The following is a 115343-nucleotide window of genomic DNA, read 5'->3' as shown; positions in this document are numbered from 1 at the left end:
GAAGGTGGTCGAATTGCCCGGACCGCCGCCCGTGACCACGAAGGGCTCGGTATAGATCATGAAGGAGTCCATGAAGCGCAGCAGGACCGCGATCAGCAGGACCCGGTGCATCTTCGGAAGCTGGATATAGCGGAACACGGCCCAGCGCGATGCGCCGTCGATCTTGGCCGCCTGGTAATAGGCGTCAGGTATCGACACCAGACCGGCATAGCAAAGCAGCACGACCAGGCTTGTCCAGTGCCATACATCCATGACGATGAGCGTCAGCCATGCGTCGACCGGATCGCTCACATAGTTGTAGTCGAAGCCCAGCAGATAGAGCCCGCGGCCCAGAAGGCCGATATCGATGCGACCGAAGACCTGCCAGATGGTACCCACAACGTTGAAGGGGATCAGCAGCGGCAATGCCATCAGCACAAGGCAGACGGGCACGCCCCAGCCCTTTCTGGGCATGTTGAGCGCGATGAGAATGCCAAGCGGCACCTCTATGGCCAGAATAATGGCCGAGAAGGCCAGGTTTCGGCCCATTGCAGCCCAGAAGCGATCGGAATCCAGTATTTCCTGGAACCATTCGGTGCCAGCCCAGAAGAAGACATTATTGCCGAAAGTGTCCTGGACCGAGTAGTTCACGACCGTCATCAGCGGGATGATTGCGGAGAAGGCCACCAGAACCAGAACCGGCAGCACAAGGAACCAGGCCTTGTTGTTCCAGCTACGCTCCATGACCGGCCTCCCCGTCCATTTCCACCCGCCATGAATTGGCGTAGAGATTGAGATGCGCAGCATCGAAACTTACATGCGCTTCCGCAGGTATCTCGGCATCTTCGTCCACGACCGCCGCGATTTCCTGGCCTTCAAGGCTGGCGCGGACGATCTTGCGCCGCCCGATATCCTCCACCTTGTCGACCTTTACCGGATAGCCGGAACGTCCGACGCTGACGAATTCCGGGCGTATGCCCAGTTCCAGTTTGCCGGATTGTTTTTTTGGCGTTGCGGGAAGTTCGATGACTGTCTGCCCCATGCGCGCAGACTGGCCGCTTACCTCCACCGGCAGCAGGTTCATTCCAGGCGAGCCGATGAAATAGCCGACGAAAGTATGTGTGGGTCGCTCGAAGAGCTCTTCGGGCGTGCCGATCTGGACGATCTCGCCTTCATACATGACGACGACATTGTCAGCGAAAGTCAGTGCCTCGGTCTGATCATGCGTCACATAGACCATCGTGTAGCCGAAACGGCGGTGCAGCTCCTTCAACTGCGTGCGCAATTCCCACTTCATATGCGGGTCGATCACCGTCAGCGGCTCGTCGAAGAGGATCGCATTGACGTCGGCACGGGCAAGGCCCCGCCCAAGGGAGATCTTTTGCTTCTCGTCGGCGGTGAGCCCCTGCGCCTTGCGCTTTGCGCGCTCCTCGAGTCCAATCATGGTGATGATCTCGCGCACGCGCTTGTCGACGATATCCTCGGAGACCCCACGATTGCGCAGCGGAAATGCGAGGTTCTCATAGACTGTCATCGTGTCGTAGACGACCGGGAACTGGAAAACCTGCGCGATGTTGCGGGCTTCGGTGGGCAGGTCGGTCACGTTGTTCCCGTTGAAGAGAATACGCCCCTCACTTGGTCGAAGCAGGCCGGAAATGATGTTGAGCAGGGTTGTCTTGCCACAGCCCGACGGTCCCAGAAGCGCATAGGCGCCACCGTCCACGAATGTGTGATGTACCCGCTTCAGCGCGTAGTCCTCATCGCCTGTTGGCTCAGGCCTGTAGGCGTGGCGGATATTGTCGAGATCGATGCGTGCCATTCAAAGCCCCTCCTCAGGCAGCCTGCTGGAGTGAGCCGGCGCTACGGCCGTCAATGTCAAAGACGAGCAAATGGCGTGTCTCGATTTCGATGCCGACCGTATCGTCAACGTCGAGACGGTGAACGCCTTCTTCAAGCATCACCCACCGATTGCCTGCATAGTCCACATGGATGAAGCTTTCCGAGCCGGTGATCTCTGTCACCGTTACGCGCGCCCTGAGCGCATTTGCGGCATCCGAAGCCTTCAGCCGCAGATGATGAGGCTGGAAGCCGATAATGTAGCGACCATCGGAGAGCGCGTTGTACTCGGCGGGAACCGAAAGCCGGTCGCCCTCAGCGAGCAGAAAACTTTCACCCTTCTTCTCCACTTCCACCGTGTTGAGCGGCGGGTCTGAGAAGGTGCGAGCGGTGACGAGGTCGTTCGGTTTGCGGAAGACATCTACGGTCGGACCGAACTGTGTAACCTGCCCCTCGCTCAAGGTGGCCGTATTGCCGCCAAGCAGAAGCGCTTCGCTCGGTTCCGTCGTTGCATAGACGAAGATCGCGCCGGTCGCGGAGAAGATTTTCGGCAGTTCGGCGCGCAGTTCCTCGCGCAGCTTGTAGTCGAGATTGGCGAGCGGCTCATCAAGCAGGACCAGCCGCGCATCCTTCACGATCGCGCGGGCCAGGGCCGTGCGTTGCTGCTGACCACCGGAAAGCTCCAGGGGTGTGCGATCGAGATAGGGCGTGAGACGCAAGAGCTCTGCGGCTTCACCAACGCGCTTCCTGATGGTCTCGGCGGGCGCACCAGCCACGCGCAAGGGCGAAGCGATGTTCTCGTAGACGGTCATTGCGGGGTAGTTGATGAACTGCTGATAGACCATGGCAACGGAGCGGCGCTGCACGGGAACACCCGTCACGTCCTCGCCATCCATCCAGACCGAGCCTGAAGTCGGCTTGTCCAGCCCCGCCATCAGGCGCATCAGCGTCGTCTTGCCGGAGAGTGTCGGTCCCAGAAGGACGTTCAGGCTCCCCTGCTCCAGCTTTAGTGAAACACCACGAATGTGTTTCTCGCCAGATACCGTCTTCGATACGTCACGAAGTTCCAGCACCTGCCTCTCCTCCCAATCTATCTGCCACCGGATACTGTTCCCGTATCCTTGCAGCTTCCTCCCGCATGAAGGCGTCGACACGCGCCGCCTGCTCGTTCGACAGTTTCAGGCCGCGCTTTGTGCGCCGCCACAGGACGTCCTCCGCCGTCATTGCCCACTCCCGACGGGCAAGATGGCGTAGCTCCGCTTCATAAAGGTCAGCGCCGAAATGTTCTCCCAGATGCTGAACCTCTTTCGCATCAGCGAGTATAGCACGAGCCTCGGTTCCGTAGAGGCGTACAAGTCGGCGCGACAGAATATCGTCGAGGAACGGATAATCCCTCTTCAGGCGCGAGACCTCCGCCTCATAGGCATCGGTCGCAAAACCACCACCCGGCAGCTTCGCGCTATCGGTCCAGGGGCTGCCCCTGGTGCCCAGTTTCTCGCCGATCTCGTCCAGTGCGGATTCGGCAAGCTTGCGGAATGTGGTGATCTTGCCGCCAAAGACATGAAGCACCGGGGCACCTGCACCCTCTTCCACCTTCAGGACATAATCGCGGGTGGCTTCCTGCGCCTTGCTTGCACCGTCATCAAACAGCGAGCGCACGCCGGAATAGTTCCAGACAATGTCTTCAGGCTTCACCGGCTGCTTGAAATACTCGCTTGCGGAATTGCAGAGATATTCAATCTCTTCCTGATCGATCTCGACCTTGCCCGGCTGGCCGTCGTGATCCTTGTCGGTCGTTCCGATCAGCGTGTAGTCGTTCTCATAGGGGATGGCGAAGAAAATGCGCCCGTCCGCGTTCTGGAAGAAATAGGCGCGTTCGTCGTCATAGATCTTGGGAACGACGATATGGCTGCCGCGCACGAGGCGCACATTCTGGGCATTGTTGCGGCCGAGCGCGCCGGAGATGACATCATCCACCCATGGGCCTGCCGCATTGATCAGCATGCGGGCGCGCGTCTCGCTCTTCTCACCCGTTGTGAGGTCTTCGAGCTCGACAATCCAGATGCCGTCTTCGACACGCACATGCGTAACCTTGGTGCGCGTCGCGATCTCTGCGCCGCGATCTGCGGCGTCGCGGGCATTGAGCACGACAAGGCGCGCATCCTCGACCCAGCAATCGGAATATTCGAAAGCACGCCGGTAGTTCGCCTTGAGCGGCTCCCCCATCGGATCGGAGCGCATGTCCAGCGTGCGCGTCGGCGGCAGGAGTTTGCGCCCACCAATGTGATCATAAAGGAAGAGGCCAAGGCGGATAAGCCAGCCGGGCCGCAGACCCTTGTGGATGGGCAGCACGAAGCGCATCGGACGGATGATATGAGGCGCGCTCTTCCACAGAACCTCGCGCTCCATCAGAGCTTCGCGCACGAGCCGGAACTCGTAGTGCTCCAGATAGCGCAGCCCGCCATGAATGAGTTTGGTAGAAGCTGATGAGGTGCCGCTGGCTAGATCGTTCATCTCAGCCAGTGCGACTGAGTAGCCTCGCCCCACCGCATCACGCGCGATTCCGCAGCCATTGATGCCGCCGCCAATGATGAAAAGATCGCGGACCGATCCCGTGTCATGCCGGCTGGCGTCCAACTGCTCCTCCTAGCGCGAAGTGACTTTCTAGAAACGAAAGTAAAGCGAAGGCAAAACGAATGTCAAACGAATATTCCCGCTGCTTCACACCCAAGAGCACTCAAGCCGAACGGGCGTTCATGGACTTTCGGTTTCGATCAGTTCGACATTCCCGTCCTTGCAGATGCGCCTGAAGCGCTCGCTCGGGCAATGATCCGTAATAAAGGTATCCACCTTTGAGACATGGCCGATACGAACGGGAGCGGTGCGCTCGAACTTGGAGGCGTCGGTGACCATGATCACGTGGCGGGCATTCTCGATGATCGCCTGGGCGACCTTGACCTCGCGAAAGTCGAAATCGAAAAGCGAGCCATCCTCATCGACCGCCGAGACGCCGATGACCGCGTAATCGACACGGAACTGGCGAAAGAAATCCACCGCCGCCTCGCCCACAATGCCGCCGTCGGAGCCGCGGACGACACCGCTTGCGATGATCACCTCAATTTGGGGATAGACCCGCATCCTGTTGGCAACATTGATGTTATTGGTAATGACCAGAAGCCCCTCATGGTCCAGAAGTGCATTGCTGACTGCTTCAGTCGTGGTCCCGATATTGATGAACAGGGAGGCGCTGTTGGGGATGAGTGCTGCTGCGGCTTCGCCTATGGCCCTCTTTTCGCCTGCGGCCATGTCTCGCCGTGCTTCATACTCCATGTTCTCGATGCCCGAAGGCAGAACCGCACCGCCGTGGATGCGGCTCAAGAGACGTTGCTCGCACAGGTCGTTAAGGTCCTTGCGGATCGTCTGCGGCGTCACGTCAAAACGGCGCGCAAGATCTTCGACACCGACGCGCCCATGCTCACGTGCCAACTGCAATATCTGCTCATGCCTGGGAAGAAGTACCATGCCCACCACTTTCGCTTTTCGCCAAGATAGCAGAAACGAAAGTAAATGAAAGTGCAGGCGCGTGCTGCGGCTTGCATGTGCGGAAACGCTTAGATGTAAAGATGCGCCTTAAGCGAATGGATTTTATCCAGGAAGACGATCCACTCGCGGTGTGTTTTCCAGACGCGGATACCAATCCGCCCGATCCGCGAAGCAGATATGTGCTGTTGGCTGAATATCGATCTCACCATCAATGCTTCCGGCAGGAACGACCAACAGGGCACCTTCCATTTGAAGGCCGGGCACAGCAGAGCCGCATCTGCTGCAAAAGCTTTTCTCGTGGCGGGATTCGGGAACGCGATAGGTCCGGACGCAGTCCTGGCCCGCAATCCAGTCCAATGACGCCTTGGTGGAGAACAGGTTGGCCGCATGTGCCGAACCGGTGTCCTTGCGGCAGCGCGTGCAGTGACACAGGAAAAAGCTCTCAAATTCACCCGTTACTTCAAACTGCACCGCGCCGCATAAACAGGAGCCAGCTTTCTTCTCAGTCATGATGAATTGCCCGCAATCGTAAAAGCCGACTTGGCAGCAACAGAATATCGACGACAAGCCTGTCGATCGAGCCCGCCAAGCCTAGCGTGTAAAGTCGGGAAGACTGCCAAATGCCGTCTTCAAAGCTGTCGACCATCCTTCGGAAATGGCTTTGAAATAGGCGTCATCCTGCTCGAAGCGTTTTTGCAGCGCGATCTCGTAGCTGTCGCGCTCGTAATACAGGAGATCCAGAGGCATTCCGACGGAGAGGTTCGACTTCAGCGTCGAATCGAATGAAACCAACAATAGCTTCACGGTCTCTTCAAAGCTCATCGCAGGATCGTGGGCGCGCACCAGGATCGGCTTGCCGTATTTCGTCTCACCTATCTGGAAGAAGGGCGTATCTTCTCCCGATTCAATGAAGTTTCCTTCCGGATAGATCAGGAAGAGACGCGGCTCCATGCCGTTGATCTGACCACCCAGGATGAAGGATGCCCCAAAGGCGTCAGCATTCTGGCCGGTGGGAGCGGACTGCTGGATAACTTCCTTGACCGTGTCTCCTACCAGACGCGCGACCTGATACATGGACGCAGCTTCCAGGATGGTGGGGTTGCGATCGTCAGGCGCCTTTGAGCGCTCCTCCAGCAAGCTCACGACAGCCTGTGTCGTTGCGAGATTGCCAGCGGAAAGCAGCACCAGAACACGCTCTCCCGGTCGCACCCAGCTATGCATCTTGCGAAAGGTGGAAACATTATCAACGCCGGCATTTGTGCGGGTATCCGACATGAAGACCAGCCCACGATCGATCTTCAGCCCAACGCAATAGGTCATGGCCGTTCAGCGTCCTTCAGGAATCAGCTTTTATGATTACTGCTCCACAGTAATATGCACCGCAAGCTCTTCCTTCGATTGTCCATGCCTGATGCCTGATATGGGCATGGCGTCGCGGTAATCGCGGCCCGTGGCAATCCTGACATAGCGCTCATCGGGCGAAATTCCATTGGAGCAATCGAAGCCGACCCAGCCCAATCCCTCGACATGGGCCTCGGCCCAGGCGTGACTGGCGGTCTGCTCCTCCACGCCATCCATCTTCAGATACCCACTGACATAGCGTGCCGGGTACCCCATGAGGCGTGCCGCCGCCAGAAAGATGTGGCTGTGATCCTGGCAGACACCCTCGCCACGAGCCAGAGCCTCTTCTGCCGTGGTCACGGCATCGGTTGCGCCGGTGACGTAGGCCACCTGCTCGCGAATATCGGCCATGAGACCGTGGAGACGGTTAGCATCGCCCTCTGCATGGACGGGATGACCCTCAGCCAGTTTGCGCACGGCCTCGCCCGGCTCACACATGGCGCTTGTCCGCTGGAACAGCCACAGTGGTGCCCAGCCCGTGTGCTTGCCGCTGATGCCGTTCGTCTCTCGTGTCTCCACCAGGCCGCGAACCGTTACCCGCATCAGGGTCGCATCGCTGTGAGCGCTCAAGAGACGCGTGTCGTTTCCATAGCTGTCGTCGAAGCGCAGTTCCTGTTCCGCACCTTCGATTTCCAGGTTCCATTGCAGCACCTTTTGCGACTGACCGCTCTTTGGGAAAAGACGCAGGCGCTGAAGCGCGTAAGCTACGGGAACATCGTAGGTATATTCGGTCGTGTGGGAGATTTTCAAACGCATCGACCAGCCTCAATTGAACCGGAAATCAGCGGCGATCTGGTCGGCCAACCGCGCATTGTCGCGGATGAAACAGCGCAGAAACTCGTGCAGCCCGCGGTCAACGATGGTCTCGATCGACGCTTCGCGTAGCGTGGCAAGGGTTTGAGCCGCCATGTCGTGCGCAGGATGACGGGTCTCGTAATCTTCCGCCAGCGCATCAAGGCTTGCACATATGCCGTTATAGGCAAAAGCCAGGGACCGCGGCATGCGCCGGTTCAGGATCAGATGATCGGCGACATTTGTGGGGCTGTATTCGCCCTCATAGGTCCAGCGGTAGGAGCGATGGGCGGAAACCGAGCGCAAGATTGTCTGCCATTGGGTCGTATCCAGCACGGATCCCACCCAAGCCGCTGATGGAAGCAGAACAAAATATTTGACGTCCAGAATGCGCGCCGTGTTGTCGGCCCGTTCTATCAATGTCCCGAGCTGGGCGAACTCAAAGATTTCATTGCGCAACATGGTGCCCTGAAATGTGCCCCTTATGAGAGCAGCCTCGCGCTTAATCGCGTCGAGCACGGCCGGCAGGTCTCGCTCGTCTACGGGGCTTGTGAGAAGGCGCCTGAAGGTCATCCAGGCTTCGTTGATGGCTTCCCACACCTCGCGCGTCAGCGTCGTGCGCACCATGCGCGCATTCATGCGCGCCGTTTCCATGGAGGAGAGCACGCTTGAAGGATTGGTCAGATCGCGCAGAAGAAAGTCGGCGACGATTGGGGTCGAATACTCGCTGTGGGCTGCCTCAAAGGCTGCCCGGACACCGGCACTTGACAGCACAGAGCGCCATTCATCGGAAGCCGTGCTGGTCTCGGTGATCGACAGGCGCAAACCGGTATCAACGAGGCGCGCCATGTTTTCGGCCCGCTCGATATAACGGCTGACCCAGAACAGTCCGTTTGCCGCCCGCCCCAAAAGCATGTGCTAGCCCCTGCCCTTTCCCCGGAAATATGGACCGCGCTCGCCCGTCATCCAGCCACCCTAATCATTCAGCACCCATGTATCCTTGGTTCCTCCACCCTGTGACGAGTTCACCACCAGCGAGCCTTCGCGCATGGCCACACGAGTCAGGCCTCCCGGCACGATGCGTATCGCGTCCGACACAAGCACGAATGGGCGAAGGTCCACATGGCGCGGCGCAAGGCCGGCATCCGTCAAGATGGGGCAGGTGGAGAGCGATAGAGTGGGTTGTGCAATATAATTCGAAGGTCGCGCCTTCAGCTTGGCAGCGAAGGCTTCACGCTCCTTCTTCGATGCGGCGGGGCCAACGAGCATGCCGTAGCCGCCGGAACCGTGAACTTCCTTCACGACAAGTTCCGACAGATGTTCAAGCACATAGTCCAGGCTATCCGGCTCGGAGCAGCGCCAGGTGGGCACATTCTGCAGGATGGCCTTGCGACCCGTATAGAATTCGATGATTTCGGGCATATAGGAGTAGATCGCCTTGTCATCGGCGATACCCGTGCCCGGCGCATTGGCGATGGTGATATTTCCGGCACGGTAAACATCCATGATACCGGGAACGCCAAGGGCCGAATCGGGCCGAAACGTCATCGGATCGAGATAGTCGTCATCCACCCGCCGATAGAGCACATCGATGGGCTTGTAGCCCTGTGTCGTGCGCATGGCCACACGCCCGTCGATCACACGCAGATCCTGCCCCTCCACCAGCTCCACACCCATCTGGTCGGCGAGAAAGGCGTGTTCGAAATAGGCGGAGTTGAAGCTTCCCGGTGTCAGGATGGCGATGCGCGGTGCGCCTTCACAGTTTCGGGGGCGGACATTGCCGAGCGAATTGCGCAACAGCTGCGGGTAGTTCTCGACCGGGCGGACACTGACCTTTTGAAACAGCTCGGGGAAGAGCTGCATCATGGTCTCCCTGTTCTCCAGCATGTAAGAGACGCCGGAAGGTGTGCGGGCATTGTCTTCCAAAACGAAGAATTCGTTCTCGTCGGTACGGACAATGTCAACGCCGATAATATGCGTATAAACACCGGCTGGCGGGCGTACGCCGATCATTTCGGGCAGGAAGGCATCATTGTTGGCAATGATCTCACGGGGTATCCGACCCGCGCGCAGTATCTCCTGACGGTGATATATGTCATCGAGAAAGGCGTTGAGAGCCTGGACGCGCTGTTCAATTCCCTGCACCAGTCGACGCCACTCACCACCAGAGATGATGCGCGGCACGATGTCGAACGGGATCAGGCGTTCTGCGGCTTCTTCCTCGCCATATACAGCAAAGGTGATACCGGTCTTGCGAAACACGCGCTCGGCATCATGCGCCTTGGCATTCAGCCGACTGGCATCCTGCTGGCTCAGCCATTGCTGGTAGGCCCTATAAGGAGAACGCGGACCCTCTCCAGACTGCATTTCATCAAAAAACGACACGAAATGCTCCCTTTCCAGAAAGCATTTCAAATCTACTGTGCCGGAAAGGCAAGCTCTTTCTGCAGCTTGAGCGCCCCTGCCGATTTTTCAGGCAGATGGTAAGCGGCCTGCCCATAGTGCATGCATTGCTTGCTGCACAAAGCAGCAGAACTTCTTTGGCTAGAGCGGCGGAATATCGCCCTGCGCCCAGGCAGCGCGAATCTCTGCCGCCCTTTCGGCGTAGCGGCCCTGCTCGATTGATGCCCGGATATCGGCCATCAACGACTGGTAATAGGCAAGGTTGTTCCAGGTCAAAAGCATGCCGCCCAGAGCCTCGTTTGAGCGCACCAGATGATGGAGATAGGCGCGGGAATAGTCACGACTTGCGGGACAGGTGCTCTCTTCATCAAGCGGGCGGTGATCTTCCGCATGACGGGCATTCTTCAGATTGATCTTGCCGTGGCGCGTATATGCAAGGCCGTGACGCCCGGCACGCGTGGGCATGACGCAGTCGAACATGTCTATGCCGCGAGCAACAGCGCCCAGAATGTCGTCGGGGGTGCCCACGCCCATCAGATAGCGCGGCTTTTCTTCCGGCAACTGGGGACAGGTTGCCTCCAACATCTCGAACATGACTTCCTGCGGTTCACCCACGGCGAGGCCGCCCACGGCATAGCCCTTCAGATCGAGCGACTTCAGTGCCTGAGCCGACCGCTCGCGCAGTTTAACGTCATCGCCACCCTGCACGATGCCGAACATTGCCTTGCCGGGCTGGTCACCGAAGGCAGTCTTGCAGCGCTCGGCCCACCGAAGCGAGAGTTCCATCGCACGTTCGATTTCCCTGCGTTCTGCGGGAAGCGCGATACATTCGTCGAGCTGCATCTGAATATCGGAATCGAGCAGACCCTGGATCTCGATTGAGCGTTCAGGCGACATTTCAAACACCTGCCCGTCCACATGCGAGCGGAAGGTGACACCCTTTTCGGTAATCTTGCGCAGGTCAGCCAGAGACATGACCTGGAAACCGCCGGAATCGGTGAGGATCGGGTGCGGCCAGCGGGCAAACTCATGTAGCCCCCCAAGCCGTGCCATGCGTTCGGCGCCCGGGCGCAACATCAGATGGTAAGTGTTGCCGAGGATGATGTCGCTGCCAAGCTCGCGCACCTGGTCGAGATACATGGCCTTGACCGTGCCTGCGGTCCCCACCGGCATGAAGGCAGGTGTACGGACCGTTCCCCGCGGCATGGTGATTTCGCCGCGGCGTGCAGCACCGTCACGCGCGAGCAGCTTGAATGTGAATGTCTCGCTCACTGATCTTCCCGGTAAAGCAGGCTGGAATCGCCGTAGGAGTAGAAGCGGTAACCGCTTTCGATGGCATGGGCATAGGCGCGCTTCATGGTTTCAAAGCCGGCAAAGGCGCTGACGAGCATGAAGAGCGTAGATTTCGGTAGATGGAAGTTCGTCATCAACATGTCTGCAGTATGGAAGCGATAGCCCGGCGTGATGAAGATGTCTGTCTCGCCACTCCACGGAATGATATTGCCGCTCTCATCGACCGCGCTTTCCAGAAGGCGCAAGGAGGTGGTGCCGACGGAGATGATGCGCCCGCCCCTCGCCTTCACCGCGTTCAGGGCATTGGCAGTCGCTTCATCCACCTCGCCCCATTCGGAATGCATCTTGTGGTCGGCGGTGTCATCCACCTTTACCGGCAGGAAGGTGCCAGCCCCGACATGAAGCGTGACGTAATGTTCCTCCACACCCATGTCAGCCAGAGCCTGCAGTAGCTCCGGCGTGAAATGAAGACCGGCGGTGGGTGCGGCGACCGCCCCTTCTTCCTTCGCATAAACGGTCTGGTAGTCGACGGCGTCGCGTTCGTCTTCCGGGCGCTTGGCGGCGATATAGGGTGGCAGGGGCATCTGCCCCACCATCGCGATACGCTCGTCAAGAACCGGTCCGGAGACCTCGAAGACGAGCAGGACTTCGCCTGCCTCGCCTTTTTCGGCAACGGTTGCGTCCAAGGTCGCGCCTTCACAGGCACCGCCATCCGCACCGAAGCGGATCACTTCGCCTTGCTTCACGCGCTTGGCCGGTTTGATGAAGGCCTTCCAGCGATCAGCACCGGTGCGCATATGCAGGGTAGCTTCAATATGTGCCACGGCCTCGCCGCGCTGGCGGATGCCATTCAGGCGTGCGGGCACAACCTTGGTGTCATTGAAAACGAGAGCATCGCCGGGCCGCAGGATCTGCGTGAGATCGCGCACACGGCGATCGTCCAGCCGATCGCCCTCAACCTCCAGCAGTCGCGCGGAATCGCGCGGGCTTGCCGGACGAAGGGCAATCAGCTTTTCAGGAAGTTCGAAATCGAATTGATCAACGCGCATGCGCTGCTGCTACAGCATTTCGCGCCCGGACGGAACCACCATCCGGGCGCTTAATCGTCTCAGGTCAGGCGAGGTCTGCCGCCACGCGCATGGTGACAATCTTGTCGGGGTTCTGAACCGGCTCACCACGTTTCAGTTCGTCGATGGCTTCCATGCCTTCGACAACTTGGCCCCAAACCGAATACTGGCGGTCGAGCCAGGGCGACTTGGAGAAGCAGATGAAGAACTGCGAATTGGCAGAGTTCGGGTTCTGCGAACGGGCCATGGAACAGGTGCCGCGCTCATGCGAGATGTTTGAGAATTCGGCCTTCAGGTCCGGCTTGTCGGAGCCGCCCATGCCGGTGCCGGTCGGATCACCCGTCTGCGCCATAAAATCATCGATGACGCGGTGGAAGACGATGCCGTCATAGAACTTCTCGCGCGCCAGTTCCTTGATGCGCGCAACATGGTTCGGTGCGACATCCGGGAAAAGCTGGATGACAGCCTTGCCCTTGGTGGTCTCGAGAATGATTGTGTTTTCCGGGTCCTTGATTTCACTCATGAGGACGCCCCCTTCTATTGAACTACTCGTCCGCCTTGATGCGGACATCGATCATGCGGTCCGGGTTTTCGACTACACCGTTCCGTTTCTTGTCACCACGCTTGATGGCGTCGACATGCTCCATACCCGATTCCACCTCGCCTACAATGGTGTAGGCCCCATTCAGGAAGGGTGCAGGGGCGAAATTGATGAAGAACTGGGAATTTGCCGAATTCGGATCCTGCGAGCGGGCCATGCCCACAGTGCCGCGCTCGAATGTGGCGTCAGAAAATTCGGCGGGCAGATCGGGAAGATCGGAGCTACCGGTGCCGGCACGAGCTGGATTGAAGCCGTCTTCCATGTCACCGAACTGCACATCGCCGGTCTGCGCCATGAAGCCGTCGATCACGCGGTGAAACGCGACATTGTCATAGGCGCCGGAACGGGCCAGTTCCTTGATACGCTCAACATGTTTCGGTGCGAGATCGGGGCGCAGGGCGATCTCCACGATGCCGTCCTTCAGCTCGATCACCAGCGTGTTCTCCGGATCGGCGGCCTTGGCGGCCAGGGGAAAGGCAATTGCGGTCGCAAGCAGCGCGGAAGCGGCAAGACGTGCCAGACGCATGAGTAAACTCCATTATAGATTCTGATTTCGTGATGGGGGCAGAATGTGGTCGGAGCAGGTCTGCGCCACTCAGCCCTTGTATTTTCCAACCAGGGCCTGCCGCACCACTGTGGGGACGAAAGGCGAAATGTCGCCACCCATGCTGGCAATCTGGCGCACCAGGGTCGCGGTGATGGTCCTTACCGAAGGACTTGCCGGCAGAAAAACGGTCTGCAGGTCAGGCGCCATGGTCTCGTTCATTCCCGCCATCTGCATCTCGTAATCAAGGTCGGTGCCGTCGCGCAGGCCACGAATGATGATCGAGGCCCCGTGATCGCGTGCCGCATCGATGACGAGATTATCGAAGGCCACAACCTCGATACGGTTCTTGTCCTCCCGCAGCTCATCGGACGCTGACTGCTTGATCAGGTCGACTCGCTCTTCGAAGCTGAAAAGAGGTTGCTTGCCCGGATGCAGACCGATGCCGCACACGATCTTGTCGGCAACAGTCAGTGCGCCCTTGAGCACATCCAGATGCCCATTGGTGAGAGGATCGAACGAACCTGCATAAAAGGCGATTCTCTCATTCATGCTCATCTCCCGCGGCACCTGAAATTCCTGGCCGGATTAGTGCGTCTCACATGGTTGAAGTCAACCATGGACACATCAACGCCGCGCAAAGGCCAGCCACAACCCGCCACCGATCAGGAAGGTACCCGAGACACGCTCCACGATACGAATGCGCGCGCGGGTGAGGAACTTGCCTGCTCCGGCGGCAGCAAATGCATAGAGCGAGTCACCGATCGTCGCGACGATCATGAATATGCCGCCCAACGCCACGGTCTGGATGAGTGGCGAATGAGCGGGATCGACAAATTGCGGAATGAAGGCGCCAAAGAACAAGAGCGCCTTCGGATTTGACCAGATGACGACAAAGCCTTGCAGGATGAAGGAGGTTTTCGCAGGTGCAGCGCCCTGTTCTGCGAGCTTGCCGTCCGTGCGCCACATCTTCCAGCCAAGCCAGATGAGATAGGCAGCTCCGACAATGCGCAAGATGTCGAAAAGCCAGGCCATGGAAGCAATGATCGCGGCCATGCCGGCCACGAGAACAGCGATCATTGTCGCCAATCCCAGCTGCGTGCCCAGAACATTTTCAAGACCTGCCCGCGCTCCGTGGCGCAAGGAATTCGCAATGATCACCGTGACCGACGGTCCCGGCACCATCACAAGAAGCGCGCACGCCACGGTATAGGAAAGAAGAGTTGCCCAGTCGATCATGATCTTGCTCGCCTCTATTGAAGAACACATGCTGCCGGACAGCGGATCAACATGAACCGCAAGTGAACTTGCCGTTCAGGCCCGGTTGGCATGTGAAAATGCAAATTGCGCATGCAGATGAAACAAAATGACTTGTTTCGTCGTTTAGCGAGCAAGGAGAATGGACATGCTGATCTTTACACTCGCCGCCGCAATGACCTTTGCCATGCTGATCGCCACTGCCATCAGCCTCAACGAAGAGACGCAGCGCGTCAAGCTGGAAAACCGTGTCGCCCGCGACACTTATCCTTATCGCCGCTAAGGCCTAGCTGCTTCGCCCGCCGTCCAGCCGGCAAAGAAGCAGCCGCTCGGAAGCGGCCGCTCATCTTGATCTAGTCTTGAGCGTCTGAAGAATTGTTGTCTTCCGCTGATGGCGCAGACTGCGACTCGGTCGCTTCAGCTTCAGCAGCGTCGGCCAGAACTTCCTCCGCCTCGTCCTGAGGCTCGGAGATGCGCTCAACGGAAACCACCCTCTCGCCTTTGGCCGTGTTGAAGATGGTCACGCCTTTCGTGGCGCGGCTTGCAATGCGTATGCCTGCGACGGGTACACGGATCACCTGACCTGAATTTGAGACCAGCATGATCTGGTCGTCTTTCTCGACCGGGAAGGCCGCAACAACGGGCCCGATCTCGTCGGCTTTCGAGACGTCGGTGGCGCGAATACCCTTGCCGCCACGGCCGATCACCCGGAAATCGTAGCTCGACGACCGTTTGCCGTAACCGAACTCGCTGACGGTGAGGACGAACTGCTCCGCTTCACGCAGCTGCATGTAGCGATCCATGCCCAGTTCGGTCTCCTCGCCGACATCCTCATTGGTAAGTGCAACATCCTCCTCCTCACCCGAGGCAAGACGGCGCTCATTGGCAGCCTGTTTGAGATAGGCCGCACGTTCGGCCGGTGTGGCTTCCACATGGCCCAGAATGGCGATCGAAATGACCTTGTCACCATCAGCCAGATTGATGCCGCGCACGCCGATCGAGTTGCGTCCGGCAAAGACGCGGACATCATCCACGGGGAAGCGGATGCACTGGCCGGCTGCGGTGGTCAGCAGAACATCATCGTCGCTGGTGCAGGTATAGACGCCGAGAATCTCATCCCCTTCCTCATCCAGCTTCATGGCAATCTTGCCGTTACGGTTCACCTGGACGAAGTCGGAAAGCTTGTTCCGGCGCACCGTGCCACGGGTCGTCGCGAACATCACATAGAGATCATCCCAGCTGTCCTCGTCCTCAGGCAGCGGCATGATGGTGGTGATGCGTTCGCCCTCCTGCAGCGGCAACATGTTACGCAGGAACTTCCCGACCGACTGCGGCGAACCCACAGGCAGGCGCCAGACCTTTTCCTTGTAGACAATACCACGGGAGGAGAAGAACAGGATCGGCGTATGGGTATTAGCAACGAACAACCGCGTGACGAAATCCTCGTCCTTGGTCGACATGCCCGAGCGTCCCTTGCCGCCTCGGGCCTGGGCCCGGTAGAGCGAAAGCGGAACGCGCTTGATATAGCCCTTATGCGTGACGGTGACGACCATGTCCTCACGCGGGATGAGGTCCTCGTCATCCATGTCCGCACCGGCGTCGGAAATCTCGGTACGACGCGGAGTGCCGAACTCGTCTTTTACCGCGATCAGCTCGTCCTTCACGATCTGCTGAATGCGCGCGCGGGACGACAGTATCTCCAGGAAATCCGAGATCTCGGCGCCGATCTTGTTCAACTCATCCGCAATTTCGTCGCGGCCAAGGGCCGTGAGGCGTTGCAGACGCAGATCAAGGATGGCCCTCGCCTGCTCTTCCGAAAGATTGTAGGTGCCGTCTTCATTGATGCGGTGGCGCGGATCATCGATCAGGTGGATCAACGCTTCCACATCCTGTGCCGGCCAGCGGCGGGTCATGAGCTGTTCACGCGCCGTCTGCGGGTCAGGCGCGTGACGGATCAGCTTGATGACCTCGTCGATATTGGCGACGGCGATGGCCAGACCGACCAACACATGCGCGCGCTCGCGCGCCTTGCGCAGAAGATATTTCGTGCGGCGGCTGACCACGTCTTCGCGGAAATGCACAAAGGCGCGCAGCATGTCGAGAAGGTTCAAAACCTCCGGCTTGCCGCCATTGAGCGCCACCATATTGCAGCCAAACGAGGTCTGCAGGGGCGTGTAGCGGTAGAGCTGGTTCAAGACGACATCGGCCATTGCCTCGCGCTTCAGCTCGATGACCACGCGATAGCCCTGGCGGTCACTCTCGTCGCGAATGTCGGAGACGCCCTCAATGCGCTTGTCACGCACGAGTTCGGCCATCTTCTCGATCATCGCCGACTTGTTCACCTGATAGGGAATCTCGGTAATGATGATGGCTTCGCGATCATTGCGGATATTCTCGATCTCGACACGGCCGCGCATGACCACCGATCCGCGACCGGACTCATATGCGCTGCGAATACCGGCACGACCAAGAATGATACCGCCGGTCGGGAAGTCCGGACCCGGGACGATACTCAACATCTCGTTTACGGACATGGCCGGGTTCTCGATGAGAGCCACACAGCCATCGATCACTTCCGCCAAATTGTGCGGCGGAATGTTTGTTGCCATACCGACAGCAATACCGCCCGAACCATTGACAAGCAGGTTGGGATAGCGGGCCGGCAGCACCTTAGGTTCGCTTCCAGAGCCGTCATAGGTATCCTGGAACTCGACGGTATCCTTGTCGATATCGCTCAAGAGCTCTTCGGCCACCTTGGTCAGGCGGGATTCCGTGTAGCGCATGGCCGCCGGCGGATCGCCATCGATGGAGCCGAAATTGCCCTGACCGTCGATCAGAGGCAGGCGCATGGACCAGTCCTGCGCCATACGGACCAAGGCGTCATAGATCGCGGCGTCGCCATGAGGGTGATATTTACCCATCACGTCAGCAACTGGTCGCGCCGATTTCACATATTTGCGGTTCCAGTGATAGCCGCTCTCATAGGAAGCATAGAGAATGCGGCGATGGACGGGCTTGAGACCGTCGCGTACATCGGGAAGCGCGCGCGACACGATCACGCTCATCGCGTAATCGAGATAGGAGCGCTGCATCTCCTCGATAATGGAAATCGGCTCGATGTCGTCAGGCTCGATCGGCCCGTTCGGCGTCGTCTGGTCTGTCAAAGCGGTTTCACATTCCGGTTAAAGAATCATACGCTTCTTATATAGGAAGCCGCAGCGGGACTCCAATTTCCCGCAGCTTCAACCACAGCTTATTTCATCAATAACTTCAGTAAGATAAGGGTGGGGCTGTGGACGAGAGCCAAGAAATGAGGCAAAGCTCTTGCGCAAGCGGTCAAAAATCGCGCGAACAGGCGCTTTGGAGCAGCCTGGAATTTGAGATTTGTCGGCACGAAGCCGGTCGGAATTGGAGCTTTTCATGCCGGGTTTTGAAGCCATGCTGAATGCGCTGGTGACCTTGTTGGTGACGGTGGATCCGCCCGGTCTGGCACCGCTCTTCCTGGGCGTTACTGCCGGTATGAACAGGGCCGAACGCGGACAGGTTGCGGTGCGTGCCTGCCTCATCGGGCTTCTGGTACTGACGGTCTTTGCGCTTGCAGGCAGTGTCATTCTCTCGGTGCTTGGCATCACGCTTCCTGCCTTCCGCGTGGCTGGTGGATTGCTTCTGTTCTGGATCGCATTCGAGATGATTTTCGAGCGCCGCCAGGAGCGGCACGAGAAGAGCGCCAAACGCGCCATCACCCGCGACGAGATCCACAATATCGCGGCCTTCCCGCTTGCCATTCCCCTGATCGCCGGCCCGGGTGCGATTTCCGCATCGGTGCTGCTGTCGGGGGAATTTTCCGAACCGGTTGGAAAAGCGGCACTGTTCGGGATCATCGCCCTCGTCTTGCTGATCACCTATTCGGTATTCGTGCTTGCCGAGCGGGTCGATGCCTTTCTGGGTGAAACGGGCCGCTCCATTCTGACGCGCCTCCTGGGCGTGCTGCTGGCCGCCCTGGCGGTGCAATTCGTGTCGGACGGCATCAAGGACCTGTTCCAGCTTGCAGGCGCCGCGGCGGGCTCTGGCTGAGGCACCGGCCCATATCGAGAGCGACAGGACGGCACTGCGCCATCCAGGTCTCGCGACCGAAAATGGATTACGGTTTCAGGCCCGCTCGACCGGCGTCATCAGGCGCAGTACAGGTGCGCCTTCAAGGACTGCAGGTGCGGTATATTCTTCGCGATGATGCATGATGCGGGTTGCCCGCTGCAGGCCTTGCCCCTCAATCCACTCGAACATGGCCTGGTAATGGGCGAAAACGTCACCGTCATCGGCAGAGTGCCAGGCGGTGGCGAAGGACATGCGCGGGAAATCGTGACCGCGCATATCGTCATGCCTTACATACCTTGCCAAAGCGGCGGGCAGTGCGACGAGATAGCGGAAACCATCCGGTTGATCATTCCAGGAAATGCCGATCAAGCCGGTATCCGCGTCCGGCTGGCCTTCTTCCGCGGCTGCGGTCACTGCCTGCTTGCGCAGACCTTCCATGAGCGCGATGACCTTCTTGACCTCACCGCGCCCCGCCTCTTCGTAGGAGCCCTGCCAGATGATCCCGAACAGGGTCTGGGCATCGCGCTCAGTCAGTTCGAAGCTCATCGGCAGTCTCCTGAAATTTCAAGATCGGATCAGAACGGGATCTCGTCGTCCAGATCGCGGGAGTAGCCACCGCCGGAGCTGCCGCCGGAAGGCTCGGCCGGGCTGGACTGGCCGAAGTCAGATCGCTGGCCGCCGCCACCGCCGCCATAGCCGATCTGGTTGTCGCCACCCTGCCCCCGGGTATCGAGCATCTGAAGCTCGCCGCGGAACTTCTGAAGCACCACTTCCGTCGTGTAACGGTCCTGGCCCTGCTGGTCCTGCCATTTGCGCGTCTGCAACTGGCCTTCGAGATAAACTTTGGCGCCCTTTTTCAGATACTGCTCGGCCACCTTGGCGAGATTGTCGTTGAAGATGACGACATTGTGCCACTCGGTACGCTCGCGACGCTCACCGGTCGCACGATCGCGCCACGTCTCCGACGTCGCGATGCGCAGATTGACCACCGGATCACCGGAATTCAGGCGGCGGATTTCAGGATCGGCACCCAGATTGCCGACCAGGATGACTTTGTTGACACTGCCTGCCATGGCCTAACTCCACTCAATTCCTATCTCGCCGCGCCTGCGGCATTCGTCAGTCGAAGCACCTTAATGGAAATGTGGACATGCAGTTGAATTTGCCGCGGGTGCCGCGCCTTCGTCCACAAATCTTTTGTTCTTTATTTGTTCTATCGTTGCGACGCCTGTTAAGCAAGCGCCCCGTCCGCGATGGCTGTCAACTGCCCACAGCTCACAAAAAAGCCCTGCAGCCATCTTGGGCTTCCAGGGCTTTTTCGGTCTTCTGACCTATGCCGGCCTCTAGCCGGATCTATGCTTGGCGGCGATCGCCACCTTCAAATTTCTACCAGCGATGTGTTGTGATGCACCGCCTCCGCAAGACGCCATTGCTGGCGCTGTCGCGACATTCACCGGTATGCGGCAGAGCGGTGTGGCTCCGTTCAGTGACAGAGCCCTTAGTAACAGTCAGGTGGAGTCATGCCTCACTCCCAGATCCACTACCTTTGTTCAGCCGTGTCACCGTTTCGGGCTTGTCCGGCAACACTGGCTGTAATTGCAGAGTGCGCCCTTCCAATTGAAGCGTCAAGAAGTCGGCAAAAAATGTGATCAATATGTCAGGAGACTGTTCGTTGTTTGTTCTTTTCACTTGCCTGAAAGAGGGTAAACCCGCAAAAGAATAGCAGCCATGCGCGCGCGGCCATCGACATTGCGCGACACATACCTACATGAGGCAAGGCTGAATTCAGACTCTTGCAGAAATTTTACAAGGCAGCGACGGGGCATGCCCGAGAACAAGCACATCACCATCCGCGGCGCACGCGAGCACAATCTGAAGAATGTCGATCTCGACCTTCCGCGTGAGAAGCTGATCGTCATGACGGGCCTGTCGGGCTCCGGCAAGTCGTCGCTGGCATTCGACACGATCTATGCGGAAGGCCAGCGGCGTTACGTGGAAAGCCTGTCGGCCTATGCACGACAGTTCCTGGAGATGATGCAGAAGCCCGATGTGGACCAGATCGATGGTCTATCGCCTGCTATCTCAATCGAGCAGAAGACGACCTCCAAAAATCCGCGATCAACGGTGGGCACCGTCACCGAGATTTATGACTATATGCGCCTGCTCTTCGCGCGCGTGGGTGTGCCCTATTCGCCCGCAACCGGCCTGCCGATCGAAAGCCAGACCGTCAGCCAGATGGTGGACCGCGTTCTCGAGCTTGAGGAAGGGACGCGTCTCTATATTCTCGCGCCGATCGTGCGCGGCCGGAAAGGCGAATATCGCAAGGAGTTGGCGGACCTTCAGAAACGCGGTTTTCAGCGCGTGAAGGTGGACGGCACATTCTACGAAATCGCAGACGTGCCTGCGCTCGACAAGAAGTACAAGCATGACATCGACGTGGTCGTCGACCGCATCGTCGTGCGACCGGACATGGCCACGCGCCTTGCGGATTCCATGGAGACCTGTCTCACGCTTTCCGGGGGACTGGCGGTTGCGGAATTTGCAGACAAGCCGCTTCCCGCCGACGAGACCTCCAGCGGTGGATCGGCGAACAAATCGAAGAACGAGACGCATGAGCGTGTGGTCTTCTCGGAAAAATTCGCCTGCCCGGTCTCCGGCTTCACCATTCCGGAGGTGGAACCGCGCCTCTTTTCGTTCAACAATCCTGCTGGCGCCTGCCCCACCTGTGACGGCTTGGGTAGCCAACGCGACATCGACACGGATCTGGTCGTTCCGGATGAGAATGCGATCCTGCGCGAAGGTGCTATTGCGCCCTGGGCGAAAAGCACGTCGCCCTATTATCTCCAGACGCTCGAAGGTCTGGGCAAGGAATTCGGCTTCAAGGTCTCCAACCGCTGGAAGGAGCTGTCTCCCGAAGCGCAGAAGGCCATTCTACACGGCACCGGCACAAAGAAGATCGCATTCGATTACAATGACGGTCTGCGCAGCTATCGCACGACCAAGCCATTCGAAGGCGTGGTCACCAATCTTCAGCGGCGCTGGAAGGAAACCGAGTCGGCCTGGATGCGCGAGGAGATCGAGCGCTACATGTCGGCTCATCCCTGCCCCGCCTGTAACGGATATCGCCTGAAACCGGAGGCACTGGCCGTCAAGATCGACGGCCTGCATATTGGCGAAGTCACCGCCAAATCGATCAAGGCTGCGCGGTTGTGGTTCGAGAACCTGAACGACCGCCTTACCGACAAGCAGAACGAGATTGCCGCGCGTATCCTGAAGGAAATTCGCGAGCGTCTCGTATTCCTGGATGATGTGGGCCTCGATTACCTTTCGCTGTCGCGCAATTCCGGCACCTTGTCAGGCGGTGAGAGCCAGCGCATCCGTCTCGCTTCACAGATCGGTTCGGGCCTGACCGGCGTGCTCTACGTGCTGGACGAGCCTTCCATCGGCCTGCATCAGCGAGACAATGACCGGCTTCTGGCGACGCTGCGCCATCTTCGCGACCTTGGCAACACGGTGATCGTGGTCGAGCATGATGAGGATGCCATTCTCACCGCGGACCATGTGGTGGATATCGGACCTGCGGCCGGTGTTCATGGCGGTCGCATCATCGCCGAAGGCACGCCAGCCGAGATCATGGCGAACCCGAATTCACTCACCGGCAAATATCTGACCGGAGAAATGGGCATCGCCAAACCTGAGAAGCGGCGCGAGATTTCCAAGAAGCGGCGCGTGCGCGTGGTTGGTGCTCGCGGCAACAATCTGAAGGATGTAACCGCCGACATTCCGCTTGGCACCTTTGCCTGCGTCACCGGTGTCTCAGGTGGCGGCAAGTCCACCTTCCTGATCGAGACATTGTTCAAGGCCGCGTCGCGCCGCATCATGGGTAGCCGGGAGCATCCCGCCGAGCATGACCGGATCGAGGGGCTGGAGTTTCTCGACAAGGTCATCGATATCGACCAGTCGCCTATCGGGCGCACCCCTCGTTCCAATCCGGCGACCTATACCGGCGCCTTCACGCCGATCCGTGACTGGTTTGCCGGCCTTCCGGAAGCCAAGGCGCGGGGCTATCAGCCGGGACGATTCTCCTTCAATGTGAAGGGCGGGCGCTGCGAGGCCTGTCAGGGCGACGGTGTCATCAAGATCGAGATGCACTTCCTGCCGGACGTATATGTCACCTGCGATGTCTGCCACGGCAAGCGCTACAATCGTGAAACGCTGGAAGTCACCTTCAAGGGCAAATCCATCGCGGATGTTCTTGAGATGACGGTGGAGGAAGGCGTCGAGTTCTTCGCCGCCGTGCCTGCTGTTCGTGACAAGCTCGCCACGCTTGCACGCGTGGGGCTCGGCTATATCCATATCGGCCAGCAGGCCACAACGCTTTCAGGCGGTGAGGCACAGCGCATCAAGCTTGCCAAGGAACTGTCAAAACGCGCGACCGGCAAGACACTCTATATTCTCGACGAACCCACCACGGGTTTGCACTTCCATGATGTAGCAAAGCTTCTGGAAGTGCTTCACGAGCTTGTTGACCAGGGCAACACGGTGGTGGTGATCGAGCACAATCTTGAGGTCATCAAGACGGCCGACTGGATTCTTGATCTCGGTCCCGAAGGTGGTGACGGCGGTGGCGAACTGGTTGCGGCGGGGTCTGTCGAGGACGTCATGGCCGAGCCGCGAAGCTATACCGGCCAGTTCCTGAAAGAACTTCTGGAGCGCCGCCCGGCGAAACAGGCTGCCGAATAGGCAGCCTCCTACCGGTCAAGTACCTTCATCACGGCCTTGGCTGCCAATTCACCGGATGGTTCGGGGGTCGAAAGCATGGCTGCGACCTCTGCAAAGCCCTCGCGCTGCGCTTTTCGTGTCGGCGTGTCTTCCCACAGCTGCTCGGTCAGCCGCGCCAGATATTCGGGCCGCACGAAATCGTCAAAAAACTCCGGCACGACCGGCCACCCCGCAATCAGGTTTGGCAGCGATGCCGACCAGACTGTGATCATCGAGATCAACATGCGCGCGAGCGGGTCCGTCTTGTAACAGCTGATAAAGGGCACGCGGGCGAGCGCCAGCTCCAGCGCCACGGTTCCCGAGCAGGCGAGTGCTGCGTCCGCCTGCGCGAAGGCGCGCCACTTGCCCTGACTGTCGTGTATGATCTGCGGGCGCACGGCCCAGTCGCGCGTGCCCTGCTCCACCAGTTCCGCCACATGGGGTACTGTTGGAAGAAGCAGATCAAACTCGTGACCGCGGTCAGTGAGTTGCCGCACCGTCTCGCCAAAAGGCTTGAGCAGCTTCGTCACCTCGCCACGGCGCGAGCCGGGCAGGACAAGCAATGTCTTTCGGCCAGTTTCCGGTATTGGGGGACGCGCCAATTGCTCATGCGCTGCGGCGAGAAGATTGCTGTCCGCGTTCAACCGATGCCCGACATAGGTGCCTTCCGGCCCACCAAGCTCTTCCAGAACCCTGGGTTCGAAGGGCAGCAGACATAGGATGTGGTCTACATAGGGCTTCATCTGTGCGGCCCTGCCCGGACGCCAGGCCCACACACTCGGGCAGACATAGTGCACGACGGGTATGTCGGGCTCTTCGTCATGGACGCGACGGGCCACGCGCAGTGCAAATTCCGGGCTGTCGATTGTTATGAGGCAATCCGGCCTGGCCTCCACAATTGCCCTCGCGGTCTGTCGGATGCGGCGAAGCAGGCGCGGCAGATCGCGAATGATCGCAGAAACTCCCATCAATGCGATGTCGCCTGATGGGAACAGGCTCTTCAACCCGAGGGTTTGAAGATTGTGCCCGCCAACACCGATGAGCTCTACCGCTCTGCCCGACTGGCGCTCAAGTGCCGCCACGAGATCTGCACCGAGAAGATCGCCGGATTCTTCGCCGGCTATGACCGCGATACGCAGGGGCTTGCCGCTCACCGCTCCGTCTCCCGCATGCCGAAGATGAACAATCCGTGGCTGTCGGCACGTCGGATCGTTTCTGCCATATCGAGAACTATCGCGCGCTCCGCGTCCACGGCTATGCCCGACAACCCGGCCTCTGCCGCATCGCTGACTGTCCGGGGTCCGATTGTGGGCAGATCCGCGCGGGCATCCTGTTGTGGCTTAGCACATTTGGCAAGAACGCCACCCTTTGCACCGGCCAGGCGGCCATGGTTGCGCAATTCCTTCATCCGCTGAAGGAGACCGTCTGTCCCTTCTATGCCTTCCAGAGCGACGGCACGTCCACCGACCGCAATGGCTGCCTGACCGACATCCAACCGTCCAATTGTCCTTGCGGCTTCTGCAGCAGCCTCGATGTCCTGCAGGCCCTGACGGTCCGGCTTCACGCGCCCCAAGGGACCGGCTGGCGCGAGCAGATCCGGTACGATTTCATGCGCGCCCAACACTTTGATGCCACGGCTTTCGATGAAGCCGATCACCGCGCGCAGGAGGCCGTCATCACCTTGCGCATAGGCCCTGATCAGGCGTGGAAGCTGAAGAAGGAATGAAGGGGGAAAGCGCAGATCGCGCAGCGGAGGCCGTGTTGCGACACCGCCAGCCAGTACAAGTCTGTCGACATTCCAGCGGTTGAGTTTCGGCAACATGACAGCGAGACGCGCCGGTGGCACCGGATGCACATCCAACCCGTCATAATCGGTGGGATTTGCCTCACCCTCGATGGCAATTACGACGGGTGCCTGCCCCTGTCGCAGGAGGGCATCGACCACCTGTCTGGGCAGCAGACCACTTCCCGCGACCACGGCGACGCGACCTTCCTGTGCTTGAGGTGGGCCGGTTTCAGTCCTCGGCTGCATCGTCAGCATCGCCGCCACGCCCGCGCGGCGGAACCGTGAAATGGCGCTTTTCCTGGCCGCGCACGAATGCAAGCATGTCTTCAACGACTGCGGAACCCGCAAATGCCTCTTCAACGCGTGCGATATTGGCCGTCATCGGCTCTGACGGGTCAAAAAGCATGCGATAGGCCTTGCGCAGTGCGGAAAGCTCACTGCGCGCCATGCCGGAGCGCTTCATGCCGACCACGTTGAGACCGCGCAGCCTGGCTCGATCACCGACCGCCATACCATAGGGTATGACATCGCCGACCACGGCTGCAAAGCCGCCGAGGAAGGCGTGATGGCCCACGCGCACGAACTGATGGACAGCGGCGTAACCCGACAAGATGACGCCATCTCCGATTTCGGAATGCCCCCCCAGCCCGGCATAATTGGCCATGGTGACCTTGTTGCCGACGATGCAGTCATGGGCCACATGGCTGTAGGCCATCAGGTAGCATTCATCACCGACAATGGTGGTTCCGCGGCCTTTTTCCGTGCCGCGATGAATGGTCATGCCTTCGCGGATGATGCATCTGCGGCCAACGGTCAGCGTGGTCGGCGCGCCGTCATATTTGAGATCCTGCGGCGGACCGCCAAGAGCGGCACCGGGATGGATCTCGCAGCCTTCGCCGATGGTCGTGTGCCCCTGAATGCTGACATGGCCGACAAGCTTGACGCCGTCCTTCAGCACGACATGGGGTCCGATGTGGCAGAACGGACCGATGCTCACATCCGCGCCGATTTCCGCACCATCCTCGATGACGGCACTTTGATGAATTTGTGTCTGGGCAGACATCAGATCAAGCGCGCCTTCAGTCCTTGCCGGACATCATGGCGGAGATGGTCGCCTCGGCAACCTTCGTACCGTCGACCTTGGCCTCGCAGGCGAATTTCCAGATATTGCCGCGCTGCTTCTGCTTCTGCACATGGATTTCCAGGCGGTCACCCGGAACCACCGGCTTGCGGAACTTGGCGTTGTCGATGGTCATGAAATAGACCACCGATGGCTGCTCATCGCCTGCGCTCTTGATGCAGATCGCGCCGGCCGTCTGCGCCATGGCTTCAACGATAAGAACGCCAGGCATGACCGGCTGGCCGGGAAAATGCCCCATGAAGTGCGGTTCGTTGAAGGTCACATTCTTGATGCCGACGGCGGAGTTGTCCGCGTCGATATTCTCGATCCTGTCGACAAGCAGAAACGGATAGCGGTGCGGAAGCGCTTCAAGAAGTCCCAGAATATCAAGGCTTGTCAGCTTGTCGGTCGCATCAGTCATTGCGCTTCTTTCCCTTGTGCTTTTCCTCAACAAGACCACGTATCGCGGCAATCTCACGGAAGGCCTGCCGCATGGGCTGTGCAGGCGCACCCGCCCAACGCTCGCCAGCTGGAATGTCGTTCATCACGCCGCTGGATGCGGCAAGCTGGACCCGATCCCCGATCGTGATGTGGTCGGCGATACCGACGCGGCCGCCGAGCATGACATAATCACCCAGCACCACCGAACCCGACAGTCCGCAATGACCGGCGATCACGCAACCGCGCCCGATACGCACATTATGCGCAATCTGAACGAGGTTATCGATCTTGGTGCCCTCGCCGATGATCGTATCGGATAATGCGCCACGATCCACGGTGGTGTTTGCGCCGATTTCTACATCATCCTGGATGATCACACGGCCGATCTGAGGATTTTTCTCTAATCCTTTTGGCCCCGGCAGAAAGCCAAAACCATCCTGCCCCACCTGCACGCCACCGTGCAGGATAACCCGATCTCCCAGAAGGGCGTGCTGAACGCTGGTATTGGGGCCAATGAAGCAATCGCGCCCGATGCGCGATCCGGGACCGACAACCGCATTCGGTGCGATCACGGTGCCTGCGCCGATCTGGGCATGCGCACCGATAACTGCGCCGGCCTCGACGGTGGCGCCATCTTCGATCATGGCAGAATCGGCGATGATCGCGCGGGCGGAGACGCCTATCTCTCCAGTCATCGGATGCGGACGCACCGACTGCGGGTAAAGCAGGCGTCCCACAGAAGCGAAAACCATCTGCGGCTTGTCGGTAACAAGCACCGCCACACCTTCGGGAACGGCTGCAACATGGTCATGGCTGCAAAGGATCGCCGCAGCGTTCAGGCTTTCAAGACCTGGTTGCTTGCGCTTTGGGTCCATGAAGACAAGCGCGCCCTCACCGCCTTCCGTAACGGGAGCGAGATGCGTGATGAGATTTTCCGCAAACCGATTGTCTGCAAGCTGCGCACCAGTGAGCGCTGCAATTTCGCCCGCCTGATAGTGGCGGGCCGGGCTAAAAAACACCGGATCGTTCATAAATGCCTTTCGCCCGGGCGCTTCTCGCCCCCGGGCTTGGACCTGATTTTCGACTAGAACCGGGTGGAGATACCGAAGTTCCAGTTCTGGATACGGTCAGTGTCTTCCTTGACCACCGGCTCGGCATAGTCGACGCGCAGCGGACCGAAAGGCGAAGCCCAGATCAAGCTGGCACCAACGGATGCGCGCCAGGCCATATCCGTGCCGCCAACATCAGCACTTGTGTAGTCGCTGCCGTAGAGCGTGGCCGCATCAGCAAAGAATGCACCGCGCAGACCGAAGCTTTCAGGAATGATCGGCATCGGGAACTGCGCTTCCACTGTTCCGTGGAAATAGGTGGTGCCACCAAGATAGTCACGACCGCCGCTCGAGGTCGTCTCGTACGGACCGATGCCGTTGTACTTGAAGCCGCGGATCATGCGGTCATTGCTGTTGAACTGGTCGAAGATGCGAAGCTTCTCGTCACCAATCGCAGCAATGTGTCCACCACCAACAGTCACAAGACCGACCAGATCAAGCTCGTCGGAGAGCATGTGGTAGTAGTTGGCGCGACCCGTGACCTTCACAAATTTCGCGTCACCGCCCAGGCCAGCAACTTCCGTGGTGAAGTTGGCATAGACGCCTTCACGCGGGCTCTGCAGATTGTCGATGGTGTTGTAGACGAGCGATCCGCTGACAGAGGATTTCTTCCAAGTGCCCTGGCTGATTGCCTGATCTACAGCGGTCGAAACGCTAGCCGAAGCGTAATCATCGCCCCTGGTGTATTCTTCCTGCGAGTAGTTATACGCAAGCTGGGCCGTCAGGGCCTCGGTGATCGGAAGACCGAAGCGAACGGTCGCGCCGGTCGTTTCACGATCATAGATGTCCTGATCGGAAGAGTTCGAGAAGGTTCGGGTGTTGCGGAACACGTCGAAACCAGCAGCAATCCGGCGACCGAGGAAGTAAGGCTCGGTGAAGGAGAAGCTGTAGTCGCGGGAATCTTCACCACCGGAAGCCGACAGCTTGATGAACTGGCCACGGCCCAGGAAGTTGCGCTCGGTGACGGATCCCTGCAGAGAGAAGCCGCCGCCGGAAGACCCCCCGGTCGTGTAGCCCGCACCGATGGAGAATTCACCGGTCGACTTTTCAACAACGTCCACCACCAGAACAACCTGGTCGGGCTGGGAGCCCGGAACGGTCGCGATATTGACAACCTGGAAGTAGTTCAGGCGCTCCAGACGCTTCTTTGCGCGCTGAACCAGAACCTGATTGAAGGCGTCACCTTCCGAAAGGTCGAACTCGCGACGAATGACATAGTCACGCGTGCGGTTGTTGCCGCGGATCTCGATGCGCTCGATATAGGCGCGCGTGCCCTCGTCTACCGAGTAGACAACCGAAATGGTGCGGTTTTCGAAGTCACGGCTGCCGCGCGGCGTCACTTCCGCAAAGGCGTAACCAAGGCCAGCAACTTCCTCGGTCAGCGCAATGATGCTTTCTTCCACATCTTCAGCGCTGTAGGTGCCGCCGGCGCGCGTCTGGATCACACGCTCAAGCGTCTGCGTGTCCACACCCGGGATCGTTGTTTCGATGGCAACGTCGGAGAATGTGTAACGCTCACCTTCCTCGATGGTGAAGGTGACATTGTATTCGTTGTCCGCACCGAGCGTTCCCGAAGAGGAGATGATGCGGAAATCGGCATAGCCGCGATTGTAGTAGAAGCGGCGCAGCGCTTCCTCATCCGCACGTAGACGATTTTCGTCATAGATGTCGTCGCGCATCAGGAAGGACAGGAAGTTCGACTGCTTGGTCGACACGACGTCGCGAAGGCGACGATCGCTGAAGGCGTTGTTGCCGACAAAACTGATGGAGCCGATCTTGGTGCGACCGCCTTCCTGCACTTCGTAGATTACATTGACGCGACCGTCTGCCAGTTCCTGAACGCGCGGAGTCACCGTCGCTTCGTCACGGCCGATCTTGCTATAGGCGTCGCGGATTGCCTGCGCATCGGCTTCCATCGCGGCATTCGAGAAGGCAGCGCGCGGACGCAGCTGGACGGCCTGCTCGAGATTGCGATCCTTGATCTTCTTGTTGCCCTGGAAGAGCACCTGATTGACGATCGAATATTCATCGACCGACACAACAAGCGTTGAGCCCTGCTGGGTCACCGACACATCGGCGAACAGGCCGGTGTTGAAGAGCTGCTTCACAGCCTCGTTCAGATCAGCCTGGGTGAAGGACTGGCCGGGCGTGATGCCGACATAGTTGCGGATGGTCTCGGCATCGACGCGCCGATTCCCGCGAACCTCAATCCGGCTTACTGTTGCGGCTTCGGCAACGGAAACCGCCGCAAGCTGCACAGCAACCGCGCCAGACATGACCATTCCGGCCGAGAGCGCTACCGCCGAAACGGCGCACATGAAACTGGAAGCTGCCTTCATTGGGCCTTAAAACCTTCTATTCTCGTTATCCCCGGGCGAGAAATCCGGACAAGCGGGCAATGTGCCTACGGTAATAGCCGGATTTTCCATACACGCAAGGGATCTGGTTAATTTGCGTTTACGAAACTCAGCTTCGTGACCGTAGAGCCACGCTAATCTCCCGCCTTGGTAAACACTCTCACAACAACCACAACCCTGGCGCGGCAATCGCTCGCCTGATTCCCGCTGCAGCATACAGGTTCGGCTTCAGCATCCAAAGAGGTCATTCCAGAACACGAACCCCATGAACGCAAGCACGACGAGCATACCGACGCGGTAAAACTGTTCCATCACCTGCTCCGATACGGGCCGGCGCATGACGGCCTCCAAGCCGTAGAACATCAGATGGCCGCCATCAAGCGGTGGAATGGGCAAAAGATTGAGAATGCCGATGCCCACCGACAGAAGCGCGACCAATTGAACCAGCCATTCGAAGCCCAGCGTGGCCGCCTTGCCTGCCATATCGGCGATCTTGACCGGCCCACCCAGCTGACAGCGATCCTCGCGGCCCATGACCAGACGCTTCATGAACTGGCCGGTGCGCAGCATGATGAAGCCTGTCTCGGCGACACCTTCCTTGAGCGCGTCCACCGGGCCGAACTCCACCCTGCGGAACTGCCCAAGCTCCTCATTGTTGACCACTCCGATCACGCCGATTTTGATGGTGTTGCCGAGCGCGTCCTTCTGCTCGACAATTTCAGGCGTCGCAGTGACTTCGACCTCCTCCCCATCGCGCACCAGGGTGATGCGGAGCGGATCACCTGCCCTGCCCGATACCAGCCGCTGAACATCGGAGAAGGTCTCAACGCGCGTCCCCTCTACGGCGAAGAATCGGTCGCCTGGCTGGATGCCGGCTTCTGCAGCGGGACTGTCGGGGCGCACTTCGGCGACCATGGGCTCGGAGATGAACTTCCCGAACATGGAGAACATCACGGTGAACACCGCGATTGTCAGCAGAAAATTGAAAAGCGGCCCTGCGAACACGGTTGCCGCACGCTTCCATACCGGTTGGGTGTGGAAGGCCACCTTGCGCTCTTCGTCCGACAGATTGTCGTCTGCAGCATCCGGACGGCTGGTGACCGACATGTCACCGGCAAACTTCACGTAGCCGCCAAGGGGAATCGCCGAGAGTTTCCAGCGCGTGCCCTTACGGTCATTGAAGCCGAAGAGTTCCGGGCCGAAGCCGATGGAGAAGGCGCGCACACCAATGCCGCACCAGCGGCCGACCAGATAGTGCCCCATCTCATGGACGAATACGACGATCGTCAGCACGAAGAGAAACGGCAGGATCGTGCCCAGCATGAAATTCATCAGCCAAAGAAGGGAAGCGGTAATTTCAGCCAAACCAGTTTCCTGTCACCAACTCGAAATTTTGTCATGGCGCCCATGAGCTGGGCGATATTCCATATCTACAGCGCAAGCAGTCCCGCAGGCAGAGTGCCAGCCATGCTTGCCAGAGCAAAAGCTGCATAAAGCAGCAAGGCTGCAGCAACCAGACCGTCCACCCTATCCATCACACCGCCATGTCCGGGAATGAGCGAACCTGAATCCTTCATCCCGTTGCGCCGCTTCAGCGCAGACTCGAACAGATCGCCGGCCTGAGAAACCACCGACAGCGCAAGCGCCAGCAATGCAGCGAATATCAGAGCTGCTCCGGATACACCCATTACCATGAGCAGTCCCACGCCGGCTGCGCATGCACCGACGGTACCACCCGCTGCCCCGCTCCAGGTCTTGCCGGGCGAGATCGAAGGCGCGAGCTTCGGACCGCCCAGGGCTCTGCCTACAAAATAGGCAACGATGTCGGTGGCCCAGACCACCGCATAAAGGTAGAGAACGATGATGAGGCCATTCATCGTGTCGCCCCGCAAGGCGGCGATGGCCAATGCAGGAAGCGCGGCATAGGCGATGCCGAACGCGTTCCAAAGCCCTGCATTGCTGCCCAGGGCATGCAGCCCCGCAAGAAGGCTGGCCAGAGCTATGGCAATCAACACCACCCAATCAGGCATGCCCAGAACGAGAGGCACGAGCGCGGCGACAAGCGCACCCCATGCAAGCAGCCGGTTGTCCCGGGGCAAGGTCGGCTTCATGGCAGACCATTCATGGAACACCAGAAGCGCAAGGGCTGCCGCGAAAAGCCGGTAGACCGGTCCGCCCAGAAACGTGGCAAAAAGCACGATAACGGCCATGACGAGTGCGGAGAGCACGCGCAGACGCAGGTCGCTTCTTGGCTTTACCGGTGATGCGGCGGCAGGCTCGTTGCTCATAAAGCTGCTTCCTGTATCCCTACCCCGCCATAGCGGCGGTCGCGGCTTGCATAGATCTCCAGCGCGTTTGCCAGATGCTCATGGCCGAAATCCGGCCAATTGACTGGCAGGAATACGAATTCGGAATAGGCTGCCTGCCAGAGCAGGAAATTGGACAGGCGCTGCTCGCCACTGGTGCGCAGGATCAGGTCAGGATCGGGAATATCCGCCGTATCGAGCGCGCCGGCCATGCGCTCTGGCGTGATGTCGGAGGGATCAAGCCTCCCCGCCTGCACCTCGCGCGCCAGTATCTCGGCCGCACGCGCAAGCTCGTCGCGCGAGCCGTAATTGAAGGCGACCACCAAGGTCATGTTGGTGTTGTCGGCGGTGAGACTTTCGGCCTCTTCCAAGAGGCGCAGAATATCGGGTGCAAGCCCTTCGCGCCGGCCCAGAATGCGCACACGCACGCCGTTCTTGTGCAGTTCCGCCAGATCGCGGCGGATGAAATGCTTCAAGAGCCCCATGAGATCATTGATCTCGGCCTTCGGGCGGGACCAGTTCTCCGAAGAAAAGGCGTAGACGGTCAGGTAGGAAATACCCTCCTCGCCTGCCGCGCGAACCGTGCGCCGGAGCGCCTCAACGCCCGCGCGGTGGCCGGCGGAACGCGGAAGTCCGCGAGCCTGTGCCCAGCGGCCGTTCCCGTCCATGATGATTGCCACATGCGCAGGCTTCATGAATGCTCCCCGTGCGGTGCTTAGTGCCGCGCCTGCAGCACTACACCTGCATGATTTCTGCTTCCTTGGTCGTCAGAAGCTTGTCGATTTCCTTGATACGTTCGTCGACCATCTTCTGCACACGATCAGCCTGCTGACGATGTTCATCCTCACTGATGACACCATCCTTCTCAGCTTTCTTGAGCTGCTCCATGCCGTCACGACGAACATGGCGCGCAGCAACGCGTGCGCTTTCGGCATATTGATGCGCGATCTTCACGAGTTCCTTGCGGCGCTCCTCATTGAGCTCCGGCAGAGGAATGCGCAGCGTATTGCCATCGACGATCGGGTTAAAGCCCAGATTGGATTCGCGGATCGCCTTGTCCACCGCCTGCACCATGGACTGATCCCAGATGGAAACGGAGATCATGCGTGGCTCGGGAACGGATACCGTGCCGACCTGACTTATCGGCATGGTGGACCCATAGGCTTCCACATGGATCGGGTCGAGCAGATTGGCTGAAGCGCGTCCCGTGCGCAGTGATGCCAGGTCGTGCTTGAATGCGCTTACTGCGCCATCCATGCGGCGCGACAAGTCGTTGAAATCGATACCATCAGGCATGTTGCTCTCCCCTTAGGCCTAAGCGTGATTTGCATGCGCGGCATCTTCCACCACCGTGCAGTGCCCGCCGCCTTTCAGTATGGCTCCGAACCCGCCTTCTTCGTGAATCGAGAAGACGATTATCGGAATGTGGTTCTCCCGTGCAAGCGCGATTGCTGCCGTGTCCATGACGGCAAGGCCATCTGCCATCACCTGTTGGTGGCTGATGCGCTCGTAACGCGTTGCGGTCGGATCCTTCTTTGGATCAGCCGAATAGACGCCGTCAACCTGAGTGCCCTTGAAGAGCGCATCCGCACCAATCTCTGCTGCACGCAACGCGGCCGCCGAATCGGTGGTGAAGAAGGGATTGCCGGTACCACCGGCGAAAATCACGACCTTGCCCTCATTCATATAGGTGGTCGCCTGGCGCTGGGAGAAGCTCTCGCACAGCTCAGGCATGGCAATGGCAGACAAAACCACCGCATCGACACCGATCTTGACGAGAGAAGTGCGCAGCGCGAGCGAATTGATGACTGTCGCGAGCATGCCCATATGGTCGCCGGTCACCCGATCACCGCCCTTGGAGGCCACCGCAACACCGCGGAAAATATTGCCGCCGCCGATAACCACGCCGACTTCCACACCAAGCGAACGCGCCTCGGCGATGTCTCGCGCGATGCGATCAACCACCGAAACATCAATTCCAAATCCCTGGCTGCCCATCAGCGCCTCGCCCGAGGCTTTGAGTACGACGCGGCGATAGCGTGTGGTCACGATCTGCTCCCTGTCCGGCATGGCCCGGCATGCGATGGTAGGCCGGGCTGTCATTTCATTGTCGCCTACACGAAGGGCACCGCGTTGTCACGCGATGCCCCTTGTTTAAGTCAGCAATGGGTTGCTTACTTCTTTACGGCTGCAGCCACTTCTGCCGCGAAATCCGACTCTTCCTTCTCGACACCTTCGCCGAGCGCAAAGCGCACGAAGCTGACGATCTTGGCCGGAGCGCCGATTTCCTTCTCGGCCTCTGCGAGTGCCTGCTCAACGGTCTGGTCGGGATTGACCACGAAAGCCTGCTTTACGAGCACAACTTCCTCGAAGAACTTGCGCATGCGGCCTTCGACCATCTTCTCGATGATGTTCTCGGGCTTGCCGGACTGGCGCGCCTGCTCGGAGAAGATCTCCTTCTCACGGGCAACAGCTGCCGGATCGACTTCGGCCTCGGACAACGCCAGCGGGTTGATTGCGGCGACATGCATGGCGACCTGACGGCCGAATGCGCGCGCTGCGTCTGCATTGCCCTCGGTCTCGATAGCAACGAGGACACCGATCTTGCCGAGGCCGTCTGCTGCTGCATTGTGGATGTAGCTTGCAACGGCACCCTTCTCGACGGAGAGCTTGGCCGCACGGCGCAGCGACATGTTCTCGCCGATCGTGGCGATCGCGTCCTTGATGCTGTCTTCAACAGTCTTGCCGGAAGCCGGATAGTTGGCGGCAGCGACCGCCTCAACCGAACCGTCGGTGGAGAGTGCAACCTCTGCCACGTTCTTTACCAGCTCCTGGAAGGCGTCGTTGCGAGCAACGAAGTCCGTTTCGGAGTTGATTTCGACGACAACGGCGCTGTTGTCATCGGATGCAACACCGATGAGGCCTTCGGCAGCCGTGCGGCCAGCCTTCTTGTCAGCCTTGGAAATACCCTTCTTGCGCAGCCAGTCGACAGCCGCTTCCACGTCGCCGCCGGTTTCGGCCAGCGCCGTCTTGCAATCCATCATGCCTGCGCCAGTCATCTCGCGCAGTTCTTTGACCTGTGCCGCTGAAATGCTCATCGTCGCCTCTTCAATATCCAATTGCGTGAACGGCCGGGCAATGAATGCACCGGCCGCTTGATGAACGGGGAGACAAAACTCCCCGCACTACCATTTGTGCGAACCTCGCAGGAGGCTCACAATCAGCCGTTATTCGCTTCTTCAGCAGCCGGAGCTTCTTCGAGAGCTGCTTCAGCCGGCGCTTCTTCCATCTCGCCCATATCCATGCCCAGGGCACCCTGCTGGCGCTCGATGCCGTCAATGGCAGCCTTGGCGATGAGGTCGCAGTAAAGAGCGATTGCGCGCGATGCGTCGTCATTGCCCGGGATCGGGTAGTCGACGATGTCCGGATCACAGTTGGAGTCGGTGATTGCGACAACAGGAATGCCCAGACGGCGTGCTTCCTGAATGGCGATCGCTTCCTTGTTGGTGTCGATCACGAACATCATGTCAGGCGTGGAGCCCATGTCGCGGATACCGCCAAGTGCACGCTCAAGCTTGTCGCGCTCGCGCTCGAGGTTCAGGCGCTCCTTCTTGGTGAAGCCGGAAGCGTCACCGGCCAGCAGCTCGTCAAGACGGCGCAGGCGCTGGATGGAGTGCGAGATCGTCTTCCAGTTGGTCATCATGCCGCCGAGCCAGCGGGAGTTGACGTAGTACTGGGCCGAACGACGAGCAGAATCAGCAACGATCTCGGAAGCCTGACGCTTGGTGCCGACGAAAAGAACGCGACCGCCCTTGGCGACGGTGTCGGAAACAGCCTTCAGCGCCTGATGCAGGAGCGGGACGGTCTGGCTCAGATCGATGATGTGAATATTGTTGCGGGCGCCAAAGATGTAGGGGCCCATTTTCGGGTTCCAGCGGTGAGTCTGGTGGCCGAAGTGAACGCCTGCTTCGAGAAGCTGGCGCATGCTGAAATCAGGCAATGCCATTTTCTTTTTCCTTTCCGGTTAGCCTCCGCGGGTCGTCAGGCGGTAAAACCGCCACCGGAGGTGTCTGTCGGATTTCTCCCGACAGCTACCAAAAACCCGCGTGTGGAATGGGCGCGCATATAGACCGATATGCGCACTAATGCAAGCAGGCGCGGCGTCCCAGGCGCTATTGCACCTGCGCTTCGCACTCCTGATCTTCGTCGAAGAGTTCCAGATCCACGAGATTCGCCTTCATCGAGTAGTCGGTATAGCGAATGAGCAAATCGCGCTGGATGCCGTTAGGATGCAGCTTGAAGCTGACATTGTAGTCACTCACCTGCTCACCGACACCTTCCTCTTTGTCGAAATAGGCCGCGGTGACAGGATAGAATTCCTCATCGGCCAGCGCTCCAAGCGCATCGCGCTCCTCGTCCCCCGCCTCAACCGGGCGCGGCTTGCCCAGGACCACGGTCACATCCACCGCATCTTCCACGAATTCGGTGCCGTCGAAGACGCGGGTCTGGTAGAAGTTCTCGCCATTCGCGGCCTTCGCCAGAAGCTCCTTGAGCTGTGCAATCGGGAAAAGTGTGGGCTCGAACTCGTGCTGAGCCTTTTCTGGCCCTGTATAGTCCACGATGGTCTTGCCATCGCTCAGGCGCGCCGTTCCCTCGACGACACTCTCGTCGTCCCGATCGATGAATGATTTGGTGACGAAGCGAAACGTCTCGCCCTTTGCGTCTTCAAAGCTTGTGATGCGCTGATCAATCATGCGCGGCCCGTCGGTCATGTCGAACTGCATGACGATACGCGACTTCACCGTATAGCCGACACATTGCGAGCCGGAGAACTCGAAAACCCATCTGCCTTTGAGCGAATCAATCGAATCGTCGTCACTTTCGGCAAGCTGCAGATCATAGACGGCCCTATGCGATTGCAGCGCCTCGGCCTTGGCGGGAGCAACGCCGCCGACCACCGTGATGAAGGCAGTGGCAGTCAGAAGCATGAGGCGCATCAGGCGCATGGACTTGTCTCCCGTCTTGGATGAGTTTGTGTTATCGCGCTGTAACACGCTTCCTCTTCTGTCATGGCAAAACAGAGGCGAGGCCGCAAATGGTGCGAAAGGAAAAATGATGGGCAATGAAATCGACAAAAGGCTGCTTGAACTTGGTGTGGAACTTCCGGAGCCTGCCGCCCCGGCCGCGAATTATCTGCCTTTTTGTCAGTCAGGCAAGCTCCTCATCACTTCCGGCCAGCTTCCCATGAAGGACGGCAAGCTGATGGCCATGGGTCTCGTCGGACAGGAACTGGGTGTAGAGGCAGGTAAACTTGCCGCGAAGTGGTGTGCGGTAAACATCCTCGCCCAGGCGCGTGCAGCGCTCGGCTCGCTTGAGAAGATCGAGCGGATCGTCAAGATCACGGTTTTTGTCGCGTCAACGCCGGAATTCACCGAGCAGCATCTCATCGCCAATGGCGCTTCGGACTTTTTCGCTGCAGCTCTGGGCGACAAAGGCCGACACGCCCGCTCAGCCGTCGGGGTTGCATCGCTTCCGCTAAACGCTCCAGTGGAAATCGAAGCCATTATCGAGGTGGCGTGACATCATGGCTGGTGATCTCGTCTGGCTCACAAAACGGCCGATCGCACATCGCGGCCTGCACGACGGAAACAAGGCGTGTTGGGAGAACACGCTTTCAGCGTTTCAGGCCGCCATTGATGAAGACTATGCGATCGAATGTGACGTGCGCCTCAGCGCGGATAAGGTACCCGTTGTCTTTCATGATGCGGGGCTTGAACGGCTGACCGGTCGTGAGGGGAAGCTGTCCGCTCTCACGTCCAGCCAGATCGAGGAGCTTCACATTGGAGGGACCGAGGACAAGGTGCCCAGCGTCAAGGCACTGCTCGATCTCGTCGGCGGGCGCGTGCCCCTGATCATCGAACTGAAAGGCGAACGCGGCAGCGATGACGGTCTGGTGGCCGCAATGGTCGAGTTGCTTGCCACTTACAAGGGTTCTGCCGCGCTGATGAGCTTCGACCACTGGCTCATCCGCGAGATGCAGAAATCTTCGGGCGACATTCCCATTGGCTTGACGGCCGAAGGAACGACGAAAAACGCGTTCGACCTTCACCGGACCGCGATGGATGGTGGCGTTGATTTCGTCTCATACAATGTGAAGCACTTGCCAAATGCATTCATCAAGGAGGTTCACGACAGCCGCGGCCTGCCGGTAATCACCTGGACGGTGCGCAATGTTGAGGATGCGGAACTGACCTACAAATATGCGGACCAGATCACTTTCGAGGGCTTTCGCCCTTAAAAGTGGGCGGAAAGCGGGAGTTGAGGAAGCGCGTGGCGGAAGGCGAAGAGATGACAAGTGGTCAGCCGGTTCTGCGCGTTACGGAAGGTGCTCGCGACTTCACAAGCGAGGAATGGGCGCGACTCGACGGCACTTCGAGAAGCGGAGCTGATAAGCCTTATAGTCCCTTTGTCAGCCATGCATTCCTGAGCTCACTCGAAGACAGCGGCTCGGTTGGCGAAGCGACCGGCTGGATACCGCGCTTCCTGCGCCTTGAAGATGGTGACGGAAAACTTGTCGCTGCCACGCCCTCCTACATCAAGCTGCACAGCCAGGGCGAATATGTCTTCGATCACGGATGGGCCGACGCGTTCGAGCGTGCCGGTGGTCGTTATTACCCAAAGCTGCAGGTCAGCGTTCCCTTCACGCCGGCAACAGGGCCACGCCTGCTGTCAGCTTCCGGTCGTGCAGCGCCTTCTGCGAAGGCCGCGTTAGCCGAGGGCTTGAAGGCGCTTGCCGAAAGACTTTCGCTCTCATCAACCCATGCGACCTTCCTCACCAACGAAGAAGCGCAGCTTTTGCAGGCGCATGACTATCTGCTTCGTCTCGACCAGCAGTTTCACTTCTTTTGCCGGGATTTCAGGGATTACGCCGATTTTCTCGAAAGCCTTGCCTCCCGAAAACGCAAGGCACTGAAGAAAGAGCGACGGCAGGCACTTGAAAACGGCATATCTATCGAGTGGATCACCGACTCGGAACTGACTGAAGCCGTGTGGGACAACTTCTTCGCCTTCTATATGGACACGGGAAGCCGAAAATGGGGGCGTCCCTATCTCAACCGGCGCTTCTTCTCCCTGATTGGCGAGCGCATGGCTGAGGATATCCTGCTCGTCATGGCCAAACGGAATGGTCGTTACATCGCAGGCGCCTTGAACTTCATCGGCGCCGACGCGCTCTATGGCCGAAATTGGGGCTGCATCGAAGACCACCCGTTCCTGCATTTCGAGGTGTGCTACCATCAGGCCATGGATTTTGCGCTGTCGAATGGGCTGAAACGCGTAGAGGCGGGCGCGCAGGGCCAGCACAAGCTGGCACGCGGCTATGAGCCCGTCACCACCTATTCAGCCCACCACATTGCGCATCCGGGGTTACGGCGGGCCGTGGCCGACTATCTGGAACATGAGCGCCAGGAAGTGGAAGAGATCACGGATGTGCTGAGAGCGCATACGCCATTCCGTCGCGGCGAACGGGAATAGGTCCGCGACCTCTTGACCGCGCGCTCTTCGCGAACCAAACATTCCGCTCCATGAAAGACCGGGGGTGATCATGTCCGCAGATGCCTATGACGACAGCAATGTCTTCGCAAAGATTTTGCGTGGCGAAATGCCTGCACACAAGATCTATGAAGATGATTATACATTCGCCTTCATGGACATCATGCCACGTGGCGACGGGCACTGTCTCGTCATTCCCAAGGCCCCTGCCCGCAACCTGCTCGATGCTTCAGCGGACAGCCTCGCTGCCGTAATGCGCACCACGCAGAAAGTGGCACGCGCAGCCAAGGAAGCCTTTTCGGCGGACGGACTGACGATCCAGCAATTCAACGAACCAGCGGGCGGCCAGGTGGTCTTCCACCTTCACGTCCACATCATCCCCCGCTTCGAAGGCGTAGCCCTGAAACCCCACACGGGCGAAATGGCCGACCAAGGCGTGCTCGCCGAGCAGGCGGAGAAGATCCGGGCTTGTTTGGACGGATCACAGGCGTGAGCAATACGAGCATCCCAGTACTGGCCATCAATCTCGAACGTTCCGAGGACCGCTGGCAGCAACTATCGCAACGCGCTGAGGCTGCTGGTGTTCAACTCACTCGCATCGATGCGGTGGATGGGCGGGCACTCGCGGCCGAAAAATGGGACCACTTCGACGCTCGGGGCTTCCGTCTTTGGCATGGGCGTCGTCCGCTTGCAGCGGAATATGGCTGCTATATGAGCCACATCAAAGCTCTGCGTCACGTCGCTGACAATCAAATAGACTTCGCCGTTATCCTTGAAGATGACGCGACATTTGAACCCGATTTCCTGGAGCGCCTTGAGGCCGTCCGTCATTCAGGGCATGCATCAGGTGTTGTGAAGCTGTTCAATCACCGCCTGAGTGGCTTCGTGAGGAAAGGCAACACATCTGCGGGCGATAATATGGGTGCATGCATCCATGGCCCGCTTGGATCAGCCATGGCCTATACGGTTACGGCACAAGCTGCGCTGAAACTGCAGACTGCCTTGCTGCCGATGTTTCTGCCCTATGACATTGCCCTCGAACGAGGCTGGGCGCATGGGGTCAAGGTTCTTACCACGGCTAAGCCTCTTGCGCGCCCTCAACCACAGAAGAGCACAATCGGCAGTTACGGAAGCACGAAACTGCCGCGCTACAAGCGCCTGACAACAGCAGGCTTCCGAGGCGTGGATTATGTGAGGCGTGCCGCCTACAGCTTCTACGCGTGACGCTCTTTTGCCAATCTTTCAGTCGCACTGAACAAGAGCAGGGAGACCACTGCGGCATAAAGAATTATGTTTCGCTCGGTGAGAAATACGCCGTGCAATGACCCATAAAGCAGCACGGTCGCGTATAGCAGAACAGTTGCCTGTCTGATTTCCGATGTGCCGACCTGCATCAGACGCACGAAGACTGTTCCCAGCATGAACAGCAATGCGGCCAAGCCGACTACTCCGCGGATACGTGTCTCATCCAGCAGGAAATTGTGTACGTGATTGAAAGATATCAGCCGCGAACGATGCTCTTCGGGAACCGCTTCACTGATCTCTTCCATTGATTGGACCGCACCAAGCCCGAAAATCGGGTGCTGCCGGATCACTTCTAACGCAGCGTCCCATTGCATGAAGCGAATATTGGTGCTGCTTAACTCCTGCGAATCCGAGAATGCGGTCTCGATGTCAGCAATCGTATAGGCAAACCTCTCCTGCACCGCATCGCCAAGAACGAAGCCGCTGCCTCCCACCAGGAGCAAAACGACCGTAAACTGCGCCAAAACCCAATTTCTGTGAAGCCTGCGTCTGCCTTTCCACCAGGAGAAGGCATCAATAAGCAGCGCGAACAGCATAATCGGAAGGAGCGCACGCGTGCCGGTCATCAATAGCACGAATCCGGCGAGATAGATCCAAAGGCGACTGTTGGGCAGGAACGCATAATCCTTGTCGAGTTCCACACGCGCGATGACTCCGCCGACCGCGATCAGGAAAGCTGCACTCGCTGCATTGCCTCCAAATCCGATGCGCGTACCTGTCGAGAAGAATTCCCAAACACCAAGCAAAAGCGCGGCGGCGAGCCCCAGACGAGCCCCCAGAACCAACCAGCGAAGCGGGTCGCGAACCAGGACCAGGCCTACTGGTAGGAAAATGCCGAAGGCAAAGAGCAGTGGATAACTTTCGGCCTGAAGCTCGGCAGGATCAGGCCACTGGATAAGCGCTATAGCGGTACAGACGAGAAGGTAAATTATCACTGGAATTGCATAGGCACGCGGTATCCGCCTTGACGAGCGATGACGCCCCGCAACCAGCCAAATACCAATACCTGCGAATATTGAAAGGAGTATGATTTCGGGCCCGAAGTCTACGATCAGACATGCGATCGCAAACGCGAAGAGCGGTCCGTCAATGCGACGACGCTTCAGGAAAAACTTGTACAACATTGCTGGTACGAACTCAGCTCTTCTAACGGAAGCGTCGCGTCTAACACGGTTGCGAGCGCGCGTCACCGCTCATTGCAAAGCGAACATCCCGCCAACCAAAACCGCTTCTGCTGCCAGTATACCCACGATCACGCGTTTTCCTGCGAGGATGTAGCTTGCGAAACCGGCCACGCCTGCGCCGATGCGTAGCGTTAGCGGCGTGCTGGCCAGGGCGCCAGTGGGGAAGACGACCAGATTCGCTATGACGGCTGCGACAAGTGCGGTGGCGATGCAGCGTACCATGACCAGCATCTGGGAGTCTTCGGAAAGCTTGCCGCCCAGGAAGACGCCGAGGAAGCGCCAGGCATCCGTGGCGAGCCATCCGCCGATCAGGATGAAGATGAAAGGCCACCACCAGCTGTCATAGGCTTGGAAAGTCATGCGCCGTTCCCTCGTTTCACCAGCACCAGGTGGATGGCGAAAGCTGCAAGTCCCGCAACGAGACCGGAGGCGAGCAGATCGAAGCCTGGGACGAGAACATGGAAGACCGGCCCGACCGCCAGGCCCAGCAGCATTGCGTATTTTGCGGCAGCTTCCCGGGCGGACCCCCAAAGTGAGGTTAGGAAATACATCGGTGTCAGGAAGAACAACGCTGCGGAAACGGCTGGGGGCAGTCGCCCTGCCAGTACAAACACCACGCCGACAACGACCATGTTCGTCAAGACGAGGCTGCCGCCCAAGCCGCCATAAAATGCGGTGCGGTATTCGCGCGGCACGTGGCGAAACTTCTCCATAGCCAGCACCCAGGAGGTCACGGCCACGAAGTGCGACAGGAGATACAGCACCCATTTGCGGGTATGTTTCGCCCGCATTTCCGGAACGATGGCAACAACCATGGGAGCCAGACGCACCGAGGAAAGTGCAACGGCGAAGGCTGCGGCAGGCAGGCTGTTGTTTGCGATCACAGCTCCCACAAGCACCACCTTGGCTGGCAGCGCCCAGACAACACCGGTCATGAAAACCGTCTGCGCCAGGGTAAGACCCGCGTCGCGCGCGAGGCCTGCAAAGCCAACAAATGCGCTGGCAAGTATAAGCGCAGGAATTGAAATGGCCGCACGCGCACCACGCATCATCCAGAAGGCGGTGGAACGGTTTGCGACCTGATCGGCAGTGCTCGGAGAATCCATCACCACCGCAAATATCATGCTCAGTCGCCAGATGCGACCTGATCTATGGTGGGCCGTTTAGCTCACACGCATCAAACTCCATGAGCCAATTACCGGGCAATAAAAAAGGCGCCGGAGATGCCCCAGCGCCTTTATCTATGGTTTGAACCAACCCGGTCCGCCTAGTCCTTGCGTGGAAGCTGGGGCACCAGGCTGCGCTTGGGCGGATCCTTCGGGTCCGGCTTGGCGGTTGCTTTTGTTGCCTTCGCCTTCTTCGCCTGCGTCTTGCGCTTCGGCTTTGTGGCCGCGCTTTCCCGCTTCGGCTTCACTGGTGCGTCATCGGGAATGGTTTCAAGCTTCAATGCGGGCAAGCCAGCGTCATCCTCGCCAAGCGTGACACGGACGGTACCGCCCTGCTTCAGCTTGCCGAAGAGTACTTCTTCCGCCAAGGGCTTCTTGATGTGCTCCTGGATCACGCGACCAAGCGGGCGGGCGCCCATCTGCTCGTCATAACCCTTGTCAGCCAGCCATTTGACGGCCTCGTCGGACAGCTCGAAGGTGACGCGGCGTTCGGCCAGCTGTGCCTCAAGCTGCATGACGAATTTGTGCACGACCTGATGGACGACCGGCACAGGCAGCGCACCGAAGGGAATAACCGCGTCGAGACGATTGCGGAACTCCGGCGTGAAGAGGCGGTTGATCGCCTCCATGTCATCGCCTTCGCGCTTGGACGAACCAAAGCCGATCGCGGGCTTGGCCATATCGGCGGCACCGGCATTGGTCGTCATGATCAGGATGACATTACGGAAATCGATGCTCTTGCCGTTGTGGTCTGTCAGTTTGCCGTGATCCATGACCTGCAACAGGATGTTGAAGAGGTCCGGATGCGCCTTCTCGATCTCGTCGAGCAGCAACACGCAGTGCGGATGCTGGTCGACGCCATCCGTCAGAAGGCCGCCCTGATCGAAGCCGACATAGCCTGGAGGTGCACCGATGAGGCGGCTGACCGTGTGGCGCTCCATATATTCCGACATGTCGAATCGCAGAAGCTCAACACCAAGCGACGCAGCGAGCTGTTTTGCAACTTCGGTCTTACCCACGCCGGTCGGGCCGGAGAACAGATAGGAGCCAATCGGCTTGTCCGGCTCGCGCAGGCCTGCCCGTGCCAGCTTGATCGAGGAAGCAAGGGCAGAGATAGCATTGTCCTGACCGTAGACCACGCGCTTGAGCTCTTCCTCAAGACCAGCCAGCACCTTCTCGTCATCCGCCGAGACGGTCTTCGGCGGGATGCGGGCCATGGTGGCGATGGTGTTTTCGATCTCCTTCACGCTGATCGTCTTGCGGCGCTTGGCTTCGGGCAGAAGCTTCTGCGACGCACCAGTCTCGTCGATCACGTCGATCGCCTTGTCCGGCAGCTTGCGATCACTGATATAGCGTGCAGAGAGCTCGACTGCGGCCTTCACTGCCTCATTCGTGTATTTCACCTTATGGAAGTCTTCGAAGTAAGGCTTCAGCCCCTTCATGATCTCCACGGCATCTTCGACCGTTGGCTCGTTCACGTCGATCTTCTGGAAACGACGCACCAGCGCACGGTCCTTCTCGAAGAACTGGCGGAACTCCTTGTAGGTGGTTGAGCCGATGCAGCGGATCGCGCCGGAGGAAAGTGCGGGCTTCAACAGATTGGATGCATCCATCGCACCGCCAGATGTCGCGCCAGCGCCGATGACCGTATGGATCTCGTCGATGAAGAGTACGGCGCCCGGATAGTCCTCCAGTTCCTTGACGACCTGCTTCAGGCGTTCCTCGAAATCACCACGGTAGCGGGTACCGGCCAGAAGCGTGCCCATATCGAGCGCGAAGATGGTTGCATCCGCCAAAACTTCCGGCACATCGCCTTCAACAATGCGCTTGGCAAGCCCTTCCGCGATTGCGGTCTTGCCGACACCCGGGTCACCTACATAGAGCGGATTGTTCTTGGAGCGGCGGCAAAGCACCTGGATGGTGCGGTTGATCTCGCTCTCGCGGCCGATCAGCGGATCGATCCGGCCTGAACGCGCCTTGTCGTTCAGGTTGACGCAATAGGCGGTCAGCGCATCCTGCTGCTTCTTCTTTCCGCTATCCTCGCCTTCCGCGCCTGGAGCATTCGTGCCTTCTTCCTCGGCCCCGCGTGGCGCGCGGGTTTCGGTGCTGCCGGGGCGCTTGGCGATGCCATGGCTGATATAATTGACCGCGTCGTAGCGGGTCATCTGCTGTTCCTGAAGGAAATAGGCAGCATGGCTCTCGCGCTCGGCAAAGATCGCAACAAGAACATTTGCGCCGGAAACTTCCTCGCGACCGGAGGACTGGACGTGGATCACCGCACGCTGGATTACGCGCTGGAATCCGGCGGTGGGCTTTGAATCCTCGTCATAACCCGTAACGAGATTATCGAGTTCGCTGTCGATATATTCGAGAACGGTTCGGCGCAGCTCATCAAGGTCCACATTGCAGGCACGCATGACGGCAGCCGCGTCCGCGTCCTCGATCAACGCCAGAAGCAAATGCTCCAGCGTCGCATATTCGTGATGGCGCTCATTGGCATAGGTCAATGCCTGATGAAGCGCTCGTTCTAGCCCTTGCGAGAATGCCGGCATTCTAACCTCATTTCTTCTCCATCACGCATTGCAGCGGATGCTGATGCTGACGGGCAAAATCCATGACCTGAGCCACCTTGGTCTCGGCCACTTCGAATGTGAAGACGCCGCACTCGCCTACACCGTGATTGTGGACATGCAGCATTATGCGCGTGGCTGCTTCCCGGTCCTTCTGGAAAAAACGCTCCAGAACATGAATGACGAATTCCATGGGAGTGTAATCGTCATTCAGCAGCAAAACTCTATATAGGCTCGGCTTTTTCGTTTTCGACCGAGTCCGCGTAATTACAGCCGTACCGCGGCCGGCTTTATCGCCTTCGTCGTCGCTACGGCTCATCCGCAAAGCGTCGCCTGGCATGTTCTTCTCGCCGATCGTCACTCTTCCCATCATTCCCGCCACTGCTGTTACCGGCAGTGACATGTAAGAACTCATCATTGGATTTTAAGGCCTTCCTGCGCGCTGACAATATGCATTCGCCTCACCTCCATCTCAAATTTTTGAAGAAGGCAGCCGCATATTGGCCAATTACATTTGTGCGAAAACACTCGCTCCGCCCACAAACCGCCCGAATATTCTGATGTGAGCCTGTTGCGTCAAATAATGATCCAAAGCGGACAAAATTTTTGGCGAATCCCGTTCTCCCTCTGAAGAATTAGATAACCATAAACGGATTGGTAAGAAGCCGTGCCCTACCGTCAGGTTGAATGGGTTCTGGCGTCAGAGAGGGAGGCGTCGGATCGAGCCAATGTAAATGGGTGCGGTAGTGCGTCGAGCAATTGCAAATTTCGCCAAACAGATTCGTTCTCTCACGAAGTCGGCACTGGTCGCTGCAACGGCAGGAACTCTTCTGGTTTCCGCTGCGACACAAGCCAGTGCCAACCCGAAATATGCGGGGCTTGTCATCGATGCCAAGACGGGTGAGACCCTCTATCAGGACAGCGCGGACGAGCTTCGTTACCCCGCGTCGCTGACCAAGATGATGACGATCTACATGGCTTTCGAGGCCATGAAGTCCGGTCGCATCAACAAGAACAGCCGCGTTCCGGTATCGAAAAATGCCGCGGCGGAGCCGCAGACCAATATCGGTCTTCGTGCTGGCACGGCCATCACCGTTGATCAGGCAATCCGAGCGCTTGTCACGCGTTCGGCCAATGATGCCGCGACCGCGCTCGGTGAATTCCTTGGAGGCTCCGAGGACGGATTTGCCCGCATGATGACGGCAAAGGCCCGTCAGCTCGGCATGAAATCCACGACCTTCAAAAATGCCCACGGACTGCCGAATTCCGGTCAGCGCACGACCGCGCGAGACATGGCGCGTCTGGGCATCGCGCTGCGCGAGCATTTCCCGCAATATTACGACTATTTCTCCACGCGCAGCTTCACCTATAACGGCCGCACCTATGGCAACCACAACAATCTGCTCGGCAGTGTTCGTGGTGTCGACGGCATCAAGACCGGTTATATTCGCGCTTCCGGTTTCAATCTCGTCTCTTCGGTCAATGCCGATGGCCGCAGCATCGTGGCTGTCGTGATGGGTGGACGCACAGCCCGCACCCGTGACGCTCACATGCGCGAGCTTATCGCCCGCTATCTGCCGAAGGCATCGCGTGGTCGTGATCGTGACCTTATCGCCAAGGGCCCCGCCACGCAGGTCGTGGCAGCAGCCATGCTGCCCGGCTCGGCCGTGCCGGTTCCTTCAGATCGCCCGGATGCGGTACCCGTGACTGCATATGCGCAGGAGCCAAAACCCGTTACGGCCTCTGCCTTTGCGTCTGCTGTAGCGAACAAGGCTGAAATTGATCCCGTGTCCACCGCCTCCACGAAGGCCAGCGGCTGGGTTATTCAGATCGCTTCCATGCCAACGCATGAGGATGCGATGCGCCGTCTGGAGGAAACCAAATCGGCAGCCTCCTCGATCCTGGCGCAGGCCAAGCCATTCACCGAAGTGTTCGAGATGAAGGGCAAGACCTATTACCGCGCCCGTTTTGCAGGCTTCGAAGACAAGTCTGCAGCGTGGGGGGCCTGCGAGTCGCTCAAGCGACAGAAGGTCGCCTGTTACGCGGTACAGAACTGACCTGATCAGCAGAAAATTGAAACTGTGTTCGAGTAAAGCGTAAACGGAGTATCGTCAGTGTCTGCCCAGGAGAATGTCCCGAGCCTCATTGATACGCGCGGCAAGAAGGGGCGATCCGCCCATGTCGGGATGAACGCGCTGCATCAGGCGGCGGTGGGCCTTTCGGATTTCCGCCGCGGAGGCTCCCGGTTCAAGACCAAGGATCTCGTAGGCCTCCTGCTCGGTCATGGCTCCCGCGCCATGCGCGCTTCCCTGCCCCTCACCACCGTCAGAGTGAAAGCGTTCGCGCCAGACGGGAAAGCGGCCGTCAAGATAAGTCTCTAGCAATTGGAGGCTCTCCTGATCACTCAGGAGGGCCTCTCTTAATTCCAGCAACTGCTCTTCGGTCAGTTCCGACAGTGCGCGACCTTCGAAATCACCGGCCAGCACATGCCCTTCCAGGTCGCCGGTATCATGATCCAGCTCCATTTCCAGATAGCTGGTGCGAACGGACGACCTCTGACCTTGTGACGGCTTGGCAGCAGCCCTTCGTCTTTGCAAGCCATACCAGGCGAATGCTCCCGACAAGGCCATTCCTCCAAGACCGGCACGTCCGGTAAAAAGCATGGCCACGCCGAATATACCCAGAAGCACGGGGCCGATGAGGCGGATGGCGTTTGATAATTTTGCCGGACTTGCCTTCAGAAAAAGCGTGCCGAGCAGCGCCATGACGAGCAGCGCGCCGAATAGGTAGAAGGGTACGATCATCCCGGCTTGCGCCCCAAATGTTCAAGCATCAGTCGGTCCTCGGGCTTGTTGCGTGCTTCAAGGGCACGCAGGCCCCCGCTCGCATAGACAGCCACGGAAGACAAAAGTCGCGCAAGTTCGCCGGCGGCATTGCGGTCGAACCGGAACCAGGCGCCCTTGGACAGCCTTGCGAATTCCTTGAAGGCAGTGGTCACGGCGCCGTCATGTCCTTCCTGAAAGATGAACAGTGGCACCCCCTTCAACCCCATCTCGCCCGCCTTTTGGGCAAGCAGGTCCACATTCTCTTCCATCGCATCGCCGATAAAGACAACGGCATTGACCTTCTCGCGCGCATGCTCTCGCAATGCGTGGGCGAACACCTTGCCGATCTGGGTCTGACCGCCGCGACAGTCGATCCGCGTCATCAGGTTCTTGAGCGTGGTCGTGTCGGACACAAATTTGGAAGACCTGCATTCGCCGAAGCCACGATAATAGACAAGCTGCACATTCAGGCTGTCCTTCTTGCCGACGGCGTCGAACATTTCGGCCTGTATGGAGCAGGCAAGATCCCAGGTGGCCTGCCGGCTCATCGTGGCATCCAGAGCCAGGATCAGGCGCCCTGCCCCCTCACCCGCCCGCTTCGGCGCAAGGGCGCGTGCCTGACGCACGAACGCTTCCACTGCAGAGGCGCGTGTATCAGCACCACGGGAAAGCGGCTGGTTCTTGAGATCGGGCGGTAGCTTCTTGTCACGCATATAGCGAAGATGTGCCTCGCGGACGGGCAGCGCAAGGCCTGTGTGTCATCAAAGCAGGCCGAGTTCGTGAAGCTCGCGCTTTAGATGATCGGGCAGTGCGTCGTCCTCACTTGAGCCGCTCGCATCGCGCGGGGCATCTTCCGGCTTGAGGTAACGCCATCCCTGAAACGGTCTGCGCGGCTGCCACTCGGTGCGTATAAGCTCTGGTTCCAGGACGAGGTGACAGCGTCCGATGCCTTCGCTATCGGTAAAAGGCCGGATCTCCAGAAGCTTCTGACGGGCACGGACCATGCCCTTCATCACCCAATAGAGAGAACCGCCCTCAAGCTCTTCCATTCGGCGCGGGACCATCCGGGTCGTGTGTATTTGCTCGACGGGCTCACCGAGTTGGCGGCGCAAGGCGAGCCGGTCCTCGATCCAGCCTTCAAGCTGTTCGGGACTTTCGCAGCCCACGCAGAGTTTGATCAAATGCAAAGCCATATGCGCTTAGTTGCGCCTGACGGGCGCGAGGTCAATCTCTTCGCACATCACTTTCCACCGCGCTTTCAGCATTCCACGACATTGACTGCCAGTCCGCCCTGGCTTGTTTCCTTATAGCGCTCACTCATGTCATGGCCGGTCTGGCGCATGGTCTCGATGGCCACATCAAGGGAAACGAAGTGCTTTCCGTCGCCCTTTACCGCAAGAGAGGCGGCAGTGACCGCCTTGACCGCGCCAAGAGCATTGCGCTCGATGCAGGGCACCTGAACAAGGCCTGCCACCGGGTCGCAGGTCATGCCAAGATGGTGCTCCAGCGCAATCTCGGCGGCATTCTCGATTTGCTCGGGCGTGCCGCCCATCACGGCGGCCAGTCCGGCTGCGGCCATGGCGGAGGCGGAGCCCACCTCTCCCTGACAGCCTACTTCCGCGCCGGAAATGGATGCGTTGGTCTTCACGATACCGCCGATCGCAGCCGCGGTGAGGAGGAAATCGCGGGTGCCTTGCACATCGGCATCGACATGAAACTTCTTCCAGTAGCGCATTACCGCCGGCACGACACCGGCTGCGCCATTGGTCGGCGCGGTGACAACACGCCCGCCCGATGCGTTCTCCTCATTAACCGCCATGGCGAATACGGAAAGCCAGTCATTGGCCAGCAGCGGATTCGGTTTGTTCTGCTGCCAATCTTCCTCCAGGCGCGCATGAAGCTGTTTTGCACGGCGGCGCACCTTCAGGCCACCTGGCATGATGCCTTCCCGGGAAAGCCCGCGCTCGATACAGGCGTCCATCGCATCCCAGATGCGATCCAGCCCCTCGTCGAGCTCCGCCCGGCTTCTAAGCACTTCCTCATTGGCGCGCTTCATCTCGGCGATGGTGAGCCCTGATTCCTCGGCCATGGCAAGCATCTGCTGCGCATTGGCGAAGGGATATGGCACTTCCGGACCGGATGGCGGACGATCGGCGGCCTGCTTCTGACGCTGCAGCTCTTCTTCGGTGACCACGAAACCGCCGCCGACGGAATAGTAGACGCGGCGCAACAGAACACGGTCGTCAGCATCCAGAGCCTTGATCACCATGCCATTTGCATGGCCGGGGAGCGGCTGCTTGCGATCGAAGACTAGATCGTGTTCAGGATCGAAATCATAGGCCGGATGACCCTCCGGATGCACTTTGTGCTCCTCATGAATGCGGGAAAGCAGCGCCTCGCTTTCGTCCGGGTCGACAGTTTCGGGCCGCTGTCCCGCCAGCCCCAAAGTGACTGCGCGGTCGGTCGCGTGTCCCACACCCGTAAAGGCCAGTGACCCATGCAGACTGACAGCCAGACGCGCGATCCGCGCACCTTGGGGTCGTGGCCATTTGTCTTCGGCAATCTCGTCCAGAAAGCGTGCGGCAGCCGTCATCGGCCCCATCGTGTGGGAGCTCGACGGTCCAATGCCGATCTTGAACAGATCGAATACGGATAAAAACAAGCTTTCTCCTCCAGCTCATCAGAGCGCGGTGCGGGTCTCTCCCCGCGACATGCCTCACATCTAACATGGTCGCGGCAAGCCTTGCATCCAATAGCGTCTGGTCCAGAACCGAGGGCGCTCAAAGCGGATATGCGGGATTGGAGAAGTGAAAAAGCAACGAGGCGCGATCCTTTCGGACCGCGCCTCGATGAAACTCACATTTCTTGGTGCTGTTACCGCTGAGCGATCATCGCTGCAGATTCGCTACCAATGACAAGCCATGCAAGCAGAATTACGCCAGCAAGCCCAATCACTGCCTTGGCGGTTACGCCCCAGCAGGATTTCTGAACGGTTTCGTCCATCAATTTCCCGTGTGTTGTTGTCAATGCGAAGAGCACCATCCCCCGGCCCCATCGCGTAAGTGCTCAGATACTCCTCCCCCATGTGCGTTGCAACATCAAAAGCGGCGCAATGGGGGCAAATCCCGCGTCATATTAACAATCAGCCATGTTGATATGAGCAAAAACAATGACTTAAAGCGATTGTAATATTTATCAAATGTAAAGGGATCGGGCGCAATTGCGGCAAAAATCTGCGCACCTGCCCGCGTTGCTCACCGCTCTGGCAACAGAGTCGGGGTCCGGCCTGTGAGGCGGTAGGCGAACAGACCGATCCATTCCCGCAGTCCGGTGGTGGTGTTGGCCAGACTGTCGAGCACATTGTCGTGGCTCAGGCCGATGCCTTCCCGCCCCGTAGTCCGGTAGTCAGCAGGCCAAGGCACCACGTCAAATCCTTGCGCGCGGAACAGGGCCACTGATCGCGGCATGTGAAACGCGGAAGTGATCAGAAGCCAGGTCTGGCCGTCGCCTGGCTGCACCAGTTCGCGGGTAAAGCGGGCATTTTCGAATGTGTCGCGCGAGCGGCCTTCCAGCCTGATGCGCGCGGGGTCTACGCCCAACCCCTCGAGCAGGCGGGGTGCGGTTTGCGCATCGCCCTCACCTTCCAGAAAAACCGAACCCGATCCACCTGAGACGATGACGGGCAATGTCGGGAATCGGTGCGCCAATATGGCAGCTTCCACGAAGCGGTCCGCCGAGGCGTTGAGTTCGTATCCACCGCGGGCGAGATTGATGGCGCCCTCAAAGCCACCGCCAAGGACGATAATGCCAGCAACGGTATCGGGCACATTGGAGGGGCGCTGAAACCGCTCTTCCAGCGGCTGCAGGAGCAGCGCGCCCAATGTGGTCCATCCGGACAGGGAAAGAACGAGAAACGCTGCTGCTGCCGAGAATGCGCCAAGCCTTCGCCAGCGCAGCAGCGAAAACACCGCACCGGCCAGCGCAAGGAACATCGCCAGATTGAAGGGCTGCACCAGGCCCCAGAAGATTGCTGAAGCCAGGTGAAACATTCAGTTGCGCTCCAAACGCGTCTCTACAGGCTTACCACCAACGCTTCGGCTCGAAGCGGCCTGCTGCCTGCTCGATGACATGAGCCGTGCGGAAGAGGGTCTCTTCCTCGAAGGGCTTGCCGATAAGCTGAAGACCCAGCGGAAGACCTCTCGCATCCAGACCTGCAGGCACGGAGATGCCCGGGAGGCCTGCCATGTTCACTGTGACCGTGAAGATGTCGTTGAGATACATCTTCACCGGGTCGGACGCCATTTCCTTGTCGGCAATGCCGAAAGGCGCCGACGGCGTGGCCGGTGTGAGGATCGCATCAACGCCTGCGTCGAATGCCTGGGTGAAATCCTGCTTGATGAGGGTGCGGACCTTCTGCGCTCGCAGATAATAGGCATCATAGTAACCGGCGGAAAGCACGTAGGTGCCGATCATCACGCGGCGCTTGACCTCTTCGCCGAAGCCTGCTGCGCGGGTCTTCTCATACATGTCGGCAATATCCTTGCCGGGCACGCGCAGGCCGTAGCGCACGCCGTCATAGCGCGCGAGGTTGGAGGAGGCCTCTGCGGGCGCAACAATGTAATAGGCCGGAAGCGCGTATTTCGTGTGCGGCAGCGAGATATCGACGATCTCCGCACCGGCATCGCGCATCCAGTCGATGCCCTTCTGCCAAAGCGCTTCCACCTCGTCGGGCATACCGTCGACGCGGTACTCCTTCGGGATACCGATTTTCAGGCCTTTGACGGACTGGCCTATGGCCGCCTCATAGTCCGGCACGGGCAGATCAACCGAGGTCGTGTCCTTCGGATCAACGGAAGCCATGGAGCGCAGCAGAATCGCAGCATCGCGCACGTCGCGCGCAATCGGCCCCGCCTGATCGAGCGAGGAGGCGAAGGCGACCGTGCCCCAGCGCGAGCAACGGCCATAGGTGGGCTTGATGCCGACAGTGGCCGTGAAAGCCGCGGGCTGGCGGATGGAGCCGCCGGTATCGGTGGCCGTCGCACCGGCGCAAAGCGCTGCGGCGACGGCAGCGGCCGAGCCCCCCGACGAGCCGCCCGGCACGAGCTTTTCGTCGCTGCCATCCGCTCGCCACGGATTGACGACCGGGCCGTAATAGGAAGTCTCGTTTGAAGACCCCATCGCGAACTCGTCCATGTTGAGCTTGCCCAGCATGACCGCGCCGTCGGCCCAGAGATTGGCGGTGACTGTGGATTCGTAGCGCGGCTCGAAACCGTCGAGAATATGGCTGCAGGCCTGGGTGTGCACGCCTTCGGTGGCGAATAGATCCTTCACGCCCAAGGGAATGCCCTCAAGCGCGCCTGCCTTGCCAGCCGCGATCTTCTCGTCCGACCGTGCTGCCATTTCGCGCGCCTTGTCTTCCGTCACGCGCACATAAGCGTTGATCTTCTCATTCGCGCTATTGATGGCGCTCAGATAGGCATCGGTAAGCTCTGTCGCGGTGAACTCGCGGGCGACAAGCTTGTCGCGGGCTTCGGCAATGGTCAGCTTTGTCAGGTCGGTCATGAAATCTCGTCCGCTTGGGAACAGCCAGAATAGCTAGATGGAATGAAGCTCGCGCCTACTCGACAACCTTCGGCACCATGAAGAAATTGTCTTCCGATGCCGGTGCATTGGCCACCACATCGTCGGCCTTGTTGCCGTCCGTCACCTCGTCGGGGCGCAGGCGCATGGTGGTCGGAATGGCGGAGGTCATCGGCTCCACGCCATCCACATTCACTTCGCTCAACTGCTCGACAAAGCCAAGAATCTGATTGAGTTCACCCGTCATGCGCTCGGCATCGGCATCCTGTACTTCGATGCGTGCAAGATGGGCCACGCGCTTGACGGTATCGATATCTACGGACATTTCGCTGTTTCCTCAGCCCAGGCACTGGATGGCACGGGCTATAGTCGCGCCGGCCATCCCATGCAACTGCCTCACCACAAAAAGCTAGAGCGTGAAGGGCTTGCCCTTCTCCGGAAGAAGCACCTTGGAGGGTGCGCCTTCCATGGCATCCACGAATTTCTGCGCATCCTGGTCGATGATCGGGAACGACCCGAAGTGGCAGGGAATAACCGTCTCGAAGGTAAAATAGCGCTGGCAAGCGAGAGCTGCGACAGCGCCACCCATGGTGAACCGGTCTCCCACCGGAACGAGGCCGATCTGCGGCTGATGAAGCTCCTGAATGAGTGCCATGTCGCCGAAAATGTCCGTATCACCCATATGATAGAGCGACTTGTCGTCGGGGAAATGCAGCACCAGACCGGCCGGATTGCCGAGATAAACAGCGGGCCCGTCACCGCTGGAATAGGATGAGGAGTGAAGCGCGTTCACGAAAGTGGTGGTGAAGCCACCGCAATCCACCGTGCCGCCGTGATTGCCGGGGCTGATCTTGTCCTCGGCCACGCCTTGGGAAACGAGGTAGCTGCAGAGTTCGAAATTTGCCACCAGCATCGCGCCAGTCTTCTTCAGAATTTCCACCGCATCGCCGACGTGATCATTATGCCCGTGTGTCAGAAGCACATGGGTTACACCTTCTGCCGGTTCTTCCCAGCCACCATCCCAGGCGGGATTGCCGGTGAGAAACGGATCGATGAGGATCTTCGCGTTGCCTGTCTCTACGCGGAATGCAGAATGTCCATACCAGGTGACTTGCATGATAAAGCTCCTCGATTGTTTGTGCGCGCAAGGATAGAAGCGCGGCCATAGGTGTCAAAGGCCATGGATGGTGATTGCAGTTGGAAATCGTAACTCTTGAAGAACTGATCGAACGGCTGCCTGCAACAGGTTCATTGATGGGCCTGGATCTCGGCACCAAGACAATCGGCGTCGCCGTCTCCGATCTTGGCCGTCGATTTGCCTCACCCCGGCCGGTCATCATGCGCAAGAAATTCACCCAGGATGCAGAGCAGCTCCTGAAACAGATGGCACAGGAAAAGGTGGCGGCAATCGTCATCGGCCTGCCGAGAAACATGGACGGGACCGAGGGTCCGCGCGCCCAGTCGACACGCGCCTTCATTCGCAATCTGTCGCCGAAGAGTGATCTGCCAATCGTGTTCTGGGATGAGCGGCTTTCCACGGTTGCCGCCGAACGTACACTTCTTGAGATGGATGTTTCACGAGCCAAACGCAGCGAGAGGATTGATTCGGCCGCCGCCTCGTTCATCCTGCAAGGCGCGCTTGACCGGCTTCACGCGCTTGGAGCTGCCCGCTGAAGCACTTTCTTTTGCGCTAGCCAGGCCATGATCTTCTTGCGCCGACGGAATGCGATGATGGCCAGAAGTATCGCGCCGTCGACAACACAGGCTCGCGCCACCATAGGTGCGATCGTGTCGGGGTCGATGCCAAGGATCTGCCCATAGATGCCGAAGACGTGGTCATGGGCCTGGCGCGTAAAGATCGGCGTCCCCAGCCCCACATCGTTATAAGCCAACAGATACCAGCCCCAGAACAGGCTCATCGGTATGACGAAGAAGATGAAGAAATAGCGCATCAGTCGCCGCTCCCTCTCGGAGGGGCCAGCCGATCGACCATTGAGCCGTGGGCTGCCTTGAGGGCCAGAATGCGCGCGGCGCGCTCCTGTTCCTGCACATCTGCAACCTCTGCATGGTCGTGATCGGTCGAAAACCAGCGAATGGCCAGATAGGATGCCATCAACGCCGCCATGGCGGAAAGTGCTGCAGAGGCGACATCCATCGGATCGACCGTCGTCACCGCGCCTGCAAGGATGGAGACCATCAGCGCGAGAACGCCAGTGCCGAAGGCCATATCGGCAACCTGCGGCAAGGCCAGCACATCCTCAAGCGTAGATAGCGTGGTGAACAGCAGCCAGGCGAACAGTGCTGCCGCGAGTGCCGGCACGAGGGCCAGGAATGCCTGCAGGAGTCCCTCGGCCACCCCGCCCCCTTCGAAGAAGAGGCTATGGGCAGATAGCAGACGCGTGGATGCTCCTATGGCGAAGAACGCCATCCAGAACAAGGACACGCTGATGTGGATGCTGCGCGACATGATCGACTCCCGTTGAGCTGAAAGTGGCGCGCAAGGGTTGCAACTTCAATGATAACCTTTTGTTAACCTTAACTGCAGCAGCCCGCGCTCATCCCTCGGAAGGATAAAGCATCTCAAGGATGGTTGCCGCGTCGTGACGCGCGTCAAGCATCCCATATGTGCCGCGCCACTGACCTGCCAACCGGGTTTCGATGAAGGCATCGGCCACCTGCCCTGCTCCCATGCGGCGCAGTTCCGCAGCAGCGGCTGCAAGCGCAAGCTGCTCGGTGAGGATTCGCGCAGAGCCCACATCGCTCTGACAGACGCTGATCGCCGCCTTCAGCACCTCGACCGTGCCCTTGCCCTTCGGCCCCAGATCCTGATGAATGGCTGCAAGAACATCGTCGAACAGAGTCGCGTTGCGACCGATCACGCGCAGAACGTCCAGCGCCATCACATTGCCGGACCCTTCCCAGATCGCGTTCACCGGTGCCTCGCGATAATGGCGCGCGAGCGGCGTTTCCTCCACATATCCGGTGCCGCCCAGGCACTCCATCGCCTCATAGGTGATGGCGGGCGCGATCTTGCAGACCCAATATTTCACCACCGGCGTCATGGCGCGCGCGAATGCTGCTTCGGCCTTGTTGTTTGCCGCCTCGTCGAAGGAACGCGCCAGCCGGAAGGACAGCGCTGTTGCCGCAGCCACATCAAGGGCCAGATCCGCAAGCACACGCTGCATCAGGGGCTGGTCGAACAGCCTGTCACCAAAGACGGTACGATGGCGCGTGTGGTGGACGGCTTCGGCGAGGCTCGCGCGCATCAGGCCCGCAGACCCCAACGCGCAATCGAGCCTTGTCAGCGTCACCATGTCCATAATTGTGCGAATGCCGGCACCTTCATCACCGACGCGATAGGCAAGCGTGTTGTGAAACTCGACTTCGGACGAAGCATTGGAACGGTTGCCGAGCTTGTCCTTCAGGCGCTGGAAGCGGAAGCCATTGCTTGCGTTGTCGTCCGTCACGCGCGGCGCGAGGAAACAGGTCAGGCCCTCCTTTGCCTGCGCAAGCACCAGAAAAGCGTCACTCATGGGCGCGGACATGAACCATTTGTGACCGTTGATCCGGTAAAGATTGCTTCCGGCCGGTTCCGCAGTGGTGGTGTTGGCGCGCACATCGGTGCCGCCCTGCTTCTCGGTCATGCCCATGCCGATGGTCACGCCCTGCTTCTGGCTGGCGGGGCGATGGGAGTGGTCATATTTGCGGGCAATGACTCGCGGACCCCAGGCGCGGAAGAGATCAGGCGCGGACATGAGAGCTGCAAGCGAGGCGTTGGTCATGGTCAGCGGGCACAGATGCCCTGATTCAAGCTGGCCGGTGAGGAAGAAGCGTGCCGCACGCACCTGGTGGCGCTGGCCCTTCTCTCCCGCACTGTCTTCCCACACCGAAGAGTGAAGCCCAGTCTGAACCGAGCGGCGCATCAGTGCGTGATAGGCCGGGTGATATTCGACGATATCGGCGCGCCGACCATAGCGGTCATGCGTTTTCAGAACCGGCGGGTTTTCATTGGCAAGCCGCGCCAGATCCAGCGCTTCGGGCGTGCGAACAAAGCGTCCAAGGACCTCGAGTTCCTTGCGCACCTCCTCGGAAAACCTTTCGCCCGCCTGCAGTGCCAGCGGATCGGTGCGCCAGGCATTTGTTCCGCTGAGCGGCGGCGGCTGGTTCGTTACCTCGTGATTCACGCTTCAGGTCCTTCGGCTTCGAATGTGCACGCGGAGAATCCGCATCTTGTAGCACAAGCCTAGTGCATGTTTCTTTCCGCAATGAAAACAGGGGGAAATCATCATGCATCACATGCAACAGCTTGCCCGCTCGCGCTCGCGCGCATATAGCAACGGCTTGAGATGACACAGCAAAGCCCCCTTCCCCTTTACCCGCACCGACATCTGCTCGGCATCAAGGGGCTGTCGCCCCTCGATATCGAGCTTTTGCTTGATCGTGCGGACGCCGCGGTCGCCCTTTCACGTCAGTCGGAGAAGAAATCTTCGGTCCTGCGCGGGCGCACCCAGATCAACCTCTTCTACGAAGCCTCGACGCGCACGCAGTCGTCTTTCGAGCTGGCCGGAAAACGGCTTGGCGCGGATGTGATGAACATGTCAGTGGCAAGCTCATCGGCAAAGAAGGGCGAGACACTGCTCGATACGGCCGTCACGCTCAACGCGATGCGCCCCGACATTCTTGTCATCCGCCATGCGGCTGCCGGTGCTGCGGCACTTCTTGCGCAGAAGGTCGGTTGTTCCGTGGTCAATGCCGGTGATGGTGCGCATGAGCATCCTACACAGGCGCTGCTTGACGCGCTGACGATCCGCCGCGCAAGGGGTCGCATTCACGGGCTGACGGTGGCGATCTGCGGCGACATACTTCACTCCCGCGTTGCGCGATCCAACATCATTCTGCTGAATGCCATGGGTGCGCGGGTGCGTGTCGTCGCGCCATCGACGCTGCTGCCCTCGGGTATCGGCCAGATGGGTGTCGAGCCATTCACACGTCTTGAAGAGGGCATTGCCGGTGCCGACGTTGTCATGATGCTGCGCCTGCAGCGCGAGCGCATGGCTGGTACCTTCGTGCCATCAACGCGCGAATATTTCCGTTTCTTCGGCCTTGACGCCAAGAAGCTGAGGGCAGCGGCTCCCGACGCGCTTGTCATGCATCCCGGCCCCATGAATCGCGGCGTTGAGATTGCCTCGGAAGTCGCAGACGGTCCCCAAAGCATGATACAGGAGCAGGTGGAGATGGGCGTCGCCGTACGCATGGCCGTCATGGAAGCGCTGCTCGATCCCCGACGCGATGCGGAGGGAGCGAAGCCATGAGCGCCACCCTTTTCAAGAATGCGCGCATCATCGACCCATCCCGAAAGATGGAAGAAGATGGTGCCGTGCTCGTTCAGGACGGCAAGATCGCCGCTTCGGGTGCCGATGCGCTTAACCAGGGCGCACCGGAAGGGGCGAAGATCATCGACTGTCGCGGCGCGACCATCATTCCCGGCCTCGTGGATGCGCGGGTCTTCGTTGGCGAGCCGGGTGCGGAACATCGCGAAACCATAGCCTCGGCCAGCAATGCCGCGGCAGCGGGTGGCGTCACTTCGATCATCCTCATGCCGGATACGGATCCCGTCATCGATGATGTGGCACTGGTGGAGTTCGTGCTGCGTACCGCACGCGAGACGGCCAGCGTTCACGTCCATCCCTCCGCTGCCATTACCAAGGGATTGCGCGGCGAGGAACTCAGCGAGTTCGGCCTGCTTCACGACGCAGGGGCCGTTGCGGTGACCGAAGGCCGCAAGACGCTGTCGAGCGCCCAGACCATGCGCCGCGCGCTGACCTATGCGCGTGACATGGATATCGTGGTCTCCCACAGCACGCAGGATAAGGATCTCGGTGCTTCGGGCGTGATGAATGAGGGGCTTCTGGCAAGCTGGCTTGGCCTTCCCGGTATTCCGCGCGAGGCAGAGGCCATCCCGCTGCAGCGTGATCTCATGCTCGCTGCCCTTACCAAGGGTCGCTATCACGCCGCGGAAATCTCCACGGAAATGTCTGCAGCAGCCATTCGTCAGGCGAAAGATCGCGGAAGCCGCGTGACCGCTGGCGTGAGCATCAACCATCTGAGCCTGAACGAGAATGATATCGGCGAATACCGGACGTTCTTCCGCCTTTCGCCGCCGTTGCGCTCCGAAGATGACCGTCAGGCGATGATCGCGGCACTCAAGGACGGCACGATCGACATTATCGTCTCCTCCCACGATCCACAGGATGTGGACACCAAGCGCCTGCCTTTTGCGGAAGCCGCATCCGGCGCGATCGGGCTGGAGACGCTTCTTTCAGCAGCGCTGCGGCTCTATCACAATGGCGAAGTACCGCTCTCGCGCCTGATCGAAGCGCTCTCGACGGCACCAGCACGCCTGTTCGGCCTCCCCGGCGGCACGCTGAAGCCCGGTGCGCCGGCTGACTTGGTCGTACTCGATGTCGATGCACCATGGCTTGTGCAGGAAGCCAATATTCGTTCATTGTCGAAGAATACGAGCTTCGAGAATGCACGCATGCAGGGCAAGGTCTTGCAAACTGTGGTTGCAGGCCGCACAGTATATACGGCCTGACCCGCTGGCTGGGCCACAATAAGGGGAGCGGAACATGGACATGATGACGGGGAGCGGTCTGCTGTTGATGATCGCGGCTCTGGCTTTCGGCTATCTGCTCGGCTCTATACCCTTTGGCCTGGTTCTGACGAAAATGGCCGGCCTCGGCGATATTCGCTCGATCGGCTCCGGCAATATCGGCGCGACCAATGTGCTGCGCACCGGCAACAAGAAGCTCGCCGCACTGACGCTTGCCCTTGATGCCCTCAAGGGTGCTGTTGCCGTGCTGATCGCGGGCGCATTCGGTCCTGTCGCAGCGCTTGTTGCAGGCTTCGGTGCCTTTCTGGGCCATCTCTATCCCGCATGGCTTGGCTTCAAGGGCGGCAAGGGCGTTGCCACCTATCTGGGCATTCTCATCGTGGTCACGTGGAAAGGGGCACTTGTCTTTGCCATTGTTTGGCTCGGGACGGCCTTTGCGACACGTTACTCGTCCCTTGCGGCGCTTCTTGCAGCCATAGCCGTGCCGCTGGGTCTCTTCATGCTGGGCATGAATGCCCCTGCAATCCTGTTCTTTCTGATGAGCCTTCTGGTCTTCATCAAGCACAGGCAGAACATCTCCCGCTTGATGAATGGCACCGAATCCAAGATCGGAGCCAAGGGATGAGTGTCGGCCGCGCGCGCCGCCTGTCCGACAGACAGCGTCTCGCGTGGCTCCGCCTGATCCGGACCGACAATGTCGGCCCCGCAACCTTCCGCGACCTGATCAACCGGTTCGGCTCTGCCGAAGCGGCACTGGAAGCCCTGCCAGAACTTGCCAAGCGCGGCGGCGCGCGCAAGCTGCGCATTCCACCGGAGGCGGAAGTGGTTGCGGAGATCGAGCTGGCGCAAAGACTCGGCGCCAGTTTCATCGCCATAGGCGAGCCTGAATATCCGCCGCTTCTGACCGGCATAGATCATCCACCCCCAATCATCGCGGCACGCGGACGGCTTGAGCTTTTGCGCGAGCCGGCGTTCGGAATTGTTGGCGCTCGCAATGCCTCGCTTGCCGCGACCAAGCTTGCCCGGCGCTTTGCGGCTGAGCTTGGCAGGGAAGGATTGATCCTCGTGTCGGGCCTGGCGCGCGGCATTGATGCCGCCGTTCATCAGGCCAGCCTTGCCACCGGCACGATCGGCGTGCTCGCAGGCGGGCTCGACAAGCCCTATCCGCCGGAAAATGACGCGCTGCATGCCGCCCTTTGCGAAGAAGGCGTCGTCCTCAGCGAAATGCCCTTTGGCTGGTCGCCGCGCTCTCGCGATTTTCCAAGACGCAATCGCATCGTGGCGGGATGTTCCTATGGATTGCTTGTCGTGGAAGCTGCGATCCGCTCCGGCTCGCTCATCAGTGCACGGCTTGCCAACGAAATGGGGCGTCTGGTCTTTGCCATTCCCGGCTCTCCCCTCGATCCACGTGCAGCCGGAACGAATGGCCTGATCAAGCAAGGTGCAAGCCTTGTCACCGAAACCCGGGACATTGTTGAAGCACTGGCACCGCTCATCGGAAAACTGCCGCCCAACTACCAGGGCGCTGAGGAACCGCCCGATCTTTCCAGCGCGCCCGCGCCGGAAGATGATGACCGCATGCGGGTTGTTGATGCCCTGACGGTCGCCCCCGTCGAGGTGGATGAGCTGATCCGCTTCACCGGGCTGATGCCCGCACAGATCGCGCTCATCCTTCTCGAACTGGATCTCGCCGGGCGTATAGAACGCCATCCCGGCGGGAAAGTGTCACTGTTGATGCAAGGGGACTAAAGCGCTTCCGCCCGGGCGCTCCTGCCTGATCGTGTCGCTGCACTCGATGTAAGCCATCTCGATGAAGTAGGCGAGCATCTCGCATCTCTCGGACTTGGCCATGCCCAAAAGCTGACCAAGCATGGCCTGAAGATATTCGAGCGTCTCCGCCTTGTTCCGTGGACCAGCCTGCATTGTGCCCACACTCCCATGCCTGTTGGCGATCGAAACCGCCTCAAGCCCCCTCAACATCAACATTATTACCCCGTTCGCATGCCCTTTTCGTCTTGGGACCCAGCCTAGTGACAGGCATGGTTTATATACTAATAAATGTAATTTTAACGCAATACTCGTTTTAATTGCATAAGCGTTCATTCCGGACGTTTTTGGCCCCCTGCTCTTGACCACGAGGAAAAGCGCAGCCATGTCACGCGGAACAATTTGAGCATCTGCCAACGAGTTTTGGCTGGAAATCAGGCCCCGCGAGGTATTGCCAGCGCATGGAAGTCGTCATTGTCGAGTCGCCCGCCAAGGCGAAAACCATCAATAAATATCTGGGCAAGGACTACAAGGTTCTGGCCTCGTTCGGCCATGTCCGTGATCTTCCTGCCAAGGATGGCTCCGTTCTTCCCGACCAGGATTTCGAAATGTCTTGGAGCGTGGACAGCCAGTCGGCGAAGCGTCTAAGCGACATCACCAAGGCGGTGAAGGATGCCGACGGCCTCATTCTCGCAACTGACCCGGATCGCGAAGGTGAAGCGATTTCCTGGCATGTGCTCGAGGTTCTGCGTCAGAAGCGGGCCTTGAAGGACAAGCCAGTCAAGCGCGTGGTCTTCAACGCCATCACCAAAAAAGCGATCCTCGACGCTATGGCAGAGCCGCGCGAGGTGGATGCTCCGCTGGTGGAAGCCTATCTGGCGCGCCGCGCACTGGATTATCTCGTAGGCTTCACGCTCTCACCCGTCCTCTGGCGCAAATTGCCCGGTGCGCGTTCGGCCGGACGCGTCCAGTCGGTCGCGCTGCGGCTGGTCTGCGACCGCGAATCCGAGATCGAGCGTTTCATCCGCGAGGATTATTGGCAGCTTGCCGCCCAACTCAAGACGCCGCGTGGCGACGAGTTCGAGGCACGTCTGACGGAACTTGACGGCAAGAAGCTGCAGAAGCTTTCCATCAAAAGTCAGGAACAGGCTGACGAGATCGAGGCCCTTCTAAAGAGTGCGTCCTACAAGGTACTCTCGGTCGAGGCGAAGCCGACCAGGCGCAATCCGGCCCCGCCCTTCACAACATCCACGCTGCAACAGGCAGCGTCCTCGCGCCTCAGCTTCTCCGCCTCGCGCACCATGCAGGTCGCACAGCGCCTTTATGAAGGTGTCGATATTGGCGGCGAGACCACCGGTCTCATCACCTATATGCGTACCGATGGCGTTCAGATGGCACCCGAAGCGCTCGATCAGGCGCGCAAGGCCGTCGCCAATACCTTTGGCGAACGCTATCTGCCGGAAAAGCCGCGCTACTATTCGGTCAAGGCCAAGAATGCGCAGGAAGCGCACGAAGCCATCCGTCCGACCGATTTTTCGCGCACGCCCGACCAGGTGCGCAAATATCTGGATGCCGACCAGGCTCGCCTCTACGAGATCATCTGGAAACGCGCGATCGCTTCCCAGATGGAAGCGGCACAGATAGAGCGCACCACGGTGGAGATCATGGCCGATGACGGATCCCGCAAGGCGGGACTGCGTGCCGTTGGCTCGGTCATTCGCTTCGAAGGCTTCCTCGCCGCCTATTCCATCGACAAGGAAGATGGCGACGATGACGAGAACTCCAACCGACTGCCCGAGATCAACCGGGACGAGGATCTGGAGCGTCGGGAGATCAAGGTCTCCAAGCACACGACAGAACCGCCGCCGCGCTATTCGGAAGCTTCGCTCATCAAGAAGATGGAAGAGCTCGGCATCGGCCGCCCGTCCACCTATGCCGCGACGCTGAAGACGCTGGAAGATCGCGACTACGTCACCATAGACAAGCGCCGCCTTGTGCCGCAGGCCAAGGGCCGCATCGTCATCGGTTTTCTGGAAAACTTCTTCCGCCGCTATGTGGAATACGACTTCACGGCGGATCTCGAAGAACAGCTCGACAAGATCTCCGACGGCCAGCTCGACTGGAAGCAGGTTCTGCGCGACTTCTGGAAGGACTTTTCCGGATCGGTCGAAGACATCAAGGAACTGCGCGTCACGGAGGTTCTGAACGTTCTCAATGAAGAGCTCGCGCCTCTGGTTTTCCCCGAGCGGGAAGACGGCAGCAATCCGCGCATCTGCCCGAAATGCGGTACCGGAAATCTCTCGCTGAAGCTTGGACGCTATGGCGCATTTGTTGGCTGCTCCAACTACCCCGAATGTGGCTTCACCCGCCAGCTTGGCATGGAAGGTGAAGGCGGCGATGGCGCAGGCGTAGACGGTGACAAGGTTCTCGGCAACGATCCCGAGACCGGTGAAGAGATCACGCTGCGCACCGGTCGCTTTGGCCCCTATGTTCAGCGCGGCGAAGGCAAAGAAGCCAAGCGTTCAAGCCTGCCGCGCGGCTGGCAGGCTGCGGCCATGGACCTGGAAAAGGCGCTGTCGCTTCTATCGCTGCCGCGTGAGGTTGGCCTGCATCCCGAAACGGGCAAGCCGATCTCTGCAGGCATCGGCCGCTATGGTCCCTTCCTTCTCCATGATGGCGCCTATGCCAATCTGGAATCGGTGGAAGATGTCTTTACCGTCGGCCTCAATCGCGCGGTCACTGTCATTGCCGAAAAGCAAGCGAAGGGCGGTGGACGCGGCCGCGCAAAGGCTGCAGCGCTGAAGGAGCTCGGCGACCATCCGGATGGTGGCGCAATCACTGTCCGCGACGGGCGCTATGGTCCATATGTGAATCATGGCAAGGTCAATGCCACGCTGCCCAAGGGCAAGGACCCGCAAGAGGTCACGCTTGAAGAGGCGCTGGAACTAATTGCGGCCAAAAGCGGTAAGAGTGCGAAGGCGAAAAAGAAGCCTGCGGCAAAGAAGTCCGCAACGAAGAAAACGGCTGCAAAGCCCAAGGCCACCAAGAAGGCCAAGACGGAGTAGAAGGATTGGCGCGCAAGATATCTGGCTCGAAGAGAAAGAATGCAGAGCCGACGGGCGGATCGAGATCCGAAGCTCATCTGCCCTCCCGTGACGAGGTCTTGCGCTACATCACCGAAAACCCCGACCGGTCCGGCAAGCGCGAGATCGCCAAGGCCTTCAACCTGAAGGCCGGCGACCGCGTCTGGCTTAAAGACCTGCTGCGCGAGTTGCAGGACGAAGGACACATCAAGAAGCGCCGCAAGAAAATGATGCGTCCGGGCGCCCTGCCCCATGTGGTCGTTCTCGACATCTTCTCGCGTGACACCGAAGGCACGCTGCTCGCGCGTCCGGCCGAGATGGATGATGATGCGGACATTCCGCCGCCCATCGTGGCCATCCGCAGCCAGAAACGTTCTGCCGCAGGTGTCGGGGATCGGGTTCTGGCGCGCGTTTTCCCCGCCGATGACAGTGATGGCCCGCCCTATTCGGGCAAGGTCATGAAGGTGTTCGAGAAGAAGAAGCGCTCGGTGCTTGGTGTTCTCGCCCGCACGAAGTCGGGCGAATGGCGCCTGGAGCCGGTGGAGCGCAAGCAGCCGGAACTTGAGATCGATGCCGACCAGCTTAAGGGCGCCAAGGAAGGCGATCTAATCGAAGCCGAACCGCTGACGCGCAACAAATATGGTTTGGCCAAGGGGCGCGTCACGGAAGTCGTGGGTTCGCTGAAATCCGAAAAGGCGGTTTCGCTGATTGCGATCCATGCCCACGAGATTCCGCATGTGTTTCCGCAATCGGTGCTGGAAGAAGCGGAGAATGTGGAAGAAGCCAGCCTTTCCGGTCGTGAGGACTGGCGCAAGATACCGCTCATCACCATCGATCCGGCCGACGCCAAGGATCATGATGATGCAGTCTATGCGGAAGCGGACACGGATGAGAACAACAAGGGCGGCGTTATCGTCACCGTGGCGATTGCCGATGTCGCGGCCTATGTGAGAACCGGCTCGGCACTCGACCGTGAAGCCTTGCGCCGGGGCAACTCAGTCTATTTCCCGGACCGCGTGGTGCCTATGCTGCCCGAGCGTATTTCCAATGATCTATGCTCGCTGCGTGAAGGCGAAGCGCGGCCTGCAATGGCAGTGCGCATGCGCTTCAATGCGCAAGGACGCAAGGTGGATCACAGCTTTCATCGCGTCTTGATGCGCTCGGCCGCCAAGCTTTCCTACCAGCAGGCTCAGGCGGCTATTGACGGCGAGCCGGACGAGAAGACCGGTCCGCTCCTCGACACCATTTTGAAGCCGCTCTGGGAGGCCTATGGCATTCTCAAGCGCGGGCGTGCGGCGCGTGAGCCGCTGGAACTCGACCTGCCGGAGCGCAAGATCGTGCTCAAGGAAGACGGCACGGTGGACCGGGTATACGTGCCCCCTCGCCTCGACGCGCACAAGCTGATCGAGGAATTCATGATCCAGGCCAATGTGGCCGCGGCGGAGACGCTGGAAAACGCGCGCAAGCCGGTCGTCTACCGCGTTCATGATGCGCCTTCGCTTGCCAAGCAGGAATCGTTGCGTGAATTTCTCGGTACTATCGAGATCTCACTGGCACGCGGCGCATCGCTCAAACCCGCGCAGTTCAACCAGATACTGGAGCGGGTGCGCGAGACCGAGCAGGAACAGCTCGTCAACGAAGTGGTGCTGCGCTCGCAGAGCCAGGCTGTCTACGCCACCGAGAACCTCGGCCATTTCGGGCTCAATCTGCGCCGCTACGCACATTTCACCTCGCCGATCCGACGCTATGCCGATCTGCTTGTACACCGCTCTCTGATTACGGCCCTTGGCCTTGGGAAGGATGGCTTGCGCAAACAGGATGAGGCGCAGCTTGCCGAATATGCCGCACTCATTTCCACGACCGAGCGCCGCGCCATGGCAGCGGAGCGCGAAACCGTGGACCGGCTGATTGCCGAACATCTTGCGACACGGCGCGGTGAGGAGTTCCAGGCGCGCATTTCGGGCATGGCAGGTGCTGGCATTTTCGTCCAACTGCCGCATTTTGGCGCAGACGGCTTTGTGCCCATATCCACTCTTGGCAACGACTATTATATCTACGACGAAACGCGCCACGCCATGATCGGCGAGCGCAGCGGGCTGGGCTATCAGCTGGGCGACATGGTTGATGTGCGCCTGGTTGAGATTGCTCCGTTACAGGGCGCGATGCGTTTTGAAATGTTGAGCAAACCGGCAAAACTGCCCGGCTCGACAAAGTCGTTTCACAAGGCCCGGCGCGGGCGCGATGCAAGCGCGCGGCGCAGGGGCAGAGCCTCGACACGAGGCAGGAGGTAGTTATGAAGCAGCAGCTATTCGGCGGCGACAAGTCAAAGCGCCCGCAGCGCCCGCTCTACGAAGCCATGCGCCGCGGTTTCTTCGGCAAATGTCCCCATTGCGGTGAGGGCAAGCTGTTCCGCAGCTTCCTCAAGACCGTAGACCACTGCCATGCCTGTGGCGAAGAGATGTCCCACCATCGTGCAGATGATTTGCCGGCCTATCTGGTCATCTTCATTGTCGGTCATGTTGTGGTGGGTGCGTTCATGGGTGTTGAAGCCATGACGAATTGGGGGCTGTGGGCTCATCTGGCGCTGTGGGTGCCTGTTACCATCGTGATGTCGCTCGCATTGATCGGGCCAATTAAGGGTTCTGTGGTGGGCCTGCAATGGGCCTACTACATGCACGGTTTCGGTGGCGAGGATGACGGGCCAGCTGCGCATGGGTGAAGCGAAAGCCTCATCTGCCACAAGCATGGCCGGCCTGTCCCGCGAGCAGGTCGACAAGGCGGAGTCGAAGGATTTCGCCCTGGGTCCCGGCCCCTTGCGCCCCAAGGATGCCGCAACGCTCATTCTCATCGACCGCGCAGGGTCCGAGCCGCGCGTCCTCATGGGACGCAGGCACCAGCGCCACACATTCATGCCCGGGCGTTATGTTTTTCCCGGCGGCAGGACCGATCCCGGCGATGGACGTATCCGCATTTCCGCGGCGCTGCATCCCGCTGAGGAGGCAAAACTGCGTGCGCGCGCAAACCGCCTCACCGCCACAAGAGCCCGCGCCATAGCGATGTCGGCCATCCGGGAAACTTATGAGGAAGCAGGCCTGCTTCTGGGGCGTCGAGGCCGTTTCCTCACCCGCAGTCCCCAATGGCAGGTTTTTGTGGAGGCTGGCATAGAGCCCTGTCTCGACCGGCTGCGTCTGATCGCGCGTGCCGTCACGCCTCCCGGGCGCGTGCGGCGCTATGACACACGCTTTCTTGCCGCCTTCCGGGATGATGTCGCCGTGGAGCTTGCCGATGGCGGGCCGACGGATGAGCTCGAAGAAATTGTCTGGCTGCCGATTCCCGAAGCGATCGAGCACGAGATCCCGATGATCACCCGTACGGTGCTGCTAGACCTTCAAAACCGGCTGGAGAAGGACCCGGACCTCACGCCCGGCAGCAAGGTCCCCTTTTATGCAATGCGGCGGAACGTGTTCAAGAAGGAGCTGCTCTGACAGGAGGAATCACGGCCCTATGGTTCAGTGCCTGAGGGCTTTTCTGAACCCGTGGAGCGTCACTGCTATTGGGAAAAATCCCAACTTCCTGCGATCAGACTGCCTATCAAAGGCTTCTCTTTCACCGGGAGGCTTGACATTTCTGGCCTTCCCTTTATGTCTCGCGCCGAGATTTCACGCGAACCTTTTCATATGGGCGTCGCGTTCCACCCCTAGAGAAAATGGATTTGTGACATGGCCAAGGCCACGACCATCAAGATCAAACTCCTGTCGACGGCCGACACTGGCTTCTTTTACGTTGCGAAGAAGAACAGCCGTACCATGACCGAGAAGATGACAGTGCGTAAGTATGACCCGGTCGTACGCAAGCATGTCGAGTTCAAGGAAACGAAGATCAAGTAATTTCCCTCAGGGAGTTACCTGCTTCTGCAGACGGCGCCGCAAGGCGCCGTTTTTCGTTTGGGCTGTATGCAATACCCACCGTGCAGCACCTGACACGTCGCATTGCCACGCCTACGGTATGTGAGGTGGAGAAAAAAAGGGGGCCGGCCGACAATCTGGCAGCGGTACGAGGAGGCCACTGTTACGCCAGCGCCGACCGGCCAACCCCACGGACCCAGGAGATGCGGCGGACCTGAGCATCATGGGGTATCTTTACTGGTGTAGGGAAACTTGATCCGTAAACACCAGTGATTTCGACAGGACAGTCGCGCAATAATCGCGCAAAATCAACACTTACTTAACCATTGAGAAGGCCCAAGTTTAATTAAGGTAAACCTGTAACCATAGATTCGGCGAATCGGGACCTCAGGCTGCAGGTGCAACCACACGGTTGCGGCCCGAACGTTTCGCCTCGTAGAGCGCTTCGTCGGCGCGCTTCACAAGTTGCTCCAGGCTATCGTCATCCGTGCCGCGCGATGCAGCCACACCGAGGCTGGCGGTCACGCTGATGGCAGGCTTTCCCTCTGCAGGGCGGAACCCCTCGCCTGCTATCTCGCCCCTTACGCGTTCTGCCACGCGCTCGGCCACGGCAAGATCCGTCTCAGGCATGACAACGACGAACTCCTCACCACCGTACCGGCATACCAGGTCGATGGCCCGCAGCGTCTTACGCAATCGCGCAGCGAATTCGCGCAGGACGGCATCGCCACCGTCATGGCCCCAGCTGTCATTGATCGTCTTGAAGCGATCAATATCGGCGAACATGATCGACAGCGGCTTGTTGCGTGCGCGGGCGCGGTCGAAAAGTGTCTGGAGATGGCTGTCGAGATAGCGACGGTTATGCAGACCCGTAAGGGGATCAGTCACAGCCATCTCAACGGTGCGGGCAAAGCTTGAACGCAGGCCGTCATTGTAGCGCTTGCGCCTGATCTGCGTGCGCAGACGGGCGACAAGCTCCTGCTTTTCGATCGGCTTGACCAGATAGTCGTTGATGCCAAGCTCGAGGCCGCGCACCACCGTGTCTTCTTCCTCGCCATCGGCCAGAAGCACGATCGGGATTGAACGCGTGGACTCGAGGGCACGCAGATGTGCGCAAAGACGCAGAGGATCGTGACTGCCAAGGCGCGTTGACACGAGAATGCATTCCACGCCCATCCCGACCGAGCCGAACGCAAATTTCTGCGGATCGGAAACTGTTTTCAGATCAAACTGGCCGCGAAGCATTCGCGCGATACGATCGGCAGAAGCGCCTTCCTCCTCAACAAGAAGGACGCCGGGTGTCGGGCCTTCTTCAAGGCGGTTGGCCTGCAGTATCTGCTCGATCTCAATGTTGCGCGTGGTCTCTGCACGAAGGCGGAGTTCGTCGGTCAATGCCTTCAACCGCGCGAGACTCTTCACCCTGGTCACGAGTTGGAGGTCGTTGACCGGCTTGGTGAGGAAATCATCCGCACCGGCCTCAAGCCCGCGGATGCGTTCTTCCGTTCCGTCCAATGCGGTGACGATGACAACCGGAATATGTGCCGTAGAAGAGTCAGATTTCAGTCTCTCGCAGACCTCGAAACCGTCCATGCCCGGCATCATGATGTCCAGAAGAACCACGTCGACGCGGCTGCTTTCGCAGATATCGAGTGCGTCTTGGCCGCTGCGGGCAGTGACAACGTCGTAATATTCCGCCGTCAGCCGGGCTTCCAGAAGCCGCAGATTCGCCGGCACGTCATCAACAACTAGTATCCTGGCGGTCATCTCGGCTCTTGCTCCGTTTCGTGCCTGAATGCTGTCAGGCGTCTCCCAGATAGGACTTGATGGTCTCGATAAAGCTGGGAACGGAGATCGGCTTGGATATATAGGCCTCGCAACCGCCCTGGCGGATGCGCTCCTCGTCGCCTTTCATGGCGAAGGCCGTGACCGCGATCACTGGAATGTCGTGCAGTTCGTCATCCTCTTTCAGCCACTTGGTGACCTCCAGCCCGGAAACTTCCGGAAGCTGGATATCCATGAGGATGAGGTCAGGGTGATGTTCGCGGGCAAGATCAAGCGCATGAAGCCCGTTGCGCGTGCGCACGGTCTCGTATCCGCTGGCCTCGATAAGGTCACGGAAGAGCTTCATGTTGAGCTCGTTGTCCTCGACTATCATTACCTTTTTCGGCATCGAACCCCCGACCTGTGAACGCTCCCTTGCGGGAAACATTCATGGTGCTCCCGCTGCCTTAATGCCATCAATAGTTTTACGAAACGGTAATTGCTGTGATTTTCCGGCATCTATTGCTGAACCGGCCTGTGTTCTGGTTGCACCCGGCCATCGCGTGTGCACCTTATCCAGCCATACCCAGCACCGCAATCATTGCATAACCACCAGCCGAGAGCCTTCACTATGCAGCAGGATCAGGCCGAAGCACTTGCCATCCAGGCCCTTGCATTCATCGCATCCGATCCGGAGCTTCTTCCGCGTTTCCTGTCGTTGACCGGGATAGAGGCAGATCAGGTCCGGCAAGCGGCGCGCGAACCCGGTTTCCTCGCAGGCGTGCTGCAGTTCATTCTGGCGCACGAACCAACGCTCATGCGCTTCAGCGAAGAGACGCAGACGGACCCTGCCCTTGTTTCGCGTGCACTCAACGCCCTGCCCTTCGGCGACAACAGATACGAACAATCGATCTGAGCCGCGCTTCTTGTCGCAAACAGAGGCTGGGGGTAGATTGCCTGTTCCATTTTCGTTCCGGCGCTTGAACGCATGACCTCGCCCCAGCCCAAGGCCCTCATCTGCCGCGACTGCCTGACCCTGGAACCGGGAAAGGACAGGCGATGCCGTGCCTGCGGCAGCCCACGCATCCTGCGGCACAAGGAACTTGATGCGCTGTCCATCGCGCATATCGACTGTGATGCATTCTACGCATCGGTGGAGAAGCGCGACAATCCCGACCTGCGCAACAAGCCGGTGATCATAGGTGGCGGAAAACGCGGTGTGGTTGCCACGGCGTGCTATATCGCTCGCATCCATGGCGTGCGCTCGGCCATGCCGATGTTCAAGGCGCTGGAAGCCTGTCCGGAAGCAATCGTCATCAAGCCAAATATGGAGAAATACGCCGCTGTCGGCCGCCAGATTCGGCAGATGATGGAAGACCTCACGCCGCTGGTGGAGCCGCTTTCGATCGACGAGGCCTTTCTCGATCTGTCAGGCACGGAAAAACTGCATCATGCGCCACCGGCGGTCGTTCTGGCGCGATTTGCCGCACAGGTGCAAAGCGAAGTCGGCATCACCGTTTCGGTGGGCCTCTCCTATTGCAAGTTCCTCGCCAAGGTCGCCTCGGATCTGGAGAAGCCACGCGGGTTTTCCGTCATCGGCCGAGAGGAAGCGGTGGCGTTCCTCGCGGAAAAGCCGGTCACGACCATCTGGGGTGTGGGAAAGGCTTTCGCAGCCACGCTTGAGAGCGACGGCATCAGAACCATCGGCCAGCTTCAGTCGATGGAAAAGAACGATTTGCTGCGCCGCTATGGCAGCATGGGAAGCAGGCTATATCATCTGGCGCGTGGCGAGGATGACCGCGGCGTCAGCCCGCGCGGCGAAGCGAAAAGCGTATCATCCGAAACCACCTTCAATCACGATATCGCGGCGTTGGACGAACTCGTCCCCGTTCTGCGCGGACTGTCGGAACGGGTTTCAGAGCGCCTGAAGGCGAAGGAGATTGCCGGGCGCACCATCGTCCTGAAGCTCAAGACCGGTGATTTTCGCCTGCGCACCCGCAACCGCCAGCTTTCCGACCCAACCCGGTTGGCTGACCGCATCTTTAATACGGGGCTCGAACTCCTCAAGCGCGAGGCGGACGGGACGCGCTTCCGCCTGATCGGGATCGGGGTGGCCGACCTAACCGACGCCTCGCGCGCCGACCCGCCGGATCTCGTTGACACGCTCTCCCACAAGCGTGCGCTCGCCGAAGGTGCAATGGATGCGCTGAGGGCGAAGTTCGGGCGCGAGGCGCTGGAGACGGGCTATACCTTTGGCAAGCGCCGCAAACCGGCGGAGAAGAGCGAGCCGCAGTAGCAACCCGCGGTTGCCATTCGAGCCCGCCCTGCCTAACCTGCCACCATTGGGGTCCGGAGGGTTGGGCAAATGAGAGTTTTACTTGCAGCGGCGATGGTGCTCGCCGTATCGACAGCGGCATTCGCGGAAGGCTATCAGACACGTCAGTCGCCGCATTTCGGCTACAGCACGCTGAAGCTGGCAGATGATTTCCATCTGACGACCCTCTGCACGGTCTCCGGCGGCACTGTGCAGGAGCGGGCGCAGGATTTTCTGGCCTTTGCTCCTTTCATCGGGCCGGAGCTTGCACGAAAGGCAGAAGCCGTAACGCTCGGCGATGGCGAAGCGGCCTGCGGGCTGAAACACCATCGAAGTGCCTCCATTGTCAGCCGCCATGCGAAGACCAAGGGCTTCGCGCTGAATATCAAGACCTGGGCGAATGGAGCCGAAATTGGCGGCGGCAAGCCATGGGCCGCCTGCAATCGACGCCCCGTCAATTTCTTCGGCCTGTGCTATGAGCGGATCGAGCTTGGCAACAACGCGAACAGTGCGAAGGCGGACGGTGTGAGCGCCTGTATCGAGACGGAGCTTCCAGACGGCCAGGGTGTCGTTTCGCTGGTAGCCTATGCGGGTGCAGTGCCTGACGCCGTCAAGGCCGCTGCCACAGACGAGGCAAGCGCCTTGAGCACGACGCCCTGCAAGAGCCGCAGCTTCTGAAACGCCGCTACTGGACCAGCTCGACCTCGACCACCCCGTCCACTGCCCGCATGGCCGCTGCCATTTGGGGTGAGACGCGGTAGCGTTCGGGCAGGCCCACCTCGATCTCGCCAGCACCATCGGGCTTGATAACGATGAGGCTCACCTGCGTCTCGCCGCGCTGGTTAAGATGGGGTGCTATCGCGGGCAGCGGCTCGTCATTGCGCACATAGATGCGCAGTGCCTTCTGCATGCGGCTGGCCTCTTCCTCCAGCGATTGAACGCCCTGCACGCGCAGCGATACGCCTTCGGGCCGGTTTTCCGCGCCCACCATGATGACGACCGATTTGCCGGGCTGGAGAAGCTCGCGGAAAGCGTGAACGGTTTCGGAGAACATGACCGCCTCGAACTGCCCCGTCGCATCGGAGAGCTGGACGATCCCCATCTTGTTGCCGGTGCGCGTCTTGCGCTCCTGATAGGTGTTCACCGTGCCGGCAAGGCGGCCGGCGGATGCCCCCTTCTTCACAGCAAGCTGAAACTCCGCCCAGTTCTGCACGCGCATCTTTTCCAGCACATCGGCATATTGGTCGAGCGGATGCGCGGAGAGATAGCAGCCCACCATCTGGAATTCGCGGTGCAACTTTTCTGCAGGAAGCCACGGAGCGGTCTGGGGCAGATGCAGTTTTTGCGGCTCCAGCGCGGCGGAACCAAAAATGTCGCCCTGCCCCATTGCCGCATCCTGTGCGGCGCGCTGGGCCATGCCCATCAACCGGTCGACACCAGCAAAGAGTGCCGCGCGGTCATGACCGAAACAGTCGAATGCACCGGCCTGGATAAGACATTCGAAGACACGTTTGCCGACGATCTTCGGGTCCACGCGCGCGCAGAAGTCCTCTAGGCTCTCGAAGGGCTTTTCTTCGCGTTTTTCCACGATGTGCTCGACAGCCGCATCGCCCACGCCCTTGATGGCGGCCAGAGCGTAATAGATCCTGTTCTCGCCCACCTCGAAAGCGCGGTAGGAAGTCTGCACCGACGGCAACACCACCTCGATGCCAAGCCGCATCGCATCGCGGCGGAAGTCGTTCAGCTTGTCGCTATTGGCCATGTCATAGGTCATGGATGCGGCGAGGAACTCGACCGGATAATGCGCCTTCAGATAGGCCGTCTGGTAGGAAACAATCGCATAGGCCGCCGCGTGCGACTTGTTGAAACCGTAGTCTGCAAATTTGGCCAGAAGATCGAAGATGAAATCGGCCTGCTGCTTGGTGACGCCGCGTTCGGTGGCGCCCTTCACGAAGATGCCGCGCTGCTTTTCCATTTCCGCGCGGATCTTCTTGCCCATGGCGCGGCGAAGCAGGTCAGCTTGTCCGAGCGTGTAGCCGGCCAGCTCCTGCGCGATCTGCATCACCTGCTCCTGGTAGACGATAACGCCCTGCGTCTCCTTCACCAGGTGGTCGATCTTGGGATGGATCGAGGCGATTTCCTCTTCGCCATGCTTGCGCGCATTGTAGGTCGGAATGTTCTCCATTGGACCGGGACGATAAAGCGCCACCAGCGCGATGATGTCCTCGATGCGGTCGGGCTTCATGCCGATCAGCGCCTTGCGCATGCCGACCGATTCCACCTGGAACACGCCGACAGTCTCACCGCGCGAAAGCATCTCATAGGTCTTGGGATCGTCGAGCGGGATCTTCGACAGATCGATCTCAATGCCGCGGCGGCGGATGAGCTTCACCGCCGTCTCAAGAACGGTCAGCGTTTTCAGGCCCAGAAAGTCGAACTTGACGAGGCCGGCATCCTCGACCTTCTTCATGTTGAACTGGGTGACCGGCATGTCCGAGCGCGGGTCGCGATACATCGGCACCAGTTCATAGAGCGGGCGGTCACCGATCACGATACCGGCGGCGTGGGTGGAGGCGTGGCGGTAAAGTCCTTCAAGCTTCTGCGCGATATCCAGAAGCTGGCCGACAATCGGCTCCTTCTCCACTTCCTCGGCAAAGCGTGGCTCGTCCTCGATCGCCTTGGGCAGCGGCGTGGGATTGGCCGGGTTTGATGGCACCATCTTGCACAGGCGGTCCACCTGCCCGTAAGGCATCTGCAACACGCGGCCCACGTCACGCAGCACCGCGCGCGCCTGAAGCGTTCCGAAAGTTATGATCTGGCCGACCTGCTCGCGCCCATATTTCTGCTGCACATAACGGATCACCTCCTCGCGGCGGTCCTGGCAGAAGTCGATATCAAAGTCCGGCATCGACACGCGGTCGGGATTGAGGAAGCGTTCGAAGAGCAGCGAGAAGCGTAGCGGGTCCACATCGGTAATGGTCAGCGCGTAGGCGACCAGCGAGCCCGCACCCGAACCACGGCCCGGCCCCACCGGAATGTCATGGGCCTTGGCCCATTTGATGAAGTCCGAAACGATAAGGAAGTAGCCGGGGAACTTCATCCGTTCGATGATGCCGAGCTCGTAGTCCAGCCGCTCGACATATTCCTCGCGCGTATGGCCTTCTGCCAGCCCCTGCGCCTCGATCCTGCGCTCAAGACCCTCATGGGCCTGACGGCGAAGCTCCTCGGCCTCCGCCTTCTCGGCGGCTTCCGGGTCATCGATATTGGCACCTGCAAAGCGCGGCAGGATCGGCGCACGGTTCTTCGGGTAGTAGGAGCAGCGCAGCGCGATCTCGACGGTGTTGTCGATGGCTTCGGGAAGATCAGCGAAGATCTCGCCCATTTCCTTCTGGCTTTTCAGGAAGTTGTCGGGCGTGAGTCGGCGACGATCATCCATCGCGATGACAGCGCCCTCGGCGATGGCGATCAGCGCATCATGCGCCTCGAAATCCTCGCGCTTGGGGAAGAAGGCCTCATTGGTGGCGACCAGCGGCAGTTCATGCCGGTAGGCAAGCTTGATCGTGGCCGCCTCAATGGCGCGGTCATAGTTCTCGAGCCGTTCAAGCTCGACATAGAGCCGGTCGCCGAAAACCTTTTTCAGGAACAGAAGGCGCTCTTCCGCAATATCCGGCTTGTCCTCGCGCAAGGCCACTCCGATAGGGCCGCGCGGTCCACCCGACAGGCAGATAATGCCCGTATTATGCGCCTCAACCCATGCCTTGCTGATATGGGTGGCGGCACCGGGCTCATTGTCCAGATAGGCGCGGCTGACGAGCCTCACGAGGTTGGAATATCCCTCCTCCGTGGCTGCGAGCAGAACCAGAGGCTCATACTGCTCCACCTGCTTGTGGCGGTTGCCTCGGCGGATTTCCGACAGCGCATCATTGAAGGCAAAATCGAGCTGGCAGCCGATGATGGGCTGGATGCCTTCCTTCGTGGCCTTCTGCGCAAATTCCAGCGCACCGAACAGGTTGTTCGTATCCGTGATTGCAATCGCCGGGGCTTCGTCCTTGACCGCGTGGCCGATCACCTTGCCGGTCGGCAGTGCCCCTTCAAGAAGCGAGAAGGCGGAATGCACGCGCAGATGGATGAAAGGCCGCTCGGGCCGCGACGCTTCCCACTCCGCCTGTTTGCGGGCAGCCTCTGCCGCCGCACGGATGGGGTCGCGCGATTGCCTGTCACTGGCCATGCTGTCTTGCCACCACTTCAATTTCCGGATTCGTTCGTGCGGATTATGCGCGAATGCAGGTTTGGGATAAAGGCGCGGCGGTATTTGCCCACCGCTTATGCAACGGGAACTATCACACGGCCGGAAGCGTGAAGGCGATCAATATACGTCGCCCGCTCTCGCAGACATAAACATTAACAATGACTTAACGTCGATGCTGCGCCGATTTAATATATCAGCGATATATTTGCCTGAACTTACCCCAGACGACGCGGAGAGTTTCGAACTGCCGGGCTCAAGCTGCCAGCAGGGCATCGACGGCTGACGGCAATTGAGCCGACTTCTCGACGATAATGTCGGCTCCTGCCTCTTCCAGTTCCTCACGAGCGCCAAAGCCCCACAGAACGCCGATGGAGCGAACGTTGTTGGCTTTTGCCCCGATGATGTCGTGTTTGCGGTCACCGATCATGACGGTCTGCGAGGCCGAAAGGTTTTCCGTCTTCAGAATATGCGCCAGAAGTTCCGGCTTGTGCGCGTTGGTCCCGTCATGCTGCGATCCATGGACGGTGCGGAAGAAGCGGCGCAGGTCGAAATGGTCGATGATATGCTCTGAGTAGCGCTCCAGCTTCGAGGTGGCCACGAAGAAGGGCAGATCCTGCTCTCCGGCAATCGCTTCCAGGGCTTCCGGCACCCCCTCGATCAGTTCATTTTCGAATTTGCCGACTTCGCCATAGCGCTCGCGGTAGATCGCGACAGCATCGTTCACCCTGCCCTCGTCCGGATTGGACAGGAGTACGCGAAAACTGTCCCATAGCGGCGGACCTATGCACCAATCGAGCGTCGCTGGATCAGGGACGGCTTCGCCCATCCGCTCCAGCGCATAAGCTATACAATTGGTGATGCCGGTGAATGGATTGGTCAGCGTCCCATCGAGATCGAAAAGGACCGCACCCTCGCCGCTTTGAGCGCTCATTCAAACTCCATGATCACTGCATCGACAGCGAGACTGTCGCCGGGCTTTGCGTTGATCTTCGTCACCTTGCAGTCACGCTCGGCGCGTAGCACGTTTTCCATCTTCATCGCTTCCACGATGGCCAGCGTCTCGCCCGCTTTCACCTCCTGCTCCTCTCTCACATTGATCGTGACCACAAGCCCCGGCATCGGGCAAAGCAGCATATTCGATGTGTCGGGTGCCTGCTTGACCGGCATGAGGCGGTCGAGCTCTGCAGTGCGCGGTGTGAATACACGCGCTTCGGCTCGGATGCCCTGCCATGACAAGGCATGACCATTGAGAACGGGGCGCAACTGGACTGCCACTTCACGCTCGTTCAGCTTTCCGATCCACACGGCATCACCGGGGCGCCAATTCGAGGTAACGGTGAACTTCTTGCCTGAAACCTCAAGATCAAGCTCGGTTGGAACGGAAATCATGCCGTCGGTAATCGTCACCGGCAGATAATCCTCATCAAGCTTTACCACCCATTCACGGCGAAAGTCGCCGCTATGCGGGCGCAAACGGCCGGGCAGCCGGTCAAGGCGGTCGCGGCGCAGAAGCTCCATTGCCAGAGCAACCGCAGCAAGCACCTGTGCCTGCTCGCCATCGGGTGCGGGGATCGAGAAGCCGTCCGGATACTCCTCCGCGATGAAGCCTGTCGTCAGCCGTCCTTCGCGCCAGCGTTCATGACGCATGAGTGCGGCAAGGAATGGGATATTGTGCTCGATGCCATCGATCACGAAACGGTCGAGCGCTTCGGACATGGCGTCAATTGCAGTCAGGCGATCGGGCGCCCAACTGCACAACTTGGCGATCATGGGATCGTAGAACATCGAGATTTCCGAGCCCTCGGCCACCCCGGTGTCGTTGCGGATGACGATGTCGCCTTCGCGCCCCTCTTCCGGCGGACGGTAGCGGGTCAGGCGGCCTATGGATGGCAGGAAATTTCGCACCGGGTCTTCGGCATAGATGCGGCTTTCGATCGCCCAGCCGTTGAGCTTCACGTCATTCTGCGCGAGCTCCAGCTTCTGGCCCGCGGCAACCTTGATCATCTGCTCGACCAGATCCACACCGGTGACGAGTTCCGTCACCGGATGCTCCACCTGAAGGCGGGTGTTCATTTCGAGGAAGTAGAAATTGCGGTTGCGGTCGACGATGAACTCGACCGTGCCCGCGCTCTGATAATCGACCGCCTTTGCCAGCGCCACGGCCTGCTCGCCCATGGCCTTACGTGTTTCCTCGTCAAGAAAGGGCGAAGGCGCTTCCTCGACGACCTTCTGGTTGCGACGCTGGATCGAACATTCGCGTTCGCCAAGATAGATACAGTTGCCGTGGGCGTCGGCCAGCACCTGGATTTCGATATGGCGCGGCTCTTCCACGAACTTCTCGATGAAGATGCGGTCATCGCCGAATGAGGATGCGGCCTCGGACTTCGAGCGTTCGAAACCTTCGCGCGCTTCCGCCTCGTTCCAGGCAATGCGCATACCCTTGCCGCCGCCACCCGCGGAAGCCTTGATCATGACGGGGAAACCAATTTCAGCGGCGATCTTCACGGCATGATCGGCATCATCGATCAGGCCCATGAAGCCGGGGACGGTCGAAACGCCTGCCTCCGCGGCAAGCTTTTTCGAGGTAATCTTGTCGCCCATGGCCTGTATGGCCTTGGGCTTCGGCCCGATGAAGGTGATGCCCTCCTTTTCCAGCCGCTCGCAGAAGGAAGCGTTTTCGGAAAGGAATCCATAGCCCGGATGCACCGCCTCGGCCCCAGTCTTCCTGCAGGCCTCTATGATCTTGTCGGCGACGAGATAAGACTGGTTCGCAGGCGCCGGACCGATGGCCACAGCCTCGTCAGCCATTTCCACATGCACCGCATCGGCATCGGCTTCCGAGTGAACCGCAACCGTGGCTATGCCCATCTTGCGCGCCGACTTGATGACCCGGCAGGCGATCTCACCGCGATTGGCGACCAGTACCTTCTTGAACATCTAGGATATTCTCCCCCGCAGTTTATGACGCTGCTCCTTGAATGTAGAAATACATTTCCGAATCGTCCGCGTCATACCTTTTTCATGCGTACCGGCTTTGCCGAGCATAGCAAACGAGGCGATCCATGAAGGAGACTGGCCTTTGACCAACCAATCCGCAGCGAGCGGCAAGCCGACAATTTATGTGGATGCCGATGCCTGCCCCGTAAAGGCCGAAGTGGTGAAGGTTGGCGAGCGGCATGACTTGCTGGCGGTGTTCGTCTCCAATGGCGGCCTGCGCCCTTCCCGCGATCCGCTCGTGCGCCATGTGGTCGTGCCCGGCACGCCCGATGCGGCAGATGACTGGATCGTGGATGAGGCCAAGGCGAACGATATCGCCATCACGGCAGATGTTCCGCTCGCTGCCCGCCTGGTGGAAAAGGGCCTGCATGTTCTGGGCCCCACCGGCAGGCCGTTCACGCCGGAGACCATCGGCATGGCGGTTGCCATGCGCGATCTGAAACAGGATCTGCGCGAGAGCGGGGCAATCAAGGGCTACAATCCGGGCTTCACCTCCCGCGACCGCTCGCAATTCCTTCAGGCACTCGACCGCACCGTTCGCCTTGCCAGCAAACTGCAAAACTAAACTGGGTATTGCATAAAGTTTCCGCACCATCGCCTGATAAAGCGGCGTGACAATTGTGCGCTCCTCCGCTAGTTTCCGGCCTGTCCTGGGCCTTGAAGCCCATACCGTTTGCGGGAGAGAGCAGCGACTTGCTGCCGCCGAAGGGGAAATCGCCCGAAATCTCTCAGGCAAATGAACCGTAAACGGGACGGACACTCTGGAAAGTCGGGACATTGCTCCCGCGCCGAAGGTGTAAGCGGGTTCTTCTGGAACTTCCGCGAGTCTCTCAGGCTTCCGACAGAGGGGCACGAACAGCCGCCGTCGCGGCTGCGTGCAGCTTTGAGGGAACCATGAGTGACCAGAAATCCCTGATTCATTTGCCGCTGGAAGCGGTTCACGAGGAAGCCGGCGCGCGTTTCGGCGCTTTTGCCGGCTGGCGCATGCCGCTCACCTATCCCGCCGGCGTGATGAAGGAACATCAGCACACGCGTGACGAAGCGGGCCTGTTCGACATTTCCCATATGCGCATATTCGAGGTGAAGGGCGCAGGTGCCGTCGATTTCCTCAACCGCGCCTGCCCGCTTGACGCCGCTGCGCTCGAGACAGGCCAGTCGAAATATACGCTGCTTCTCAACGACCAGGCAGGCATTATCGACGATCTGATCGTCACCCGCCTTGGCACGGATCGCTTCTATATCGTTGCCAATGCGGGCAATGCGCAGAAGGACGAGGCGCAGTTCAAGTCCATTGCCAAGGACTTCGATGTCACATTCGAGAAGGTCGAGCGCGTCCTGCTTGCGCTGCAGGGTCCGGCTGCCGAGGATGTACTGGTCAATGCGGGGCTTGACCTCTCCGACCTCACCTTTATGACCGCCGTCGAGCCGCGTGAGAACTGGTTTGCCGCACGCTCCGGTTATACCGGTGAAGACGGTTTCGAGATCGCGCTACCGGCGGATGAGGCCCAGCGTTTCGTCTCCTCCATTCTGGCTGACGAGCGTGCCATGTGGATCGGCCTTGCCGCGCGCGACAGCCTGCGCCTTGAGGCCGGTCTGTGCCTGCACGGGCAGGATCTCGACGAGAACACCGATCCGGTCAGCGCGGCTCTTCTCTGGGCGATCCCGAAAAGCGTGCGCGAAGATGGAAACTTCGTCGGCGCGGAAGCATTCCGCCGCATCCGCGCAGAGGGCGCGAAGGAAAAGCGCGTTGGCCTGAAGCCGGAAAGCCGCCAGCCCGTCCGCTCGGGCGCGCCGCTGATGGATGAAGACGGCAATTCCATCGGACGCGTGACGTCCGGTGGCTTCGGACCATCTGTAGGCCATCCGGTGTCGATGGGTTATGTCGCAAAGCCGCTTGCCGAAATCGGCAACAAGGTTTTCGCCGAGGTTCGCGGCAATCGTATTCCCATGGAGATCGTCTCTCCCATTTTCTCACCACATCGCTATCGCAAAGGATAAGGACTGATGAGCAAGACCTATTTCACTGAAGATCACGAATGGCTCAAGGTCGAAGGTGAGACCGCGACGATCGGCATTACCGACTATGCCCAGGAGCAGCTTGGCGATCTGGTTTTTGTCGAGCTTCCCGAGACGGGCAAGGCGCTTTCCAAGGGTGACACCTGCGTCGTTGTCGAGTCCGTGAAGGCTGCTTCGGATGTCTATGCACCGGCTGATGGCGAAGTGACCGAAGTCAACAATGCCGTCGAGAGCGATCCCGCGCTCGTCAATTCGGCTCCCACCGGTGAAGGCTGGCTGTGGAAGATGAAATTGTCCGATACCTCGCAGCTTGAGGGTCTGATGGACGAAGAGGCCTACAAGGCCCATATCGCTTAAGGAACATGGCTGAGATGACCGCGAATTTTGCCGCCCGCCATATCGGCCCGCGCGCTGATGAAACCAAGGCCATGCTCGCAGCGCTGGGCGTGCCTTCCCTTGAAACGCTGATCACGCAGGCCGTGCCGAAAAAGATCCGGCTCGACCGCGCGCTCGACCTCCCGCCCGCAGTGGGTGAAGCCGAAGCGCTTGCCGAGCTTGGCGCGATCATGAGCGAGAACCGCGTTCTCAAGAGCTTCATTGGTGCGGGCTATCACGGCGTAAAGGTTCCGCCGGTCATCCAGCGCAACATGTTTGAAAACCCCGCCTGGTACACGGCCTATACGCCTTACCAGTCGGAGATCAGCCAGGGCCGTCTGGAGATGCTTTTCCATTTCCAGACGCTGGTGACGGAACTGACCGGCCTGCCGGTCGCTTCCGCCTCGCTTCTCGATGAAGGCACGGCCGTCGCCGAAGCTGTCGGCATCGCCTGGCGTCATCACCGCTCCAGCCGCAACCGCGTGGTTCTGGCAGGCCAGCTTCACCCGCAGACGCGGGACGTGGTGGAAACCCGTGCTGAGCCACTGGGCATGGAGATCATCGAAGGCGAAGCCGACGACAATACCTGCGCGCTGATCGTGCCATGGGCGGATACGCTGGGTGTCTATCACGATCATTCCGGGGCAATCGCCAAGGCGCGTGAGGCTGGAACCATTGTCATCTTTGTGGCCGATCCTCTGGGGCTTCTCCTGTCGAAGACACCGGCTGAACTGGGTGCGGACATTGCCGTTGGCTCCATGCAGCGCTTCGGCGTGCCGATGGGCTTTGGCGGGCCCCATGCCGCCTATTGTGCCGTTGCCGACAAGCTGACGCGCCTGATGCCAGGCCGCCTCGTCGGCCAGTCGAAGGATGCGCATGGCCGCCCGGGTTACCGTCTGGCACTTCAAACACGCGAGCAGCATATCCGCCGCGACAAGGCGACCTCCAATATCTGCACCGCCCAGGCGCTTCTGGCAAACATGGCAGCCGCCTATGCTATCTGGCATGGCCCTGAAGGCCTTAAGTCCATCGCTGCGCGCGTCAACGCCTTCGCCTCGCGTCTTCTTGAAGGTGCGAAGCAGGCGGGCATCGAGATTGCCGGTGACGTGGTTTTCGACACGGTCACGCTAACCATCAAGGGCAAGGCGAAGGAGCTGGCGGAAAAGGCCGAAGCCGATGGCCGTCTGATCCGTGTGATCGACGCCGACCGCGTTGCGATCTGCTTCGACGAGGCTTCCACGGAAGAAGACCTCACCGCCCTCGCCTCGCTTTTTGGCATCAAGGCACCTGCCGAGGCAAAAGCTGCGGCACCAGCCGCACCGCGTAGCGACAGCTTCCTCACCCAGCCAGACTTCCACGCGCACCGCTCCGAAACGGAGATGATGCGCTATCTGCGCAAGCTGGCGGACAAGGATCTGGCTCTCGACCGTGCCATGATCCCGCTCGGCTCATGCACAATGAAGCTGAATGCTGCCGCCGAAATGGCGCCGGTGAGCTGGAACGAGGTGGCCAATCTCCACCCCTTCGCTCCGGAAAAGCACAGCGTTGGCTATCGCCGCATGATCGATGATCTCGACAAGTGGCTTTCGGAGATCACCGGTTTCGATGCCTGTTCGCTCCAGCCCAATGCCGGAAGCCAGGGTGAATATGCCGGCCTTCTGGCCATTCGCCACTATCATCAGGCGCAGGGTCAGGGCGAGCGCGATGTCTGCCTGATCCCGACCTCCGCCCACGGCACCAATCCGGCTTCGGCCTCCATGGTTGGCATGCGGGTGGTTGCGGTGCGCTGCGACGATGACGGCAATATCGATTTCGACGACCTGAAGGCGAAGGCAGAGCAGCACGCCGAGCGTCTGGCAGCCCTGATGATCACCTATCCTTCCACGCATGGCGTGTTCGAGGAAGGTGTGCGTGACATGTGTGCAGTGGTTCACGAGAACGGCGGACAGGTCTATCTCGACGGCGCCAATCTCAATGCCATGGTCGGCCTCTCGCGCCCGGGCGATCTGGGTGCGGATGTCTGCCACATGAACCTGCACAAGACCTTCTGCATCCCGCATGGCGGTGGTGGTCCGGGTGTGGGTCCGATCGGCGTGAAGGCGCATCTGAAGCCCTATGTGCCGGGTCATGTGGCGCTTGGCACGAGTGACGCGGTTTCGGCAGCGCCCTTCGGCAGCGCCTCGATCCTGCCCATTACCTGGATGTATATCCGCATGATGGGCGGCGACGGGCTCAAGCGCGCGACCGAAATGGCAATCCTCAACGCCAACTATATCGCACACCGCCTCAAGGAGCATTATCCGGTGCTCTACAAGGGCCGCAACGACCGCGTGGCGCATGAATGCATTCTCGACACGCGTGTCTGGAAGGATCGTGCAGGCGTTAGTGTGGAAGATATCGCAAAACGTCTGATCGATTACGGATTCCACGCGCCAACGATGTCCTGGCCGGTTGCCGGAACGCTGATGGTGGAGCCGACGGAATCCGAGCCAAAGGCCGAGCTTGACCGCTTCTGTGACGCAATGATCTCCATCGCGAAAGAAGCCGCACGCATCGAAAGCGGTGACCTGCCGAAGGACGACAACCCGCTGGTCAATGCCCCACACACGGCAGACATTCTGGTTGCCGACGAGTGGACGCATCCCTATAGCCGCAAGGAAGCCGCCTTCCCGAGCGGCTCCATGGAGCCTGCGTCCAAATATTGGCCGCCGGTTTCGCGCGTCGACAATGTAGCGGGCGACCGCAATCTCGTCTGCGCCTGCCCGCCGGTCGAGGCAATGGCGAGCTGACGCCGCAAATATCGGTGCCGCAGAAGCACACTGCGGCACCGAAAGCCCTGTTTTCCACGGCTGCAGCAGTGCGCCGCATTGAATGACAGGCTCTTATTCCCTATTCATCCAGGTCATGCTGTATAAGACTTCGTCTTGAAGAACCGCGCTAAAGCGGCTTGACGCCACTTATGCACAAGCACTGAACACAACCGGAACAGACTTCGCCTTGCCTTGGAAACCATGGCAAAGTGGGGAAGTGATTCGCGGGGATGAGAGCAGAATTAGCGCCATGGATGACAATAACGATCTGTTTGCCGGACTGAGCCAGACGACGCCCGAGCGCGTGCGCCAGCCCGAGCCTGCGCCTGCTTCCTCCGCTCCGGCACCAGCCGCGCCTTCATCACCAGCAAAAGCGAAGCCTGCCCCCGCACAGCCGCGTGACGGTGGCGACTACAGCGCGGCCGACATCGAGGTCCTGGAAGGTCTCGAACCGGTTCGCCGTCGCCCGGGCATGTATATCGGCGGCACCGACGACAAGGCGCTGCACCATCTTTTTGCCGAAGTCATCGACAACTCGATGGACGAGGCCGTTGCCGGACATGCCACATTCATCGAGGTGGAGCTGGGCGCAGACGGCTATCTCTCCGTCACTGATAATGGCCGCGGCATTCCTGTCGATCCGCATCCCAAATTCAAGGACAAGTCCGCGCTGGAAGTCATCATGACCACGCTGCATGCGGGCGGCAAGTTCGACTCCAAGGTCTATGAGACCTCCGGTGGCCTGCATGGTGTGGGTGTCTCCGTGGTCAACGCGCTGTCCGAGCTTCTGGAAGTCGAGGTCGCGCGCAACCGCCAGCTTTACCGCCAGACATTCTCGCGCGGCCTGCCGCAGGGCGGGCTCGAGAAGCTTGGCGACGTTCACAACCGCCGCGGCACCAAAGTGCGCTTCAAGCCGGATGAGCAGATATTCGGCAAGGGTGCGAAATTCGAGCCTGCACGCCTCTACAAGATGGCGCGTTCGAAGGCCTACCTCTTCGGCGGTGTCGAAATCCGCTGGGTCTGTGATCCCGCCCTTATCGGCGAGAAGGACGAGACGCCGGAAAAGGCCGTCTTCCACTTCCCCGGCGGGTTGAAGGACTTTCTGGAAGCTTCGGTGAAGGGCGAATATCAGGTCACCAAGGAGATCTTCGCCGGACGCAGCGAGAAGCGCGGCGGGCATGGTGCGGTCGAATGGGCGATCACATGGTATGGCGGCGACGCTGCGCTCAATTCCTACTGTAATACCGTGCCGACACCAGAAGGCGGAACGCATGAAAGCGGCTTCCGCAACGCGCTTTTGCGCGGCCTTCGCCAATATGCGGAACTGACCGGCAACAAGCGCGCCTCCATCATCACCTCAGACGACGTGATGATTTCGGCAGCCGGCATGTTGTCCGTCTTTGTGCGTGAGCCTGAATTTGTCGGCCAGACAAAGGACAAGCTCGCAACCGCTGCTGCCACGCGTATCGTCGAGAACGCGATCCGCGATCCTTTTGATCATTGGCTGGCAGAAAACCCGCAGGAAGCTTCAAAGCTTTTGGACTGGGTCATGGCTCGTGCCGACGAGCGTCTGAAGCGCCGTCAGGAGCGTGAGGTCAACCGCAAGACCGCCGTGCGCAAGCTGCGCTTGCCGGGCAAGCTTGCCGATTGTTCCTCCAACCAGGCAGCAGGTGCAGAACTGTTCATCGTCGAGGGTGACTCGGCTGGCGGCTCGGCCAAGCAGGCGCGCAACCGCAAGAACCAGGCTGTTTTGCCATTGCGCGGAAAGATCCTGAATGTTGCGAGTGCAGCCTCGGGCAAACTTGCCTCCAACCAGCTTATTGCAGACCTGATCCAGGCGCTAGGCTGCGGCACCCGCAACAAATATCGTGAAGACGATCTGCGCTATGAGCGCATCATCATCATGACCGATGCCGATGTCGACGGCGCGCATATCGCCTCGCTGCTCATCACCTTCTTCTATCAGGAAATGCCGCAGCTCATCGAAGGCGGGCACCTCTATCTTGCCGTGCCACCGCTCTATCGTATCAGCCAGGGCGGCAAGACCATGTATGCGCGTGATGACGCCCACAAGGAAGAGCTTCTGCGAACGGAATTCACGGGACGCGGGAAGATCGATATCGGTCGCTTCAAGGGTCTGGGTGAAATGCTTCCCAAGCAGCTCAAAGAGACCACGATGGATCCCGAACTGCGCAACCTGCTGAAGGTGGAGATAGCCGAAGGGCATGAAGCCACGCGCGAAGCGGTCGACTCCCTTATGGGCACCAAGCCCGAGGCCCGTTTTCGCTTCATTCAGGAACGTGCGGAGTTCGTCGAAGAGCTCGACATCTAGGTGGCTCCGGGCGGGAAGTGAGCATTCCTGCCCTTCCTTCGCGCAACCTGCTTCAAGCGGCGGCAAGCTCCAGCGCCTGAAGACGCGCATTGCGCCGTAGCTGTTCGAGATGGATCTGGCGAAGAAGACGCGTCAGTTTCTCGGCTTCATCGCTGCCTTGAGCTGAATCTACTGCCTGCAGCATCGACCATGAGACCTCCTGCGGACCGGCCATGCGGTTTCCGCGCGCAACCTCACGCCAGATGTCGAGAGCGATGAGCAGTGGCGCATGAGTGATGGCGCTCAGTCCGGCGCGCTTGAAAAGCGCGGCAACGGCCGAATGTCGTCCGCGTGCCAGAAGCGCAGTCACGCGGTCCACATCCTGACCGGTGATGGCCGCAAGTGCCACGCGGAAGAAATCGACTTTTCCGTGAGCGACGATCCGCACCAGAAATCCACTGGTCAGTTCGCCACGCAGACGTAGATGCTCGACAAGTGCTTCGTGCTCCTCGTCGGCGACACTCTCGATCAACGTGACGGAAGCCCGGGTGCACGCGTCCCTTGCGATCAGACTGGCGCGCTCCTCACCCATCAGAGCCTTTACGAGCGGCAGTGCCGAAAGCGCGTTGCCCGTGGCCTCGACAAGGAGGTGGCGGCAGTCGGCGGGAAGATTCGGGTTGCGGGACAAGGCTTCACGAAGCGGGCCGATCGCGCCAAAGCGCTCGATCATGCGGCGAAAACTGAATGGTGCGATTTCAGCGCCTTCATTGCCGGCAAGTGCGGTACAGGCTTCAACACTTCCCACTTCCGCCACTGAAGCGCTGAGCGAGCGGGAGAGCTTCGGTCGCGAGGCGGTCAGCGTCTGCACTCTTGCACAGCCAAGGGCGACGCGGTCGATGAGTTCCGCGTCCGAGAGAAGCGGCGATCGGGCGAGCACCGGTGCTGCAACTTCCACTTGGTCGGCGGCGAGTGCCGCGATGATGTGCGTTGGTGCACGTACACTGAGGGAAAGCGTTTCAGCCAGTGCCAGGCGGACCTTTGTCGAACGATCATCGAGAAGAAGCGTCAGGGCAGCCTCGGCTGCCAGACGGTCGTCGAATTTCAGTTCGCGCTGTACGAAGGCTCGCGCGAGTGCTGCAGCGGCGTCTGCACGCTCCTGCGTCTTTGCCGTTTCGAGCCATTTCAGAAAGTGCTGGATAACAACCACGCGACATCAACTCCCGCCAATGATGTTCACGGTAGCAGCCATTTCTATACGAATGGTTTACCATAAGTGCGCTGTTGCGAAGCTTTCTGCCGATGCTTATCAATTCACCCAATTTCGCCAATGGGAGGATAGCGCGATGGCAGGTCTTTACCTGGACGAATTCGAACCGGGCATGGTGATCAAGCATACGCTGCGCAAAAGCGTGACGGAAAGCGACAACATGATGTTCTCCGTCATGACGCTTAACCCGCAGCCACTGCATATAGATTTCGATTTTGCGGAGAAGTCGGAATGGGGCAAGCCGCTGGTCAACTCGCTCTTCACGCTTGGACTGATGATAGGCATCTCGGTGCATGACACCACGCTTGGTACCACGATCGGCAATCTGGGAATGACAGAGACGGTTTTCCCTCACCCGGTTTTCCATGGTGACACGATCCGCGTGGAGACCGAGATCAAGAGCGTGCGCGAATCGAAATCGAAACCTGACCGCGGAATCGTCGAATTTGAACACCGCGCCTACAATCAGGACAATGTTCTGGTAGCGCGCTGCGTGCGCCAGGCCATGATATTGAAGAAGCCAGCCTGAGCGGGGAGACAAATCATGCGTTCATTGCTCTTCGTTCCTGGTGATTCCGAGCGCAAGATGGAAAAGGCGCTCACGAGTGGCGCCGATGTGCTGATCCTGGACCTTGAGGATTCCGTTTCGGCGGCAAACAAGCCGGCGGCGCGCGAGATCACTGCCGCTTTCCTTCGTGAACATGCGGGCCAGGACAACCCTGCGCTTCACGTCCGTGTCAACGCGCTGGACACGGAGCTAACGCAGGCGGATCTTGATGCGGTGATGGGCGCGGGACCGGTCGGCATCATGCTTCCCAAGGCCGAGGGCGGAGAAGATGTGGCGCGGCTGGCGGCGATGTTGCGCGTGAGCGAGGCGGAGAATGGTCTGGAAGATGGTTCGACGACCATCCTGCCCATCATCACCGAAACGCCGCGTGCGGTCCTCAATGCCGGCAGTTATCACAATGTCAGGGAGCGGCTCGTCGGGCTGACATGGGGAGCCGAAGACCTGTCGGCTGCAATCGGTGCAAGGGCGACCCGCGACGAGGCAGGAAACTATACACCGGTCTTCCAACATGCGCGCACGGTCACGATCCTGTCTGCCAGTGCGATCGGTGTTGCTGCGGTGGACACGGTCTATCCGAATTTCCGCGATGAGGAAGGTTTCCGTCGCGACTGCATTGAAGGCGAACGCGACGGCTTTACCGCACGGATGGCGATCCATCCCGCGCAAGTGCCGATCATCAACGAGGTTTTCACCCCCTCGCCCGAAGCCATTGAAAAGGCTCAGCGTTTGCTCAACGCCGTATCGGCCCAAGGTGATGCAGGGGTGATTGCGCTCGACGGCGAAATGATCGACCGCCCTCACATCGTGCGCGCCGAACGCGTGCTGGCGCGCGCCCGGGCCGCAGGCGCGCTCTAGAGGCGTTCAGCCCTCGCCACGCTCGCTCCAGCGCGGGCGGCGCATGGCGAAGGTCTGGGTTACGGCCGTGTAGTCCATGTATCCGAGACGGGCGAGCGTCTGCGCCTTCGTGACATCGAACATCCCGTCAACGAGCATCGCGTCGTCCATATGGATACCGACGACTTCGCCCATGACGACGGTCACGCCGGCATGCGCTCCATCAAGCCCCTTGGGCTGCAGCACGTCCACCACCTTGCACTCCAGCGCGGCTGGAGCCTCGGCAACGCGCGGGGCGGAGATGTGATGGCAGTCGGCCTCCGTGAGCCCCGCCACCTCGAACTCGTTCACACCTTCGGGCGCATCTATGGCCGACAGGTTCATCTGTTCGGCGAGCTTCCGGCTGACGATATTGACGACGAACTCACCGGTCTCAGCAGCAATCGCGCAGCTGTCCTTCACTCCTTCAGACGAGAAGAGCACCAGATGCGGATTGGTGGAGATGGCATTGAAGAAGGAGTAAGGCGCGAGATTGGCCGTGCCATCCTTTCGCCGCGTGGAAATCCAGCCGATGGGCCGCGGCGCGACCAGCGCCTTGAAAGGGTCATGCGGCAGGCCGTGACCCGCCTTCGGTTCGTAAAACATCAGGCTTCCACCCACGGGCCGGAATAATCGCGCACCAGCTCATTGTGATCGGGGCGCACACGGTCGGGCACATTGCCCTCGTGACGGCCAAGATGAATGAAGCCAACCACCTTTTCATGCGGCGCAACACCCAGAAGCTCCTTGCCCTCGGGAATGTCGGAGTACCAGTTCGTGATCATGTTGGTGCCGAAGCCAAGCGCATTGGCAGCCAGCATCAGATTATAGGCAGCCATGCCTGCTGAAAGAAACTGTTCCCATTCGGGGATCTTCACGTGGTCTTCCACGGCACATACGACGCCGATCACCAAAGGCGCGCGCGAAAAGCGCGTCAGCTCCTGCTCGCGGCGTGCGGGCGACAATTCCCCTTCCCGCTCCTCGGCCAGAACCGCAAGCATCTCGCCGACCTTGTGGCGCATGTCGCCGCGATAGAGAATGAAGCGCCATGGGTTGAGCTTGCCGTGATCAGGCACGCGGCTTGCTGCCTTCAACATCGTGTCGAGTTCTTCAGGCGTTGGTTCAGGGCCGCCCAGTTCAGGGATAGGAGCGGAGCGACGGCTCATGAGGAAGTCGAGAACAGCCTTGTTCAACGCGTGGGTCTCCATTGTGTGGAAGCTTTGATGTGCCGGAGGTTTAACGGCAAAGAGAAGCCTTGAAAATGCCACCTGATTAAGCTTCAACGCAAGGCATGAGCTACTTCCACATCGTTCTGCGCAGTCTTTGCGTTATCATTGCCCTCACCATGGGTCTTGTCGGCGCGAATGCGCAAGACGCGGAAACACCCGAACTTGATCTGGAAGTGCCGGGAATTACGGAATATGCAGCGCCCGACAATCCGGCTTCGCTTGCAATCGGGGCCAGTGGATCGGTCATGCTTTCCGCCCAGTTGACCGAGGATGGCGAGGAGATCCCCAAGGGGCTCGTCTGGCGGGTCTTTTCACCCGTCCCTGGACCCGATGGAAAATTGCCCTTGGTGGCAACAGCCGAAGGTGGCACGGAGATATTCGACCTGCCTCCCGGAAGCTATCTCGTTCACGCCGCCTATGGGCGTGCCGGGGCCACCAAACGCATTACGGTCGGTTCTGAGGACAAGCGCGAGGTCTTCGTGCTTGATGCAGGCGGGTTGAAGCTTGACGCTGTGCTTGCCGATGGCGGGCGCATACCTGCCAACCGTCTGCGCTTTGCGATCTACGAAAAAGACCCGGATGCCACGGGCGAGCGCCCGCTCATCGTGCCGGATATCAAGCCGGGTTCGGTGGTGCGGCTCAATTCCGGCACCTACCATGTCGAATCGACCTATGGCTCGGTCAATGCCGTCATCCGCTCCGATATCCGCGTTGCAGCCGGTGAACTGACCGAGGCGACCGTGGAGCATCGCGCAGCCCAGCTCACCATGAAACTCGTACGCGAATCCGGCGGTGAGGCCATCGCAGACACGGCCTGGTCTATCCTGACCGAATCCGGTGAGATCGTGCGCGAGATGGTCGGAGCCTATGCGAGCATGGTTCTGTCGGAGGGCGAATATACCGTTGTGGCCAAGAACCGCGACCGCATCTATCAGAAGGATTTCACGGTGATCCCCGGCCGCAATCGGGATGTGGAGCTTCTGCCCGAAGACCTTGTCGAGACACCCGGCGGCTTCACCGACTGATTTTTCCTGCAATCAACGCAAAGAAAAAGGCCGATGCAGTCTGCACCGGCCTTTTTTTTCTTGTCATCATGAAGCCTTGCGGCGAACCAGATCCGGAGGCGTTGCCTCCTCGCTAAGTTTCGCCAGCGCTTCGTCCAGCGTCATTGAAGCCTGATCGCGGGAACCGAGACGACGGATATTGACCGTGCCCTCCTCGGCCTCGCGCTTGCCGCAAACCAGGATCACCGGGACCTTGGCCATGCTGTGCTCGCGGACCTTGTAGTTGATCTTCTCGTTGCGAAGATCGGTCTCTGCAAGAAGCCCTGCCCGCTTCAGCTTGTTTGCAACCTCGATCGCATACTCGTCAGCTTCCGAGGTGATGGTTGCCACGACCACCTGCAGCGGCGCGAACCAGAGCGGGAAATGGCCGGCGTAGTTCTCGATCAGGATGCCGAGGAAGCGTTCCATGGATCCGCAGATGGCGCGGTGGACCATGACGGGCTGCTTCTTCTCCGAATCCTTGTCGATATAGAACGCGCCGAAGCGTTCAGGCAGATTGAAGTCGATCTGCGTCGTGCCGCACTGCCACTGTCGGCCGATGGCGTCCTTGAGCACATAGTCGAATTTCGGCCCGTAAAACGCGCCGTCGCCGGGATTGATCGCCGTCTTGATGCGACCGCCCGAACGCTCGGCAATCTGCTCCAGAACGCCCGACATGATCTCTTCGGCATGATCCCACAGCGCATCATCGCCGACGCGCTTTTCAGGACGCGTGGAGAAATAGACCGTGATCTCCTCGAAGCCGAAATCGGCATAAGTGGAGAGAATCAGATCGTTGATCTTCAGGCATTCCTCGGCCAGCTGGTCTTCGGTGCAGAAGATATGTGCGTCGTCCTGCGTGAAGCCGCGAACGCGCATCAGACCATGCAAAGCGCCGGAAGGCTCGTAGCGATGTACGGCACCAAATTCGGCAAAGCGAATAGGCAGATCGCGGTAAGACTTCAAGCCATGCTTGAAGATCTGCACGTGACCCGGGCAGTTCATCGGCTTCAGCGCGAAGGTGCGCTTGTCCTCTGCCTCTTCATCAGCGCAGGTAACCGCGAACATGTTCTCCTTGTACCAGCCCCAGTGACCGGAGGTCTGCCAGAGCGAGTTGTCAAGAACCTGCGGTGCGTTGACCTCTTCATACTCGCCTTCCAGCCTGCGGCGCATATAGCCGACGAGATTCTGGAACATGCGCCAGCCCTTGGAGTGCCAGAAAACAACGCCCGGCCCTTCCTCCTGGAAATGGAACAGGTCCATCTCGCGCCCAAGGCGACGATGGTCACGCTTCTCGGCCTCTTCCAGCATGTGCATATACTGGTCAAGCTGCTCCTGCGTCTGCCAGGCGGTGCCATAGATGCGTGTCAGCATGGGATTGTTGGAATCACCGCGCCAATAGGCACCGGCGACCTTCATGAGCTTGAAGGCCTTGCCTATCTGGCCGGTGGAAACCATGTGCGGACCTCGGCAGAGGTCGAACCAGTCGCCCTGCGCATAGATCTTCACATCCTGGTCTTCCGGAATGGCGTCGATAAGTTCGACCTTGTAGGCCTCGCCCTTCTCCTCGAAAACCTTCTTGGCCTTGTCGCGCGCCCAGACTTCCTTGGTGAAAGGCTTGTTGCGCGCGATGATCTCCGCCATCTTCTTTTCGATTTTCGGGAAGTCGTCGGGCGTGAAGGGCGTGTCGCGGGCGAAGTCGTAATAGAAGCCGTTTTCGATGACCGGTCCGATTGTCACCTGCGTGTCCGGCCAAAGTTCCTGTACGGCCTCGGCGAGCACATGGGCGCAGTCATGACGGATCAGTTCAAGCGCACGTGGATCTTCGCGCGTGATGATCTCGACCGCACCTGCCCGGCCGATCGGGTCAGCCAGATCGCGCACGTCGCCATCCAATGCGTAGGCGACTGCCTTCTTTGAGAGCGACTTGGAGATGGACGCGGCAAGCTCGCCACCGGACATTCCGGCGTCGACTTCGCGGCTCGAACCATCGGGGAAGGTAATGGAAATGGCATCAGCCATGAGGTTTCTCCTATCCAGTCCCGCCAACGAGCGCGGGTGGTGATGAAGTGTATGGTGCGGAAGGCGGTTTAGCGGCTGTGGTGCCGGGGGTAAAGGGGATGAGAAGCGAATAGAGAAAAGTGAATGGGGAATGGGGAATGGTGAATGGTGAATGGTGAATGGTCGCTCCTGCCGGACATGCCGTCACCGGAGGATACGGCAATTCCCTATTCCCTATTCCCTATTCCCTATTCCCTATTCGCTCTTCACTCCGGCACCCGATCTATCCCGCTCGTGCCCCCCGGACCGCATCTTGCGACGCGGCGGAGCGATAGCCATCCGCCGCGCATGAGGCCGTGGCGTGCAATCGCTTCATAGGCGTATTCGGAACAGGTTGGCAGGTGACGACAGGTGTTTCCAATGAAGCCTGAAAGGGTAAGCTGGTAGAGGCGCACGAAGCCGACACCAAGCACCCGCCCGGGCGTCTTGCGCCATGGCCCCTGCCAGTTGCGGGAATAGGTTTTGGTCATGGCACTCAGGCCGCCTGCCCGGCTCTCGCCTTCTCGATCTGCTCAATGCAATCGACAACCGCATCGAAGGTCAGAAGCGTGGAAGCATGACGCGCCTTGTAGTCACGCACCGGCTCCAGATATTTCAGATCCGCAAAACGCCCTTCTGGCGGCGTGCCATTTTCTTTCAGCATCCGTTGCATGATCCGGCGGAGCTCTTTCAGCTCCGCGGTTGATGCTCCCACCACGTTTTCGGCCATGATGGAAGAGGAAGCCTGCCCAAGCGCGCATGCCCGCACTTCATGCGCGAAATCCGTGACCACGTCGTCTTCAACGCAGAGATCCACAAGAACCGTTGAACCGCACAGTTTCGAGTGCGCCTTTGCGGTAGCATCAGGGTTTTCCAGGCGCCCGACGCGCCCGATATTGCCCGCAAAGGCCAGAATTTTCGCGTTATACACGTCGTCGATCATGATTTTCCGGTCCCGGGCCTGCTGGGGCAACACGCATCCGCCCCTGCACCTTTAACAAAAGCGCCTGAGCCGTTATATAAGTACGGCTACCGGTTGAGGGCAAGGAGGCGAAGGCCATGCTCCACCGGGCCGCATGCCGCTTTCGGGACTGACGCAAAGAGTTCGTCCGCGCCCGTGAAAGGATGTGACCGTTCAACTCGTCCCGGCTTCGATCGGGACTACGGGAGACGCCTTTATGGACGCAATTCTCAAATCCCAAAAACATGCAGAGATTCCCCCCAAGGCCACGGCTGATGCCGCTGCTACAGTGCATGCAATCCGTCCGGATCGTTCCGAGGTGGAAAAGGCCGTTCTGACGCTTCTTCGCTGGATTGGCGAAGACCCCAAGCGCGAAGGACTCATCGAGACGCCAGCGCGCGTGGCGAAAGCCTATGCGGAAATGTTCTCCGGCTATGAGCAGGACGCGGCGGAAGAACTCGGTCGCACCTTTGAGGAAGTCGCGGGCTATGACGACATCGTGCTCATGCGCGATCTGTCGTTCCACTCCCATTGCGAGCACCACATGGTGCCAATTATCGGCAAGGCCCATGTCGCCTATCTGCCCGACGGCAAGGTGGTCGGTCTTTCTAAGATCGCCCGCGTGGTCGACATCTATGCACGCCGCCTGCAGACGCAGGAGGCCATGACAGCGCAGATTGCCGGCGTCATCCAGGACGTCCTAAAGCCGCGTGGCGTCGCCGTCATGGTTGAGGCAGAGCATATGTGCATGGCAATGCGCGGCATCCGCAAGCAGGGCTCAACAACGATCACGACGCGCTTTACCGGCGAGTTCAAAAACAATTCCGAAGAGCAGCAGCGCTTCTTCTCGCTTATCCGGGGCTGATAGACCGCATGAACGAAATTGGTTTTGCGCCTCCCCCTGCGGACAAGAAACTTCTTGAACAGGGGCAGGACTTCACCCCGCGTTTCGACGAGAAAGGTCTCATCACCACCGTTGTCACCGACAGCGACAGCGGGCGGCTCCTGATGGTTGCCTTCATGAACGCGCAGGCACTGGCGCTTACGCTTGAGACCGGCATCGCACATTACTGGTCGCGCTCACGCAACAGCCTTTGGAAAAAGGGTGAGACGTCCGGCAACATGCAGCGCGTCCATGCAATCGAGAGCGATTGCGACCAGGATGTCCTTCACCTGAAGGTGCATGTCGAAGGAGATGGCGTTTCGTGTCACACTGGCGCGCATTCCTGTTTCTATCGTCAGGTTGAGCTCGTCGACGGCCACCCTCGCCTTGTGGGCGGAGCGCATCTTTCACAAAAGTGATGGGTGCCACAGCGCAACCGGCATAGCATCAAGAGCGTTTATCCCTCATTCACCACCTTGCGCTATACTGCGCGAGGATGAGGAGTTTCCGATGCTCGACTGGGCCTCCATACGCAACAGACCGGTGGAACGTGAACCGGTCAAACCGCCTCCGGATCTTCAAGAGCCGGCAAAGCCTTCGCGACATGGCATCGCGCTTGCTCTTGGTGGTGGCGCTGCCCGTGGCTGGGCCCATATCGGCGTCTTGCGCGCACTTGATGAAGCAGGCGTGCGCATCGACATGATCGCCGGCACCTCGATCGGTGCGCTGGTTGGCGGTTGCTATCTTGCCGGTAAGCTTGATGAACTCGAGGAGTTTGCCCGCTCGCTGACCAAGCGCCGCATTCTAGGCCTTCTCGATCTCAATTTCGGGGGCAGCGGTCTTTTCGGCGGCATGAAGCTGACCACGCGGATGCAAGAGCATCTGGAAGGCATTACCTTCGACGATCTTTCAAAACCTTTCGTCTGCGTGGCTGCGGAAATCCGCACCGGCCATGAAATCTGGCTCTCTTCCGGTTCGCTGATCACCGCCATGCGCGCTTCCTATGCGCTGCCAGGCGTATTCGAACCGGTTGTCTGCAACAAGCGCGTCTTGATCGACGGGGCGCTGGTCAATCCAGTTCCCGTATCGGTATGCCGCGCGCATGAGCAGCCGTTGGTGGTGGCTGTAAACCTGCATTACGACCTTTTCGGTCGTGCTGCGGTCATCAAGCATTCTGCCGATCTGCCAGAAAAGGAAGGCAAGCCCGCCGACGGTACCAAGACGCCGCTGGTCGTCGACAGAGGTCCCAGCCAGCGCGATGCGCGCCTTGGCATTACGGGCGTGATGGTTGAAGCCTTCAACATCATCCAGGACCGGATTTCGCGCGCTCGCATGGCCGGTGATCCGCCAGACCTGTCACTGCAGCCCAAGCTCGGGCATATCGGTCTGACGGAATTCTATCGGGCGGACGAGGCCATCAAGCTTGGCTATGATGCCACCAAGGCACAGCTGGAGGAAATGGACCGCCTGATGACGGTTCTGGGCTAGCGCCCGTCCACTTCTGCCGCGTCCAACAGGCGAAGCTGAACCGAGCGCGTGCCATTCCAATGGTTGAGCGACAGCGTGCCGGCTGCGTGGATCGTGGCACCCCGGCGCGGCAGCAGGAATTGACCCAGATCGCTTTCAGCAGCGCGAAAGGCGATTGCCGGAAGCCTTGCGCCTGATTGCGATTGCAGTTCCACCTTCACATGTCCATTGCCGACCACCCGAACATCGGAAATGCGGTGGCGAGGAACGGCGATGATGGGTGCGGGATGTCCCGCACCGAAGGGTCCCGCCGCCTCAAGCCGCTCGTAAAGCTCGATGGTCGCGCCATTTGCAGCAAGGGCGGCATCGATCTTCAGGCACTCGGCATCGCGCAGTTTCGAGACAGAGTTTTCCGCCTTTTCGTGGAAAAAGGCACGCAGATCGCCCAGCTTCTGCTTCTCGACGGTAATGCCAGCGGCCATGGCATGACCGCCGCCCTTCACGAGAAGCCTTTCCTCAACGGCCTCGCGCACCAGCTTGCCGAGGTCAAACCCGGATATGGAACGACCCGAGCCTGTGCCCTTGCCATTGACGTCGAAATGGATCGCGAATGTCGGGCGGCGGGCGTGGTCCTTCAGTCTTGAGGCGATCAGGCCGACAATGCCGGGATGCCACTGGTCGCTGGCAGTCACCAGCACTGCCGGTCCGTCCCCATGGGCAAGCTCGGCATCGGCTTCTTCCTTCGCCTGTGCAAGCATCTGGGTTTCCATCGCCTGGCGCTCCTGGTTCAGCCGGTCGAGCGTCTGGGCAATCTGATCGGCCTCGCCTGCCTCGTCGCAGCAAAGCAATGTGGAGCCAAGCGCGGCATTGCCAATACGTCCACCGGCATTGATGCGCGGGCCGAGCAGGAAACCGAAGTGATAGGGGTTCAGCGGTTCGCCAATGCGGGAGACGCGCGAGAGCGCTGTCATGCCCGGAGACTTCATCTGGCGGGCAGCCAGAAGTCCCTTCACCACGAAGGCCCGGTTGACGCCAACCAGCGGTACCACGTCACAAACTGTGGCCATCGCCACAAGGTCGAGCATGGACAGCATGTCATAAGGCGAGGTCGCGCATTGGCGTTCGCGCAGGACGCGGGTGGTGCGCACCAAGGTCAGGAAAACCACGCCGGCCGCGCAGAGATGCCCCTGCCCGGAAAGATCATCTTCGCGATTGGGATTGACCACCGGCACGCCTTCGGGAAGCGCGCCACCTACCTGGTGGTGGTCGAGCACGACCACATCCGCCCCAGCATCACGTGCCGCTGCAATGGCTTCCGCGCTGTTTGTCCCGCAATCGACCGTGACGATCAGGGAAGCGCGGGAGGCAAGATCGCGCATGGCATCCGGATTGGGTCCGTAGCCTTCGAATATACGGTCGGGAATGTATATTTCGCCGGAAATGCCGTGATGCTTCAGGAACAGCTTCATCATGGCCGATGAAACCGCGCCGTCCACGTCATAGTCACCAAAAATCGCCACCTTTTCGCGTCGCAAGACGGCGTCAGCGATGCGGGAGGCTGCCGCATCCATATCGGTCAGTGATGAGGGATCGGGCAGAAGATCGCGGATGGATGGAGCAAGGAAGCCAGTTGCATCATCGACCCCGACGCCACGCCCTGCCAATACACGCGCCACGATATCCGGCAGGCCATGGCTTTGCGCCATGGCAAGAGCCGCATTTTCCGCCCGCGGATCGAGCCGGTGCACCCAGCCCATCCCGCGCGCGGATTTCTTCACATCGAGAAAGAAGCGCTTTTCGCCCGTCACTTCACCACCACCTTTTCCAGATGGTCATGTGAAAGCTGACGGGCGCAATTGCAAGTCCGGCTCTCGATCAGAACTTGTCGAGGTCCTGGTGGCGCGCCTTGATCTCACGCACCGTGCCCGAAGACGAGCGCATCACGATCGTATGGGTCTGGATGGAATCGCGGGCGAATTTCACGCCGGCCAGCAGATTGCCGTCGGTGACACCGGTCGCCGCAAAGAGCACGTCGCCGGAGGCCATTTCTTCCATGCGGTAGACCTTGGCCGGATCGGAAATGCCCATCTTGGCAGCACGTGCCACCTTTTCCTCGGTGTTGAGCTGCAGGCGTCCCTGCATCTGGCCGCCAATGCAGCGCAAGGCAGCGGCTGCCAATACGCCTTCAGGCGCGCCGCCGATGCCCATATAGATGTCGATGCCGGTCTCGTCCGGGTCGGTGGTGTGGATCACACCCGCCACGTCACCATCACCAATAAGGCGGATGGCAGCACCGGTCGCGCGCACTTCCTCGATCAGGCGCGCATGGCGTGGACGGTCGAGAATGCATGCGGTGATCTCCGAAACCGGTACGCCCTTGGCCTTGGCCACTGCCTCGATATTCTCTGCCGCAGGCGCGTCGAGATCAACAATGCCTTCGGGGTAGCCCGGGCCGACCGCGATCTTTTCCATGTAAACATCCGGCGCATAAAGCAGGCTGCCGCGCTCGGCGATCGCGATGACGGCCAAGGAGTTCGGCAGGTTCTTCGCGCAGATCGTGGTCCCCTCGAGCGGATCAAGCGCGATATCGACCTCGGGCCCCTCGCCCACGCCGACCTCTTCGCCGATATAAAGCATCGGCGCCTCGTCGCGCTCGCCTTCGCCGATCACCACCGTTCCCTGGATCGGCAGTCGGTTCAGCTCCGAACGCATGGCGTCCACCGCCACCTGGTCGGCCGCCTTCTCATCACCACGCCCCCGCAGTCGTGCCGCAGCCACGGCAGCACGCTCGGTCACGCGGACAAGCTCAAGGGTGAGAATCCGGTCCAGGCCGGCCTGTGGGGTCTTGGGCATAAAGGTCATGTCCTTGGTTCTCCAGATGGCAATCCTGCTCTTCAAGCAGCTGCACGCATTCGGGTTCCTTCTGACAAAGAGCAGGTTGCACGGCAAGTGCCAGCGCCTGTTGGCAACAGTTATGAATCGATTAGATGCGGGTGGGAGGTGGGGAATGGTGAATGGTGAATGGCGGCCTTCCCCGCACCTTCCGTCATCCCGGCCGAGCGGAGCGAGAGCCGGGACCTAATGAGAGGCTGGGCCGGTATCCGCAGAAGGGGCAGGTGGTTGTGGCAGGGGCTTAGGCGAGGACCGGGCCCCGCTCTATGACGTTCTGCCAATGGGTCCCGGATAGCCTAGCGGCTTCCGGGATGACGGGAGATGGGCGTGCCATTCGCGTCGTCCCGGCCGAATGGAGCAAGAACCGAGCCCCCCGCTCCTCCCCGATCTGCCGAGATAGCGCAGGTTTCCGGGAGGTCCTGTTGGATCAGGCCGCGCGCTCGATGCGGATGACCTGTGCCTTGTCGACGAGGTGACCGTCCTTGGTGATGCCGTCGACGGCCTTGCGCACGGCGGCTTCGGTGGTTTCGTGCGTGACGAGGATCACCGTCTTGTGCTGCTCGGCGGTGGCGTCGCCGTGCTGGACGATGGATTCCAGCGAAATCTCGCTGTCGGCCATGCGCTTGGCGATTGCGGCGAAGACGCCGGTGCGGTCGTGGACGGTCAGGCGGATGAAGTAGCCGCCCGCATGGGAGCGCATGCGGGCGCGTTTGTAAGGGGCGAGTTCCTTAGCAGGCCAGCCGAAAACGGGGCCGTGCTGGAAGCCGGGGCGGCTCTTGGCGATGTCGGCGATATCGCCGGTGACGGCCGAGGCGGTCGCGTCGCCGCCCGCACCCGGTCCTGTCAGAAGGAGTTCGCCGAGATAGTCGGTCTCGACCGCGACCGCATTGGTGACACCGTGAACCTGCGCGATGACAGAACTGGTGGGCACCATGGTGGGATGCACACGCTGCTCAATGCCGCTGTCGGTCTTCACCGCAACGCCCAGAAGCTTGATGCGGAAACCGAGATCGGAAGCCGCGCGAATATCCGCCTGGGTGATGTTGGAAATGCCTTCCATATAGATGTCATCGGCGGAAATCTTGCAGCCGAAGGCAAGGCTGGTCAGGATCGACAGCTTGTGGGCCGTGTCGTGACCTTCAATATCGAAGGTCGGGTCGGCTTCAGCGTAGCCGAGACGCTGCGCGTCTTTCAGGCAATCCTCGAAGGAAATCCCCTCGGCTTCCATCCTTGTGAGGATGTAGTTGCAAGTGCCGTTCATGATGCCGAAGACGCGGCTGACCTGATTGCCGGCCAGCGCCTCGCGCATGGTCTTGATGATGGGAATACCGCCTGCGACAGCGGCCTCGTAATTCAGCAGAACGCCCTTCTTTTCCGCGGCTGCCGCCAGTGATACGCCGTGGCGCGACAGAAGCGCCTTGTTGGCGGTCACGACATGCTTGCCCGCTTCGAGCGCGGCCTTGACGGATGCACGTGCGGGGCCATCCTCACCGCCAATCAGCTCGACAAAGACCTCTATGTCCTGCGAGCGTGCCAGCTCGACCGGGTCATCGAACCACCTGGCTTTTGAAACATCCACGCCGCGGTCGCGATTGCGGTCGCGGGCGCTGACGCCGGCAACGACGATCTCGCGTCCGCACTGGCGGGTCAGCTCTTCCGCCTTTGCTTCAAGCATTCGAATGACGCTGGCCCCAACGGTACCAAGGCCGGCGATTCCAATGCGCAAGGCGTCTGCCATGGGGGATGTCCCTCCAGTTCTTCAGGTTATTGCAAATTGATGGAGCTTGCCGGCGCCACGTCTAGCGACGCGCGGCGAGCGAAACGACGTTGTCTGCGCTTTCGCTTGCAGATGCAAGGAAGCGCTTGATGGAGCGGGCTGCCTGACGGATGCGATGCTCGTTTTCCACAAGGGCGATGCGAACATAGTCGTCGCCATGCTCGCCGAAACCGACGCCGGGAGCGACGGCCACATCAGCCTTTTCGACGAGCAGCTTGGAAAACTCCAGTGATCCCATCGCGCGGAAAGGCTCGGGGATTGGTGCCCAGGCAAACATGGTGGCAGGCGGCGGCGGAACATCCCAGCCGGCGCGCGCGAAGGAATCGACCAGCACATCGCGGCGGCGATGATAGATCTGGCGCACTTCCTCGATCTCAGTGCCGTCCGAATTCAAAGCTGCTGCCGCGGCAACCTGAATGGGGGTGAAAGCACCGTAATCCAGATAGGATTTCACCCGCGACAATGCCGCGATCAGCCGCTCATTGCCCACCGCAAAGCCCATGCGCCATCCGGGCATGGAGAAGGTCTTGGACATGGAGGTGAATTCCACCGCAACATCCATGGCGCCCGGCACCTGCAACACCGAAGGTGGCGGGTTGCCGTCGAAATATATCTCCGAATAGGCCAGATCCGACAGGATGATGATGTCGTGCTTGCGCGCAAACGCCACCACGTCCTTGTAGAAATCCAGATCAGCCGTGAAGGCCGTCGGATTGGCCGGGTAGTTCAGGATAAGCGCGAGCGGCTTGGGGATTGAATGGCGCACAGCGCGCTCAAGCGCAGGAATGAAGCCGTCGTCGGGTTCGGCCTGCATGGAGCGGATGACTCCTCCCGACATGATGAAGCCGAAAGCATGAATCGGGTATGTGGGGTTCGGACACAACACCACGTCGCCTGGCGCGGTGATAGCCTGCGCCATATTGGCGAAACCTTCCTTTGAGCCGAGCGTGGCTACGATCTGCGTTTCGGGGTCAAGCTTCACGCCAAAACGCCGGGCGTAATAGGCCGCCTGTGCACGGCGCAGGCCGGGAATGCCGCGTGAGGAGGAGTAGCGGTGGGTGCGCGGGTCCTTCACCACATCGCACAGCTTGTCCACGATGGACTGGGGCGTCGGCAGATCGGGATTGCCCATGCCAAGATCGATGATGTCTGCACCACGCGAACGCGCGCTCGCCTTGAGCCGGTTAACCTGCTCGAACACATAAGGCGGGAGCCTGCGGACCTTGTGAAACTCTTCCATGATGGTCTTCCGTGGTGGTGATTTCATGCTTCTTATACGCCTTCGGCGCCATGCGAGATAGGGCGTTTGAAGGCGTCAGCGTTCGGCGGAGGGGTAAATTATTGCCCCTGGGTCGCCTCGATCTGGGTCAGCTTTGCGCCGGCATGGCTGCGCGCGAGGCGACGAAGGCGGGCCTGCTCTGCGCGGGCCGCGGCTGCCGAAGGGCCACCTGCCTGCGCTCGCCGTGCCGTTTCCAGCTCCGCCGCAAGCGCTGCACGCTCGGCATCGTCGATCTGGTTCGTTGCGGCAACCGGCGCGACGTTGAGATTGGGATAGCCATCGGGCTGCGTTGCGTAACCAGGCTGAAGGGCTGCATCCGGTGCGGCATCGGCAAGATTCGCTCCACCACAGGCGCTCAGCGCCGGAAGCACTGCCGCAATGGCGGCCAGAGCGGCAATTCGTGTTAAATTTGCGCGTCTTGCAGCGATTTTCATATTGTTTTCCCGATGCGCGCACTACTGTGCCTGACGAAGGAGAGACTCCTTTTGCTTCAATATGTCAACATGGCGCCCGAGCGAGGTCCAGCGCGAATATGAATGACGACGGCAGGAAAGCAGGTGGCGCGGATCAGGATCCGTTCTTCATGCGCGATCCGGAAAAGCTGGCCGCCAATCTTGCGCGCACGATAGAAGAAGCTGGCAAGGCTGCGGGTTTCTGGAGCCGGGCTCGTGAGAGCGGGATGGTCAGCGATTCCAGCTTTGATCCCTTCGCCGACATGCTGCGCGTCTTTGGTGCGCTTGGCCAATACTGGTTTGGAGAACCCTCCCGCAGTTTCGAGGCGCAGACGCGGCTTTTCACCGCCTATATGGGCGTATGGATGCGCTCCATGCAGGAGCTGACCGGCCAGGCCGAGCCGGACAAACCCGATACAAAGCGGCCCGACAAGCGGTTTCACGACCCCGAATGGGTACAGAATCCGTTCTTCTCCTTTCTGCGCCAGATCTATGAAGTCACAGCTCGCTGGGCAGAGGAGCTTGTCGAGAGGGCAGATACGCTTGACGATCTGACCCGGCTGAAAGCGCGCTTCTATGTGCGCCAGATCGTGGACGCGATGGCGCCGACCAATTTCGTCGTGACCAATCCCGCCGTGCTGCGCGAAACGCTCAGAAGCAATGGCGAGAACCTAGTTCGCGGCATGGAGATGTTTGCCGAGGATCTGCAAAAGGGCGGCGGCATTCCCCGGCTGCGCCAGTCGGATCTGGGAGCTTTCGAAGTTGGTGAAAATCTTGCCACGACGCCGGGCAAGGTCGTCGCCCGCAATGAGCTGGCCGAAATCATCCAGTACGCGCCGACAACCCAGACCGTGTTGAAGCGCCCTCTCCTGATCGTGCCGCCATGGATCAACAAGTTCTACATTCTCGACCTCAACGAGAAGCGCTCATTCATTCGCTGGGCGATATCACAGGGGCATACGGTTTTCGTGATCTCCTGGGTGAATCCCGATGAAAGCCATCGTGCGAAGGACTGGGATGCCTACATAGCCGAGGGCATCGAGTTTGCGCTGGACACGATCAAGGCGCGCACCGGCGAGGACGAGGTCAATGCCATCGGCTATTGCGTCGGTGGCACCCTGCTTTCAGCAGCACTGGCCCTGATGGCGGACACGGGCGATAAACGCATCGCGTCGGCCACGCTTCTCACCACGCAGGTCGATTTCGCCGATGCGGGCGACCTCAAGGTCTTCATCGACGAGGAGCAGTTGCAGGCCCTGGAAGAGGCCATGGAGCGCAAGGGCTATCTGGAGGGCGGGCGCATTGCCATGGCCTTCAACATGCTGCGCGCCCGCGATCTCATCTGGCCCTATGTGGTCAACAACTACATGCGGGGCGAACCGCCCCTGCCCTTCGACATGCTTTACTGGAATTCTGATTCCACCAATCTGGCGGCGGCGAACCACACCTATTATTTGCGCAACTGCTATCTGGAGAACAATCTGTCTCGGGGCCGGGCGGAGCTGCGCGGACGCAAGCTGAAGCTTTCCAGCGTTAAGATACCGATCTTCAACCTGGCGACAGCCGACGACCATATTGCGCCGGCCCTGTCGGTCTACAATGGCAGCCGGTTGTTCGGCGGGCCGGTGGAGTTCGTGCTTTCCGGCTCCGGGCACATTGCAGGTGTGGTCAACCCGCCTTCCCAGCGCAAATATCACTACTGGATCGGAGAGGTTCACGACGAGGGATTCGAGCGCTGGCTGGAAACGGCGGAAGAGACCGAAGGCTCCTGGTGGCCGCATTGGCAACAATGGGTGGAAGCGCAAAATGACGAACGAACGCAACCCAGACCATTCACTTCCGCCGATGAAAAGCTTGAAAACGCACCCGGCAGCTATGTGCGCATCCGGGTGTGATTGCCACAGGTTTGAAGCTTGCGCGAGCCTTGCCTAAAACCTGCCGTTTTTTGCGGGCGTGTTGCAGCAACCGGAGAGATTGGTTACCAGTTCGTAACCGTTCGGTGCGTAATGCACTGCCACGATGTCGCGGGGGCGCATTTTCCCGCTTGTTGAAAGCTGAGAGGAAAGCCGTTTGGCCTTGGTCAATTCGCGTTTCAAAGCCGGAAAAGCGAATACGCGTCTGCTTGCAGGCGTGGCTCTGGCGTCCCTCCTTCTGGCGTCCTGTTCAGCCGGCATCGATTCTCCCGCCCAACTTGGGCTTCTGCCCGAGAATGGCGCGGTCGAGACCTCCGGTGAACGCTCGCTGCTTTCCGGTGGCGCTGATCTTACCCCCTCACAGGTTGTCGAACAGGGTTTTGCCACTGCCGAGGTCGTACCCTCAGCGCGCCCTCAGGAAGAGGCAGAATCTGCGGAGGCCGCACCGCAAGCGACAGTGGCCAATGAGGCTGTGACGCCGGAAGAACCGACTGCGGAGCAAGTGTCCGAGGTGGCTACCTCATCCGAAGCACCTTCTCCGAGTGAAGCTGCGGAAGCAGTCTCAGAAGTCGCAGATGATGCTGGCGATGCGGCGGAAGAAAGCAAGCTGGCGGCAGAGCTTTCAGAACAAAAGAAGCGAGGCTTCCTCTCCTCCTTCTTCTCCTCAACGTCGGCCAATGCGAAGACACAGGCGACACAGCCTCTTCTGGCTGCCGCCAAACCAGCACCCGAGAAGCCGCAGGAACCGGCAAAGCCTCTTATCCAGCTATCTTCGCCCGAAGATGGCGGATCCGACGGCATCCTTCCAGGTGTGCGACAGGGAGGACAGCTTTTCGAAATCAGCCGAAAAGCCAATGTCGATGACGACAGCGATCTGGACCTTTACGAATCGGAAGCTCCCATTCAGGTGGCCTCGGCAGCCGGCCTTGCACGCCTTGCGCCCAATGGCTTGCTTAAACAGCGTGAGAGCGTTGACGTTTCCTGCCTGAAGCCGGCGCTGGTGAAGATGGTTCGACAGATCGAACAGCGCTTCGGCAGCCGCGCGATCGTTACATCTGGTTACCGCAGCCCAAGCTATAACAAGAAGGTTCGCGGCGCGCGCAACTCGCTTCACATGTATTGTGCGGCCGTGGACATTCAGGTCAAAGGCGTCAGCAAGTGGGATCTCGCCAAATATGCGCGTTCCCTACCTGGTCGTGGCGGTGTTGGCACCTATTGCCATACCAATTCGGTTCATGTGGATATCGGGCCTGAGCGCGACTGGAACTGGCGCTGCCGTCGCAAGCGCTGAACGACGTTAAGAGTAGCGGCTGATACCGAACTTGCCGAAGCCTTGCCGATCCACCCCAGGGAAGCTGGCATGCCGCCTGATTTTTCAATTCCCAAGGAAGTCGAAAGCTATATCGCTCGCGTTGAGAGGCATGTGCCCGGAGTGCGGGACATGCAGCGTATGGCAGGTTTGCTTTTGGCTGAAAATCAGCGGTCGGAAGCAGACATACTGGTTCTGGGTGCCGGCGGCGGCTTGGAACTAAAGGCGTTTGCCGAAATGCATCCCGGCTGGCGCTTTCATGGTGTTGACCCGTCTGCCGAGATGCTCGATCTGGCGCGTGCGACCGTGGGTACGGAAAACATGCAACGCGTCGAACTCACGAAAGGCTATATCGAAGATGCACCCGACGGTGCTTATGATGGTGCAGCCTGCCTTCTGACACTTCATTTTCTCGAGCGTGAGCTTCGTCTGGAAACGCTTCGACAAATGCGCCGAAGGCTTAGAACAGGTGCGCCGCTGATTGTCGCGCATCACAGTTTTCCGAAAGAGGACGGCGGGCAAGATCGGTGGCTGCAACGCAATGCCGCGCTTCTTGTCTCGGGCGGCTTCGACCCGGCCAAAGCGGAGGCAATGATCGAGGTCATGAAGAAGCAGCTTCCCGCCCTTTCGCCAGGAGAAGATGAATCACTGCTGAGAGAAGCCGGATTCGCGGATATCGAGTTGTTCTATGCCGCCTTCACCTTCAAGGGATGGGTCGCGCGGGCAGGCTGATGGCTCTCTTGCGCTGCGCCAGAGCAATTTCCACAGCAGTTCCGCCCCCGGTTTCTGCGGGGTTGCGCCATAATAAATCGCTGCTGGCAAAAAAATTTGTCACAGAGGCTTCAAACCGGGTTGCCGACCGAAAAGAACCCCACTATAAGCCACCTCGTCTTGAGCGCGCCCATCGTCTAGCGGTCTAGGACGCCGCCCTTTCACGGCGGAAACACGGGTTCGAGTCCCGTTGGGCGTACCAAGATTTAATTCCCGAAAAAGCAGACTTCTCGGCGACAGCTGCTAGCTGTCCCGCTTCGCCTTTGGCGATCTTCCGAATGTCCGGTCACGCCCGGTCCGCCGGATCTGCGACAGGGTGCGCCGCACCACATCCGCCCTCTCCCAAGGCAGGTCCTGCAGCGGATTGTTGTCGATCTGCGCGACCTGCCCGGTTTGCGTATCGATCACCGACCAGGCGCCCTTTCCATCGTCGACACAGACATAGTCGGGGAACTCATTTCCCATTTGGGCCTCCACTTCACATGCACGCATGCATGGCAGGTGAACGCAGTTTTGGGCACAAAAGTTGCGTTTGGGGGCGCTGAAGCAGTTCGGCGGACTTGGGCAACTACTGGTACATCGGCAGTCCGGATGTCCAGATGGCAAGGCCGATGATCGCGACGAAGATCCAGAACAGCGAGTTCACGAGCATGCGTACGAGGTCGCGGTTTTCCTCCCGCGAGATGCCAAGCCAGTCCGAAACCAGATCACCGGGAAAAATGAACAGCCACAGGATCGCGTCGTAGATTCTCTTCATCGAACCCCTCCCGGTTTTAAGTAGCCATGCGCCTGGGTACCCCGGCGCTGTCTCGCGGATTGTTCGATATCGTAGGCAACAGTTTCACCCACGCACATGCGGTGAATTGACTGGCACTCCCGTTGGCTGCCTGTGGCTCAGCCGGTACGGGCGTCCTCCACAATCATCTCGGCGGCCTTCTCCGCAATCATCATGACAGGTGCCGCGGTGTTGCCGGACACGATGTTCGGCATGACCGACGCATCGACGACGCGCAGAGCTCCAAGCCCGTGCACGCGCAGGCGCTCGTCCACCACGGCATCATCCCCCTGCCCCATGCGAGCGGTACCGACGGGATGAAATATCGTGGTCGCAATATCGCCAATGCGCGCCAGCAGTGTCTCGTCATCCTCGATGTCAGGGCCGGGAAGAAGCTCCAGCGGCTCATAGGGCTTCAAAGCCTGCGCCCTCATGAGCCTTCGGGTCAGGCGGATTGCCTTCAGTGCCACCTCACGGTCTTCCGGATCGCTCAGATAGTTCGGCCGGATTTCGGCGGGTGCCGCGGGATCTGCGGAGCGTGCATGGACGCTGCCGCGGCTTTGCGGTCGCAGATGACAGACAGAGGCCGTGACAGCGGGGAAAGGATGAAGCGGCTCGCCAAGTCGATCGGTGCTGAGAGGCTGGACGTGATATTCCAGGTCAGGTGTTTCCATGCGGGGATCGCTGCGGGTGAATATGCCAAGCTGGCTTGGAGCCATCGAGAGAGGTCCGGAACGCTTCAGCAGATATTCGAGTGCAAGCCCCGTCTTGCCAACGAGACCGGCGGCTCGCTGATTAAGCGTGAGTGCATTGGAAATTCGGTAGACGCTGCGTATCTGAAGGTGGTCCTGCAGATTTTCGCCCACACCGTTCAATGCGTGGCGCAAACGCAATCCAAGGCGTGAGAGAACATTCGGATGGCCTATGCCCGAAAGCTCCAGAAGCTTTGGCGTGTTGACGGCACCAGCCGAAAGGATCACCTCTCCCTTTGCACGCGCGATGCATAACTGGCCCTTGCGGCGAAAGAGAATACCTGTCGCCTGCCGCCCCTCCAATATGACCTCCCGAACCTCCGAGCCGGTCAGGACAAGCAGATTGTCGCGGCCAAGTGCGGGTTTGAGAAAGGCTTTCGCAGCGTGCCAGCGCACACCGCCGCGCTGGTTGACCTCGAAATAGCCAGAGCCTTCATTCGTGCCGGTATTGAAGTCGTCGCTCCTTGGAATGCCCAGCTCTTCGGCGGCATCGCGAAATGCATCCAGGATCGGCCATGAGAGCCGTTGTCGCTCAACGCGCCACTCTCCACCTGCCCCGTGATGCGGTGAGACGCCGCCGTGATAGTCCTCGTGGCGCAGGAAATAAGGCAGCACATCGTCCCATCCCCAGCCTACATTTCCCTGTTGACGCCAGCCATCGTAATCGGCGGCCTGTCCACGCATATAGATCATGCCGTTGATGGCAGAGCAGCCGCCAAGGACCTTGCCACGCGGATAGTTGAGGCTGCGCCCGTTAAGGCCGTTCTCGGCCTCCGTCTTCAGCATCCAGTCCGTGCGTGGATTGCCCATGCAGAAGAGATAACCGATGGGAATATCGATCCAGTGATAGCGCGCGCTTCCACCTGCTTCGAGCAGCAGGACCCTGTTGCGCGGGTCGCGGCTCAGCCGATTGGCAAGGACGCAACCCGCTGACCCTGCGCCGACGATAATATAGTCGAACTCTCCCTCTTCGCGCATGAATGCCTTTCTCCCCCCCGACATCTGCGTGTCAGGCACAGTAGCAGCTTAATTGCCGACGAAAAGACAAAGCCACTTGTGGTCCAGCCGCTGTGCACCTGATGGACAGAGGCGGCTTGCGGTTTGACGGCATCTGCTGCGGGCATGATAAAGGCAGCGACATTTATTCAAGGCAGCGACGAAGGCAGCACGAATGGCTCTGGCAGTTCTGGACCGGGCAGCGCGACAGGCCCATTGGCTCCTCGTGGCCGGACTGCTCATCGGCATTGCCTCTCCCACCCTCGCCTTGATGGCAAAGCCGTGGATTGCGGAGATGATCGCGGCCATGCTTTTTCTGGCTGCCCTGCGGGTGGGGCCAAAGCGCCTTATCGGTGCCAAAGCGGATTTTTCCCGATCCCTCGGCGTGGCCTTGATCCTGCAACTGGCTCTGCCTGTCGCGCTTTATTTCATGCTGTCAGCTTCAGGTATCAGCGGCCCTCTCCTGCTGGGGCTGATGCTCATGTCTGCGGCTGCACCGATATCGGGCAGTCCCAATCTGGCGATCATCATGGGAGGGGACCCTGCTCCGTCGCTGAGGCTGCTTGCCGTGGCGACGGCGATCCTGCCGCTCACAGCCATCCCCGTTTTCTGGCTAAGCCCGGCTCTGGGAACACCCGCCGAAATCTTCGCGGCGGCAGCGCGGCTTCTCGCCGTCATCGCGGTTGCGGTAACAGCAGCCTTTGCCGTTCGCGCAAAGTTCCTGCCCGACCCCGATCAAAACCAGACGCGCATGATAGACGGCCTGTCAGCGATTCTCATGGCGGCCGTCGTTGTGGGGCTGATGTCGGCTGTCGGAGAAGCGCTGTTTGAAGATCCGCGTGCATTGGCGTTCAACATGGCGGTGGCCTTTGCGGCCAATCTGCTCCTGCAGATCGCAGCGCTGATCGTGGCGCGGCGCTTCTTCAACGGTGCTGATGCCGTTGCCTTTGCCATTGCCGCAGGCAATCGCAATATCGCGCTTTTCCTGACGGCTTTGCCGGCAGCCGTCACGGACCCGCTGCTCCTGTTCATTGGCTGCTTTCAGGTGCCGATGTATCTCACCCCCATGATGATGGGACGAATCTACCGACGCGTGACCGCAAGGCAGACCTCATGAAATTCGACCCGCCGCTGATCGAGGCGCGTCTTGTACGCCGCTATAAGCGCTTTCTTGCCGATGTGATCCTTGAAGACGGCAGGGAAACCACCGTGGCCGTGCCCAATACCGGCTCCATGTTGGGGCTCACGACGCCCGGCTCGCGCGTGCTTCTATCCCGCTCAAGCAATCCGAAGCGCAAATATGCCCACAGCCTGGAAGTGGTGGAGGCAGACGGCATCTGGGTGGGCATCAATACCGGCCTGCCGAACAGGCTCGCGCGTGAAGCGATCGAGGCGGGGATTGTGGGTGATCTTGGCGAATACCCGGTCATCCGGCCCGAACAGAAATACGGCGAGCGCTCGCGCATCGACTTCCTGCTTGAGCATCCCGAGCGGCCTTCCGCCTATGTCGAGGTTAAGAATGTCCACTTCATGCGCGAGGCGGGACTGGCGGAATTTCCCGATACGGTGACGGCACGCGGGGCACGGCATCTGGACGAGCTTGCAGAAATGCGCCGGCAGGGATTTCGCGCCATCATGCTTTATGTCGTGCAGCGGGGGGATTGCCACCGCTTCAGCCTTTGCGCCGATCTGGACCCCGCCTATGCGCAAGCTTTCGCGAATGCACGCGCTGCCGGGGTTGAAGCTTTCGCAATTGGGTGCCACATCAGTACAGATGGGATCACTCCCCAAGGCCTGATCGAACTGGAAATTTAAGCAACAATGGTCACTTATCTCGACGCCGAAACAGCACCGCTGCGCAATACGGGTCAAATCCGCCTCTATGGAGAGGAAGGGTTCGAAGGCATGCGCAAGGCCTGCCAGCTTACCGCGCGCTGTCTGGACGAGCTGGTGGACATGGTGAAGCCCGGCGTCACCACGGAAGCCATCGACCGTTTCGTCTTCGAATTCGGTGCCGATCACGGCGCAGTGCCTGCCACGCTGAACTATCGCGGCTACAAGAAATCGAGCTGCACCTCGATCAACCACGTGGTCTGCCATGGCATTCCCGACGCCAAGCCGTTGAAGGAAGGCGACATCGTGAATATCGATGTCACCTACATTCTCGACGGTTGGCATGGCGATTCCAGCCGCATGTACCCCGTGGGGCGCATCAAGCGCGCGGCGGAGCGGCTTCTGGAAGTCACGCATGAATGCCTCATGCGCGGCATCGAGGCGGTGAAGCCCGGTGCTCGCACCGGCGCCATCGGCCATGCGATCCAGACCTACGCTGAAGCCGAGCGCTGCTCGGTGGTGCGCGATTTCTGCGGCCACGGACTGGGCCAGCTTTTCCACGACGCGCCGAATATTCTGCACTATGGCAGCCCCAATGAGGGCGTGGAGATGCGACCGGGCATGATCTTCACCATCGAGCCGATGATCAATCTGGGTCGCCCGCATGTGAAGGTTCTGTCGGATGGGTGGACCGCGGTCACACGCGACCGTTCCCTTTCGGCGCAGTATGAGCACTCCGTGGGCGTCACGTCCGAAGGTTGTGAAATTTTCACGCTTTCACCTAAAGGACTCGACCGGCCCGGACTTCCCTCGTAACCTGTCCCCTCGTTCACACCGAGCGGGGGCGGTCCTATGGACAATGGTGACGAGCGGAACTTTTTTGCGGAGGGCCCGGCCCTTCTTGAAGGTCAAGGTGAGGCAAAGGCCAATCGCAGCCGCAGCTCTGCTCAAAGAGCACGGGCACGCAAGCATTATGAGGGCCATCGCGACCGGCTGAGAGCGCGGTTTGCCGAGGCGGGACCAGATGCGCTTGCCGATTACGAACTCCTGGAAATGTATTTGTTCCGCTCAATTCCGCGAGCAGACACCAAGGCACCGGCAAAGGCTCTGCTGGAGCGCTTCGGCACGATCGGCGAGGTGCTGGGCGCTTCTCCTCAATTGCTGACAGAGGTGCCGGGCATCGGCGAAGC

108 protein-coding genes, 1 tRNA gene, 1 pseudogene and 1 riboswitch (2 of these 111 only partly in view) are annotated in these 115343 nt (G+C 59.8%); of the genes and pseudogenes, 41 read left to right on the top strand and 69 right to left on the bottom strand.

Annotated features, from left to right (window positions below; genetic code table 11):
- From WA367_RS08630 to WA367_RS08555, 16 genes are all read right to left on the bottom strand, one after another.
- On the bottom strand, window positions 1-723 hold the 5' portion of the coding sequence (locus WA367_RS08630; protein WP_336056376.1) for a carbohydrate ABC transporter permease. Its footprint begins 147 nt before the window's first position; 723 of the gene's 870 nt are visible here — the first part of the coding sequence; the start codon lies at window positions 721-723; the stop codon falls past the left edge of the window.
- On the bottom strand, window positions 713-1798 hold the full coding sequence (locus tag WA367_RS08625; protein ID WP_336056375.1) for an ABC transporter ATP-binding protein: 1086 nt from the start codon (window positions 1796-1798) through the stop codon (window positions 713-715). The genes WA367_RS08630 and WA367_RS08625 overlap by 11 nt, the downstream gene beginning before the upstream one ends.
- A 13-nt stretch (window positions 1799-1811) precedes the next feature.
- Window positions 1812-2888, bottom strand: coding sequence for an ABC transporter ATP-binding protein (locus tag WA367_RS08620; RefSeq protein WP_336056374.1), 1077 nt, complete (start codon window positions 2886-2888; stop codon window positions 1812-1814).
- Complete coding sequence (gene glpD / locus WA367_RS08615; protein ID WP_336056373.1) at window positions 2872-4452, bottom strand: glycerol-3-phosphate dehydrogenase; 1581 nt, start codon at window positions 4450-4452, stop codon at window positions 2872-2874. The genes WA367_RS08620 and glpD overlap by 17 nt, the downstream gene beginning before the upstream one ends.
- A gap of 117 nt (window positions 4453-4569) precedes the next feature.
- On the bottom strand, window positions 4570-5337 hold the full coding sequence (locus WA367_RS08610; RefSeq protein WP_336056372.1) for a DeoR/GlpR family DNA-binding transcription regulator: 768 nt from the start codon (window positions 5335-5337) through the stop codon (window positions 4570-4572).
- A gap of 123 nt (window positions 5338-5460) precedes the next feature.
- Window positions 5461-5868, bottom strand: a complete 408-nt coding sequence (locus WA367_RS08605; protein ID WP_336056371.1) for a GFA family protein — start codon at window positions 5866-5868, stop codon at window positions 5461-5463.
- A gap of 81 nt (window positions 5869-5949) precedes the next feature.
- Window positions 5950-6678, bottom strand: a complete 729-nt coding sequence (locus WA367_RS08600) for a proteasome-type protease (RefSeq protein ID WP_336056370.1) — start codon at window positions 6676-6678, stop codon at window positions 5950-5952.
- A gap of 36 nt (window positions 6679-6714) precedes the next feature.
- A complete protein-coding gene (locus WA367_RS08595; RefSeq protein WP_336056369.1) occupies window positions 6715-7515 on the bottom strand; it encodes a transglutaminase family protein in 801 nt (266 codons plus the stop codon).
- Window positions 7516-7524: 9 nt separating this feature from the next.
- On the bottom strand, window positions 7525-8466 hold the full coding sequence (locus tag WA367_RS08590; RefSeq protein ID WP_336056368.1) for an alpha-E domain-containing protein: 942 nt from the start codon (window positions 8464-8466) through the stop codon (window positions 7525-7527).
- 60 nt (window positions 8467-8526) lie between these two features.
- Window positions 8527-9936, bottom strand: coding sequence for a circularly permuted type 2 ATP-grasp protein (locus WA367_RS08585; RefSeq protein ID WP_336056367.1), 1410 nt, complete (start codon window positions 9934-9936; stop codon window positions 8527-8529).
- Between the two features lie 159 nt (window positions 9937-10095).
- Window positions 10096-11226, bottom strand: a complete 1131-nt coding sequence (tgt, locus tag WA367_RS08580; RefSeq protein WP_336056366.1) for a tRNA guanosine(34) transglycosylase Tgt — start codon at window positions 11224-11226, stop codon at window positions 10096-10098.
- Entirely contained in the window at window positions 11223-12296 is a 1074-nt protein-coding gene (queA, locus tag WA367_RS08575) for a tRNA preQ1(34) S-adenosylmethionine ribosyltransferase-isomerase QueA (protein ID WP_336056365.1), read from the bottom strand. The genes tgt and queA overlap by 4 nt, the downstream gene beginning before the upstream one ends.
- A gap of 64 nt (window positions 12297-12360) precedes the next feature.
- Entirely contained in the window at window positions 12361-12837 is a 477-nt protein-coding gene (locus WA367_RS08570) for a peptidylprolyl isomerase (protein ID WP_336056364.1), read from the bottom strand.
- 22 nt (window positions 12838-12859) lie between these two features.
- Entirely contained in the window at window positions 12860-13441 is a 582-nt protein-coding gene (locus WA367_RS08565; RefSeq protein ID WP_336056363.1) for a peptidylprolyl isomerase, read from the bottom strand.
- A gap of 69 nt (window positions 13442-13510) precedes the next feature.
- Window positions 13511-14011, bottom strand: coding sequence for a pantetheine-phosphate adenylyltransferase (gene coaD, locus WA367_RS08560; RefSeq protein WP_336056362.1), 501 nt, complete (start codon window positions 14009-14011; stop codon window positions 13511-13513).
- 75 nt (window positions 14012-14086) lie between these two features.
- Window positions 14087-14698, bottom strand: coding sequence for a LysE family translocator (locus WA367_RS08555; protein ID WP_336056361.1), 612 nt, complete (start codon window positions 14696-14698; stop codon window positions 14087-14089).
- A gap of 166 nt (window positions 14699-14864) precedes the next feature.
- Between WA367_RS08555 and WA367_RS08550 the strand changes: the two genes are divergently transcribed.
- Complete coding sequence (locus WA367_RS08550; protein WP_280113656.1) at window positions 14865-14999, top strand: hypothetical protein; 135 nt, start codon at window positions 14865-14867, stop codon at window positions 14997-14999.
- Between the two features lie 70 nt (window positions 15000-15069).
- Here WA367_RS08550 and gyrA read toward each other — a convergent pair whose 3' ends face one another.
- Window positions 15070-17880 (bottom strand): DNA gyrase subunit A, encoded by a 2811-nt coding sequence (gene gyrA / locus WA367_RS08545; RefSeq protein WP_336056360.1) that lies wholly within the window; start codon window positions 17878-17880, stop codon window positions 15070-15072.
- Window positions 17881-18136: 256 nt separating this feature from the next.
- Between gyrA and WA367_RS08540 the strand changes: the two genes are divergently transcribed.
- Window positions 18137-18790 (top strand): MarC family protein, encoded by a 654-nt coding sequence (locus WA367_RS08540; protein WP_336056359.1) that lies wholly within the window; start codon window positions 18137-18139, stop codon window positions 18788-18790.
- Window positions 18791-18865: 75 nt separating this feature from the next.
- Here the strand turns inward: WA367_RS08540 and WA367_RS08535 are convergent, their stop codons facing one another.
- Both WA367_RS08535 and WA367_RS08530 read right to left on the bottom strand, forming a co-directional pair.
- Window positions 18866-19357, bottom strand: coding sequence for a GyrI-like domain-containing protein (locus tag WA367_RS08535; protein WP_336056358.1), 492 nt, complete (start codon window positions 19355-19357; stop codon window positions 18866-18868).
- A gap of 29 nt (window positions 19358-19386) precedes the next feature.
- On the bottom strand, window positions 19387-19884 hold the full coding sequence (locus WA367_RS08530) for a single-stranded DNA-binding protein (protein ID WP_336056357.1): 498 nt from the start codon (window positions 19882-19884) through the stop codon (window positions 19387-19389).
- A 751-nt stretch (window positions 19885-20635) separates the two neighbouring features.
- On the opposite strand from WA367_RS08530, the gene uvrA reads away from it, so the two are divergent.
- A complete protein-coding gene (gene uvrA / locus WA367_RS08525) occupies window positions 20636-23554 on the top strand; it encodes an excinuclease ABC subunit UvrA (protein ID WP_336056356.1) in 2919 nt (972 codons plus the stop codon).
- 8 nt (window positions 23555-23562) lie between these two features.
- On the opposite strand, the gene lpxB is transcribed toward uvrA, so the two are convergent.
- From lpxB to WA367_RS08455, 14 genes and pseudogenes are all read right to left on the bottom strand, one after another.
- Complete coding sequence (lpxB, locus tag WA367_RS08520) at window positions 23563-24726, bottom strand: lipid-A-disaccharide synthase (protein WP_336056355.1); 1164 nt, start codon at window positions 24724-24726, stop codon at window positions 23563-23565.
- The gene (locus tag WA367_RS08515) at window positions 24723-25604 is read right to left on the bottom strand and encodes an LpxI family protein (protein WP_336056354.1); all 882 of its coding nucleotides are present in this window, start codon (window positions 25602-25604) and stop codon (window positions 24723-24725) included. The genes lpxB and WA367_RS08515 overlap by 4 nt, the downstream gene beginning before the upstream one ends.
- Complete coding sequence (gene lpxA, locus WA367_RS08510; protein ID WP_336056353.1) at window positions 25588-26421, bottom strand: acyl-ACP--UDP-N-acetylglucosamine O-acyltransferase; 834 nt, start codon at window positions 26419-26421, stop codon at window positions 25588-25590. The genes WA367_RS08515 and lpxA overlap by 17 nt, the downstream gene beginning before the upstream one ends.
- A gap of 16 nt (window positions 26422-26437) precedes the next feature.
- Window positions 26438-26899, bottom strand: a complete 462-nt coding sequence (gene fabZ, locus WA367_RS08505) for a 3-hydroxyacyl-ACP dehydratase FabZ (protein WP_336056352.1) — start codon at window positions 26897-26899, stop codon at window positions 26438-26440.
- Entirely contained in the window at window positions 26892-27950 is a 1059-nt protein-coding gene (gene lpxD / locus WA367_RS08500; protein ID WP_336056351.1) for a UDP-3-O-(3-hydroxymyristoyl)glucosamine N-acyltransferase, read from the bottom strand. Before lpxD ends, fabZ begins: the two co-directional genes overlap by 8 nt.
- A gap of 53 nt (window positions 27951-28003) precedes the next feature.
- Window positions 28004-30367, bottom strand: a complete 2364-nt coding sequence (gene bamA, locus WA367_RS08495; RefSeq protein ID WP_336056350.1) for an outer membrane protein assembly factor BamA — start codon at window positions 30365-30367, stop codon at window positions 28004-28006.
- Between the two features lie 246 nt (window positions 30368-30613).
- Complete coding sequence (rseP, locus tag WA367_RS08490) at window positions 30614-31717, bottom strand: RIP metalloprotease RseP (protein WP_336057079.1); 1104 nt, start codon at window positions 31715-31717, stop codon at window positions 30614-30616.
- A 98-nt stretch (window positions 31718-31815) separates the two neighbouring features.
- Complete coding sequence (locus WA367_RS08485) at window positions 31816-32673, bottom strand: phosphatidate cytidylyltransferase (protein WP_336056349.1); 858 nt, start codon at window positions 32671-32673, stop codon at window positions 31816-31818.
- A pseudogene (locus WA367_RS08480) lies at window positions 32670-33410 on the bottom strand (isoprenyl transferase); the annotation flags it as partial. The gene WA367_RS08485 and the pseudogene WA367_RS08480, both read right to left, overlap by 4 nt.
- 16 nt (window positions 33411-33426) lie before the next feature.
- Window positions 33427-33987: a ribosome recycling factor gene (gene frr / locus WA367_RS08475; protein WP_336056348.1), complete on the bottom strand. Its 561-nt coding sequence runs from the start codon at window positions 33985-33987 to the stop codon at window positions 33427-33429.
- Between the two features lie 18 nt (window positions 33988-34005).
- Window positions 34006-34761: a UMP kinase gene (gene pyrH / locus WA367_RS08470; RefSeq protein WP_336057078.1), complete on the bottom strand. Its 756-nt coding sequence runs from the start codon at window positions 34759-34761 to the stop codon at window positions 34006-34008.
- A 104-nt stretch (window positions 34762-34865) separates the two neighbouring features.
- Window positions 34866-35789: a translation elongation factor Ts gene (tsf, locus tag WA367_RS08465; RefSeq protein WP_336056347.1), complete on the bottom strand. Its 924-nt coding sequence runs from the start codon at window positions 35787-35789 to the stop codon at window positions 34866-34868.
- Window positions 35790-35911: 122 nt separating this feature from the next.
- Window positions 35912-36697 (bottom strand): 30S ribosomal protein S2, encoded by a 786-nt coding sequence (gene rpsB / locus WA367_RS08460; protein ID WP_336056346.1) that lies wholly within the window; start codon window positions 36695-36697, stop codon window positions 35912-35914.
- A gap of 166 nt (window positions 36698-36863) precedes the next feature.
- Window positions 36864-37697 (bottom strand): EipB family protein, encoded by an 834-nt coding sequence (locus tag WA367_RS08455; RefSeq protein WP_336056345.1) that lies wholly within the window; start codon window positions 37695-37697, stop codon window positions 36864-36866.
- 109 nt (window positions 37698-37806) lie between these two features.
- On the opposite strand from WA367_RS08455, the gene WA367_RS08450 reads away from it, so the two are divergent.
- The 5 genes from WA367_RS08450 to WA367_RS08430 all read left to right on the top strand — a co-directional run bounded on the left by WA367_RS08450 (window position 37807) and on the right by WA367_RS08430 (window position 41466).
- Complete coding sequence (locus tag WA367_RS08450; RefSeq protein ID WP_336057077.1) at window positions 37807-38271, top strand: RidA family protein; 465 nt, start codon at window positions 37807-37809, stop codon at window positions 38269-38271.
- A gap of 4 nt (window positions 38272-38275) precedes the next feature.
- Window positions 38276-38989, top strand: coding sequence for a glycerophosphodiester phosphodiesterase (locus WA367_RS08445; protein ID WP_336056344.1), 714 nt, complete (start codon window positions 38276-38278; stop codon window positions 38987-38989).
- Between the two features lie 50 nt (window positions 38990-39039).
- Complete coding sequence (locus WA367_RS08440) at window positions 39040-40224, top strand: GNAT family N-acetyltransferase (protein ID WP_336057076.1); 1185 nt, start codon at window positions 39040-39042, stop codon at window positions 40222-40224.
- Between the two features lie 70 nt (window positions 40225-40294).
- Complete coding sequence (locus WA367_RS08435) at window positions 40295-40735, top strand: HIT family protein (RefSeq protein ID WP_336056343.1); 441 nt, start codon at window positions 40295-40297, stop codon at window positions 40733-40735.
- The gene (locus tag WA367_RS08430; protein ID WP_336056342.1) at window positions 40732-41466 is read left to right on the top strand and encodes a glycosyltransferase family 25 protein; all 735 of its coding nucleotides are present in this window, start codon (window positions 40732-40734) and stop codon (window positions 41464-41466) included. Before WA367_RS08435 ends, WA367_RS08430 begins: the two co-directional genes overlap by 4 nt.
- Here the strand turns inward: WA367_RS08430 and WA367_RS08425 are convergent.
- The 5 genes from WA367_RS08425 to clpS all read right to left on the bottom strand — a co-directional run bounded on the left by WA367_RS08425 (window position 41457) and on the right by clpS (window position 46807).
- Window positions 41457-42671 carry an O-antigen ligase family protein gene (locus WA367_RS08425; protein WP_336056341.1) on the bottom strand — a complete coding sequence of 405 codons (1215 nt, stop codon included), beginning with the start codon at window positions 42669-42671 and terminating at the stop codon, window positions 41457-41459. The genes WA367_RS08430 and WA367_RS08425 overlap by 10 nt on opposite strands.
- A 69-nt stretch (window positions 42672-42740) precedes the next feature.
- Window positions 42741-43091, bottom strand: a complete 351-nt coding sequence (locus WA367_RS08420; RefSeq protein ID WP_336056340.1) for an AzlD domain-containing protein — start codon at window positions 43089-43091, stop codon at window positions 42741-42743.
- Window positions 43088-43837, bottom strand: a complete 750-nt coding sequence (locus tag WA367_RS08415) for an AzlC family ABC transporter permease (protein WP_442935566.1) — start codon at window positions 43835-43837, stop codon at window positions 43088-43090. Before WA367_RS08415 ends, WA367_RS08420 begins: the two co-directional genes overlap by 4 nt.
- Window positions 43838-43998: 161 nt before the next feature.
- Complete coding sequence (gene clpA / locus WA367_RS08410) at window positions 43999-46449, bottom strand: ATP-dependent Clp protease ATP-binding subunit ClpA (protein ID WP_336056338.1); 2451 nt, start codon at window positions 46447-46449, stop codon at window positions 43999-44001.
- Window positions 46450-46456: 7 nt separating this feature from the next.
- The gene (gene clpS, locus WA367_RS08405; protein WP_442935565.1) at window positions 46457-46807 is read right to left on the bottom strand and encodes an ATP-dependent Clp protease adapter ClpS; all 351 of its coding nucleotides are present in this window, start codon (window positions 46805-46807) and stop codon (window positions 46457-46459) included.
- 394 nt (window positions 46808-47201) lie between these two features.
- Between clpS and WA367_RS08400 the strand changes: the two genes are divergently transcribed.
- Window positions 47202-48524 carry a D-alanyl-D-alanine carboxypeptidase family protein gene (locus WA367_RS08400; RefSeq protein WP_336056337.1) on the top strand — a complete coding sequence of 441 codons (1323 nt, stop codon included), beginning with the start codon at window positions 47202-47204 and terminating at the stop codon, window positions 48522-48524.
- Window positions 48525-48578: 54 nt separating this feature from the next.
- Here WA367_RS08400 and WA367_RS08395 read toward each other — a convergent pair whose 3' ends face one another.
- The 8 genes from WA367_RS08395 to WA367_RS08360 all read right to left on the bottom strand — a co-directional run bounded on the left by WA367_RS08395 (window position 48579) and on the right by WA367_RS08360 (window position 55989).
- Window positions 48579-49271 carry a DnaJ domain-containing protein gene (locus tag WA367_RS08395; protein WP_336056336.1) on the bottom strand — a complete coding sequence of 231 codons (693 nt, stop codon included), beginning with the start codon at window positions 49269-49271 and terminating at the stop codon, window positions 48579-48581.
- A complete protein-coding gene (locus WA367_RS08390; protein WP_336056335.1) occupies window positions 49268-50005 on the bottom strand; it encodes a VWA domain-containing protein in 738 nt (245 codons plus the stop codon). Before WA367_RS08390 ends, WA367_RS08395 begins: the two co-directional genes overlap by 4 nt.
- Window positions 50006-50053: 48 nt before the next feature.
- Window positions 50054-50485, bottom strand: a complete 432-nt coding sequence (locus tag WA367_RS08385) for a DUF1489 family protein (RefSeq protein WP_336056334.1) — start codon at window positions 50483-50485, stop codon at window positions 50054-50056.
- A gap of 65 nt (window positions 50486-50550) precedes the next feature.
- Window positions 50551-51954, bottom strand: coding sequence for an L-serine ammonia-lyase (locus tag WA367_RS08380; protein WP_336056333.1), 1404 nt, complete (start codon window positions 51952-51954; stop codon window positions 50551-50553).
- A gap of 592 nt (window positions 51955-52546) precedes the next feature.
- On the bottom strand, window positions 52547-53341 hold the full coding sequence (locus WA367_RS08375; RefSeq protein ID WP_336056332.1) for a YdcF family protein: 795 nt from the start codon (window positions 53339-53341) through the stop codon (window positions 52547-52549).
- A 31-nt stretch (window positions 53342-53372) separates the two neighbouring features.
- Window positions 53373-54854: an Asp-tRNA(Asn)/Glu-tRNA(Gln) amidotransferase subunit GatA gene (gene gatA / locus WA367_RS08370; protein ID WP_336056331.1), complete on the bottom strand. Its 1482-nt coding sequence runs from the start codon at window positions 54852-54854 to the stop codon at window positions 53373-53375.
- A gap of 55 nt (window positions 54855-54909) precedes the next feature.
- Window positions 54910-55197, bottom strand: coding sequence for an Asp-tRNA(Asn)/Glu-tRNA(Gln) amidotransferase subunit GatC (gene gatC / locus WA367_RS08365; RefSeq protein ID WP_336056330.1), 288 nt, complete (start codon window positions 55195-55197; stop codon window positions 54910-54912).
- A gap of 84 nt (window positions 55198-55281) precedes the next feature.
- On the bottom strand, window positions 55282-55989 hold the full coding sequence (locus WA367_RS08360; RefSeq protein WP_336056329.1) for a metal-dependent hydrolase: 708 nt from the start codon (window positions 55987-55989) through the stop codon (window positions 55282-55284).
- An 80-nt stretch (window positions 55990-56069) separates the two neighbouring features.
- On the opposite strand from WA367_RS08360, the gene ruvX reads away from it, so the two are divergent.
- Window positions 56070-56546, top strand: a complete 477-nt coding sequence (gene ruvX / locus WA367_RS08355; protein WP_336056328.1) for a Holliday junction resolvase RuvX — start codon at window positions 56070-56072, stop codon at window positions 56544-56546.
- Here the strand turns inward: ruvX and WA367_RS08350 are convergent.
- The 3 genes from WA367_RS08350 to WA367_RS08340 all read right to left on the bottom strand — a co-directional run bounded on the left by WA367_RS08350 (window position 56522) and on the right by WA367_RS08340 (window position 59056).
- Complete coding sequence (locus tag WA367_RS08350; protein WP_336056327.1) at window positions 56522-56824, bottom strand: DUF6105 family protein; 303 nt, start codon at window positions 56822-56824, stop codon at window positions 56522-56524. The genes ruvX and WA367_RS08350 overlap by 25 nt on opposite strands.
- Window positions 56824-57339: a hypothetical protein gene (locus tag WA367_RS08345; RefSeq protein ID WP_336056326.1), complete on the bottom strand. Its 516-nt coding sequence runs from the start codon at window positions 57337-57339 to the stop codon at window positions 56824-56826. Before WA367_RS08345 ends, WA367_RS08350 begins: the two co-directional genes overlap by 1 nt.
- A gap of 88 nt (window positions 57340-57427) precedes the next feature.
- Complete coding sequence (locus WA367_RS08340) at window positions 57428-59056, bottom strand: acyl-CoA dehydrogenase family protein (RefSeq protein WP_336056325.1); 1629 nt, start codon at window positions 59054-59056, stop codon at window positions 57428-57430.
- A 162-nt stretch (window positions 59057-59218) separates the two neighbouring features.
- Between WA367_RS08340 and WA367_RS08335 the strand changes: the two genes are divergently transcribed.
- Genes WA367_RS08335 through dprA form a run of 4 tightly spaced genes read left to right on the top strand, consistent with a single transcriptional unit; the run spans window position 59219 to window position 63234 of the window.
- Window positions 59219-60184: an aspartate carbamoyltransferase catalytic subunit gene (locus WA367_RS08335; protein WP_336056324.1), complete on the top strand. Its 966-nt coding sequence runs from the start codon at window positions 59219-59221 to the stop codon at window positions 60182-60184.
- Window positions 60181-61467, top strand: a complete 1287-nt coding sequence (locus WA367_RS08330) for a dihydroorotase (RefSeq protein WP_336056323.1) — start codon at window positions 60181-60183, stop codon at window positions 61465-61467. The genes WA367_RS08335 and WA367_RS08330 overlap by 4 nt, the downstream gene beginning before the upstream one ends.
- A 43-nt stretch (window positions 61468-61510) precedes the next feature.
- Entirely contained in the window at window positions 61511-62110 is a 600-nt protein-coding gene (plsY, locus tag WA367_RS08325) for a glycerol-3-phosphate 1-O-acyltransferase PlsY (RefSeq protein WP_336057074.1), read from the top strand.
- On the top strand, window positions 62107-63234 hold the full coding sequence (gene dprA / locus WA367_RS08320) for a DNA-processing protein DprA (RefSeq protein WP_336056322.1): 1128 nt from the start codon (window positions 62107-62109) through the stop codon (window positions 63232-63234). Before plsY ends, dprA begins: the two co-directional genes overlap by 4 nt.
- Here dprA and WA367_RS08315 read toward each other — a convergent pair.
- The gene (locus WA367_RS08315; RefSeq protein ID WP_336056321.1) at window positions 63211-63408 is read right to left on the bottom strand and encodes a hypothetical protein; all 198 of its coding nucleotides are present in this window, start codon (window positions 63406-63408) and stop codon (window positions 63211-63213) included. The genes dprA and WA367_RS08315 overlap by 24 nt on opposite strands.
- 305 nt (window positions 63409-63713) lie before the next feature.
- Here WA367_RS08315 and topA point away from each other — a divergent pair, with 305 nt between their 5' ends.
- From topA to rpmG, 5 genes are all read left to right on the top strand, one after another.
- Complete coding sequence (gene topA / locus WA367_RS08310) at window positions 63714-66317, top strand: type I DNA topoisomerase (RefSeq protein WP_336056320.1); 2604 nt, start codon at window positions 63714-63716, stop codon at window positions 66315-66317.
- A gap of 5 nt (window positions 66318-66322) precedes the next feature.
- Window positions 66323-68626: a ribonuclease R gene (gene rnr / locus WA367_RS08305; protein ID WP_336056319.1), complete on the top strand. Its 2304-nt coding sequence runs from the start codon at window positions 66323-66325 to the stop codon at window positions 68624-68626.
- A gap of 2 nt (window positions 68627-68628) precedes the next feature.
- A complete protein-coding gene (locus WA367_RS08300) occupies window positions 68629-69054 on the top strand; it encodes a DUF983 domain-containing protein (RefSeq protein WP_336056318.1) in 426 nt (141 codons plus the stop codon).
- Window positions 69055-69079: 25 nt separating this feature from the next.
- Window positions 69080-69820 carry an NUDIX hydrolase gene (locus WA367_RS08295; RefSeq protein WP_336057073.1) on the top strand — a complete coding sequence of 247 codons (741 nt, stop codon included), beginning with the start codon at window positions 69080-69082 and terminating at the stop codon, window positions 69818-69820.
- Window positions 69821-70054: 234 nt separating this feature from the next.
- A complete protein-coding gene (gene rpmG, locus WA367_RS08290; protein ID WP_336056317.1) occupies window positions 70055-70222 on the top strand; it encodes a 50S ribosomal protein L33 in 168 nt (55 codons plus the stop codon).
- 405 nt (window positions 70223-70627) lie between these two features.
- Here the strand turns inward: rpmG and WA367_RS08285 are convergent, their stop codons facing one another.
- Window positions 70628-72004, bottom strand: coding sequence for a PleD family two-component system response regulator (locus WA367_RS08285; RefSeq protein WP_336056316.1), 1377 nt, complete (start codon window positions 72002-72004; stop codon window positions 70628-70630).
- Between the two features lie 34 nt (window positions 72005-72038).
- On the bottom strand, window positions 72039-72410 hold the full coding sequence (locus WA367_RS08280; RefSeq protein WP_336056315.1) for a response regulator: 372 nt from the start codon (window positions 72408-72410) through the stop codon (window positions 72039-72041).
- A 222-nt stretch (window positions 72411-72632) separates the two neighbouring features.
- Here WA367_RS08280 and WA367_RS08275 point away from each other — a divergent pair, with 222 nt between their 5' ends.
- From WA367_RS08275 to WA367_RS08265, 3 genes are all read left to right on the top strand, one after another.
- A complete protein-coding gene (locus WA367_RS08275) occupies window positions 72633-72917 on the top strand; it encodes a DUF3572 domain-containing protein (RefSeq protein ID WP_336056314.1) in 285 nt (94 codons plus the stop codon).
- A gap of 72 nt (window positions 72918-72989) precedes the next feature.
- Window positions 72990-74297 (top strand): DNA polymerase IV, encoded by a 1308-nt coding sequence (locus tag WA367_RS08270; protein ID WP_336056313.1) that lies wholly within the window; start codon window positions 72990-72992, stop codon window positions 74295-74297.
- 69 nt (window positions 74298-74366) lie between these two features.
- On the top strand, window positions 74367-74993 hold the full coding sequence (locus tag WA367_RS08265; RefSeq protein WP_336056312.1) for a hypothetical protein: 627 nt from the start codon (window positions 74367-74369) through the stop codon (window positions 74991-74993).
- Between the two features lie 7 nt (window positions 74994-75000).
- On the opposite strand, the gene dnaE is transcribed toward WA367_RS08265, so the two are convergent.
- The 3 genes from dnaE to WA367_RS08250 all read right to left on the bottom strand — a co-directional run bounded on the left by dnaE (window position 75001) and on the right by WA367_RS08250 (window position 81501).
- Window positions 75001-78543 (bottom strand): DNA polymerase III subunit alpha, encoded by a 3543-nt coding sequence (dnaE, locus tag WA367_RS08260; RefSeq protein ID WP_336056311.1) that lies wholly within the window; start codon window positions 78541-78543, stop codon window positions 75001-75003.
- A 274-nt stretch (window positions 78544-78817) separates the two neighbouring features.
- The gene (locus tag WA367_RS08255) at window positions 78818-79495 is read right to left on the bottom strand and encodes an HAD-IA family hydrolase (protein WP_336056310.1); all 678 of its coding nucleotides are present in this window, start codon (window positions 79493-79495) and stop codon (window positions 78818-78820) included.
- Window positions 79492-81501: an acetyl/propionyl/methylcrotonyl-CoA carboxylase subunit alpha gene (locus WA367_RS08250; RefSeq protein ID WP_336056309.1), complete on the bottom strand. Its 2010-nt coding sequence runs from the start codon at window positions 81499-81501 to the stop codon at window positions 79492-79494. Before WA367_RS08250 ends, WA367_RS08255 begins: the two co-directional genes overlap by 4 nt.
- Window positions 81502-81643: 142 nt before the next feature.
- Between WA367_RS08250 and WA367_RS08245 the strand changes: the two genes are divergently transcribed.
- From WA367_RS08245 to parE, 5 genes are all read left to right on the top strand, one after another.
- A complete protein-coding gene (locus tag WA367_RS08245) occupies window positions 81644-82126 on the top strand; it encodes a YaiI/YqxD family protein (RefSeq protein ID WP_336056308.1) in 483 nt (160 codons plus the stop codon).
- A gap of 101 nt (window positions 82127-82227) precedes the next feature.
- Window positions 82228-82315: riboswitch (glycine riboswitch) on the top strand.
- Between the two features lie 140 nt (window positions 82316-82455).
- Window positions 82456-83559 (top strand): glycine cleavage system aminomethyltransferase GcvT, encoded by a 1104-nt coding sequence (gene gcvT / locus WA367_RS08240; RefSeq protein WP_336056307.1) that lies wholly within the window; start codon window positions 82456-82458, stop codon window positions 83557-83559.
- A 6-nt stretch (window positions 83560-83565) separates the two neighbouring features.
- Window positions 83566-83934: a glycine cleavage system protein GcvH gene (gcvH, locus tag WA367_RS08235; protein WP_036480880.1), complete on the top strand. Its 369-nt coding sequence runs from the start codon at window positions 83566-83568 to the stop codon at window positions 83932-83934.
- Between the two features lie 14 nt (window positions 83935-83948).
- Complete coding sequence (gene gcvP, locus WA367_RS08230; RefSeq protein ID WP_336057072.1) at window positions 83949-86741, top strand: aminomethyl-transferring glycine dehydrogenase; 2793 nt, start codon at window positions 83949-83951, stop codon at window positions 86739-86741.
- A gap of 271 nt (window positions 86742-87012) precedes the next feature.
- A complete protein-coding gene (parE, locus tag WA367_RS08225; RefSeq protein ID WP_336056306.1) occupies window positions 87013-89094 on the top strand; it encodes a DNA topoisomerase IV subunit B in 2082 nt (693 codons plus the stop codon).
- A 52-nt stretch (window positions 89095-89146) separates the two neighbouring features.
- Here the strand turns inward: parE and WA367_RS08220 are convergent, their stop codons facing one another.
- Window positions 89147-90280 (bottom strand): DUF2336 domain-containing protein, encoded by a 1134-nt coding sequence (locus tag WA367_RS08220; protein ID WP_336056305.1) that lies wholly within the window; start codon window positions 90278-90280, stop codon window positions 89147-89149.
- Window positions 90281-90299: 19 nt separating this feature from the next.
- Here WA367_RS08220 and WA367_RS08215 point away from each other — a divergent pair, with 19 nt between their 5' ends.
- Together WA367_RS08215 and WA367_RS08210 are read left to right on the top strand one after the other, a co-directional pair.
- The gene (locus WA367_RS08215) at window positions 90300-90869 is read left to right on the top strand and encodes a MaoC family dehydratase (protein ID WP_336056304.1); all 570 of its coding nucleotides are present in this window, start codon (window positions 90300-90302) and stop codon (window positions 90867-90869) included.
- Window positions 90870-90884: 15 nt separating this feature from the next.
- Window positions 90885-91763 carry an HpcH/HpaI aldolase/citrate lyase family protein gene (locus WA367_RS08210; RefSeq protein ID WP_336056303.1) on the top strand — a complete coding sequence of 293 codons (879 nt, stop codon included), beginning with the start codon at window positions 90885-90887 and terminating at the stop codon, window positions 91761-91763.
- A gap of 6 nt (window positions 91764-91769) precedes the next feature.
- Here WA367_RS08210 and WA367_RS08205 read toward each other — a convergent pair whose 3' ends face one another.
- Both WA367_RS08205 and WA367_RS08200 read right to left on the bottom strand, forming a co-directional pair.
- Window positions 91770-92387: a flavin reductase family protein gene (locus WA367_RS08205; protein WP_336056302.1), complete on the bottom strand. Its 618-nt coding sequence runs from the start codon at window positions 92385-92387 to the stop codon at window positions 91770-91772.
- Window positions 92387-92947, bottom strand: coding sequence for a nitroreductase family protein (locus tag WA367_RS08200; RefSeq protein WP_442935564.1), 561 nt, complete (start codon window positions 92945-92947; stop codon window positions 92387-92389). The genes WA367_RS08205 and WA367_RS08200 overlap by 1 nt, the downstream gene beginning before the upstream one ends.
- A 179-nt stretch (window positions 92948-93126) precedes the next feature.
- Between WA367_RS08200 and WA367_RS08195 the strand changes: the two genes are divergently transcribed.
- Complete coding sequence (locus WA367_RS08195; protein WP_336057071.1) at window positions 93127-94035, top strand: hypothetical protein; 909 nt, start codon at window positions 93127-93129, stop codon at window positions 94033-94035.
- Between the two features lie 66 nt (window positions 94036-94101).
- On the opposite strand, the gene thrS is transcribed toward WA367_RS08195, so the two are convergent.
- The 3 genes from thrS to WA367_RS08180 form a co-directional block, all read right to left on the bottom strand.
- The gene (gene thrS, locus WA367_RS08190) at window positions 94102-96075 is read right to left on the bottom strand and encodes a threonine--tRNA ligase (protein ID WP_336056300.1); all 1974 of its coding nucleotides are present in this window, start codon (window positions 96073-96075) and stop codon (window positions 94102-94104) included.
- A gap of 245 nt (window positions 96076-96320) precedes the next feature.
- The gene (gene yidD, locus WA367_RS08185; RefSeq protein WP_336056299.1) at window positions 96321-96584 is read right to left on the bottom strand and encodes a membrane protein insertion efficiency factor YidD; all 264 of its coding nucleotides are present in this window, start codon (window positions 96582-96584) and stop codon (window positions 96321-96323) included.
- Window positions 96585-96589: 5 nt separating this feature from the next.
- Complete coding sequence (locus tag WA367_RS08180) at window positions 96590-97036, bottom strand: iron-sulfur cluster assembly scaffold protein (RefSeq protein ID WP_336056298.1); 447 nt, start codon at window positions 97034-97036, stop codon at window positions 96590-96592.
- Between the two features lie 235 nt (window positions 97037-97271).
- Here WA367_RS08180 and folE point away from each other — a divergent pair, with 235 nt between their 5' ends.
- From folE to WA367_RS08165, 3 genes are all read left to right on the top strand, one after another.
- Entirely contained in the window at window positions 97272-97919 is a 648-nt protein-coding gene (folE, locus tag WA367_RS08175; protein ID WP_336056297.1) for a GTP cyclohydrolase I FolE, read from the top strand.
- Between the two features lie 8 nt (window positions 97920-97927).
- The gene (gene hisI / locus WA367_RS08170; protein WP_336056296.1) at window positions 97928-98356 is read left to right on the top strand and encodes a phosphoribosyl-AMP cyclohydrolase; all 429 of its coding nucleotides are present in this window, start codon (window positions 97928-97930) and stop codon (window positions 98354-98356) included.
- 91 nt (window positions 98357-98447) lie between these two features.
- Window positions 98448-99425 carry a patatin family protein gene (locus WA367_RS08165; protein ID WP_336056295.1) on the top strand — a complete coding sequence of 326 codons (978 nt, stop codon included), beginning with the start codon at window positions 98448-98450 and terminating at the stop codon, window positions 99423-99425.
- Here the strand turns inward: WA367_RS08165 and recJ are convergent.
- From recJ to WA367_RS08140, 5 genes are all read right to left on the bottom strand, one after another.
- The gene (gene recJ, locus WA367_RS08160) at window positions 99422-101212 is read right to left on the bottom strand and encodes a single-stranded-DNA-specific exonuclease RecJ (RefSeq protein ID WP_336056294.1); all 1791 of its coding nucleotides are present in this window, start codon (window positions 101210-101212) and stop codon (window positions 99422-99424) included. The two genes, WA367_RS08165 and recJ, sit on opposite strands and share 4 nt — an antisense overlap.
- Window positions 101213-101279: 67 nt before the next feature.
- Window positions 101280-102257 carry a class II fructose-bisphosphatase gene (gene glpX / locus WA367_RS08155; protein ID WP_336057070.1) on the bottom strand — a complete coding sequence of 326 codons (978 nt, stop codon included), beginning with the start codon at window positions 102255-102257 and terminating at the stop codon, window positions 101280-101282.
- A gap of 466 nt (window positions 102258-102723) precedes the next feature.
- On the bottom strand, window positions 102724-104034 hold the full coding sequence (locus WA367_RS08150; protein WP_336056293.1) for a homoserine dehydrogenase: 1311 nt from the start codon (window positions 104032-104034) through the stop codon (window positions 102724-102726).
- Between the two features lie 61 nt (window positions 104035-104095).
- Window positions 104096-105313, bottom strand: coding sequence for an LL-diaminopimelate aminotransferase (locus tag WA367_RS08145; RefSeq protein WP_336056292.1), 1218 nt, complete (start codon window positions 105311-105313; stop codon window positions 104096-104098).
- A gap of 98 nt (window positions 105314-105411) precedes the next feature.
- A complete protein-coding gene (locus WA367_RS08140; RefSeq protein ID WP_336056291.1) occupies window positions 105412-105786 on the bottom strand; it encodes a hypothetical protein in 375 nt (124 codons plus the stop codon).
- A gap of 98 nt (window positions 105787-105884) precedes the next feature.
- Between WA367_RS08140 and WA367_RS08135 the strand changes: the two genes are divergently transcribed.
- From WA367_RS08135 to WA367_RS08120, 4 genes are all read left to right on the top strand, one after another.
- Window positions 105885-107699: a PHA/PHB synthase family protein gene (locus WA367_RS08135; protein WP_336056290.1), complete on the top strand. Its 1815-nt coding sequence runs from the start codon at window positions 105885-105887 to the stop codon at window positions 107697-107699.
- A 175-nt stretch (window positions 107700-107874) separates the two neighbouring features.
- Complete coding sequence (locus WA367_RS08130) at window positions 107875-109008, top strand: D-Ala-D-Ala carboxypeptidase family metallohydrolase (protein ID WP_336056289.1); 1134 nt, start codon at window positions 107875-107877, stop codon at window positions 109006-109008.
- A 69-nt stretch (window positions 109009-109077) separates the two neighbouring features.
- Window positions 109078-109758, top strand: coding sequence for a class I SAM-dependent methyltransferase (locus WA367_RS08125; protein WP_336056288.1), 681 nt, complete (start codon window positions 109078-109080; stop codon window positions 109756-109758).
- A gap of 165 nt (window positions 109759-109923) precedes the next feature.
- Window positions 109924-109999, top strand: a tRNA-Glu gene (locus WA367_RS08120).
- 41 nt (window positions 110000-110040) lie between these two features.
- Here WA367_RS08120 and WA367_RS08115 read toward each other — a convergent pair.
- From WA367_RS08115 to WA367_RS08105, 3 genes are all read right to left on the bottom strand, one after another.
- Window positions 110041-110262 carry a hypothetical protein gene (locus WA367_RS08115; RefSeq protein WP_336056287.1) on the bottom strand — a complete coding sequence of 74 codons (222 nt, stop codon included), beginning with the start codon at window positions 110260-110262 and terminating at the stop codon, window positions 110041-110043.
- Window positions 110263-110365: 103 nt separating this feature from the next.
- Entirely contained in the window at window positions 110366-110554 is a 189-nt protein-coding gene (locus WA367_RS08110; protein ID WP_336056286.1) for a hypothetical protein, read from the bottom strand.
- A 137-nt stretch (window positions 110555-110691) separates the two neighbouring features.
- The gene (locus WA367_RS08105) at window positions 110692-112302 is read right to left on the bottom strand and encodes a GMC family oxidoreductase (protein WP_336056285.1); all 1611 of its coding nucleotides are present in this window, start codon (window positions 112300-112302) and stop codon (window positions 110692-110694) included.
- A gap of 193 nt (window positions 112303-112495) precedes the next feature.
- Here WA367_RS08105 and WA367_RS08100 point away from each other — a divergent pair, with 193 nt between their 5' ends.
- The 4 genes in view from WA367_RS08100 to radC are tightly spaced (at most 36 nt apart) and all read left to right on the top strand, a layout consistent with a single transcriptional unit that may run on beyond the window.
- The gene (locus tag WA367_RS08100; protein ID WP_336056284.1) at window positions 112496-113437 is read left to right on the top strand and encodes a hypothetical protein; all 942 of its coding nucleotides are present in this window, start codon (window positions 112496-112498) and stop codon (window positions 113435-113437) included.
- Window positions 113434-114135, top strand: coding sequence for a DNA/RNA nuclease SfsA (gene sfsA / locus WA367_RS08095; protein ID WP_336056283.1), 702 nt, complete (start codon window positions 113434-113436; stop codon window positions 114133-114135). The genes WA367_RS08100 and sfsA overlap by 4 nt, the downstream gene beginning before the upstream one ends.
- Window positions 114136-114141: 6 nt before the next feature.
- Entirely contained in the window at window positions 114142-114969 is an 828-nt protein-coding gene (gene map / locus WA367_RS08090) for a type I methionyl aminopeptidase (RefSeq protein WP_336056282.1), read from the top strand.
- Window positions 114970-115005: 36 nt separating this feature from the next.
- Window positions 115006-115343, top strand: the 5' portion of a protein-coding gene (gene radC / locus WA367_RS08085) for a RadC family protein (RefSeq protein ID WP_336056281.1). Its footprint extends 445 nt past the window's final position; only the first 338 of its 783 coding nucleotides appear in the window; it begins with the start codon at window positions 115006-115008; its stop codon lies beyond the right edge, outside the window.

The sequence above is a fragment of the Nitratireductor sp. CH_MIT9313-5 genome (assembly GCF_037029545.1).
Classification (GTDB): Bacteria; Pseudomonadota; Alphaproteobacteria; order Rhizobiales; family Rhizobiaceae; genus Chelativorans.
The sequence above is the reverse complement of the archived record's forward strand: the minus strand, read 5'-3'. Positions and strand labels throughout refer to the sequence as shown.

Excerpts from the sequence above, each read along its gene's own strand:
- folE (WP_336056297.1), top strand. The coding sequence starts at position 97,272 with ATGGACGCAATTCTCAAATCCCAAAAACATGCAGAGATTCCCCCCAAG.
- lpxD (WP_336056351.1), bottom strand. The coding sequence starts at position 27,950 with ATGAACGATCCGGTGTTTTTTAGCCCGGCCCGCCACTATCAGGCGGGC.
- dprA (WP_336056322.1), top strand. The coding sequence starts at position 62,107 with ATGAGTGTCGGCCGCGCGCGCCGCCTGTCCGACAGACAGCGTCTCGCG.
- rseP (WP_336057079.1), bottom strand. The coding sequence starts at position 31,717 with ATGAATTTCATGCTGGGCACGATCCTGCCGTTTCTCTTCGTGCTGACG.
- WA367_RS08550 (WP_280113656.1), top strand. The coding sequence starts at position 14,865 with ATGCTGATCTTTACACTCGCCGCCGCAATGACCTTTGCCATGCTGATC.
- WA367_RS08450 (WP_336057077.1), top strand. The coding sequence starts at position 37,807 with ATGGGCAATGAAATCGACAAAAGGCTGCTTGAACTTGGTGTGGAACTT.
- WA367_RS08205 (WP_336056302.1), bottom strand. The coding sequence starts at position 92,387 with ATGTTTTACGAACCGAAGGCGGGTCACGGCCTGCCGCATGACCCTTTC.
- WA367_RS08195 (WP_336057071.1), top strand. The coding sequence starts at position 93,127 with ATGGGTCTTGTCGGCGCGAATGCGCAAGACGCGGAAACACCCGAACTT.
- WA367_RS08250 (WP_336056309.1), bottom strand. The coding sequence starts at position 81,501 with ATGTTCAAGAAGGTACTGGTCGCCAATCGCGGTGAGATCGCCTGCCGG.
- WA367_RS08595 (WP_336056369.1), bottom strand. The coding sequence starts at position 7,515 with ATGCGTTTGAAAATCTCCCACACGACCGAATATACCTACGATGTTCCC.
- rpsB (WP_336056346.1), bottom strand. The coding sequence starts at position 36,697 with ATGGCATTGCCTGATTTCAGCATGCGCCAGCTTCTCGAAGCAGGCGTT.
- WA367_RS08330 (WP_336056323.1), top strand. The coding sequence starts at position 60,181 with ATGAGCGCCACCCTTTTCAAGAATGCGCGCATCATCGACCCATCCCGA.
- hisI (WP_336056296.1), top strand. The coding sequence starts at position 97,928 with ATGAACGAAATTGGTTTTGCGCCTCCCCCTGCGGACAAGAAACTTCTT.
- WA367_RS08610 (WP_336056372.1), bottom strand. The coding sequence starts at position 5,337 with ATGGTACTTCTTCCCAGGCATGAGCAGATATTGCAGTTGGCACGTGAG.
- WA367_RS08275 (WP_336056314.1), top strand. The coding sequence starts at position 72,633 with ATGCAGCAGGATCAGGCCGAAGCACTTGCCATCCAGGCCCTTGCATTC.
- WA367_RS08200 (WP_442935564.1), bottom strand. The coding sequence starts at position 92,947 with ATGAGCCGTCGCTCCGCTCCTATCCCTGAACTGGGCGGCCCTGAACCA.
- WA367_RS08350 (WP_336056327.1), bottom strand. The coding sequence starts at position 56,824 with ATGCGCTATTTCTTCATCTTCTTCGTCATACCGATGAGCCTGTTCTGG.
- WA367_RS08540 (WP_336056359.1), top strand. The coding sequence starts at position 18,137 with ATGCCGGGTTTTGAAGCCATGCTGAATGCGCTGGTGACCTTGTTGGTG.
- WA367_RS08265 (WP_336056312.1), top strand. The coding sequence starts at position 74,367 with ATGAGAGTTTTACTTGCAGCGGCGATGGTGCTCGCCGTATCGACAGCG.
- WA367_RS08360 (WP_336056329.1), bottom strand. The coding sequence starts at position 55,989 with ATGCAAGTCACCTGGTATGGACATTCTGCATTCCGCGTAGAGACAGGC.
- parE (WP_336056306.1), top strand. The coding sequence starts at position 87,013 with ATGGATGACAATAACGATCTGTTTGCCGGACTGAGCCAGACGACGCCC.
- uvrA (WP_336056356.1), top strand. The coding sequence starts at position 20,636 with ATGCCCGAGAACAAGCACATCACCATCCGCGGCGCACGCGAGCACAAT.
- yidD (WP_336056299.1), bottom strand. The coding sequence starts at position 96,584 with ATGACCAAAACCTATTCCCGCAACTGGCAGGGGCCATGGCGCAAGACG.
- WA367_RS08125 (WP_336056288.1), top strand. The coding sequence starts at position 109,078 with ATGCCGCCTGATTTTTCAATTCCCAAGGAAGTCGAAAGCTATATCGCT.
- WA367_RS08485 (WP_336056349.1), bottom strand. The coding sequence starts at position 32,673 with ATGAGCAACGAGCCTGCCGCCGCATCACCGGTAAAGCCAAGAAGCGAC.
- WA367_RS08215 (WP_336056304.1), top strand. The coding sequence starts at position 90,300 with ATGATGTTCACGGTAGCAGCCATTTCTATACGAATGGTTTACCATAAG.
- WA367_RS08255 (WP_336056310.1), bottom strand. The coding sequence starts at position 79,495 with ATGAGCGCTCAAAGCGGCGAGGGTGCGGTCCTTTTCGATCTCGATGGG.
- WA367_RS08440 (WP_336057076.1), top strand. The coding sequence starts at position 39,040 with ATGACAAGTGGTCAGCCGGTTCTGCGCGTTACGGAAGGTGCTCGCGAC.
- bamA (WP_336056350.1), bottom strand. The coding sequence starts at position 30,367 with ATGAAGGCAGCTTCCAGTTTCATGTGCGCCGTTTCGGCGGTAGCGCTC.
- WA367_RS08420 (WP_336056340.1), bottom strand. The coding sequence starts at position 43,091 with ATGACTTTCCAAGCCTATGACAGCTGGTGGTGGCCTTTCATCTTCATC.
- WA367_RS08295 (WP_336057073.1), top strand. The coding sequence starts at position 69,080 with ATGGCCGGCCTGTCCCGCGAGCAGGTCGACAAGGCGGAGTCGAAGGAT.
- rpmG (WP_336056317.1), top strand. The coding sequence starts at position 70,055 with ATGGCCAAGGCCACGACCATCAAGATCAAACTCCTGTCGACGGCCGAC.
- WA367_RS08210 (WP_336056303.1), top strand. The coding sequence starts at position 90,885 with ATGCGTTCATTGCTCTTCGTTCCTGGTGATTCCGAGCGCAAGATGGAA.
- WA367_RS08375 (WP_336056332.1), bottom strand. The coding sequence starts at position 53,341 with ATGTTTCACCTGGCTTCAGCAATCTTCTGGGGCCTGGTGCAGCCCTTC.
- WA367_RS08565 (WP_336056363.1), bottom strand. The coding sequence starts at position 13,441 with ATGCGTCTGGCACGTCTTGCCGCTTCCGCGCTGCTTGCGACCGCAATT.
- pyrH (WP_336057078.1), bottom strand. The coding sequence starts at position 34,761 with ATGCCGGACAGGGAGCAGATCGTGACCACACGCTATCGCCGCGTCGTA.
- WA367_RS08145 (WP_336056292.1), bottom strand. The coding sequence starts at position 105,313 with ATGGAAGAGTTTCACAAGGTCCGCAGGCTCCCGCCTTATGTGTTCGAG.
- WA367_RS08345 (WP_336056326.1), bottom strand. The coding sequence starts at position 57,339 with ATGTCGCGCAGCATCCACATCAGCGTGTCCTTGTTCTGGATGGCGTTC.
- WA367_RS08300 (WP_336056318.1), top strand. The coding sequence starts at position 68,629 with ATGAAGCAGCAGCTATTCGGCGGCGACAAGTCAAAGCGCCCGCAGCGC.
- thrS (WP_336056300.1), bottom strand. The coding sequence starts at position 96,075 with ATGGCTGATGCCATTTCCATTACCTTCCCCGATGGTTCGAGCCGCGAA.
- WA367_RS08415 (WP_442935566.1), bottom strand. The coding sequence starts at position 43,837 with ATGGATTCTCCGAGCACTGCCGATCAGGTCGCAAACCGTTCCACCGCC.
- WA367_RS08530 (WP_336056357.1), bottom strand. The coding sequence starts at position 19,884 with ATGGCAGGCAGTGTCAACAAAGTCATCCTGGTCGGCAATCTGGGTGCC.
- gcvP (WP_336057072.1), top strand. The coding sequence starts at position 83,949 with ATGACCGCGAATTTTGCCGCCCGCCATATCGGCCCGCGCGCTGATGAA.
- WA367_RS08335 (WP_336056324.1), top strand. The coding sequence starts at position 59,219 with ATGACACAGCAAAGCCCCCTTCCCCTTTACCCGCACCGACATCTGCTC.
- WA367_RS08555 (WP_336056361.1), bottom strand. The coding sequence starts at position 14,698 with ATGATCGACTGGGCAACTCTTCTTTCCTATACCGTGGCGTGCGCGCTT.
- WA367_RS08605 (WP_336056371.1), bottom strand. The coding sequence starts at position 5,868 with ATGACTGAGAAGAAAGCTGGCTCCTGTTTATGCGGCGCGGTGCAGTTT.
- tsf (WP_336056347.1), bottom strand. The coding sequence starts at position 35,789 with ATGAGCATTTCAGCGGCACAGGTCAAAGAACTGCGCGAGATGACTGGC.
- dnaE (WP_336056311.1), bottom strand. The coding sequence starts at position 78,543 with ATGGCCAGTGACAGGCAATCGCGCGACCCCATCCGTGCGGCGGCAGAG.
- topA (WP_336056320.1), top strand. The coding sequence starts at position 63,714 with ATGGAAGTCGTCATTGTCGAGTCGCCCGCCAAGGCGAAAACCATCAAT.
- plsY (WP_336057074.1), top strand. The coding sequence starts at position 61,511 with ATGACGGGGAGCGGTCTGCTGTTGATGATCGCGGCTCTGGCTTTCGGC.
- WA367_RS08425 (WP_336056341.1), bottom strand. The coding sequence starts at position 42,671 with ATGTTGTACAAGTTTTTCCTGAAGCGTCGTCGCATTGACGGACCGCTC.
- coaD (WP_336056362.1), bottom strand. The coding sequence starts at position 14,011 with ATGAATGAGAGAATCGCCTTTTATGCAGGTTCGTTCGATCCTCTCACC.
- WA367_RS08315 (WP_336056321.1), bottom strand. The coding sequence starts at position 63,408 with ATGCAGGCTGGTCCACGGAACAAGGCGGAGACGCTCGAATATCTTCAG.
- WA367_RS08150 (WP_336056293.1), bottom strand. The coding sequence starts at position 104,034 with ATGGCAGACGCCTTGCGCATTGGAATCGCCGGCCTTGGTACCGTTGGG.
- WA367_RS08400 (WP_336056337.1), top strand. The coding sequence starts at position 47,202 with ATGGGTGCGGTAGTGCGTCGAGCAATTGCAAATTTCGCCAAACAGATT.
- WA367_RS08280 (WP_336056315.1), bottom strand. The coding sequence starts at position 72,410 with ATGCCGAAAAAGGTAATGATAGTCGAGGACAACGAGCTCAACATGAAG.
- gatC (WP_336056330.1), bottom strand. The coding sequence starts at position 55,197 with ATGTCCGTAGATATCGATACCGTCAAGCGCGTGGCCCATCTTGCACGC.
- WA367_RS08390 (WP_336056335.1), bottom strand. The coding sequence starts at position 50,005 with ATGCGTGACAAGAAGCTACCGCCCGATCTCAAGAACCAGCCGCTTTCC.
- WA367_RS08180 (WP_336056298.1), bottom strand. The coding sequence starts at position 97,036 with ATGATCGACGACGTGTATAACGCGAAAATTCTGGCCTTTGCGGGCAAT.
- gatA (WP_336056331.1), bottom strand. The coding sequence starts at position 54,854 with ATGACCGACCTGACAAAGCTGACCATTGCCGAAGCCCGCGACAAGCTT.
- gcvH (WP_036480880.1), top strand. The coding sequence starts at position 83,566 with ATGAGCAAGACCTATTTCACTGAAGATCACGAATGGCTCAAGGTCGAA.
- map (WP_336056282.1), top strand. The coding sequence starts at position 114,142 with ATGGTCACTTATCTCGACGCCGAAACAGCACCGCTGCGCAATACGGGT.
- WA367_RS08625 (WP_336056375.1), bottom strand. The coding sequence starts at position 1,798 with ATGGCACGCATCGATCTCGACAATATCCGCCACGCCTACAGGCCTGAG.
- WA367_RS08515 (WP_336056354.1), bottom strand. The coding sequence starts at position 25,604 with ATGCAGCCGAGGACTGAAACCGGCCCACCTCAAGCACAGGAAGGTCGC.
- WA367_RS08455 (WP_336056345.1), bottom strand. The coding sequence starts at position 37,697 with ATGCGCCTGATGCGCCTCATGCTTCTGACTGCCACTGCCTTCATCACG.
- WA367_RS08535 (WP_336056358.1), bottom strand. The coding sequence starts at position 19,357 with ATGAGCTTCGAACTGACTGAGCGCGATGCCCAGACCCTGTTCGGGATC.
- WA367_RS08590 (WP_336056368.1), bottom strand. The coding sequence starts at position 8,466 with ATGCTTTTGGGGCGGGCGGCAAACGGACTGTTCTGGGTCAGCCGTTAT.
- WA367_RS08435 (WP_336056343.1), top strand. The coding sequence starts at position 40,295 with ATGTCCGCAGATGCCTATGACGACAGCAATGTCTTCGCAAAGATTTTG.
- WA367_RS08115 (WP_336056287.1), bottom strand. The coding sequence starts at position 110,262 with ATGGGAAATGAGTTCCCCGACTATGTCTGTGTCGACGATGGAAAGGGC.
- fabZ (WP_336056352.1), bottom strand. The coding sequence starts at position 26,899 with ATGACTGATGCGACCGACAAGCTGACAAGCCTTGATATTCTGGGACTT.
- WA367_RS08110 (WP_336056286.1), bottom strand. The coding sequence starts at position 110,554 with ATGAAGAGAATCTACGACGCGATCCTGTGGCTGTTCATTTTTCCCGGT.
- frr (WP_336056348.1), bottom strand. The coding sequence starts at position 33,987 with ATGCCTGATGGTATCGATTTCAACGACTTGTCGCGCCGCATGGATGGC.
- WA367_RS08100 (WP_336056284.1), top strand. The coding sequence starts at position 112,496 with ATGGCTCTGGCAGTTCTGGACCGGGCAGCGCGACAGGCCCATTGGCTC.
- gcvT (WP_336056307.1), top strand. The coding sequence starts at position 82,456 with ATGAGTGACCAGAAATCCCTGATTCATTTGCCGCTGGAAGCGGTTCAC.
- WA367_RS08395 (WP_336056336.1), bottom strand. The coding sequence starts at position 49,271 with ATGATCGTACCCTTCTACCTATTCGGCGCGCTGCTCGTCATGGCGCTG.
- sfsA (WP_336056283.1), top strand. The coding sequence starts at position 113,434 with ATGAAATTCGACCCGCCGCTGATCGAGGCGCGTCTTGTACGCCGCTAT.
- WA367_RS08165 (WP_336056295.1), top strand. The coding sequence starts at position 98,448 with ATGCTCGACTGGGCCTCCATACGCAACAGACCGGTGGAACGTGAACCG.
- WA367_RS08570 (WP_336056364.1), bottom strand. The coding sequence starts at position 12,837 with ATGAGTGAAATCAAGGACCCGGAAAACACAATCATTCTCGAGACCACC.
- clpS (WP_442935565.1), bottom strand. The coding sequence starts at position 46,807 with ATGCCAGGCGACGCTTTGCGGATGAGCCGTAGCGACGACGAAGGCGAT.
- WA367_RS08385 (WP_336056334.1), bottom strand. The coding sequence starts at position 50,485 with ATGGCTTTGCATTTGATCAAACTCTGCGTGGGCTGCGAAAGTCCCGAA.
- WA367_RS08140 (WP_336056291.1), bottom strand. The coding sequence starts at position 105,786 with ATGAAAATCGCTGCAAGACGCGCAAATTTAACACGAATTGCCGCTCTG.
- WA367_RS08270 (WP_336056313.1), top strand. The coding sequence starts at position 72,990 with ATGACCTCGCCCCAGCCCAAGGCCCTCATCTGCCGCGACTGCCTGACC.
- WA367_RS08285 (WP_336056316.1), bottom strand. The coding sequence starts at position 72,004 with ATGACCGCCAGGATACTAGTTGTTGATGACGTGCCGGCGAATCTGCGG.
- queA (WP_336056365.1), bottom strand. The coding sequence starts at position 12,296 with ATGCGCGTTGATCAATTCGATTTCGAACTTCCTGAAAAGCTGATTGCC.
- lpxA (WP_336056353.1), bottom strand. The coding sequence starts at position 26,421 with ATGTCTGCCCAGACACAAATTCATCAAAGTGCCGTCATCGAGGATGGT.
- clpA (WP_336056338.1), bottom strand. The coding sequence starts at position 46,449 with ATGCCGGCATTCTCGCAAGGGCTAGAACGAGCGCTTCATCAGGCATTG.
- glpX (WP_336057070.1), bottom strand. The coding sequence starts at position 102,257 with ATGCCCAAGACCCCACAGGCCGGCCTGGACCGGATTCTCACCCTTGAG.
- WA367_RS08105 (WP_336056285.1), bottom strand. The coding sequence starts at position 112,302 with ATGCGCGAAGAGGGAGAGTTCGACTATATTATCGTCGGCGCAGGGTCA.
- WA367_RS08135 (WP_336056290.1), top strand. The coding sequence starts at position 105,885 with ATGAATGACGACGGCAGGAAAGCAGGTGGCGCGGATCAGGATCCGTTC.
- WA367_RS08445 (WP_336056344.1), top strand. The coding sequence starts at position 38,276 with ATGGCTGGTGATCTCGTCTGGCTCACAAAACGGCCGATCGCACATCGC.
- WA367_RS08600 (WP_336056370.1), bottom strand. The coding sequence starts at position 6,678 with ATGACCTATTGCGTTGGGCTGAAGATCGATCGTGGGCTGGTCTTCATG.